We start from the raw sequence: 115,343 nt of genomic DNA, 5'->3' as shown, positions 1-115,343 counted from the left end.
TGGGCGTTCCAGGGGTGGACTAACGACCAAAATACATGCGATCGTAGATGCCCTTGGGAACCCACTTGCATTCAGTTGATGGCTGGGCAGGCCATGATGCTGTAATCGGCTACGAGATGCTCAAACAAATGGATCTCGCAGAGAAACAAGAAACACGCCCTAGAGGAATAAGAACTTGATGAAAGTCTGGATAGGTTCCAGGCTTTTTGGTTTTGCGGTTTGATAATTAGAACTTGGTCATACCACCTCTATCACTTGCCTGCATCCATGCTAAAATAAACCTATGTGTAGAACGGGGTGGGGCTATTCTCATAAGGCATCAGAAAGGGGAGTAAACATTGGAGAATAATACGAAAAGCTTCGTGATCAGCATGGAGCGGTTTATGCCCCATACCTTTCAGGCAGAGAAGGGTGAGGGCCTTTTTATGTCGCATTCCCACGAATACGATGAACTGACACTTATTTTGGAAGGCGAAGGGTATTACAGTTCACTGGAACAAAATATCAAGGTATCCAAAGGGGACCTGATTTTGATTCCATCCCGGCTCCACCATGGTTTTGTATGTACCGAGCCTTGGCAGGGGATCTCTTTGCATTTCTACCACGACAAGCTGCCTGCATACTGTCAGTATCTTTTCCACAACGCAGAACGGGAGCCGGATCGGATTCGCAGTGCCCATCTTAATGAAGAGGATATGCGGTGGGCGGAGATTAGCCTCTTTCAAATGGAGAAGGAATGGAAGTTAGATAAATATAGTGCAGATTCCTATGTTCTAATGAGGGTTGCTCTGGAGACGATTCTGCTGCTATTCCAGCGGAATAGAGTAACTCTGCCTTCGACTGATGGGTTAAATGACCAGTTGACCATTCAGGAAGTCTTAAAAGAAATCCATGCCAGCTACCATACGCAAATCACGGTCAGCGAGCTTGCCTCGCGCTACTTTCTTTCAGAAAGCAATTTGCGCAAGAAATTTTCAGAGCTGATGGGCGTTTCGCCAAAGCAATATATCATCAATCTTCGTTTGCACGAGGCCAAGCGGCTGCTGCAGCAGACCGACAAGCCGGTTGAAAGCATCTCTTATGAGGTTGGCTTCACATCGTCCAGCCGGTTCTATAACTTTTTTGTCAAAGCGGTTGGCGTCACCCCCCTGGAATGGCGTAAACAAAGTCATTAAATACGAATTCACCGACAACCATCCCTTGCGGACGGTTGTTTTGTTGTTTTTGACCGTCGAAATCGCTTTCAGTTGTGTTTTTTTTGAGAATAAACTAAAGCGGTTTCATAATTGTCCCGGCTGACGATTCCAATAATAATTAGGGAGTAAGGAATAAAAGAAACTGAGGGGTGTCGAAAAGATGAAGTTATCGAAAAGGAATTTCGGCAAGGGTATGCTGGTGTCCCTATCCTTGGCAATGATGATCGGCGGCTTGATCGGTTGCGGTAGCAAGGAGAGCAGTGGAAATACCCCGGTTGCAGATGGACAGGTTACTATCCAGTTCGCTGGATGGGGAGATCCGTCGGAGAAAGAGGTATTTACCAACCTGATCAAATCTTTTGAAGAGAAGAATCCGACCATAAAGGTCAATTATCTGCACATTCCATCAGGCGATTACGTAGGGAAGATGAATACGATTCTAGCCGGTGGAGATGCTCCGGACGTCTTTTATGTGCCGGATGGTGACTTTGGCAGATGGGTAAGCCAGGATCTGATTATGCCCATTGACGACATGGTGAAGAACAGCAATATCGATACCGCTGATATGTGGGAATCGGGCCTTTCCCGCTACCGTTATGATGGTTCAGCTATCGGACAAGGCAAATTGTATGCGCTTCCTAAAGATATCGGTCCTCACGTGCTTTTCTATAACAAAGATCTTTTCACGAAAATGAATGTTCCGTTCCCGTCAGCGGAAACGCCAATGACCATGGAGCAATTGCTGGATACCGCCCAGAAGCTGACGATCAGCAAAAACGGCAAAACCACGCAGTACGGCATGGGACCGGTCTGGTGGGAGGATTTCGTGCTTGCCAACGGCGGCAAATTCCTCAGTGATAATAAACAGGAATTTGTCGGCAACAGTGAGGAGACCGTTCATGCGCTGCAATTTGCGGCAGACCTTACCAATAAATATGGAGTCGTTCCGAGTTCAGCTGCACTCAAGGATTTGAACGACAGCGAAATGTTCAAGACAGGCAAGCTGGCCATGATGGTAACCGGCCGCTGGATGGTGCCGGAATTCCGCAAGCTGGGCTTTGATTGGGATGTGGCGCCGCTCACAGGCAATGACTGGGGAGGCATCAGCGGTTCCGTAGGCCTGGGTATCTACAGCAAGACGAAGAATGTGGAAGCCGCCTATAAATTAGTCGAATATTTGGGCGGACCGGAAGGTCAAAAGGAACAATCCCTGATGGGCTTCTCCATCCCAAGCTTCAAGTCGATGGCGTCTACCGATGTCTTCCTGCAGCCGGGACAGAAACCGGAGCATGCTGAAGTATTCATCAAAGCGGTTGAGAAGGAGGAAGCAGGGCCATGGACTGTTTTGCCTAACGCGAAGTGGTACGATCTGCTGTCCCAAGGACTGGCCCCGATGTGGGAAGGCAAGAAATCGGCGGCAGATGTCCTAAACGATTTGAAACCCAAAATCGATGCAGCTATTAAAGAAGGCAACCCTGCCTTGTTCAAGTAAATAGAAGCGAGTCCGGCGAAGGAGAAGCCTTGCAACAGCTTGTCCTTCGCCCTTGAGTAATGGAGGATAATCATGAAACGAAGGGAACAACTTTGGGCGTACTTATTTATTGCCTCACCGATACTGGGATTTCTACTGTTTGCCTTTATTCCTCTCAGTTATTCGGTTTATGTGAGCTTCACGGATTATAGCGGCTACAAAACACCTGTACTTAACGGCGGGGACAACTATGTGAATTTGGTACATGACGAATTGTTCTGGAAGACGCTCGGCAATACGATTTATTCAGCACTCAGCATTCCCATTGGCATGATCTGTTCATTGGGCCTGGCTACGGCTCTTAATCAGAAAATTCGCGGCATCCGGTTTTTCCGGACCCTGTTCTTCCTGCCGACCATCAGCTCCGTTATCGCATTGACGCTGCTCTGGAAGTGGATCTTTAACGATACCTACGGCTTGCTGAACCACTTGTTAGAGGTCGTGGGGATCAACGGACCCGCCTGGCTCAGCAGCGAGCGGTGGGCGATGCCGGCTATGATCATTCAAGGGGTATGGTCCGGACTCGGTATCAATCTTGTCCTTTATCTGGCTGCCCTGCAGGGAGTCCCCCGGAGCTTCTATGAGGCTGCGGAAATGGATGGGGCGAACGCCTGGCAGCGCTTCCGCAGCATTACGATCCCTTGTATTTCACCGACGACCCTCTATATTCTGATTACCTCCATTATTGGAGCCCTTCAGGATTACCCGCGGTTCCAGATTATGACGGAGGGCGGGCCGAACTATTCCACGACGACCATTGTTTATTATCTATTCCAGAATGCATTCCGCTACATGAATATGGGGTTTGCATCGGCTATGGCGTGGATTCTCGGGATCATCATTCTGGTCATCACGCTGCTGAATTTCTACTTTTCTCGGCGCTGGGTGCACTATGAATAGGAGAGGATACGCATGACGACAAAAACCATAAATTCAAGCGGTACATGGCAACGAAAGAAACACACAAGGGAGCTTGTCAGCAAAGGGTTCGCGTACCTGTTCCTGACCGCCGGAGCGCTTATCATGGCGGTGCCCTTTCTCTGGATGGTATCCACTTCGCTGAAACAGCAGGGAATGGAGTTTGAGATGCCTCCGAGATGGATCCCGCAGCATTTTGAATGGAGCAATTATCATTTTGTATTATTTGATTCTGATATTGCCAAAGGGTTCCTGAATACCCTGCTCGTTATCGTGCTGCCTTGTCTGGTAGGCTTGTTCACAAGCGCGCTGGCCGCATACGCCTTTGCGCGAATGAATTTTCCGTTCAAGAACCTTCTGTTTACCCTGCTGCTGGCCACGATGATGATTCCAGGCGTGGTGACGATGATTCCTTCCTTTATGTTGTTCAAAAAAATAGGTTGGATCGACAGCTGGATGCCGCTGATCATCCCTGGGATGTTCGGGGCTGCGGCGGCCGTATTCCTGCTGCGCCAGTTCTTTATGACGATTCCGCGGGAGCTTGAGGAAGCCGCCAAAGTGGACGGCATGAATCCGTTCCATACCTTCATCCGGATTATGCTGCCGTTGTCGAAGCCGGCATTGATTACACAAGGACTTTTAAACTTTATAGCGGGTTATAACGATTATCTGGGTCCGCTGATTTATATCAACTCGCCGGAGAAGTATACCCTGCAGCTGGTGCTCGCTTCTTTTCAAGGTTTCTATACTTCGCAATGGACCTATATTATGGCCGGCTCTGTATTGGCGCTGATCCCGACGCTGCTGGTGTTCTTTTTCGCCCAGAAATATTTCGTTGAAGGTATCGCTTTGACAGGTATGAAAGGATAGATTCCAGGCGGTTATGACTTGAACAAAAGATAGATTAAATGAAACGAGGAGAGAGAATACATGGCAAGTACTGAAACATTCCGCAACCCTATCGTTGAACGCGCGGCTGACCCTTGGGTGCTGAGGCATACGGACGGCAACTATTATTTCATGCATACGCAGTCCGGATGTTTGGAGCTTATCCAGTCTTCCAGCCTGACTGGTATCGCTCAAGGCCGGAAGAAGAAGATCTGGGTCCCGGAAGAAGGGGGACGTTACAGTTATAACTTGTGGGCCCCGGAAATTCATCATGTGAACGGCAAATGGTATATCTATTACACGGCCAATGACGGCGGAGGGGATGAATCGCGGCGCATTTGTGTGCTGGAGAACGGAGAAGACGATCCTATGGAAGGGGAGTGGACCTGGAAAGGGGCACTGCCTACTCCTGTTCCCGGACTTGACGGTACGGTCATTACGATACAGGGACAGCTTTATTTTCTGTATGCCGGATATGGTCACTTCCCTGATTACGGCTCCGCTATTTATATGATGCGAATGAGCAACCCTTGGACCCTGGAAGGAGATCATGTCCTGCTTACCGCCCCGACCCTGGAATGGGAGAAGCAGGGGGGCATGGCCATTAATGAAGGACCGGTTACGCTGCATCGTAACGGACAACTTTTTCTCGTCTATTCGGCAAGTACAACCTGGTCAGAGGATTATGCGCTTGGCATGTTGACGATGGAGGAATCGGCTGATCCCATGAACCCGGCTTCCTGGTCAAAGTCTCCTGTTCCCGTGTTCCGCAAAAGTGTGGAGAACGGAGTATATGCCACCGGACATAACAGCTTCACGGTATCGCCGGACGGCAAGGAAGATTGGATCGTTTATCATTCCCTTCCGGAGCCGGGGGCAGATACGGGGCTGCGTGCAACCTGTATTCAGAAATTTGCCTGGAATCCGGATGGAACTCCGAACTTCGGCGTTCCAGTAAGCTCCACCCAGGACGTTGCGGTTCCGTCAGGCGAATAATATAGCGAAGGGATGAGGATCTGAATGAAAAAAACGATGTTATTCACCCTGATCTTAATTTTGTTTGTTACAGGAGTTTCAGTATCTCCCGCACAGGCGGCGACGACTGGATCGGTGATTTCAAGTAGTGCATCTGAGCCGGAGCCCTACTATTCGCGAGCAGTGAAGCTTGCAAATGGCGATATTCTAAGCACCTTCACGCGGAAGTTCCCTGGAAATACGGGCTGGACCGGCATGCAGCCTTTCCCGTTCTACCGGAGTACGGACGGCGGGGCAACCTGGTCTTTGCTTAGTGAAATTGATCCCAACAATTACGGGCTGAACCGGGATCAGCAGGGGATGACGACGTTATACGTCCTGCCGCAGAAGGTCGGAGCGTATCCGGCGGGCACCCTGCTGTTCGCCTCAACCGATTGGGACAATTCCGTTCCCTATACGATCCATATTTGGAGAAGCACCGATAATGGGGCTACCTGGCAGTTCCACAGCAATTTGGCCGCGCGGGGAACCGCGGGAACAAAACGGACCTGGGAACCGGAATTTTCAGTAACAAGCGACGGACGTCTGATCTGCTATTATTCGGATGAACGGCAGGCGGGCTACAATCAGGCGATTGCCCAGGAGATCTCCAGTGATGGAGGACTCACTTGGGGGGATTACAGCATTGTGGTCGGGAATTCGTCGGATTGGAACTGGCGTCCGGGCATGCCGCGGGTAGTGAAGGTGAAGAACGGAACTTATTTCATGTTTTTCGAAATGCTCGGTGCGGCTCCGAATTTCGCAGTTCGTTATAAAACATCAACAAACGGGATGAATTGGGGAAGTGCCACGGATCTCGGAAATGTTGTAGGCACAGGTATTTATCGCGCCTCGCAAACGCCGGAGGTTGCCTATATCGATGACGGAACGGCGAACGGCAGATTGTATGTACGCGGCATGACAGACGTGGTTTCCTCTGCCAATAAAATGTTTACAAGCGGCGACAATGGAGCCACCTGGACGCAGGTGGATGCACCTCTAACCGTAAAAGGCACCAATCAAAGCACCCCTGCAGCCTGGAGCGGTACGCTTCTTCCCCTGAGCAATTCCCTGCTGCTGGAGGTCAACACGGTGAAGGTGGGGGACCGGAATGAAATCCGCGCTAACGTAGCTCAGGTGAACGGGGATTCCTCCATTGTGTCGGGGGGCATCTACAAGCTGATTAATCAGAATAACAACCTGCTGCTGGATAACGCTGGAGGCGGCTCGCCGGCCGGTACGGAAATCATCCAATGGAATGATCTTGAAGCAAACACCCAGTGGTGGCGTCTTGAGTATAGAAGTAATGGTTTCTTCCGCGGGACGAACGTGAATAACAACCTGGTATGGGACGATCCAAACGGAGTGACTACACCGGGAACCAAAGTTATCTTGTGGACCAATAATGATCTGGATACCCAGCGCTGGAAATTCGCCTACCAGGGCAACAGTTTTTATACGGTCATGAATGAACACAGCGGTCTGATGCTGGATAACGCCGGAGGCGGTTCGCCAGCCGGAACCAAGGTCATTCAATGGACGGCCAATGGCCTGGATACGCAGAACTGGAAATTGGTCCGGGTCGATAACGATATTCCGGTTAACCAGTTTGAAAGCTTTAACATGGGCAGCTTTGTGCGTGATCAGGACGGGCGAGGAAAGATAGACGGAGGACAATACAATGCGGAATCCCAGTGGAAAATGGTGAAAGGACTGGCGGATGCCTCGGCAATATCCATAGAATCCGCTTCTAAACCGGGTTACTTCCTTCGCCACAAGGACGGAAAGGTGTGGCTGGAAGCCAATGATAACACAACCCAGTTCAAAAATGATGCCACCTGGCATCTGCGTACGGGACTGGCAAATGCATGGGCAGCTTCCTTTGAGTCCTATAATATTTCGGGAGCTTACCTGAGACACCGGGATGGCTTGCTGGAAATATCCTCGATATCCACGGACCTGGATCGGCAGGACGCTACTTTCTATGTAAAGTAGGCTATTAACGGCTTCTTCTATATATAGAAGGAATTATTGGATTGTCCATGAAGCTTAGGCTTACAACACACGAAGGAGATACAGACAACATTGAAAATTCCACGTACAGAGTACCCAAGACCGCAGTTTGAGCGGAAGAACTGGCTGTGCCTGAATGGCGAATGGGAGTTTGCTTTTGATGATGCCAATATCGGAGAGAAGGAGCAATGGCAGACCGCCAAATTTCCTCAAACCATCACCGTACCGTTTGCTTTCCAAAGCAAATTGAGCGGTATTGAAGCTCCCGGATTCCACGATGTGGTGTGGTACCGCAGAACCTTTGACATTCCTCCGGCTTGGGCAGGCCAGAAAGTGATTTTACATTTCGGAGCAGTGGATTACGAGGCCAAAGTATGGGTGAATGGACAACTGGCGGCGGTTCATGAAGGCGGCCATACTTCTTTTGAGGCTGATATCAGCAGTTGTTTGATTCCAAACGGGGAGAATGTGCTGGTTGTCCGGGCAGAGGATTACAGCCGGGATGTTACATTGCCGCGGGGCAAGCAGTATTGGCTTGAGCATTCAGCCAGCATTTTCTATACCCGGACTACAGGGATTTGGCAAAGCGTGTGGCTTGAGCCGGTAAATGAAATCCACTTGTCAAAAGCCGAGTTGACCCCGGATGTGGACCGCAATGAAATCCGTATCGTTTCTTTTGTAGACGGGTTTAGAGAAAATGAAGAGATTCGCCTGGAGGCTGAGGTTTACTTTGAAGGCAAGCTGATCACAAACTTCGTCCAAACGGTGCGGCAGGCCAGCGAAACCCGGGCAGTCGGGCTGAACGATTTCGCCGAGCATGGGCACGGCCGCCTATGGAGTCCGGAGCATCCTAATTTATATGACATCCAGTTCCGATTGCTGCAAGGTGAAACCGTGCTCGATGAGGTCTCCTCCTATTTCGGTATGCGCAAAGTGTCGGTCGAGGGAGGCAAATTCTGCCTGAACAACCGTCCCTATTACCAGCGTCTTGTACTGGATCAGGGTTATTACCCGGAAGGCATTCTTACCGCGCCAAGCGACGAAGCCTTAAAGGGAGATGTGGAATGGGCGAAAGCCCTGGGCTTCAATGGTGTCCGCAAACACCAGAAGACCGAGGATCCGCGTTTCTTGTACTGGTGCGACAAGCTAGGCCTTCTGATGTGGAGCGAGGCGGCAAATGCCTATGACTATTCCGGCGAATACGTAACCCGGTTCACCAAAGAATGGCAGGAAATCATGCAGCGGGATTATAACCATCCTTGTATTGTCACCTGGGTACCGCTGAATGAAAGCTGGGGCGTGCCTAACGTGCAGAACAATTCCAAACAGCAGCACCACGGCCTGGCTATGTACCATCTGACCAAATCACTGGATGACACAAGACCCGTAGTCTTTAATGACGGATGGGAACAGATGACCACGGATCTGGTGACCATTCATGATTATGAAAGCCGGGAGGAAGTGCTGAAGGAGCGGTATGCCAGCGTTGAATCGGCCCTGGAGGCGATGCCTTCTAACAAACGTATCTTTGTAGGAGGCGCTCAATATGAAGGCCAGCCCATTCTGGTCTCTGAATTCGGGGGTATCTCCTTCAAGAAAAGTGAGTGGGAGGGCTGGGGATATTCAGGTGCCGAGAACACTGAGGACTTTCTGAAACGGCTGAAAGCGGTACTGAATCCTATGTTCACTTCACCGGTTATTCAGGGTTTCTGCTATACGCAGCTGACGGATGTGGAGCAGGAGATTAACGGCCTGCTTACCTATGACCGGCTGCCGAAAGCACCGGTTGAACAGATTCGCAGTATTATAAAGGGAGAGTAGGCGCGCTCCTGCACCCATCATTTAGGGCAAGAAGACCACAAAGCTCGTGTGAACGAAGGCTTTGTGGTCTTTTTTTATATTCATTTGGGCATTAAAACGGCACTTTAACCGCTAAAAATAAGGTCTGACAGTTAGAGGGCAGTTCACGAGATGAAATTGAATTCGCTAAAATTTTTAATAATAATCTTGACTTAAAGCTGACTCTATGCCCTAATAACAGAGGATAGAGAGAAGCTAAACAGGAGTGGAATGGAGGGAAATGGAAGTGATGTAGACTTGAGAATGGACTTGAAAATAGAAACCATTTTTAATAGAAATCATACTGGGGACTGGAGATAAATAAAAAATGAGAGAGAATCAAAAAAGGAATGTTGTTGGCTTAGCTTTATTGCTGGGTTTATTTTCGACGCTAGGCCCGTTTACGATTGATATGTATTTGCCGGCATTCCCTCAAATTGCTGAGCATTTCAATACGAACGCCTCACTGGTGCAGTTTAGTCTGACTGCTTGTTTGCTTGGATTGGCCATCGGCCAGCTTGTCATGGGCTCCCTGAGCGATGTTTATGGACGGAGAAATCCTTTGCTGATTTCGATGGCTATTTATGTCATCTCGTCGTTAGCATGCTCGTTTGCACCTAATATCGGATTGCTGATCCTGTTCCGGTTCGCCCAAGGGTTTGCTGCTTCCGCAGGGATCGTAATCTCACGGGCAATAGCCCGCGATCTTTACAGCGGTCATGAACTTACTAAATTTTTCTCTTTGCTGCTCCTTGTAGGGAATTTGGGCCCGCTTGCTGCGCCGATTGCCGGTAGTGGTATTCTTTCCTTCACGACATGGGTGGGTGTGTTTATCGTGCTGGCCGTGCTGGGAACGTACTTACTTGCAATGACAAAATGGCGGTTGGAGGAGACCCTCCCGGCAGACCGGCGTGAGCCGGCCAACTTCGGGCATCAGCTGCGCAGCTACGGCATGCTTTTGCGTGACCGTAAGTTTGTCGGCTATATGCTGGCGCAGGGTATCATGATCGCCGGGGTTTTTGCTTATGTTTCGGGCACACCTTTTATCTACCAGGATATTTACGGCGTTACGCCAGCTGTCTTTGCCTTGCTGTTCGGCTCGAACGGCGTTAGCTTGATTATCGGTTCGCAGCTGGTCGGACGGATGGCGAATCGCGTATCTGAACAGACTTTTCTATTGTTTGGCTTATGGGTTGCCTTATTTGCGAGTGTGGCCGTATTAGTGGTAGCTTTGGTCCATGGACCGCTGTTCGCCTTGGTGATCCCGCTCTTTTTCTTTGTTTGTTCCATTGGTATTACCTCAACCGCAGCATTTCCGCTTGCGATGGAGAGCCAGGCCAATATGGCAGGAAGCGCTGCGGCGCTGCTCGGCGTTATTCCTTTCCTGCTCGGCGCGGTGGTCGCTCCATTGGTGGGTATTGCGGGTGAAGACACCGCCGTTCCACTGGGCGTCATTATTTTGGCGACGAGCACGGCTGCGATGCTGGCTTATTTCGGATTGGTTAGAAAAGCTCCTAGTGAAGCTTCGGCAGCCAGCACGCATTGATCTTGATTCTTGGGTCAACACTGGAAAATAGATCATAGATCTGGATCAACACCAAGCTACCCTCAAAAGGAGGAAGAGTGTAGAACGATGAATTTTGAAACGGTTATGCAGGAGCTTGAGGCTCTCGGTAAGGAAAGGCTCAAGAAAATGTACTTGTCCAACGGGGCGAGGGAACCGCTGTTTGGCGTGGCTACCGGCGAAATGAAGCCCATTTTCAGGAAAACGAAGCTCAATCAGGCTTTGGCAGAGCAGCTTTATGCGACGGGAAATTATGATGCGATGTATTTTGCCGGCATTATTGCGGAGCCAAATGCCATGACCGAGTCGGACTATGACCGTTGGATGGATTCAGCCTATTTCTACATGCTTTCCGATTTTGTAGTGGCGGTGACTTTGTCGGAAGCTGATATTGCCCAGGATGTCGCGGATAAGTGGATGGCAAGCGGCGAAGATTTAAAAATGTCCGCTGGCTGGAGCTGTTATTGCTGGCTGCTCGGCAGCCGTCCGGATAGCGAATTTTCAGAAGGCAAACTGAGCCAGATGCTTGAACAAGTGGAAAAAACGATCCAGGGCGCTCCTGAACGAACGAAATATTCGATGAATAATTTCCTGTATACAGTGGCTACTTCCTATTTACCGCTTCATGATAAAGCCGTGGCAGCCGCGAAGGCGGTACATCCGGTAGAAGTCAAAGACAATAAAGGGAAGATCAAGACTTTAAACGCTGTAGAAAATATTCAAAAGATGGCGGACCGAGGGAAACTTGGTTTTAAACGCAGGCATGTAAGGTGTTAGCCTTTTGGTTTAAGCGGGCAGTCATTTCATAAAAATAATAAGGGCAGCAGGTCGTCTTGACTTGCTGCCCTTTTGTATTTTACGAGACTGACTGCTTACTGTAGCGGCCTATATTACACCCACCGCCTACTGAACCAACGGCCTGCTACTGTACCAATTGCTCCAAATCGGGCTGCAGTTTATTCCGCAGAACATACAGCATGACGGCTCCAACCAGGAAGGCGGCGGCATCCGCAATGACGAGGGACCAGACCACCCCATGGAAGCCGTTCAGGCGATCGGCGATAAACAGCACGGGTATCAGCGTAATTGCCTGAATAATGGACATAATGAACGCGGCCGTTCCTTGCGCTGTGGCTTGGAAGATCCCCGTAAACAACGTGGTCATGCCTGTAATGAACAAGGATAAAAATGTGACGTGCAGAATGTAGCTGCCCATTTGAATTAACTGCGGGTCATTCGTAAATAATCCGATCAAGTGGTCGGAAATGAGGTAAACGACGACGCCGAATAAGGCGGCCAAAGCCACGATCGCTTTGATCGTAAATCCAATCGTATGTTTCATCCGTAATTTATTCGCTGTAAAAGTGAAGGCAATAAGCGGCACAACTCCCTCACACAAGCCCATCAGAATAAACTCCGGAAATTGCAGCAACCGGGAAGAAATGCCATAAGCCGCTACGGCCTGATCCCCGTATTCAACCAAGAAGCGGTTAAAGATCAGCGACATAGCCCCGAGGAAAATGCTCATAATAAATACCGGAACCCCGATTTTAAAAACATTGCCGAGAATGTCCTTGGTAGCCCGGAACCATTTTACGGAGACCGTCAAGAATTGACTTTTAGATCCTATATGGAAGGCGTAGAAGGCACTCGCGACCATGTTGGAAATAACCGTTGCAGAGGCAACGCCGATAACTCCCCAATGGAACACAAAGATGACCAGCGCGTCGAGCAGAATATTTACGATAACGCTAAGAATCATCCCGATCATCGAGGTGATGGCCGCGCCCTCGGAGCGAACGATATTTTCCAGCGTGAAAAACAAAACAACAAATGGCGAACCAATCAGCATAACCGTGACATAGTCCTTAGTGAAGCCGAAGGATTCCGGTGTTGCTCCCAGGCCGTGAACGATGGGATCAATCAACGGGAGGCCGACGGCAATGACGAGAAGACCCAGAACCAGGCTGCTGTAAAAAGCGAAGGAAGACACATGTTTGACGTCCTCGTATTTCTTCTCCCCAAGCAAACGCGAGATGAAAGTGCCGCTGCCCATGCCGATCAAATTGCCTAAAGCCATAATGACGGCGAACAACGGCAAGGTTAAGGCAAGTGCGGTTAACATGGCGGTATTGTTGAGTGTGCCGAGGAAATAGGCATTTAAGATGGAATAGATGACACTCATTGATGTGCCCAGCATCATCGGGACGGCGAAGTGAGCTACGGCTTTGGCGATTGGCGCTTTCTCAAAGTAATGGAGGTTTTCTGCATCCATGCGGATCACTGCTTTCTTTATAGAGTTTGATAGATTTTGTTTCAATCTAACGGTGTTAGTTTGAACCTTACAGTGTTAGATGATATCATGAACTTATAAACCTGTAAAGCATAAACTTACACTGTTAGATAAAAGGGCGGATAACGATGAAAAAGCAGCAACCTCAGATTTCGGAGGATAAGATTTTGGAGGCCTCGTGGGGGCTTCTGGGGGAAGAGGGGATCGAGAAATTCAGCTTGAGGCGGCTCGCCGACCGGCTGGGAATCCAGGCCCCCTCTCTGTACTGGTACTTTAAAAGCAAGCAGGATCTTTACCAGCGTCTGGCCAACCAGGTATCGAAGATCATTCTGGAGGAGTTCCACTCCGAGGGAGATTGGAAGGAGCAGCTGACAGGGCTAGCGGTAACCGTGCGGAGCGTGCTCAGCCGGTATCCCTGCTCCACGCAGCTTATGATGATGACACTGCCTCACGAACCGGATATTATCCGGTTTACCAACCGTATGCTGCTGTGCGTGGAATCGACGCCGCTGGAGCAAGAGCAGAAAATGCAAGTCGTCACCACGCTTGTGAACTATGTCTTCTATTTCGTTCTGGACGCCTATCAGCATGAGCGAAATGTCGCCGCTATCGTTAAGGACAAGATAACGCTTCCGAGTGAGGAGATGTTTCGTCTTCTTGACTCCATGAGCGATTCGGAAGCCGGACTATTTCGGAGAATGTTTACCAATGGGCTGTTCGAGCTGATGGGGACTGACAGTGCGTTTGAGTTCGGTTTGAAGCTGATTCTGCTCGGGATTGAGCAGGTGATTCAGGAGAAGGAGAAGGAGCCGGGGAAGTAACAAAGGAACAAGAGAAGTGACTAAGGAATGGGAGAAGTAATGTGGAAAAGGGGCTGTCTAAAAGGGTAGGTTCATTCGGATGATCCAGTCCCAAAATCGGAACCAAAAAACCTCCAAAACCACTGCATAAGTGGGGTTGGAGGTTTGAATTTTGCTTGAGTATGAACTGCAGTGGGAGCCGGGAAAATCACAAAACAAAATGACTTTCGAGACAGTCTGTTGTTGATGGGATCTTGCGGAGCAGCGGGTTCAACCAAACAAGATCGCCAAGGTTTTTATTCTAATTCGATAGTCCGGTTGATATCGGTATCTTCGGTATTTTTGCCAAGCAGTCTGCGGAACAAAAATTTCCCCATTTTAAACTTGTTGCCCGCATCCCAATATTCGGCGGCGTCTGCTTGTACCTTGATCAGAATAAGGTTCGGGTCGTCAGGGGTAGTGTCTAGAACCTTCTCGTATGCCGGGCTCCAGAATTCCTTCAGCTTCCCGGGGTCGTCCACAAGCTCGGCTTCGCCTCGGATCGAAACGAAGGATTTGCCGGCATAGGCCACATTCACTTGGCGGTTATGGAGCAGCTCATGGAATTTGTCGGTGTCTTTTTTGGTCAGAAACCAGAGGTCGCCATCGAACTCTACCTCCTGGGTTTTCATGGGCCGAGAGACCAGCCCTTCTTCCGATACCGTTGTCAGCATCGCGGTTTCTATGCCTTTGATCAGCTCACGAATTTGTTCAACCGCTTGCTGGTTTTGAGAGGTTGTATTCATGATATTCGATCACCTTCCCGTAAATGGTATTCCTTTATTATTACACCTATTAAAGGGGGTTAAACCTTCTTAAGGGGCGCTAAACCTTGTTTAGAGGCGTTAAACCCTGTTAAGGAGTTTAAACCTTGGCAGGAACCAAGGAGTGTTGAACCTTGGATGAAAAGGTGCTCTTCTGCAGGGGGAACTGACGGTAGGCGTGGCTTCTGTAGGGTTGTCTACAAGGCGGGGATTTCCGCCGTTGGAATGGAATGAACAAAGTGGAGGTGAATGGCTGGCTGCTTGGGCTGCTTACTATTGATGGGATTCATCTGCTTCGTATAGAATGATGAAAGGAGATTCATTTCATAGGGGTTTAATAGATTCCGAAAGCATCGGAAGGCGGTTTTCTTTTCCATAAGGGGAGAAAGCGGCCTTTTTTTTGTTATCTGCGTTTGAAGGAAACTAGACGGAGACAGTCTTCGGTAACTTTTTATCGAAAAGGAGAGGTCATGAACATGATAGAGGTTGTAAAATTGAACGCTGATTCACTGGGCATCAAGCTGCCTTACCATCCGGAGCATATCGTGTCCATCCGTAGAATTCAGGGGAGACGTTGGGATGCCGGGCAGAAATTATGGATCGTTCCGTATAAGAAATCTGCCATTTTACAGCTGCTTGAGATGTTTCCAAGAAAATTTCTTTCGTTTGAAACCACACTGCTGAAGGAGTGCGAATGGATAGGTGCGGTTGAAAAGGAGGACAGGAACAAAAGCCGTTTTAACCGTGCTGTCCTGATCGAAGAGTTAAAAAAGCGCGGTTACAGCAGCAAGACGATCAAGGCCTATTGCAGCCAAGTACAGCGTTTTGTGCAGACCCTGCCGCGGGATGCGCCCGAGATCAGCAGCGAAGCTGTCCAGAAATACTGTCTGGCTCTACTGGATAATCACATCTCCCATTCCAGCGTGAATCAGACGATCAGTGCGATCCGCTTCTATGCCAAATACGTGTTAAACAACCCGGTGAATGAAATTCAGTATATCCGTCCTAAAAAGCAGCATACCTTGCCTAACGTTTTGTCGGAAAACGAAGTGAAAAAGCTTTTAACGTCGATAACGAATTCCAAACATAAAGCTGTTCTCTATCTGACCTATTCTTCCGGGTTAAGAGTAAGCGAGGTGGTCCGGCTGCGGATGACCGATCTGGATACGGAAAGGCTGACCTTGCGTGTACGGCAAGGGAAAGGGAGAAAAGACCGGAATACTCTCTTATCTCGAGCGGCTATGAACATGGTGCAATCCTATATTGCTCAGTTTCAGCCTGAGGAATGGTTGTTTCCAGGACAGAATCCCGGACGACACGTAACCGAGCGTACTATCCAGAAAGTGTTTGAAGAGGCGAGAAGACGAGCGGGTATAGTCAAAAAAGTAAGTATTCACTCGCTGCGCCACTCTTTTGCGACTCATTTGCTTGAGGGCGGAACCGACCTCCGGTATATCCAGGAGCTGCTAGGCCATCAAAGTGCCCGGACCACCCAGCGTTATACCCATGTCAGCACAAAAAACATACAACGTATCCAGAGTCCGCTCGATCGGATGGATCTGGAAGAGCAGGAGTAGGCGATGATTAAAATTCACTTCGCCTATACCTCTTTATGGATTATACTAGAAGAAGTTCGGATAATTACCGATATGTGGTATTTATATGAAGGTCGTATAAATGACGTTATGTGTAACTTCTGAAGAGCATATTTAAGATCGATTTAGAAGCTGGAAATTGTTGAAGGTCTGATAAGATCGACGAAGCAAACTCGGATACGAAGCATGCCCGGCGAAGAACAGAGTGGACGAAGCAAATTCGGATACGAAGCGTGTCCGGCGGTAAGAAAACTTTCGAAGGTAACGCAGGAAGACAGAAGCAACACATAACATCATATTCACGCTGCGGACATTCGTCCTTGGCCCGGCATTCGCCGGACACCCGACATACGTCGGGTCGTGAATACAGGAACGTTATGTGTAACTTCTGAAGAGCATATTTAAGATCGATTTAGAAGCTGGAAATTGTTGAAGGTCTGATAAGATCGACGAAGCAAACTCGGATACGAAGCATGCCCGGCGAAGAACAGAGTGGACGAAGCAAATTCGGATACGAAGCGCGCCCGGCGGTAAGAAAACTTTCGAAGGTAACGCAGGAAGACAGAAGCAACACATAACATCATATTCACGCTGCGGACATTCGTCCTTGGCCCGGCATTCGACGGATACCCGACATACGTCGGGTCGTGAATACAGGAACGTTATGTGTAACTTCTGAAGAGCATATTTAAGATCGATTTAGAAGCTGGAAATTGTTGAAGGTCTGATAAGATCGACGAAGCAAACTCGGATACGAAGCATGCCCGGCGAAGAACAGAGTGGACGAAGCAAATTCGGATACGAAGCGTGTCCGGCGGTAAGAAAACTTTCGAAGGTAACGCAGGAAGACAGAAGCAACACATAACATCATATTCACGCTGCGGACATTCGCCCTTGGCCCGGCATTCGCCGGACACCCGACATACGTCGGGTCGTGAATACAGGAACGTTATATGACATCACAGACAAATGAATATTAGAAAGAGGAATCTAGATGGGATATATTTCAGAACTCCGGAAATTGGTCGGTACTCGACCTTTAATTTTGACTGGTGTGACGGTTATCGTATTGAACGAAGAAAAGAATATATTGCTTCAAAGAAGAACGGATACAGGAGATTGGGGAGTTATTGGAGGAGCCTTAGAAATAGCTGAAACTTTTGAAGAAGCAGGACATAGAGAATTATATGAAGAAGCTGGACTCAATGCAGAAGAACTGAAATTTATAACGGTCTTATCTGGAAGTGATATGTACTATCAATATCCTCATGGCGATGAAGTTTATAATGCAATTATAGTATACGAAGCCCACAAGGTATCTGGGATTCCAACAATCAATGATAATGAAGGACTTGAATTGAAGTATTTTAGTTTAAAAGAGCCAATAAATGAATTGAATTCAATGACCTATAAGATCTTAAAGAAGTCAGGATACATTCATTGGTAGTTAATCGAAGAAGTCTGTGACGTCATATAACAATATATTCACGCTGCGGGCCAGTCGGCCCTTGGTTCGCCCGATGAGGATGAAGCTGGAAGTGGATTCAGGCGAACAACCCTGCGAACCTAACCGCGTCGCGGCCGGCAGCTGTGGCTGCCTTAAGGTTCTCGGGTTCATGAATACAATAACGTTATCCGAAAGACTTGCAAAGAAAATAGTAGTGAGGTGCACTGATGTTTTTTCTTCAAATGTCGGGATTTCCTGGTTCAGGGAAAACAACTCTTTCTCGAAGAGTTGCACAAATAACCGGTGCAATTATTGTTGATCATGACACCTCAAAGACTGCGTTATTAAAAGCCGCAGAAGGACATGATATTGAGCTATGGGTTTTGGGGAAATTCTCATACACTGTGGATTGGGAATTAATAGACTTTTATTTATCGCAGGGGAAGAGTGTCATTTTTGACAGTCCGTGTCTTTATCCAGAAATGATTAAGAACGGTTTAGATTTATCAAGTAAACATAAGGCAGAATACAAGTATGTTGAGTGTTACTTAAACAACCACACGGAAATAAATCGTAGACTTAAAGCAAGAGATAGGTTGATAAGCCAAATTGAAAGTACAACTCAAGAATCCTTTGAAGCGACTATTAATAATTGGACTGTCAACAGTAAATCAGACAACTTTTTTAAGGGCTGTAGTTTTGTACTGAACGGGTGTCATGTAACCTAGTGAGCCATGAACTCTATGTCTGTTGAACCAATTCACATAGTCATATAATTCTACGTTTAGATGGTGAAGACTTTGGAAATGCATCTGGTTAATGAATTCGGTTTTCATTACTTTGTAGGTCGCTTCAGCAACGGCGTTGTCGTAAGGACAGCCCTTCATGCTTAACGAGCGACCAATGTTAAAAGTCCTTAACAGCGCATCAATATTCTGGTTTTTAAACTCACTTCCACGGTCCGTGTGGAACCACTGAATGTCGCTTAAGTCGCCTTCTACTGTGGCAAAGGCACGGGAAATTAGAGCAGCGTCCTTACGTGGACCTGCACTGTGGCCAATGATTTCTCTGTTAAATAAGTCGATCAATACGCAAATATAATGCCACTTGTGCTGGACTTTCACATACGTCAGATCGCTGACGACAAAGCGTTTCGCTTCCTTTTGGTCAAACTCACGCTTCAATACATTAGCTGTTTCTGCATCGTTACAAGCCGTTTTATGCGGCTTATACTGGGCGATTGTGTATGTGGACACAAGGCCTTGCTCTTTCATAATCCGTCCAATTCGGCGCCTGGAAACGATGTATCCTTGCTCCTGAAGTTTCGTTTTAATCTTCCGTGTTCCGTAGGCTTTGCGGTTGCTCTGGAAAATCTCGACGATAGTCTCCGTAAGGATACTTTCATCTTCGTTTTCTTTATCAATCGCTTCATAGTAAAAAGTGCTTTTCGCGATTTGTAGGACTTTGCACATTGCTGATACCGAGTATTTATCACGATTTTGCTTTATGATCTTTACTTTCGTCCCATGATCAGCGCGGCTTGCTTTAAAATGTCATTCTCCATTCGAAGCTGCTTAAGTTCTTTGCGAAGAGCAATAAGTTCGTTTTCTTCTGCCGTTCGGTTATCCTTTTCAGCGAAGGAACCCGAGGTGTTCGCTTGTTTAATCCAGCGATCTAGAGCAGATGGGCTTAGCTCATACTCTTTCACAATAGCCGCTCTTGATTTCCCGTTTTCATATAACTGAACCATTTGTCTCTTAAATTCTGCTGTAAATGTACGTCTTTCTTTTGGCATAGTAGATCCGCTCCTAATTGTGATTGTTTCATTCTACTAGCCCCTAATTTTTCTGTCCAACTAAGTGTAGCCGATCCATAATAGTCAGAGGCCACCATCGAATGTTGAGTATTTAATAGTTGACTCATCACAACCATTAGATACATACCTTGATAAGGTAATTGATTACATTAAATAAAAACATTTTTTTGAGAGTGTAATCAAGAAGGCAAGTCCATCGGATAACACCGCATTCACGCTGCGGGTCGCTGACGCGCCCCTTGGTCCGCCCGAGGAATTTCGAGGAAGCGGAACCAGGCGGACAACCCTGCACTGCCTAACCGCATCGCGGCCGCTCCCGTTGGTCGCTTAAGGCAGTGACGGTTCGTGAATGCCTGAACGTTATCTGAAACCGGTGCAATACAAAAATAAAAGAGACACTAATTAGTGCCTCTAAGCTTTATAAACATCACCACGAGAACCAACCTTGATAATCACAATAATCAACTGATCATTAAAGTAAGAGTAAATAACTCTATAAGAACCAACCCTAAGACGGTATTGATTTTCAGTACCTTGCATTTTTTTAATATCCAGTTCTGGATGTTTTGGGTTTTCTGAGAGTATGTTGATATGATCAAGAATACGATTTCGAGTTGGTTTATCTAGTTTTTGGATGCTTTTTATTGCATCTTTATAGAATTTAATTTCGTAATTCATGCTCGATATCCTTTAAGCTAATGAGTTCGCCTTTTTCCATAGCATCATGAGCTGCCTTAATTGAAGCTAAGTCATCTTGAGTAGTAGGCTCATCATCAAGAGGGATTTCCGGATAATCATTCTGGATGAGACGCTCCATCAAATCGGTTACAAGTTCGAGATCTTTTTCTGTCAAGTGATTAATGAGGTAGTTAATTCGATCTTTACTAATAGCCAAGATCAACAACTCCTTTCAAACTAATTATAGACATTATAACATGAATACAGACCACTCTAAAGAATGAAGAGCTTATTTTGTAAGTAACTCAAAGATGGCACCGGCATCAGATAACATCGTTTTCACGCATCAGACCATTCGGTCCTTGGATTGCCAGAAGGTAAGAAGCGAGGAAGCGGAATCAGGCGATCAACCACTGCGAGCCTAAGTCTGACGACCCGTTCCCTACGGTCACTTAAGGCTCTCGGGTTCGTGAATACTGAGAACGTTACGTGAAATTGGGGCAAGATTCAGAACATTAAGTACTGAAAATTGCTATTAAGGAGAAGAATCATGGAGAGAGTGAAGTATTATTCACCAAACGATTTAACGTGCGGACGGAATCTTAAAAATAGTGAAATACTCATTAATGAGTATGAGTCTGGGAATAAAGAAGCATATGATATTAATGACATTATCGAACTTTACAATATTAAAAAGTATTTTGATAATAAATTGTACTTAATGGAATGGACTCTGGAAGATATCAAACGGTTCGAAAAAAATATTAGTGTTTTTTTCGGAATAATAGCTAGATATATAAAAGTAATTACTGATGATAAAATTTCTGAAATCTATGATGATATTATTTTTTACTATAAAGATGATTTTTGGGAATTGATTGATAGGTTCAAGGTATATGAGGATATATCAGAACAAATAATTCAAGAGCTTCTCTTTTCATCAAAAATTAAGTTGTCTGAATTATTGAAATCCAAGAATATAGTAGAACATTACGGCAGAATAATTAGGGAATATATGCTTAGTGACAGTTCTTCTGCTAAGTTACTTCTAGATAAATATGAAATGAAACATTTTAGACAAACGGAAGAAATACATCTTCCTAAAGAATTAAGCATCGAAGACAAGGAGACAACAATCTCTAATTATATTGATTGTGATCAACCTAATCCTAATTACTTACAGCTCATTGCAAATATTCAAAGCAATAAAGATAAACTCGTGATCTCACCAAAGTTGATCTTGAAATCAAAAAAGAAGATCGAAGAACAGGAGAAAGAGTTTTTTAAGGATAACTCGGGGATGAGGATAGAAACGAGTGTAATATTTGCAAGTAACCAAGAAAATGTAGTCTCGATAAATAATGAAGGCTTATCAACCACTGGTACATATAATTCTAATTGGATAAGGGATAATCTTGATTATGCAACGTTACTAAATAATTTCATTTATTTGTTTGAATACGTTGACTTACAAATGAGATGTACTTTAGTAAATAAGGAAAGTGAAATGGGAGTATTTGAGCGTCATATTTTAACTTCATCAAAGAATGCTTATGTTAAAGGATTTTCTTTTGAACATAAGAATAATTTCTCATACCTCCAAATGGCAGGCTATTATGATCAGCTATTCAGAAATGGTATTAGGTTGGAAGAAGTTATCGAATGGTTTTTTGTTGAATACTTATCAACGGAGTTTGGGGCCACTAACTTCAGAGTTTCAATGCCATCAGCAAGCTCAACTTTTCTCGAGAAATGTACTAATGTGATGCCAGCTTTAGAATCAGTCCTAAAACAGTTCATTCTTTATATTGAGGAAGGTCATATCGATATTGAGCTTTTTGAAATTCGTTCTGAACATTTGATTTATAGAAATATCCCGTCTCTCATTGATAATAAGTATGTATATGGTATTGGCGATGAGTTTCGTAATGTTACATTCTTACTTTTTTCAGATCAAAGTGGCCTAGGATATATTGACGAGACAAAGAAGACATATGATTGTTTTTTCGAATTATTATGCAATGAGAAAGTTAAAATAAGTGATTACCCAGAGTTTGATACACCAAAAATTGAGTGGCTAATTAAGAATAACTATTTGACAGTAGATGAAGCTGGATTAATAGTTTTTCCAAATGAAGCTCTAATCATATTACTTTATGAGTTATATACGAATGATGTAATAGCTTACTGGAAGTACTCATTTAGTGGAAGGAAAATCTTAAACGAGCTTAAAGATAAGAATATTTTGGAATTTGAAAGCACTCTATTTTCAAGACCGGAACAAGAATACATCAATTATTTATTAAACAAATCACAATTTAATAATGGATTAGATCTGAGGAATAAATACAGTCATTTGCAACCATTCTCTGCAGATGATGAAAACAAACATACTCAGAATTACTATATATTTTTAAGATTATTTATCATAACAGTAATTAAGATAAATGATGAATTTTGTAGTAGAAAACTCGAGGATGGCCCCAACATCACATAACACAATATTCACGCATCGCAGCCTTGCGGCTGCTCGGTCCGGCAGGAGTCCGAAGTGAATCAATTAGGCAATTCAGTATGCGGGGAAGCAGAATCAGCCGGACACATCCGCACCGACTTAAGGCTCCTGTAGGAGCCTTAAGTCGGTGAGACGTCGTGAATACAGTAACGTTATGTGAAATCCTCGTAAGAAGAAATGAGACTATGTATCCAAATTTAAATTCAAATATTGGGGGATAATTATGAAACTAAGAACCAGTGAAGCACTAGAACTATCAGAGGAAATACTAAGAAATTTTGAACTGTCTGAAATACCAACTCAAAATATTGTACTAAAGTGTCTTAGATTAGCTAGATTGATTAATGATTTTGAATCCGTAGAATGGATTAGATATGAAGCAAATGGATTTGAAAGAAAATCTAACGGATATTTAACAGCAGAATCTTGGAAAGCAGCAACTAAATCAGGAAGAACGTATTTTATTGATGATCCTAATGATAAAACCTCGAAGACACCAAAAAGAGTTGAAAGAGCCTTTACAGATACTATTGCAGTAATGGAGGCATCAGTTAATGCTGCAAGATCACGGATGGAAGTAGCATACGATCGTAATGTTTCGATTTCTAGTCAATCTGATCTTTTACCAATAATTCCACCAGGTAATGCATCAGAACGAAATAGTATATTACAACTTATACGAACTAATACAGAGAGAATTGAAATAGTTAGATCACGACTATACCAATATGTCTTTAATCTAAATTATGAATTGAAGTTTGGAGAAATAACGGAAGATATTTTTACAAAGAAACGTATTTTTGTTGATACAAAGTTAAAGGATATTTGTCCAGAAGCAATTCGGAAATTTATCTCTGTCTATGAAAATCTAAAATCAGATAATGATGAAGATTGGGCCAATGCGGTACATACATGTCGAAGAATAATAAAAGAGGTGGCAGATGTACTATACCCTCCTACTGATGAGCCTATATTACTACCAGGAGGTAAACAGTTAAAGATTGGGGGAGACCAATATATAAATAGACTCATTCAATATATTGAAAGTAAATCTACTAGTGAGAAATTTACATCTATTGTGGGTTCACATTTAAAATTTATCGGTGAACGATTAGATGGAGTTCATGAAGCTGCTAACAAAGGTACACATGCTGAGGTAACTCTCGAAGAAGCTGAAAGATATATTATTTATACATATCTAGTAATAGGTGATATTTTATCATTATAAACATTTGAGACCATCTCAAGATGACGAGGACATCACATAACACTGTATTCACGCGTCGGGGCTATCGCCCCTTGGTTGACAGATGTATAATCATGGAGGAAAGCTCAGTCAACAAACGACCCAGCCCAAGATAAGAGCTATCTAGGGCTGGGTCGTTTCGTGAATACGGGAACGTTATGTGTAACTTCTGAAGAGCATATTTAAGATCGATTTAGAAGCTGGAAATTGTTGAAGGTCTGATAAGATCGACGAAGCAAACTCGGATACGAAGCATGCCCGGCGAAGAACAGAGTGGACGAAGCAAATTCGGATACGAAGCGCGCCCGGCGGTAAGAAAACTTTCGAAGGTAACGCAGGAAGACAGAAGCAACACATAACATCATATTCACGCTGCGGACATTCGTCCTTGGCCCGGCATTCGCCGGACACCCGACATACGTCGGGTCGTGAATACAGGAACGTTAGGCGAAATTAATTCTTGCAAGGATGATGATAATGATGTTCTGGAAATCCCCAGAAGTAATAAATGAAGAGCAATTAAAATCGACAAAAGATATGGTAGATAAGTGGCTAATATTAATTGACAAGATTAGGGAGAATCTTCTTCAAAACTCTACTATTCTTGAAAACAATAAAGACTATGCAAATCAAAGACATATAATATTGTCAGAATTAAGTATGGCCCAATTTTTTACTTTCAGTTCAATATCAACATTAATTTCGAATGCACATTATTCGGATGCATTCACATTGTTAAGAGTATTATACGAAGGACATTTACATTTATGGAATTTGTGGAATTGTGATGACGAAGAGTTTCAAAAATACGTAGTCTTAGTGGTAATGCATGAATGGGGAGTAGCCAACGAAGTTCTATCTATAAAAGATACTATACTTAAAGAAGAATACTACAGTAACGAGAGGTTAAATACCTTAAAACAACGTTATGATGAAGCAAGACTGTTATTCAATTGCAGGGAAGGCAAGATCCCAAAGAACTATACAACCAAGACGATATTAAAGCTAGCTCAAGAAGTTGATGAATCAGAAGGTGGTAAACCTTTTAGGCAATTAATGCATAGCAGGTTATACTCGTCTGGGTCGGAATATGTGCATCGCAGTTTCTATGGATTGCGAGAAGGATATGCAGTAGTAGAACACAATGGAAAACATGTATTGTTTCCAAATCCGCGTAGAGGGATAGAGACTTGTTGGTGGGCGACCTCCATAGAATTAGATACAGTAATATGGCAATCGATTTTTTTGGGAGTAGAGGATGTTACTAAGATAATGAAAGAACTTAGAAATGAAGTAAGAGAGTTAGCTAAAGAATGGTTGTTATGAGGGAGGAATTAACTTCGCCTAACAATGTGTTCACGCATCGGCGGACAAGCCGCCTCGTTCCCGGAAGATAAGTCGAAGATGCATATGCCGGGACACATCCATTCACCCAACCGCATCGCGGCCGGCTGAGATCGTGCTAGTCGCACGACTCTGGCAGCTTAGGGTGAATGGACGTCGTGAACACGGAAACGTTATCAGAAATTGGGGCAAACCCAAATAAATTCAAATACATAAGAACAAGAGGTGTTAACTTGTCACATGTTAGAGTTAGATGTACTGGATTAATAATCGAAGACAATTCAATTTTATTAGTTGAGTATGATAACAATGGAATTCATTACAATCTACCGGGCGGAGGATTAGAGCCTGGAGAAACAATAGTTGATGGTGTTATTCGAGAAGTATATGAAGAAACCAACGCAGACGTCGAAGTCGGTAAGTTAGCTCTAATTTATGAATTTGCTCCTCATAAACAGTCAGGCGACTATAAAGTGACAGAAAGACATGGATTACATCTTATTTTCGAATGCAAATTAATTAATAATTCGATCCCAAAGCCCCCTCGGCAACCAGATCCTCACCAAGTCGCTGTAAAGTGGATACCATTAGATGAAATAGAATCAATACTATTAATACCAAATATCTCGAAACAAATAAAGGAATATGTAAACAATAGAAAAACAATAGACTTGATTGAAGATCATCAATTAGAAAGACTGAAATTATAAGAAGAATAAAGATCGTTATGTGAGTATTTCAGAGATGGCCCCAACATCTTATAACATAATATTCACGCGGCGGATCGGCTGAGGCCGATCCTTGGTCCGCCTGAGGCATTTTCGAGGAAGCGCAGTCAGGCGGACAACCCTGCGAACCTAACCGCAGTCGCGGCCGGCAGCTAAAGCTGCCTTAAGGCTCTCGGCGTCGTGAATACAACAACGTTAGATGAAATCGGCGGAAAAAAGATGATATAAAATACAATGGGAATGCTGAACTATAAGTATGATAAAATCAAGACAGGAAAAAGAAATGGTAAGAATTTGTGGGAGGTAGAACGAATGAAATGGCAAGAAGTAAGAGAATTGTTTCCTGACCAATTTGTTCTGGTGTCCATACTTAATTATCATGAGGAAGGCAACAAAAAAATAGTAGATGAAGTTGCACCAATTCGTACTATATCAGAGCAAGAGGCTAATAAAGAGTTTTTCCAAGCAGAGCCTGGGAATTTAGTATACCATACTTCAAATCAAGAATTTGTGATCCATATTCGCCGGGACCCATTAATAAGAGTGAGACGTAATAGTAATGAAAATTAACTATGATGGACAGTTAATTACGACGTCGCTTACCGTTACATTCAGAGGAAGAGCATTAAGAATAGATGATGTGATTATAGATACAGGGTCCTCACATACTATAATTAGTCCTGATATTTTGGAGGAAATAGGTGTGACCTACGAAACAGGTGATTCTATATATGAAGCATACGGGATTGGGGGAAGCGTTCCTTTCTATACAAAAATTATGGACAGGGTTGAAATAGGTACAAGAAGCATTGAGAATATAGAAATAGATGTTGGCATACTGCCGAAGGACCATAAAGGGTTGCTCGGATTGGATATTCTTAAACAACACAGCTTTATTATTGACTTGAAAACATTAGAATTACGTACTTAACCAATAGAATGAATGACATTAATAAGAGGAATCGGAGAAGTCGCCGACATCATATAACAATACATCTACGCTGCGGAGCATTCGCCCCTTGGTTGCCCAGATGTATAATCATGGAAGAAGCTCAGACAACAAACGACCCAGCCTAAGATAAGAGCTATCTAAGGCTGGGTCATTTCGTGAATACAACAACGTTATAAGAAATAGCCGCAAAGCATACACCCATTCATCAAAGCTTAGATATACTTTAAACTAACTGGGCAGAAGAGCTCTATGATTATTAATTATTAAAGGGGGTTATTACATGAAACAACACACCACAAACTATTTTAATGCATTTATCGAAGTGGCAGAGGATTGCCCAACAACCAAAGCCACGGAACCACCGTTGAAAGACCCAAAGACTGCTGTGCGAATCGAGTACGAAATGCTTATAGACAGACCCTATCAGTATACTTCAGATGATGTACTTTACGAAGCTAACGGTAATCGTAGAGGAATAAGCCGCGAGGACTTTTTCTCAAAAGGCCAACCGTGCTTTCGTTCTTCGGCTCTTTCCAAGCGTTATGGCTGGGGAGTGCATAGTGACAAAGACGGAAAAATAGCTATTTACGCCATAGAATCAGACGATTATTCACGCTTTGCAAATGACGGAACTCTTAAGCATGTTAAGGCAATGCGCTCAAGCAAGAAATGAAGTGAAGGTTTCTTTGTAACCAAAGGGTGCTTCTCTAGAGGTCGCGTAGTGAGTTATTGGATACGTTTGCACAAATAATTATTAGCCCTTGGGAGTATCTTTTTAAGAAAAGGAGCGAATTGTAGTAGACCTTGAGTCTCCTACTCAAGTGTAGTTGCCATAGAACGGTTAGTTAGTCCAAAATCTTCAACACAAGGCTGCTGACGAAAGATCGGCAGCTTCGCTCCGTTAATTGGAAGCAATGCAGAATGATACGAAAGCTGAAAAAAGGTATTACTTGTACTGTCTTATTATTAACAAATCTAAACTAACTGAGAACGATAGTTGAATGTTGTGAGAGAACATACTTGTAGGTATTCGAAGAAGACGGCTACATCTTATAACACAGTACTAACGCATCGGGGCGTAATGCCCCTCGGTCAGCAGAAGTTTTGACAAAGAAGCAGATGCTGCTGACAACCCTGCGAGCCTAAGTCTAACGACCCGTTGCGCTATTGCTCCACTTAAGGCTCTCGGCGTCGTGAATACAGGAACGTTATGTGAAATTCTTGCAACTAATAAAAATCCCAACTAACTAAGGGAGAAAGATATGAAAAGATTAGTCTTCATACTTTTAGGTGTCATTCTTATTACTAATATCATTTGGGGTATTGTATATAACGAAAAAAATAGTAAATCATCAAAAAGTGTTGTTCATGTTTACACTCTTAATGGCAAAGGCGAATTGTGGGACATTTCTGATTATAAGATCATAGTTACCGAAGATAAAATTCTTCGAGGAAACGGCAAATTAACTTACAAGGGAGCTCCCAAAAACATTGAAAATAGCACTTATTATAAATATGATTTTAAGGAAATGAATTCAACTGAAAAATACGAAACTGTATATACACATGAGGCAAGTTCTTCGGGGGGACCAGTAGCTATTCTTGAAAATCTTGATAATGATACAGGTTCAATTACTGGGGATTATTCGTACAATGAACTTTTAAAGGATAAACAAAATTATGAAAGCACCACATTAACTATCACATGGAATGATAATAATAAAGAACTTCACACGGAGACTATTGATCTCGATATAGATAGTGAGATCGCTATAGATAATAATTAGTACAAGCAAAATCAGGGAAGGCAAGAACTTCACATGACATTATATTCACGCGGCTGATCGGCTGTCGCGCCCCTTGATCTGCCAGGGGAGATTGGCAGAGAAAAATGGAATCAGGCGGACAACCCTGCACCACCTAACCGCAGCCTCTGTCGGACCCTGGCGGGTCCATAAGGTGAGGGGCTGGTGAATACAAGAACGTTAACTGAAATATTTACATATGAAGGTTGAATCTTTTAGTAAGCGTAATAATGAATAAAAATCAGGGGGATTAGAAGGGGAGTTTTTGATGAAGAATCAAGTGTGGTATTACATCTTGGGAGTTATTGTGATATTAATAAGTACACCTTTAGGGAAGTTGTCAGTCGATATAGTGTATTCAAATAAAAATCTAACTGGTGAGTACGTTCCTATATTAGATGGATTTATACATTCTTATATCATAATTGGGACTTTAATTTTTAGTATTGGGTTATTAAATATATTGAGAAAAAGAACATCATAAAAGAATTGCAGCAAGATTTAACGTTATTTCGATGATTAAAACTAAATGATGTTTTTCGAATATTCAATGTGGCAGAGACTTCAGTTCAGCTGCGGAGCTACTGCCCCTTGATTATCAGATGTATAATAATGGTATATATAAGCTCAGACAACAATCGTCCCAGCCTAAGATAAGAGCTATCTAAGGCTGGGGCTTTTTTCGTGAAACTACTCAGTGCTACTCCACTTTACCCCACTCGAAAGGAATAATTGAGACTAAAGGAGGAAAAGGATATAAGCGCGACAGGCTATCTAAGTGATGCTACAAGTAATATTACTTTTTTTGTTGATACAGGTTCCAAATAAATGGAAAATGAAGAAATCTATTATATCAATGCCGGTCTGTTAGCAGAAGGCGAGATTGATAGGATCATGGAAGAATCGCGGAACACTAAAGGCTTGATCATTGATCTCAGAAATTACCCTTCTACCGAACTTACCTATAAATTTGCCGAGTATCTGATCCCTTCTGAAAAAGAATTTGCTATACCTGGACTGTCAACAGTAAATCAGACAACTTTTTTAAGGGCTGTAGTTTTGTACTGAACGGGTGTCATGTAACCTAGTGAGCCATGAACTCTATGTCTGTTGAACCAATTCACATAGTCATATAATTCTACGTTTAGATGGTGAAGACTTTGGAAATGCATCTGGTTAATGAATTCGGTTTTCATTACTTTGTAGGTCGCTTCAGCAACGGCGTTGTCGTAAGGACAGCCCTTCATGCTTAACGAGCGACCAATGTTAAAAGTCCTTAACAGCGCATCAATATTCTGGTTTTTAAACTCACTTCCACGGTCCGTGTGGAACCACTGAATGTCGCTTAAGTCGCCTTCTACTGTGGCAAAGGCACGGGAAATTAGAGCAGCGTCCTTACGTGGACCTGCACTGTGGCCAATGATTTCTCTGTTAAATAAGTCGATCAATACGCAAATATAATGCCACTTGTGCTGGACTTTCACATACGTCAGATCGCTGACGACAAAGCGTTTCGCTTCCTTTTGGTCAAACTCACGCTTCAATACATTAGCTGTTTCTGCATCGTTACAAGCCGTTTTATGCGGCTTATACTGGGCGATTGTGTATGTGGACACAAGGCCTTGCTCTTTCATAATCCGTCCAATTCGGCGCCTGGAAACGATGTATCCTTGCTCCTGAAGTTTCGTTTTAATCTTCCGTGTTCCGTAGGCTTTGCGGTTGCTCTGGAAAATCTCGACGATAGTCTCCGTAAGGATACTTTCATCTTCGTTTTCTTTATCAATCGCTTCATAGTAAAAAGTGCTTTTCGCGATTTGTAGGACTTTGCACATTGCTGATACCGAGTATTTATCACGATTTTGCTTTATGATCTTTACTTTCGTCCCATGATCAGCGCGGCTTGCTTTAAAATGTCATTCTCCATTCGAAGCTGCTTAAGTTCTTTGCGAAGAGCAATAAGTTCGTTTTCTTCTGCCGTTCGGTTATCCTTTTCAGCGAAGGAACCCGAGGTGTTCGCTTGTTTAATCCAGCGATCTAGAGCAGATGGGCTTAGCTCATACTCTTTCACAATAGCCGCTCTTGATTTCCCGTTTTCATATAACTGAACCATTTGTCTCTTAAATTCTGCTGTAAATGTACGTCTTTCTTTTGGCATAGTAGATCCGCTCCTAATTGTGATTGTTTCATTCTACTAGCCCCTAATTTTTCTGTCCAACTAAGTGTAGCCGATCCATACCTTCATTTCCTACTCATGCAATACCGGGGCAATTTTATTACGATGACCCCTTGTCTCTGGGGGTACTCAAAATATAAATGACGAGATTTATATAGGGAAAATAGTGACTTTGGTTAACGAACATACTATGAGTAATGGTGAATTTGTAACCATGTCTCTCAGAAATGCCAAAAATTCAATCGTTCTTGGGAGGCCAACTGCTGGAGCTGATGTGAATGTAGTTTATTTCTCTTTACCCGGAAACATAAAAACGGCAATGAGTGGACACCAACACCAAATGATGAGTGGGATAAGATTGTAGAAGGCTTTTCAGCAGAAGAGAAATGGATAATAGATGGTGATTACTCAAGAACCATAGATATCAGAATCGATAGGGCAGATCTTATCATATACCTCGACATGCCTAGATGGCTTTGTCTTTATCGAATAGTAAAACGAAGAATTATGTATCATAAGAGAACTAGACCTGATATGAACGGAGAGTGTCCAGAAAAGATCGATTATGCATTCATTAAATGGGTTTGGAATTATAGGAAAAGAAGCAGAACACAGACAATAGAAAAACTTGAAAAGGTAAAGAAACAGAAAGAAGTATTCATTGTTAAGAATCGAAAACAAGTAAACCATATTGTCAGAAATTTTGAGAAGAACAGAGCGATTTGAAGATATTATAAAGAAGCAATCATAAAAGAGGTGAACATCATATCAGTTCTCTATTCAATAGGAGCACTAGTTATTTTTATGTTCTTATCAGAATTAGTTAAAGAAAAAGTTGAATCCAAAAAAACGGCAATAGGGTTGAACGTCATATTGATTTGCAGTTTGGTATCCGTTTATTTATTTAGATCTATTTATAGTTCGCTAAAAACTACAAATCTAATAGAAATCTCCACCATATTAATAGAGATAATGATATTGATAATATTCTTCTTAGTATATTTTTATAGAATTCAACTAGAGAAACACTTAAAAAGACTACTTGATTATTATTCTAAGAGAAATAATTAAGTATAGTGTTTGAAGAAGCTGTTAACTTCTGAAAAACATCATATTTACTATCGGGGCATTAGGCTCTCTATCCAGCAGAAGTGGATCAGGGCTATCGTCCTTTGATTGGCAGATGTATAATTTCAACATTTTCGATATCCTATCAGGAAAAGAGGACCATGGGATAGTATTAAGTAAAGGACTAAACGAAGCATAATAAATACAGAGGTGATTATATGAAGACTCCTTTTAGAGAGATCTTATCTTCAGAAGAAGAAATTAGAGATATCTTGGGCTTTCCAAGTGAACTTGTAAAGAAAAAAACTGTATATGAATTAGACAATCATTGTCGGAACTTCATCTCCATGTCGCCGATATTATTTTTATCTACTTCGGATGATAAGGGCTTCTGTGATGTGTCACCGCGAGGTGATGCACCAGGATCAGTTTTCGTTCTAAATGAAAAGCATCTAGTTATTCCAGAAAGACCCGGTAATCGTAGGATTGATTCATTGAGGAATATCTTATTGAATCCCAGAGTAGGCATAGTATTTATTATCCCTGGGCTTGAAGAAACGCTTAGAATTAATGGAAAAGCATATGTAATAAAGGATCATGAAATTCTTGATCTCATGAAAGCTAAAGATAAAAAACCGCTATTAGGTATTGGAGTGGAAATTGAAGAATGTTTTATACATTGTGCTAAAGCATTCAAGAGGTCAAGGATATGGGAAAGTGAGTCGTGGGTAGCTGTTGATGCACTACCATCCATTCCAAAAATCCTAAAAGATCATGTAAATTCATCTGAATATACAACAGAAATGATCCGTAAAGGACTTCAAGAAAGCTACGAAAAAAGACTATATTAAAGAGAATTTAATTGTAATAATCTCAAATCGGGGCATTCACCCCTCGGTTCGGCAGAGAATTCGGGGGGATAGCAGCAGTGGAGACGTTCGACTACTTCGGACGTCGTGAACACAATAATGTTAGACGAAACATGTGGAGAATAACTGGAAGGAAAGTGATTTCGAAGATGATGAAATATATTATTAGACCAGTAATAGAGAATGATATTGCTTTTTTGTGGGATATGCTATATGAATCTTTATTTGCTCCTGAAGGTCAGGAGCCATTCAATAAAGAGATTATTAATGAGCCATTAATTTCAAAGTATGTTGAAGGATGGGGGCGGCCTGGAGATTTTGGATTTATTGCAATGAATAATGAAGACAAGCCAGTTGGCTCGGTAACAGCACGTTATTTTAGTGAGAGTAATAAAGGTTATGGATTTATTGATAAGGATGTGCCGGAACTCGGAATGGCGATTCTAAAAGAATACAGGGGAACAGGGATCGGTACAGCGTTGTTAGAGGAATTGTTTAAGGAAGCCAGGAGGAAGAAGATTGGAAGGATCTCGCTGAGTGTGGACCCATCGAATAAAGCAGCGATGAGACTTTATCAACGCTTTGGTTTTGAGGAAGTAGGTAAAATAGGCACCTCATTAACTATGGTTGCAAATTTGGTTGATTTTGATGGGCAAGATAGGAACTGACAAGAACTTTGAAAGTAAAATCGAAGAAGTCAAGGGCATCGTCTAACACCTTCTTCACGTATCGGATCGTCTTCGCCGCCGCTTGGTTCGGCAGCTGAATTTTGAGAAAGCGGATTCAGTAGGTCTACCCCGCGGGATGCCTTGAGCCATTCCTTGGTCCTGTTATGTGAAATTATTGCATATCAAAAAAAAGTATATAGCAACAGTGAGGTGTTTTATGAAAAACATAGTTCTTGTAGGTATGTCTGGTGCTGGTAAAAGCACTCTCGGTGTGTTGCTTGCTAAGCTTTAGGCATGGATTATGTGGACACTGATATTTTAATACAAGAACATGAAGGTAGAATGTTGCAAGAAATTTTAGATGGTGAGGGTGTTGAGAGGTTTCTTGAAGTTGAAGAAGTGATTGTTTCAGGTCTGCAAGTAGTTAACAGCATTATTTCGACAGGGGGAAGTGTGATCTACTCTGATAAAGCTATGAACACACTTAAACAGAATGGACAGATTATATATTTACATGTCCCGTATGAAGAAATTAAACAGAGGCTAACAAACATCTCAAGCAGAGGAATTGTAATAATGAAAGGACATAGTCTTCAAGAAGTTTATGATGAAAGAGTTCCTTTGTATATAAAGTATAATGATGCCATCCTTGATAAAGAGATAGAACAATGTATTAGTGAAATTATAGGAATAAGAGAACTTGAGTAACTAAGGGAAGGTAATAACTTCACAGTCGTGAAAGCTAGAACATCAGCCGAAATTAACAGGTTCAAGATCCAAGAATACAGAACAATTGTTCTTCAAATAAATGGTGGATGATGGTAAAATAGGAAAGGCAATTGAATTTTGGGTGGGCATGGTTTCCCTTCGAAAGGAGGTGAAGCCATGGAAGTTAAAGATGCGTTGACGATCATGTTTTTATTTGGATCATTCATCCTCGCACTTCTCACTTACATGAATTCGAACAACAAGAGAAAGTAAAAAACCCACCCCAAGGTTAGCGCCAAAGGTGGGTTTTATTCCTATACGACTTAGAAGGGAATAAACCATCCAAGCCAATTGTTGAGCCGAGTGTTAGCCACACTCGGCTTCTTTAAAAGTAATGATAACACAATTGAAAAAAGAAGTGAACCAGGAAAGTTCATTACAGAATATGCAAAGGCGAACTAAAAGCCTACATGGAAGCGAGGGGGCAACTCAATGGAGCTAATCTTTATAAGACATGGCCATGGAGAACATCTCCTGGATTATCCTAACCGATTAAATTCACTCCATCCTGGATTGACTGAATATGGTGTTCATCAAATTTATCAACTTAAAAATCAAATTTCAATTCTCCCTGATGATTTAGTTATTGTTAGTCCAACGAAGAGAACCATTCAAACAGCTGAACAGCTTATGGGAGAAAAAGAAAAACCATATTTTGTATCGCCATTTGTAGGCCCTCGAATGTACCCTCAAAACCCAGACTCACCGTTCTTTGGTTGTGATCAGATCTATAGCAGGAAAGAAATTCATGAAATAATTAGGGAAGAAAGAATATTGGATTTTGGTTTGAAAGATTGGGGAGAGGGAATTAATCGGATGGATCAAGATCTTTTTATGTATTATGGCATGCAATTATTAGAATGGTGTATATCGAATAGTACAAGAGCCTACATCATTTCTCATGACGGAACAATAACAAATTATCGATGGCTGCTGGGGGAAGAAGGCCTTACAAGAAATGATTTTCTTGGAGAGGCAGGGATATACCAAACATATTATGAGAGTAACGCGAACAAGTCATGATCATCCGGTAACACAGCATTCTGCATCGGAGGTGATAAGGCTTTGAAATTGTAAATTCCTTATCCTCATTACGACCGTTCTAACATTAACCGCTTGTAAGACTTCTGTTACCAGCACATCTTCTTATATTCAAAGCATCGACAAAAAATGGATTCAAAAAATAATTATATTATAGAAGTGAAGAATCCCTATGATAAAGATGCTGAGCCATTTAATATTACAGTAGATGATGAAAGGGTTTGGAATCTTATTCAAGAAGATCGTATTTATTTATTAACATATGAATATAAAGATATAAACAAAAAAGTTGAACTAGTCTCAATAAAATCTTCATCAGAAACTAAATAGATCAATTATTTAGGTCATCCGAGGAGAGGGGACTTTGTATAACGGCGTTTCGTCATAATGGGAATGTAAACGCAAACAACTGAAGAGCAGAAAACCACAAGCGAATTTCATGTTATTTTCAAGGGGGGCTCGCAATGTTCTATAGAAGGAAATATTACGTAGTCAGTAATGATTTCGTTGAAGTCTTTAACAAGCATTTCGTTGAAAACAATTTACCTAATCAATTGAAAAATGGAGCCAGGTTAATAGGAAGGTGGATGGCTCCGCACTCGGAGACAACGACAGAGATTTTTGCAATTTGGGAATATGACAGTAAAGAGCGATATGAAGAAATCGAACGGAATGTTAGAAATCTTGAACAAGCTAAGAAGGTTAATGCTTGGTACGATAGTCAAGGCGGAAGAGAACGAGTGTATAAGTAAAAAAATGTTCAAATACGCAATAGATCATTCGTTATTTATATCATTGCTGGAAACCAGAGATGAAGCCGTGCGATTCCAGAGAAATTATGATTCAAACATGAAGGTACAATTAGAGATTATGAATACATTAATGGAAAATATCTCGATAGAATGATTTATGGATTGAAATCTAACGAGTGGAAATCTAATGAATGGAGAGCAGATTGAATTTTGCTATAAGACATTACTGTTTTTCTATTTGTAAAAGCGGCCGAACTAACCTAAACAAGGAGAAGATAAATTGAACATAAAAGGCATCAATCATTTGTGTTTTTCGGTTTCAAACCTGAATAATTCCATTGAATTCTATGAGAATGTTTTGGGGGCCAAGATACGGGTCAAGGGCAGGAAGCTCGCTTACTTCGATTTAAATGGTCTATGGATCGCATTGAATGAGGAAGAAGACATACCAAGGAATGAAATCCATGAATCCTACACTCATATAGCATTCACAATCGAAGAAGGGGATTTTGATACATGGCATGATCGATTAATTCAATTGCAAGTAACAATATTGGAGGGCAGGACGAGAGACGAGAAGGATAAAAAGTCCATTTATTTTACAGATCCGGATGGACATAAATTTGAATTTCACACAGGAAAGTTGGAAGACAGAATGGATTATTATAGGGCAGATAAGAAACATATGACCTTTTTTGAGTAGCCTGCTGTGGTAAGAATATAATAATGACTACTCGACAATGGTGAAGCCTATTCTAATCATATTTGATCTCCTGCCAGCCTGGTTATTTCTGTTGACCATCTTATTATAAATTCTTCAACAAACGGGTGGAACTTAAGGACGACTTTAATCCATAACAGACATTACGCATATTTTACAGTCAGCGTTTTTCAATGATGTCCCTTCCTTCGTATAATGTCGCATCCTTTGTATAACAACTCATTTTCTCCCGCATGGGCATTCCCCTCGGTTCGCCGCTAAGGTACTGAGTCGAAGGTACTAAATGGTTATGAAGGATATTCGGAAAAATAACTTTATTTTAGTTTGGACTTGCCAAATGGATCATAAAGTGATGAAAGCTAAAATCGGAGGCCCTATGATGGACGTAGAGGATATATTCAAGGATTTACCTGTACTGGAGACTGATCGAACCATTCTCAGAAAAATCGAAAAAAACGATGTACAAGATATCTTTGCTTATTGCAGCGATGAAGAGGTATCAAAGTATACGACTTGGGATACCCACCAAAAAATAGAGGATACAGAAAACTTCGTTCATTTCGTATGTGACAGATACAGCAAGGGCCAACTAAGCCCATGGGGCATACAAAATAAAACCAAGGGCAAGATCATTGGAACCTGTGATTTTGTAAATTGGAATTCGGACCATTGTAGAGCTGAGATCGGTTATGCATTGTCCAGAGAATATTGGGGACAGGGCTACATGACCGAATGTGTTAAGAAATTAATCGAATTTGGATTCATGAATATGAATCTAGTTCGAATTGAAGCAAGATGTTTACTAGGGAATATTGGCTCTTCCAGAGTAATGGAGAAATCAATAATAAAGGGAGATTAAAAAGGCAGGCGGAGTGATGGAATTTAAAATGATTAGAAGCTCTCTATTCCTTATTGTAATGAGTCTAATTTGTTCGCCTCTCATTTTTATGGCTATGTTCTTAGATTATAAGTCTTCAATTTCCTGGTTTTATCTAATGCCTGCCCTTTTCCCCGTGTTATTTCAAAGAAAGTTCACCCATGTGGTAATATTTTCAATAGTTGGAGCCGTTGTGTCTGGTGTGTTGGTTCATTACATTATCCATGTCACGGGAGTTTATTTTTACCCTTTTGATAATCAGCTAGAAGTTTTAGTGATATTAGAAGCTCTCTTCTTTGGAATTGTCCAGTCGCTCTTGTTTATGATAATTAAGTCCTTCAAGGGGTATAGAAAACCATCTTAATAGTTATACCGTGGTTGGAGCGCAAACTCGCCGAGGAGTGAAACAGATGCCAAGACGCATTAAGGTTATTTTGACCTTGCTGGTGACAGTGCTGCTTGTATCGGCAGTATTCAATTATGTCTTGTACCGCCAATCCAAAGAGAGCAAATCTGCGTTGAATCAAGTCGTGGATATTGTCCTTAGTAAGGACCTCACGGAATACTACCGGATTCGATCGGTCTCTGTGCCCTTGAACCAAGCCATCTCTGAGAAAGAGATAGGTCTGGACGAAGCGGAATTTTTACAGCGAACGTTGCTGCAAGAGTTCTCCACTTATCAGGAATTGATCCAACTTTACGTCAATTTGCACGGGTATAAAGAAATTAAACTTGTTGGCGCAAGCAATCGGCTGGTCAGTATGCTGCAGGACTATGCCAGTTACTTTGATCAATTATCCGGCCAATTGCAAATTGAGGGCGATAACGGGACGGGATCGATTAAATTATCGGAAAATGATTTGGAAAACATCCGGATCATAGTGGAAACGTTAGATCAGCTAAACACAATAAAAGACGATAGCCAATCGGATTCGCTGCGAGAAGACTGGGGGAAAATGATGTTGGCCAATGAGGCTTACGTTAATTCGTCCGACGTAATCGACAAGCACCAAATTGTGGTGGATCGGTTGATTACAATGACGGAACAATAAACGATACTGCGTAAATAACGTAGATGGTAGTCGACTTTCTACAGACAAGGGCACTTATAAAGTTAAAACTACCGGCAGAAGATGACTCCTGGTTGTACGGGGTCATCTTTTTTTTCTTCCCTTTAAGCATTCTTCAGAATTCCTTAAGAATTTCCCTGACTCATTATTAAGAATCGGAAATTACAATAGAACTACCCAATAAGATAGAACGAAAGAGAGAGAGGGGGCAAGAGCTTTGAATACCAGTCATTACCGCGTTCTGGTTGTGGATGACGATCAAGAGATTCGGCGTGCGATCGAAATTTACCTGAAGAACGAAGGTATTTCGGTTGTCCAGGCTCAGGACGGGGTTGAGGCGATTGAAGTGCTGAATGAGCAGGAGATCCATTTGATTGTTCTGGATCTTATGATGCCGCGCCAGGATGGAATCACCACGACCTTTAAGATCAGGGAGCAGAAAAATATCCCGATCATCATGCTGAGCGCCAAAAGCGAGGATATGGACAAAATTTGGGGACTGCAGGTCGGAGCCGATGATTATGTCACCAAACCGTTTAATCCGCTGGAACTGATTGCCCGCATCAAGTCGCACCTGCGCAGGTATGTGTCGCTAGGTCACTATGAAGGCAAAAGCAAGGCGGTGGACCTCAGGGGATTGGTGCTGGATTCATCGGCCAAAGAGGTAACGGTTCATGGCGAGCCGGTGAAGCTGACGCCGATCGAATATAAAATCGTGGAACTGCTTATGCTCCATGCCGGCCGTGTATTTTCGATCAATGAGATTTACGAGCGGGTGTGGAAGGAGCCGGGCTTCAACGCGGACAATACCGTAGCGGTACATATCCGTAACATTCGAGAAAAGATCGAAATCGATCCTAAAAATCCGAGTTTTTTAAAGGTGGTCTGGGGAATTGGATACAAAATGGAAAAATAGCCTGCTGATGCTGGTCTGGGTAGTTCTGATCACGCTGAGTGCCAGCACATTGTTTCAGGTGGCTCAGACCCGCAGCACGTATTTTAAGAAAAATTATTTCTATACGGCGGAGTATGCCAACCAGGTGCAGCAGCTGATCAATTACGTGAATCAAATGGATTTTAACGAGCTTCCGGCCGATCAGGACAAACCCAAAATCATCGTCACTCAGACGGAAATTGAAAACTACCGCAGCCGGTTAGGAAGCTTGACTGGCCAGATAACAGGGATCAAGAATCAATATGAACCCCAAATTCAGGAAGCGCGGGATTCCGGTAATGAGGAGCTCGTGACCTTTTTCACCAAAGAAATGAACAGCAAAATTGCCGATATAACGGCTGATTACACAAGTGATGATGCGGTCAAAAGCAAAATCGTGAAGGAGAAGGAACAGGAGATCGACGAGTATGTTCAAGAGCTGGAGAGATTTCGTTCCAATTATACAAGCTTTCAAGCCTCGTTCGTCTACCGACTAGTAGAAACAGAAACCGGCAAAGTCTTTACGAATGTGGCTTCCAGTGACGGAGGCAGCGCGGATACCAGGCTGAAAAGCTCCGGGATGAGGTTCCTTCATACCTACCGTTCGTTAACGGCATCCAATCAAGCCGTCTATACCAACTCTCAGGTGGATCAAAGTGCGATTGACTTCAAATATGGAACCTATGAAGGACAGATTGGCGTCCCTAAATCCGCACCGGAGAACTCTCCGATCATGGCGGAATTTCATATTTATGAGAATAAACAGATCACGTTTTTGATTTATACCGGTCTGGGTTTGTTGGCCTTTGCGGGCTTGATTTGGATGACTCGCCGGTATCGGACGGAAAAGCTGTTTGGTTCCACTGCTCTGGTGGCCCCTTATTACAACCTGATTCCACTCGACTTAAGAGCCGTCCTGCTGCTCATTACAGGGCTCACGGCGTTGGTGCATTTGCAATGGGCACAAAATGCCTTGGGGTATGGCTTTAGCCTTGGAGATATGATTTATCATTCGCTGACGTATGTATTGGTGAATACCTTGTTGGTGCTGCTGCTGGTCCTGCAATTGGGAATGCTCATCAAAGAATACCGGAATGAGCAAGCCTTTAAAGAAGCCCTGCGCAGAACCGTCATTTTCTGGACTTATCAGCGTCTTAGAGAAGCGGCGTTAATTAAGTCGCTGATGTTCCAGGCGTTGTTCGTTTTGGCGGTGGCTTTCGGGGCGGGCATCGGATTTGTTATAGTATGTATTCAAAATGAAGCGATCGTGATTTACGCAATTCTCTTAATGCTTTTTGCGCTTCCTGCTCTTTGGCTGACCTTGAAACGGATCAGTTATTTCAATCGAATTGCCACTCATACAGCCCAATTGGTCAGCGGCAATTTGGAGCAGAATCTGACTGTTGAAGGGAAATCGCAACTGGCTTCGCTGGCAGCGAACATTAATTTGCTGAGAAACGGCGTGAAAACCTCACGCAGGGAACAGGCCAAAAGCGAAAGACTCAAGACGGAGCTGATCACGAACGTCAGCCATGATTTACGGACGCCGCTGACTTCGATCATTACGTATACGGAACTGCTTAAAAACAAGGAGCTTTCCGAAGAAGACCGGCAGGCTTTTGTGGACATTCTTGACCGCAAATCACAGCGGCTGAAGGTGCTGATTGACGATTTGTTCGAGGCCAGTAAAATCGCCAGCGGACAGGTCGAGCTTGCACAGGAGCGAGTAGACATCGTGCAGCTGCTGGAACAGGCACTTGCCGAATACAATGAGGCCATTAAGCAGTCCAGCCTTCAGCTCCGGGTGACGACGCCGGATCATCCGGTTTCTGTATGGGTGGACGGTCAAAAGCTGTGGCGGGTATTCGATAATCTGATTGGCAACTGCGTCAAATATGCGCTTGAACATACGCGGGTTTATATAGCCGTAGAAGCCAAACCCGGACGAACGGTCATTACGTTCAAGAACGTAACCAAATATGAGCTGAGCGAAAATATCGACGAGTTGTTCGAACGTTTTAAACGCGGGGACGCTTCACGCCATACGGAAGGTTCCGGCCTTGGTCTGGCCATCGCCAAATCGATTGTCGACCTTCATGGGGGAGAACTGGACCTCGATATTGACGGCGATTTGTTTAAGGTGACGGTTACACTGGAGGAGAGGCTGGAGTAGCAGCGGCTGGTTAAAATAGATTAAAAGTTCAGGATAAAAGCACTTTTGAATCCGCGGTTTCCGCGGATTTTTTTGTGAACATTTCTGACAGCTAACCTCCCACTATCTTTAAAAATCTCAGTAAGTTCTTTAGTTCCTCGGGTACCGCTAATTTTGCAGCCCCCTATAATGGAGCTTGGGGAAGGAGGGAAGACAAAAAAAATGTAAGCGTTTCCCATTGAGGTTTTTCCTCATAGGATTTACGTTGCTCGGTTTAACACTACGATTTGGAGGAGAGTGACAACAAACAATGCTTATAGGGTTCAAAAAGGGGATCTCCCTTGTTCTCGCAGCTGCGCTGCTTGTCCCGCTGGGATGGCGTGCGCCGCTTACCCAAGCTGCCGAAGCTCCAGACATTCCCGTCCTTTTATACCATGTGATCAGCGACAATCCGCAAGGGGAGTACCAGTTCAGCACGGATCAGTTCGAGCAGCAAATGAAGTATCTGCATGACAACGGCTATACGACGTTAACGGCGGATCAGTATGTGGATATCGTTGCAGACGGTCAAGCTGCCCCCGACCATCCGATTTTACTTACTTTTGACGATGCCACACCTGACTTTATTTCAAATGCGCTTCCTATATTAAAAAAATATGACTTCAACTCTGTTCAATTTGTTGTCAGTGATTGGATTGGCGGCGGGTACAGCATGACGAAAGCGCAGCTGCAGGAGCTTGCCAATGAATCAAGCGTCAGCCTGGAGAACCATTCCAAAACCCACAACAACGATATTTCCCAAGGCGGAGTCTGGACGAACCAAATCACCAAAGACCAGGCACTGGATGAAGTAGAGGCCGCAAGCACCTTCCTGCAGGATATTACGGGCAAACCCTCGGTATTGTTCGCCTACCCATACGGCGCCTATAACCAGGAGGCCAAGGACGCGCTGAAGGACAGCGGCATCCAGGTTGGATTCAAGGCCGGCCCCGGTGACGAAGGCCCTTATGCAATGGGACGAATTCTCATCAAAAATGGGGATACCCTCAGCACCTTCGCCAGCGCTATCGGAGGACCGGCCCCTGCGGATTCAGAGGAACCTGCTAATCCTGAGGCCCCTGGCGGTACGGTTCTGCTTAACCAAAGCTTTGAGGACGGGCAAACAGGCGGCTGGGCCAAGTTGTCCTGGGGCTCTAACGGTGAAACTTCCGTTGTATCGGGCCTTGCCTCCGAAGGCAGCAAGTCTTTGAAATTCTCGAATCGGGCAGATGAGAAGGCGATCCCTGCTCTCGTTTTAACCGATATTTTAAAATCTGAACACCAGTATGATATTTCCTTAAAAGTAAGACTCGGTTCCGGCAGCGGACAATTTCATTTAGGGTCCAAAATAGATTCGACGCTGCTCACCAACCAGTATCCTTGGATCGTCGGCAATCAAACCGTAACGGATACTGGCTGGACAACATTTGCAGCCAAAGCCTATGAAATTCCGGCGGATACTAAAGAAGTGATCATTTGGGTGGAACCGTCGGAGAACACGTTAACATCCGATATTTACATCGATGAAGTGGTAATCACGGATGTCACGTCCGGGCAATCCGATCCGGGGGAAGTGGACCAGACAGGAATTAAGGCCGACTTCGAGACCGGTACACAGAATTTTATCCCCCGAAATAACCGTGAAACGGTAGAACTTACTACGGAGGATAACCACACGCTTGAGGGCGGACAAAGCTTGAAGGTAACCACGAAGGGCCAATATGACGGCGCATTGGTGAATGCAGCCGGCAAGATGGCCAAGAACAACCAATATGAACTGTCTGCCTGGGTGAAAATGGCGCCGGGGCAAAACCCGACCAGACTGCGGATCAGCGTGCAGTCCGGGGACAGCACGTTTACCAACGTATCAGAAAATGCTACTGTCACAGACCGTGATTGGGTCCAGCTGTCCGGCAAATATACGCTTGCCGTGACCCCGACTGTGCTCAACGCCTATATTGAAACTGCTGATAACGACAACGGAGACCGAACCTTCTTCCTGGACGATTTTCAATTAACTTATTTGGGGCCGGTCAATGCTCCGCCCCCGGTTCAGCAGGACATTCCAAGCCTGCAGGAGGTATACAAAGACGATTTCTTAATAGGCAATGCCGTGTCCTCCACCGACTTTGAAGGGCAAAGACTGGAGCTGCTCAAGAAGCATTTCAACGTCGTAACGGCAGAGAACGCCATGAAGCCGGATCAGGTTTACAATACGAACAAACAATTTGACTTCACTGCGGCAGACGCGCTGGTTAGTCAAATTACAGCTGCTGGTCTTAAGCTGCATGGCCATGTGCTGGTGTGGCACCAGCAGACACCGGAGTGGCTGAATACGGGAGAGGATGGCAAGCCGCTGACCCGGGAGCAAGCCCTGGCGAATATGCGCAGTCATATCGAGACCGTAATTGAGCATTTTGGGAATAAAGTTATCTCCTGGGATGTTGTTAATGAAGCGATGAATGATAATCCTTCCGATCCGACGAATTGGAAAGCGGCGCTTCGCAGCTCGCCTTGGAAAGCCGCGATCGGGGATGACTACGTAGAGCAGGCGTTCCTTATAGCGCGGGAAGTGCTGGACAGCCATCCGGATTGGGATATCAAGCTATATTACAACGATTACAATGAGGACAATCAGAATAAAGCTACAGCCATTGCCAGCATGGTTCAAGAGCTTAACAACAAATACGCTTCCGAACATGATGGCAAGCTGCTCATCGACGGCATTGGTATGCAAGGGCATTACAATCTCAACACGAGGTCTGAAAATGTGGAGGCGTCGCTGGAGAAATTCATCCAGCTTGGCGTAGAAGTGTGCATTTCCGAGCTTGACGTGACGGCGGGAAGCGACAGCAAGCTGACCGATAAGCAAGCGAATGCGCAAGGTTATTTATACGCCCAGCTTATGAATATTTTTAAGGAGCATGCCGATCATATCTTCCGCGTCACCTGGTGGGGATTAAATGACTCCTCAAGCTGGAGAGCTTCACAGAATCCATTGTTGTTCGACCAGAATCTGCAGGCCAAAAAGGCTTATTACGGCGTAGCCGATCCGGACAAATACATGACCGAATACACGCCGGATACGGAGGAGGCTCGTGAGGCAGCTGCCTCTTATGGCACGCCGCAAATCGATGGCATCGTAGACGACGTCTGGAATCAGGCCGCCGAAATCCCGGTTAACAGGTTCCAGTCGGCTTGGCAGGGAGCTTCCGGCGTGGCTAAAGCCCTCTGGGATGATCAAAATCTTTATGTATTGATCCAGGTTGCGGACACGCAGCTGGACAAAACCAGCGCAAACGCCTGGGAGCAGGACTCCATTGAAGTGTTCCTGGACCAGAACAATGCCAAAACAACCTCTTATCAAGAGGACGATGGGCAGTACCGGGTAAACTTTGAGAACGAGACCTCTTTTAACCCGGAAAACATCGGCAAGGATTTTCAATCGGCGGCTCAAGTGAGTGGGACGAATTACACGGTTGAAGTGAAGATCCCGCTGAAGCACGTAACACCGGCTAATGATATGAAGCTTGGTTTCGATGTACAGATCAATGACGCAAAAGACGGTGCCCGTCAAAGCGCGGCCGCATGGAATGACCTGACCGGCCAAGGTTATCAGGACACATCCGTATACGGGATTCTGTCGCTCATGGGCAAACCGGCAGGCGGTGGAAACGGCGGGGGCGATAACGGTAACGGCAATGGTGGGCATAGCGGCGGAGGAAGCACCGGCGGAAGCGGAGGAAACTCGGCTAACAACCAGCCGGTCGTTCCCGGTAATGGTGCAGTCACGACTCCACTGCAAGTGACTCTCGAAGGCGGTCTCGCCAAAGCTGCTCTCACCGCTGATCTTCTGAAACAGAAATTGGAGCAAACGGCTTCTGCTGCAGACGGCGTGAAGACAATCGTCTTCGAAATCCCGAAACAAACCGGCGCCCAATCTTACGAAATCCAATGGCCTGTTCAAGGTCTGCAGGGTCAGGATAACTACAAACTCTTGCTGAAGACGGAATTTGCAGCCGTTACGCTTCCAAGCAGCATGCTGGGAAGTGCGGCCGAGAATGCAGAACAAGCTTCCGTCCGTATGACTAAAGCTTCACCGGACAATTTAAATGAAGCTGCCCACGAGCAGATTGGAAATCGTCCGTTGATCGATCTCAGCTTTGCCTTGGATGGCCGTGTGGTGCCATGGAATAATCCGCTAACGCCAATAACGGTAAACATTCCTTACACGCCGGCCCCTGAAGAGCTTGATCATCCGGATCAGCTTGTCGTGCTGTATGTTGACGAACACGGAAAGGCAACGCCTGTTCCAAGCAGCCGATATGATGCGGCTGACCAAGGGCTCGAGTTTAAGACAACTCATTTCAGTATCTACGGGGTTGCAGCGGTTCCAAACACCTTCGGAGATTTGCAAAACGTTCCTTGGGCTCAGCAGGCAATCGGAGCCTTGTATGCTCGCGGCATTGCCGAAGGAACGTCAGCCGACCGCTTCTCGCCTTCGAGCCGCATCACGAGAGCAGATTTTATCTCGCTCCTCATGAATACGCTTGAACTGAAAGGCACAGGCAGCAGCGCAGCGGTGTTCTATGATGTTCAAAGCACAGCAGAATATTATGGGGAACTGGCCGCTGCGAAGGAATTAGGGATTGTCACGGGGAATGAGGACCAACTTTTCCTGCCTAATCAGCCAATTTCCCGTCAAGATGCGATGGTCATGGCCTCGCGTGCGCTTAAGACAGCAGGCCGAACAACCGAAGACCGCAGCTCTCTCGAGGTTTTTGCCGACCAAGCAAGCATTTCCGATTATGCGAAAGATAGCGTCTCGGCTATGGTGGGCTCCGGCCTCGTTCAAGGCAAGGGCGGCAGCAGGATCGCACCTCTGGATTCCCTTACCCGGGCTGAAGCAGCAGTGATTCTTTATCGGATTTGGAGCAAATAGGGCTAAAAATAAACAGGTGAGTCCAAGTTTAATGGGACTCACCTGTTTTTAAATCGAAGGCATTTTGCGGGATTTTCCTTTTATGTTCACTATACATATGCCCAATAACACAAGGGCAATTCCGGTAAGCGTAGTCGCTCTCAGCTCTTCGTGCAGGAAAAGCCAACCCGAAATGACTCCGATAACTGGAACGGTTAATAACGTAACGGAGGCTCTGCTTGCTTCAATTTTCGACAGGATATACGTCCATAGAACGAAGGCAAGGGCCGAAGCTAAGAGGCCGGAGAACAACAAGTATCCGACAGCCTCAAGATTCCAGTGGGAAGCGCCATGCTCGAAAAGCAGGGAATAAATAAACAAGCCTAACGTTCCGAAAGTCATTTGCCAGGTTGTGAACTGCACTTTATCGCTGTCTTGAAGTTTTTGTTTGATGATGAGGTTAGACATGGCCCAGGTAATAGCTGAGGACAAGGCCAGCAGAAGCATCCAAGGACTGCCTGAGAGATGAATGTTCATGGCAAGAATCAATCCAATAATGCCAATGGCGATGCCGGCCGTCTTGCGTGGGGTAAGCTTGTCGCCGGGAATCCAGTAATGGGCCATGATAGATAAAAATAAAGGCATGCTGTACGTTAACACCGAGGTCAACCCGGCACTGATAGAGTTCAGCGAAACCTGGATGGCTATATTAAAATAAGTCGTTTGCAAGAGGCCGCAAACCAGATACCATTTGAAATGCTTTTTCTTGGGAAAGGAAATTCTTTTATAAAATATAATCAGGAACAAGGCCCCTGAACCAATCAGGAAACGAAAAGCGGCAAATAAAACGGGCGGGAACAAACCGTTCCCAAGCTTCATAATCACGAAGTTAAATCCCCAAATCAGACATAAAAGCAAACTTAACAGCTGCATGAACTCATCCCTTCAATCCGTGGTAGCTAACCTTAATCATAGCATGATTGGAAAAATCGAGGGAAGGGAATAATCCTTCTATAACGGGAGAGGTAATTAAAGTTCTCTTGACACCGCTTCAAGTGATTTCGTATTTCGTAGTCCAATTATGAAAGAACTCTCTTTTCTAATAGCATACCTTGTTGCATTAATTTAATATAATAAATATATTAACTAAGAAAGCTAAATGGTCGCAGTCCCTGAAGGAGGGTGCGTGGAATTTTGAAAAAGCTCAGTGATCAACTCGATCCTCTACTGATTGAGCAGGGGTTAACCTCATCCCAGTTGGAGGAGATCGTGCATATCCTGGTCGAACATGTGAATCCAGCTTCTATTATCTTGTTTGGCTCTTTCGCCAAGAAGAAATCTAGACCAGATAGTGACATGGATTTGGCCTACATTCCCGATCAACAAAAGCCAGATGCCTACGAACGATTTCGAATCGCTGCTCTTATTGCAGATAAGACGGGGCGTGAAGTGGATCTGATTGATTTTGAACAGGCTAGTCCGGTGCTGCGGGCCCAAATCATAGACAGCGGTTTGCTGCTTTATGAACCTGATTCCTTGAAGAGGCAATTGCTGTTTATGCGTTCTCTCAAAGAATACGCCATGCTTAATGAGGAGCGACGGGAAATTATCAAAAGCCGGATGCGGGAGGAGCCGTTATGAACCCTGACATCGTATTGAACAAGATAGAAGTGATTCGTAGGTGCCTGTCCCGGATTGAAGAGGAATACGCGAATGACGATCGAAATCTGCAGAATTTCACAAAGCAGGATTCCATCATTCTCAATCTGCAAAGATGCTGCGAAGCCAGTATTGACCTTGCCATGCATGCTGTTTCTGAGCTTCAGGTCGGGGTTCCTCAAACGAGTCGTGATGCCTTTGATATTTTACTTAGTCAAGGAATCATTGACGAAAAGCTGGCTGGCAATATGAAAGCCATGGTAGGGTTCCGCAATATAGCGGTGCATGATTACCAAGCTGTGCAGCTAGAGATTTTAAAAGCTATACTGAATAAGCATCTTGCAGATTTTATTGCATTTACGAATGCTTTGAAGAAATTTGCAAGTAGCTAAGCTCATGTTCAGTTAAAAATAGCCGGGATTTCTAAGTAAGTAAGCAAAGTGGTCACTTGGCCATTTGGTGCGAACCTAAAGCTCCCATAAAATCTCCGGGGGATTCGCACCTCAGATTTTGTCGAAAAAAACGCTGAATCGTACCTCAGAACATTAGCTGAGAGTTGATTGATCTAGTTGAGTAATGAGATATAATGGAAATGACTCGAATTCATCTTGTTAGGAGATGGAATAGAGGTATTTTCGCTGTCGCACTCCATGTGAGTGCGTGGATTGAAATTCCAATTCCATTTCCATCATCAAGCAAGTCCCTTGTCGCACTCCATGTGAGTGCGTGGATTGAAATAAGTTCTGGAGTAAGGATCAAGAGCCGCGGTATGGTCGCACTCCATGTGAGTGCGTGGATTGAAATTTCGCAGCCTGGACGTCTCCGTTGATGATGCTCGTCGCACTCCATGTGAGTGCGTGGATTGAAATCTGCAGGCTGGTCAGATAATAAATGATGGCCTCGGTGTCGCACTCCATGTGAGTGCGTGGATTGAAATACTTGGTTTTTACTCATTTTTTCTTATATTTGTGTCGCACTCCATGTGAGTGCGTGGATTGAAATCCCTCCTTTCCAAGAATTAGTTAACAACAAGGAATGTCGCACTCCATGTGAGTGCGTGGATTGAAATATAATTACGGGTTTGAATCCGTCCAGATACGCTTACCGTCGCACTCCATGTGAGTGCGTGGATTGAAATATAGAAAGCCTGGTACTGTTCGTCCGTGTAATCGTCGCACTCCATGTGAGTGCGTGGATTGAAATAATTAATTTAAGGAGTGAGATCCATGACGCAAAACAAGTCGCACTCCATGTGAGTGCGTGGATTGAAATTTCAATGGGTTCGCCATGTACTTTCATGTATCGGTCGCACTCCATGTGAGTGCGTGGATTGAAATTTGGTAAGTGTTCATGTACGGCTCACCAAGCAGCGGTCGCACTCCATGTGAGTGCGTGGATTGAAATGCTACCGTGGGCAGTTGTACCGGTTTGATCACAGCGTCGCACTCCATGTGAGTGCGTGGATTGAAATCTCACGCATGGTTCCCGGTTGTAATGGCAACTAGAAAGGTCGCACTCCATGTGAGTGCGTGGATTGAAATATTCGTAGAGTTTTTTTACAATGCTCGTTTGGAGTCGCACTCCATGTGAGTGCGTGGATTGAAATCGAACATGTTTTCATCGGCGGCGGGACGGGTTCGGGTCGCACTCCATGTGAGTGTGTGGACTGAAATTGCTCTTCGACGGTCCAAGTCGCCACTGCTACCTTGTCTCCCTCCCCATAAGCGTGTAATTACCTATGAAGCACCAAGTTTTAACCCGCCCAGACCCCAACTGCAATTTTCAAATTTTTCTCTAGCGTTAATCCCTAAAAACTACCCTCGACCATTTCTTACAATTTGAACTTGCCTTTTCTTGCCCGTACTTCATTTGGTCCGTATTAAATCTACCAGGCAACACCAACACAAACTTCTGAAAGGAATCAAAAATGAACCATAAAGAAGAACTCACCGGCGGAAGAACCGGACAAATTCATAAAGTTGAAGAGACGGTTATTCGTCCTGCGAATGCTTGGACTCCGCACGTACATAAGTTTCTAAACTTTCTTCATGAAGAGGGGGCAGTTTTTGTGCCTAAAGCGTATGGGATAAATGATCGGCAGGAAGAGATCTTATCTTTTATGCCAGGTGAGGTTTTTCATTATCCTTTACCGGATCCAATGCTGAGCGACTCCATGCTTGTGTCTGCTGCCTGGTTATTAATGAAATTTCATCAATCCAGCGAACGATATATTTCCAAATTAACAAACCATGAGCAGTGGATGCTGCCTGCCGTTCTCCCGATCGAGGTCATGTGTCATGGAGATTTTGCGCCCTACAATGTCACTATAGTAGGCGATGAAGCGTCAGGGATCATAGATTTTGATACTTTACATCCAGGGCCGAGAATGTGGGATATTGGTTATGCTGTTTACAGATGGGTCCCGTTCCATAATCCGAAAAGCCCAGGCTCCAGTGGGAATTTGAAGGAGCAAATAAGAAAGACGAAACTGTTTCTGGATACGGTTGGAGCATCCCCTCAAGATAAGAAATCTTTTGTTGCTGTATTAATCAAACGTTTAGAAAGCTTGACTGAATATATGCGAAAAGAAGCTCGCAAAGGGAACCCAAATTTCCAACAGCATATTGAAGAGGGCCACCTGCAGCTTTATCTGGATGATATTGAATATTTAAAAATGAATGAGAACGAGATTATAGACGGCATATTGTAAAGGTATTTTCAAATTCTAAGCATCTAATAATCACGCGGCAATCCACTGTTAGGAACTCTTTCAGAAGTGGACTGCCATATTTTTTATCCTCTTAACCCGTCCAAAATCCGTTAAAATAAAGTAAAGTTCTAAGGAAGGGAAAAAGAGACTTGAATATTTCCACCAAACTGGCGCAAACGATCGTGGTCGATATGAAGGAAATCGTCAATCAGGAGATCAACTACATTGATACGGACGGCATAATCATCGCAAGCACGGATTTAAGCCGAATCGGCACGTTTCATGGCGGAGGCAAAAGAGTGGTCGACACCCGCAGGGAGGTTGTGATTCAAGAGGACGGGGAATATGCCGGCGCACGCAAAGGCCTCAATCTGCCCGTAACCTTTGAAAATTCGATCGCGGGAGTCATTGGGATCACCGGAGAATACGAGGAAATCGAAAAATACGGAAAAATTATTAAGCGGTTTACGGAATTGTTAATCAAGGATGCTTATCTCAACCAATTGAGAAGCCAGGAGAGAGAAAATCAGCGGATGATTATCGAGGAACTGCTGTTTCGCAGTCCATCCACCGACGAACAAAGCATCCTGAATAAATTAAAGGTGTTCAATATTCGTCCGCATGTGGAAAGAGTTGTTGTGGTATCGGAAATCCTGGGGGACGACAACCGGCTGATCGAGGAGAATGATAACCTGTTCAAGCTGTATTCAGACCGCTTAACCACGTACGCCGACCCTCTGCTTATGCAGAACAAAAATAAAATGATCATGGTGCTGCAGAAGCTTCCGGAAACTTCGCTTGACGCCTTACTAAGAGACCTGGCCAGGGAGCTTCAAGCCCGGTACGGGTTCCCGGTGAAATCCGGAATCGGGACGGTGGAGGACGAGCTGACCGGCCTTAAAGCCTCCTATGAAAAAGCGCAAACGGCCTTGGATTGGGCATTGTTCTCGGATGACAAGGCAGTCCAGTATTATAACCAGATGGATATTGAAATTATAGCGGAGAAAGTGTCCGCTGATATCGCCGCCGAATATATCCGGAAGGTTTTTGCGGAGTTGGAAGATAAGGACGCCCAGGAATACAGCCGGATCTTTAAGCTGTTTGAAAAATATAACGGGTCCATCACCCAAATTTCCGAGGCCCTTTATATTCACAAAAACACGCTCCAGTATAAGCTGAACCGGCTCAAAACCTTAACGGGGTACGACATGAGGCGGTACGGGGATTTTGCCGTGCTTAAGCTGGCTTTTCTGTTAAATGCAAGACGGACCGCTTGACGCTTTAAATGCATGTTGGAACCGATGAGCTAGTCCAATTGGCTGGAATTAACGTTCAAAAAAGAAACATTAAGGAAATCAGGAGTGCTCTTTTATTACGGATACCAAATCTAACCCCTAATCATTAGGGGTTATTTAGTATGGGTTCCATATTCAAATGTAACCGCTTTATCTAAAATGACTAGTAAAGGAAGCGCTTTCCGAAAGTCTTATAAAGATAGATAAAGGGTGTGGGGAATTGAAAATCGTGATTGCGGCCGACTCCTACAAGGGAAGTGCCACTACATTTGAAGTCGCAGGTTATATCGAGCAAGGCATCCGCCGGGTGCACCCGGATGCCGCCATACTGAAAATACCGCTGGCTGATGGTGGAGAAGGAACGGTAGATGCGTTAGTCTCTGCCTGCGGCGGCCGTTATATCGAGCAGGAAGTAACAGGGCCTTTAGGCAGCAAGGTGAACGCCAAATTCGGGCTGCTTCCCGGCGATACGGCTGTTGTGGAAATGGCGGCAGCCTCCGGGCTTCCCTTGATCAAGGAAGAGGAGCGGAATCCTTTTATCACGACTACCTTCGGCACCGGCCAATTGATTAAAGCCGCACTAAATGAAGGCGTCAAAAGGATTTACGTCGGAATCGGCGGCAGCGCCACCAATGACGGCGGTTTGGGGATGGCCCAAGCGCTTGGGGTTTCTTTTAAAGACAAGTCCGGCCGTGAAATCGGCTTTGGCGCCAAAGCGCTGGAACAGCTGGACACCATCGATATTTCCGGATTGGACGATAGGCTGAAGGACACGGAAGTGCTGGTGCTTTCGGATGTCACCAACCCTTTATGCGGAGACAATGGTGCTTCTTACGTTTATGGGCCGCAAAAGGGAGCTTCTCCTGGTGACCTGATCAAGCTGGACTGGCTGCTGCGGTTATTCGCCGAGAAGATCGAACTGCAATTAGGCGTCAGCATTATGGACGTCCCCGGGGCAGGAGCGGCTGGAGGTCTTGGAGCCGGATTAATGGCGTTCTGTCAAGCCGAAATAAGCTCGGGGATCGAGACAGTCTTGAAGCTGATCGAACTCGAAGAGAACCTGAAGGACGCGGATCTGGTTATTACCGGCGAAGGCCGGATGGATTTCCAATCTACGCAGGGGAAAGCGCCGGTCGGCGTAGCGAAGCTGGCCAAAAAATTCGGTCTGCCGGTCATTGCCATCGTAGGCAGCGAAGGCGAGGCGATCCAGGACGTATACGACCACGGCATTGATCTGGTCATTGATATTATTAACCGGCCTTTATCGCTTCAGGAAGCTATGGACAAGGTGGGCGAGCTGACGGTGAACGCCGGAGAGAAGGCCATCCGGGCATTCCAATTAAACAAGAAATAAGGGGAGGTTTTGAAATGGGTTTGATGTCCGTGAAAAAAACAGTTGTGAAACCACCGGTCCACAGAATCAGCAGCCGGGAAAAAGTAGGTTATGCGACAGGGGACCTGGCCTTTAACCTGATTTATCAGACGGTCAGCAGCTATCTGCTGTTTTTCTATACCGATGTGTTCGGCATCTCGTCGGCCGCTGCCGGCTTGATGTTTCTGATCGTACGGATATTTGATGCGGTGGTCGATCCGCTGATCGGCACGGTGGTAGACCGCACCAATTCCAAATATGGGCGTTTTCGGCCGTATCTGCTCTATGGCGCAATTCCTTTTGCGATCATGTCCGTCCTTTGTTTCACAACGCCTGGGTTCTCGGATACAGGGAAATTAGTTTATGCATACATTACCTACATCTTATTATCCGTCACCTATACCACGATCAACGTTCCTTATGGAGCTTTGACTTCGGTTATCACACAGGACAACAAGGAAGTCGTCAGCTTGACGTCTGTACGCGTGTTTTTCTCCAATATCGGCGGGATGATCGTTACTTATGGGGTGCCTCTGCTGGTCGGGGTTTTTGCGGCCGCAAACATGAAGACCAGCAGCAGCTGGCAATTGACTATGACGATTATGGGGGTTCTGGGATGTTTACTGCTCTTCTACTGCTTTTTCAACACCAAAGAAAGAGTTAAAGTCCCGGATCATGCTGCTGAAAAAATCAACCTGAAGGACGCCTTCGAGCAGTTTCGGGTGAACCGGCCGCTTGTTCTGATCTGCCTGTTCTTTATTATCAACTTTGGCGTCAACTCAATTATTAACTCGGTGGGCGTTTATTACATTACGTATAATGTGGACAGGCCCGATCTGGTGAAATGGTATGGTCTGCTGGGCGTTCTGCCGGCCTTGGTTTGTATGCCGCTGATGCCTTTCCTTTATAAATGGATGGGCAAGAGAACACTGCTCTTCACCACGTTGACCTTCAAAATGGTGGGCTTGCTGGCCTTGTGGGTTATCCCGCCTTCCATGGTTCCTTTGGTGCTGACTGCCCGGATCATCTCTGCAATCGGAACCGTTACGGCCGGCGGTCTATGCTGGGCTTTGGTTCCAGAAACGATCGACTATGGGGAATATAAAACAGGCAAACGGATGGGTGGTTTAATTTATGCGATCATCGGATTTTTCTATAAATTTGGGATGGCGCTTGGCGGGATCGTTCCTGGACTGATCTTGGACCGGTTCGGCTATGTGGCCAATCAGGCTCAAACGCCGACCGCGCTCCACGGCATTTTGCTGACTACGACCATCATTCCGGCGGTCTTTATCATCATAGAGCTTGTTGCCATCTATTTCTATAATCTGGATGAGAAGGAACATAAGAGAGTGGTTGCTGAGCTGGAAGCACGTCAATAAGCGGCTGACCTTTGGCAGCCTAATAAACAAAAGAAAGGAAGAGGAAGCAGATGGACAGACTTACGGTTAACAAGAACAAGATTATCGATTCGCAAGGAAACCCCGTTCAACTAAGAGGCACCTGCATTGGCGGCTGGATGAACATGGAGGATTTTATTAACGGGTTTACGGGGACGGAGCACGCTTTGCGGTATACCGTTTCCGAAATCCTCGGCGCAAGCAAGGCGGAATTTCTGTTTGAACGGCTCCAGCATTACTTTTTCGGCGAAGACGATATCCGGTTCATCAAAAGCTGGGGCGCCAACACCGTGCGAATTCCTTTAAATTACAGACATTTCGAAGACGACGAGGTTCCTTTTACTTACAAAGAATCCGGTTTTGAGCAATTGGACAAAATCGTGAACCTCTGCGAGCAGTATGGCCTGTATGTGATTTTGGACCTGCACGCGGTACAAGGCTACCAGAACACGCATTGGCATTCGGATAATGATGTAAGGCACAGCTTTTTCTGGCATGACCGAACCTATCAGGACCGTTTTGTGGCTTTGTGGGAGGAATTCGCCCGCCGTTACCGGGGCAAAACGGTAATCGCCGGCTATAACGTAATGAACGAGCCTTGCGTCAATTCGCCTCACGGCGACTATCCGCATACCTTTTTCGGGAACTACAAACCGGATTGGGACCGGATGAATGCCGTCTACCAAAGAATAGTCGGGGCGATCCGCAAAATTGATCCGGCGACGATTATTTTTCTGGAAGGGGATATGTATTCGAAGCTGTTTGAAGGTTTGGAAGCTCCTTTCGCCGATAACCTGGTGTACAGCAGCCATAATTATACGGCAGCCGGCTTTGGCCCTGGCCCTTACCCGGGAATCGTGGATGCGCGCAATGCCAACATGGACCGGGGCAAATACTGGGACGCCAAGGTGCAGGAGGAAGAATTCCTGAACCATCAAGGCACCCGTTATACCCAGCAGCATCAGGTTCCCCTTTGGGTCGGCGAGTTTGGCTCCGTTTATAACGGACCTGCGGGGGAAGTCCAGGACCGGTTGAAGGCGATGGACGATCAGATCGGCATTTTTGAGCAGTATGGGGCGCATTGGACAACCTGGACCTATAAAGACGTAGGCGTTATGGGGCTGGTCACCTTGGACCCCGAATCCGAATATATGCAGCGCATCGCCTCTATTATTAAAATGAAACATGAACTCAACACCGACGATTGGATGATCTGGCTGCCCGGCCATAAAGCGAGACAGCTCGCCGGAGAACTGGCAACGCACCTTGAGGAAGCGATCGGCGATCCGGGCATCAACCACAGCTACAATGTGGCTGGGATTTCGCAATCCATTCTGACCGTGTATGCGGGCGCCTTAATCCAGCCTGCTTACGCCAAGCTGTTCCAAGGTTTATCGGAAGAGGCGATCGACAAAACGATGCAGTCTTTTGCTTTCCGGAATTGCAGCCTCAACGAAGGACTGTTTAACATCCTGCAAAAGCATACCTCTCAGGATTCCGGCGTGAATAAGCAGTAACTAGGAGCAGCCGGCTTCATTACCGGCGGTTCAGCTCCCTGTCGAGGCCGGCCAGCCGGACACCGCCGTAATGCAGGTTAATGCTAAATCAATATTAGATTTTATAATCGCCAGGGCAGTGGTTGGCTGCCATAGAGAAGGACCCGTTCTCCGGTCGAATTCGATCGGGACGGGTCTTTTTCATCGCAACAACGCAGGAGGGGCGGGAAGCTCAGGAAGCTGCATAAACGGGAGGCCTCTTTTTTGAAACTTTATTTTATTGGAGATTAAAATTCATCGTCGCCGAACTGAACAGCATGTTCTGAAATTTATAGCTCAAAATCCTTCTCGTGCTTCTCTTTATGTGATTGAAAACTCAGCTTTGGTTGGAACAAAAGCTTATGCTTTTTCTCAATCAATTCTTTGACAGTAGTGAATTTAAAGATAAAGTCATCGGCACTTTCCAAACCAATGAATCATAGCTGCATTGCCTTCCTTCCCCTTGTCACCCTCTCCGGCATCCGATATGCTTTCTAAGAGGTGATAACAAACATGGAACAGCACAAAACATCTAAGGAACGAAATCTATCCGCCCCCGCTTTTTTTGCACGGCCAAGCGTACAGCAGTTTACTCAGCAATCGGATGAACAGTGGCGAGTAAGCGGTGAGTCCAAGATCATCATCATCGAAAATGCAAACTCATCCGGCAATCCGGTATTGGCTGACATGGTTTCGCTAGTCCAGTCCGAATTCGCGGCCAGACAGCTTCCGAACGAAGACCGGATAGGCCGGATTCCTGTCCAGACAGGAACGATCAGCGCTGCCGGTGCCGGTGATTTGGTGGTAGAGCTCATGGACCTGGAGTTTCTCCGAAATCACATCCAATCTCTGGGCCGCGGCGAGCATAACGCGCCGTCTGCAAGTCAAGGCAGCGAAGCCTACACGCTTGAGATCGGCAGCTTCGTGCACCTGAAGTCGGCCACTGAACGGGGGCTTCTCTATGCCTTTCGTACCCTCCTGCAGCAGCTGCTGGCACAAGGCTGCCTGGCTTATGGAACCGTAGTCGATTATCCTGCCGTTCAGGAAAGAGCGTTGCACGTGGATATCGGCCGGAAATTTTTCAGCAAGGATTGGATCCTAAATCGCATTAAAGAGCTGTCCTGGCTCAAGTTAAACGTATTGCAGCTGCATTTTTCGGAAAATGAAGGGTTTACCCTCCAATGTGACAGCCATCCGGAAGTCATGTCTCCGCAGTATTTAACCAAAGAGGACCTCGAGGAAATTCTGCAGACAGCCAAAAGGTATCACGTAACAGTTATTCCGTCGCTGGATTCTCCCGGGCATCTCGGTTATGCGCTGAAGGACCATCCGGAATGGCTGCTTCAGGATTCGTCAGGCGCGCCAGCCAAAGGAGCTTTGGATATCACAAATGAAGAAGCCAAACGTTTTGTGCTTGATTTGATCGATGAATATGCAGAGCTTTTTCAAGAGAGTCCTTATTTCCATATCGGCGGGGATGAATTTATTGATTTTGAGCAGTTTGCCCTGTACCCGCAATTGGAGAAATATGCCCAAGAGAAGCTTGGGATTCAGGAAGGACAAGGCGTAGATACATACATCGACTATATCAACCAAATAGCAGTGCATCTCGAAGAGAAGGGCTTTATTGTCCGGGCCTGGAATGACGGCTTGTACCGCCAGGACCAGACGCAGCGCGTCCATCCCAAAGCCTCCATTCAGATTACGTACTGGACGAAATGGCACCGCAACATGGCAACCGCTCAAACCTTCCTGGATCTGGGCTACGAGCTTATCAATTATAACGATGCTTACTTCTACTATGTGCTGGGGGAAAACGCCGGCTATAAATACCCTACAGGTGACAAAATCTACGAAGACTGGCATCCTGGTCTGCTGCCCAAGATCAGCGATACCGAGAAACAGGAGTATCCGGTGCCTTACCCGTCCAGCCTGATCGGCTGTTCCTTTGCGATCTGGAGCGATACGCCGGACGCTCAAACCGAGCAGCAGGTGGCTGAGGGCATTTATGAGCCGCTGCGGGCAATGGCGGAGAAAGCCTGGATCGCAGAGAAGCGGTATGGAAGCTATGAAGCATTTAAGCGGATGACAAGCAGCATAGAATAAGATCACGAATATTTATGAAAAAACACCGGCAGCCGTTGTTCGGAATTATCCCTGCGTATTGGTTTCTTTAGTAATTAGGGAGGTTCCGTCACGAGTTTGGCCGGTGTTTTTTGTCGATCTCCGTTATATGAACACACCAAACAAATAAAATTTAAAATAAATCTGATAAGTGTGACTTTTATCACACCTATTGTGAAATAATTCACTTATAATAAAGCCATAAGAGATGATCATCAAACAAAAAAACTAAAAGCAATAAACAAAATCACAAATGAAGAGAAACCAAAAGGAGAGATTTATATGTTTAACAATTGGCTGAGAAACAACAAAGTGGCAATGTGGCTGCTGACGATCGTTCGGGTTTACCTCGGATACCAATGGATGACGCATGGTATTGAGAAATTGACGGGCGGCTTTGACGCAGGAGGCTTCCTGCAGGGGGCAATCGCGAAAAGCACCGGCGAGAATCCGGCTGTCCAAGGCTGGTGGGCCGCATTCCTGGAACACGCCGCTCTGCCGGGCGTAAACATCTTCAACGTCCTGATCCCGCTTGGTGAATTTCTGGTAGGCCTTGGGCTGATCCTCGGTACCTTCACCACCTTCGCTGCTCTGATGGCGGTCGTGATGAACACCGCGTTCCTCTTCTCGGGTACTGTAAGCACTAACGCACAAATGCTGATTCTTGAAATCTTCATCGTAGTCGCTGCTGCCAATGCCGGTAAAATTGGTCTGGACCGCTGGGTAATGCCTTACATCCGCGGCTTGTTCAAACGGGAAAGAAACGAAGAGCAGCAGCCTCAAGCTCCGGCACCCAGAAAAATGAAACACACAGCTTAACCCAAAAGGTGAAATAACAGATTGAGGATATTCGCCCCGCGTCCTGCCGGCGAATATCCTCTCCTTTTGTTTTTCCGCTTTCCATAAATAGGTCATTGTTTCTGCCAGATTAATGATATATAATGAGAACTCGTATTTCCCTTAACAATTTAATAGCAAGCCTCATCTGATTGTGATGAGGTAGAGGTCGCGGTTATGAAGAGTAACGCCGGAGGAAGCTTGAAGCAGCTGAAGATCCCGGCCGAAAGGCATGACCGCCGAAGTCCGCTCCCTGCTTCATAGGGGGCGGTGCTGGGGCTGTTTCCGAAAGGGACAGAACTGTCACGGCTGTTTTTCGCCAAAACGCCGTGTTGTGCTATCTTCATGAAGGTTTGAGGCAGATAATTTCTAATGATCCAAAGACCGCGCGAAATAGCTGCGGTCTTTTTTTCTGGTTCTTCCTGCATGATTTTAGGGGTATCTTTGAACAACCTAAAGGAGTGTATTGTTGTGAACAAAAGTCAGAGCCCTTCCACCGGATTAAAAGCCGGTTTGAAAGCCCGGCATATGACGATGATTGCCTTGGGCGGCTCGATCGGCACGGGGCTGTTTCTCGCCAGCGGTGGTGCAATTTCCTCCGCCGGACCGGGCGGAGCCATCGTCGCATATGCGGCCATTGGTTTAATGGTGTATTTCCTGATGACCAGCTTGGCCGAGCTGGCTTCCTACATGCCGGAATCAGGTTCATTTGGCACCTATGCCAGCCGGTTTGTTGATCCGGCACTGGGTTTTGCACTTGGCTGGAATTATTGGTACAACTGGGCCATTACCATTGCTGCCGAGCTGTCGGCCGCTACTTTAATTATTAAATACTGGTTTCCGGGAAGCTCATCCTTCCTCTGGAGTCTGCTGTTCCTGGCCTTGATCCTGGGCCTGAATGTCTTGTCCGTTAAAGGTTATGGAGAATCGGAGTATTGGTTTGCCATTATTAAAGTCGTTACGGTTATTGTGTTCCTCGCTATTGGTGTCTTAATGATCTTTGGCATTTTGGGCGGTAAATCCTCCGGTTTTGACAACCTTACGACCGGTGATGCGCCGTTTAACGGAGGTTTTCTGGCTCTCCTCGGCGTGTTTATGGCGGCGGGTTTCTCCTTCCAAGGCACCGAACTGATCGGTGTTGCCGCGGGAGAAAGCGATAATCCGGCGAAGAACGTTCCAAAAGCGGTCCGGCAAATTTTTTGGCGTATCCTGATCTTTTATATTCTGGCAATCTTCGTGATCGGCATGTTGATCCCCTACACCAATCCGGATTTGCTTAAAGGAGATATCGGCAGCGTGGGCACCAGTCCGTTCACGCTGGTCTTCAAGAAAGTAGGCCTCGTATTTGCCGCGTCGGTCATGAACGCCGTTATTCTCACTTCGGTGCTGTCGGCAGGCAACTCGGGCATGTATGCTTCCTCCCGGGTCCTGTATGGCCTTGCCAAAGAGGGAAAAGCGCCTAAGCTGTTCGCCAGGCTGAACCGCCGGGGCATTCCGATTTATGCCGTGCTGCTTACCGCAGCCGTTGGCATGCTGGCTTTTCTGGCCTCTTTCTTCGGGGACGGCGTCGTATATACCTGGCTGCTGAACGCCTCCGGGATGTGCGGATTCATTACCTGGCTCGGCATCGCGATCTGTCATTACCGTTTCCGCAAAGCTTATCTAGCGCAAGGACGCAGTCTAAAAGACCTTCCCTACAGGGCAAAATGGTTCCCGTTTGGTCCCGTTATTGCTTTCCTGATTTGCGCCGTTGTCATCGTCGGGCAAAGCATGTCCGTTATTTCGGACGGCCGCGTGGATTGGCTGGGACTGGTGGCTTCGTATTTAAGTATTCCGCTTGTTCTGGTTTTATGGCTGGGCTACAAATGGACGAAACAGACCAAGGTTATCCCTTTGACGGAATGTAATCTAAACCCGGGAGCGGACAAATAAAAGAAAAAGCTGCACACCGCGCATCTAAGCGCACTCATCCCTCTGGACGAACGGCTTCCATTTTTTGCTGGGGCCCCGTCCAAGGGATTTTTATTTTTTTCCTGGGACATGGGTAATAAAGAAGGAATGGATTTTTTCTGAAAGTTACAGTAAGTGGGAGGGGAGCCTTATTCGGAATAGACTTCTGCTGATCCGTATCCTAAATGAAATTTTGATCTCCCTTTGGTTTATATCCGGTTCCGTGAGCTTGTTTTTTCCAGCGGCAATGGAGATGGGAAGATGGTTTTTTATCGCGGGAAGTGTGCAGATGCTTGTCAAAAATGTCATCCGATTGGTCCGTCATTTCGGCCTTCGATTTGGCTCGAGAGCTTTGAATCCGTCCGCTTCAGCTTCTCCAGCTCGTTCTCATAGGGAGAGGCAACAAAACCGCTGGCGATCGTGAATGGGCTTATCTCAGTTCGGACTTCCAAGGTTCAGCTGTTATTCAGACGGGTCTGTGTAAAAGCTTTCCGGTATTCGGTTGGCGTTACGCCCTCAAGCCGTTTGAACCATTTGGCAAACTGCTTGTCGTCCTGTATGCCGACCTTTGCGGCTACCTCTTTGACGTGCAAGGGGGTGCCGGTCAGCAGTTCCTTGGCTGCTTCAAGCTTCAGCTGGTGAATATGCCGGAGCAGGCCGGAGCCAAACCTCCGCTTGAACATCCGCGACAGGTAGTCCTTGTTATAGCCCATTTGCAAGGCAATCCGCTCAACGGAAATATCGGGCTCGAGCGCATGAATCCGAGTCCATTCCAGCAGCTTCGGCAGCTGGGGATCAAGGGCCTCGAGGCCGCTGGAATTCTGCAGCTGTTCAGCTAGCTCAATCAGCAGCGAGGTCAGAAAATAGTCCCCGGCCGCACGGATCTGGTTGCCTCCATTGGCCGAGTGCAGCAGCTGCCGGGCCAGGATATGGATTCGCCCGGGATTCGGGCAGCTCGCATATTGCGGGATCTGACTATCCGGGCTCCCGCTGGCTGGCTTGGCCTCATCCGGAATCAGAAAATGAAACCAATAGAAAGAAACCCCCGGCAGCGAAAGCCTGTAGCCGCGGTGTCTTACTCCGGGCTCCAGAAGGAGCATATCCCCGGCTTTCACCTCGTACATAAGCCCGTCCGCTTCAAGAAAAACAACGCCGGATACGCCGATAATCAGCTCATAATCCTCAATGGTCCTGTCCATATGCGACCAATGCCCATCGGACATGAATTGTCCGCCCATGCGGAGCTGATAAGGTTTTCCCCAATATAAAGGAAACATGATAATCCTCCTTCGCTGCAGATAGAAGGTCATTTTTTGACACTTATTATACAAGAACCTCTACCGACAAGTACGCTTTTTTTCATTAGTATGGAGATATAAGGAACCTTGCCGGGAAGTTTAACCGTGATGGAACAGCTTCTGATCCAGCATGACCGGATTTAGCCGGATTGTCTCTGCTTTGCCGCGTGACCGGTTCCTGTCCAATCCGAACGATGGAGCGTGATGTCATGAACAACGAATTCAAACGTGTAACCGCCGCTGCCGCCCACTCTAGCCGTCCTTTGGAGCTGCGGTCCGTCCAAATCAACGATCCCTACTGGACTCCTTATCTGGATCTGGTCAGGGATACCGTAATCCCTTATCAATTGGAAGCGCTTAATGACCGGATCCCGGGAGCCGAACCGAGTTATGCGGTCGCCAATTTCCGGATTGCCGCCGGGTTTGAGAAGGGCTCATTCGGGGGGATGGTTTTTCAGGACAGCGATCTGTACAAATGGCTGGAAGCCGTCGGTTATTCGCTGGCCGTCAAACCGGATGAGGATCTGGAGCGCGAAGCTGATGAACTCATTGACCTTATTGCCTCCGCTCAACAAGAGGACGGGTATCTCAATACGTATTTTACGGTGGCAGAGCCGGGTGCAAGATGGACCAATCTGACTGAATGCCATGAGCTTTACTGCTCGGGCCATATGATTGAAGCTGCTGTTGCGTATTACCGGGGCACCGGCAAAACCAGGCTGCTGGACGTGGCAAAACGGATGGCTGATTACATTTCTAGCGTATTTGGAACCGGCGAAGGACAAATTCGCGGCTACGACGGCCATCAGGAAATCGAGCTTGCGCTTGTGAAGCTTTATGAGGCAACAGGGGAAGAACGTTATTTAAATCTGAGCTTGTATTTTATTGAGGAAAGAGGGCGGCAGCCGAGCTTTTTCCACAAGGAATGGGAGCAGCGCGGCAGGACCTCGCATTGGACGCCGGGCGTTGTCCAGCAGAATCCTCCGGATCTGGCTTACTTCCAGGCGCATAAGCCGGTCCGGGAGCAGGAGTCCGCAGCGGGTCATGCGGTCAGAGCGGTTTATATGTACACCGCCATGGCGGACCTGGCCGGACATACCGGGGATGAAACCCTCCTGGAGGCCTGCCGCCGGTTATGGCGCAATACGGTCCGCAAGCAGATGTATATCAACGGAAGCATTGGTTCAACGCATCACGGCGAAGCTTTTACGTTTGATTATGACTTGCCCAACGACACAAACTATTCCGAAACCTGCGCTTCGATCGGTCTGATCTTTTTTGCAAGCCGTATGCTGCGGCTGGAGATGAACGGCGAATACGCCGATGTGTTGGAGCGGGCTTTATATAATACGGTAACAGCGGGGATTGCGAGGGACGGCAAACATTATTTCTATGTTAACCCAATGGAGGTATGGCCGAAAGCCAGCGAACAGAATCCGGGCAGACACCATGTCAAACCAGTCCGGCAGCAATGGTACGGCTGCGCTTGCTGCCCGCCCAACATTACCCGTCTCCTGTCCTCCCTTGGCCAGTATGTATTTACGGCGGGCGAAGACACGTTGTACGTGCATCTGTATATCGGCAGCGAAACGCGGGTGGCGTTCGGCGGGGATGATCAAGCCGCCGCCCAGGCTGTCATTAAGCTGGACAGCAGCCTGCCTTGGCAGGGAGAGGCCAGGCTGACCGTCAGCGACAGGGAAGGCAGCGGACGATTTACCTTGGCGCTGCGGGTACCGTCTTGGTCCCATGCCACAGTATTTACGTTAAACGATAAGCCGGTTATCCCGGAGATTCGTGACGGTTACGCTTACTTGGAACGGGATTGGCAGGAAGGGGACCAATTCGCTGTTTCGCTCGATATGCGGCCGCAGCGCATCTATGCAAATCCGCAAGCGAGAGCGGATGCCGGAAAAGTTGCCCTGCAAAGAGGACCGCTGATCTACTGCTTGGAAGAGACAGACAACGGCGCTTTACTGCCTGCCCTCAGCCTGCCAAGAGAAGCGGAGATCCGTGAAGCGGCGGGAATGGGGGATGTCCTGGAAGGTGCCGTTCTGCTCGAGGCGGACGGCTGGCGGCTTGAGGCTGGTCAGGCAGCCGGCAGCGGGGCGTTGACTCAGGGGCGGAATGAAAGCGGGAAGAAGAACGGGAACAGGGACGAGAACGGGGATTGGACCGGGAACAAGGGTGAGGAAGATTACGAGAAAAACGACCGGATAAACAACGTGAACAAAGATGAAGACAGTCTGTACCGCTCCACTCCGGCCGCGGTCAAGCCGCAAAAGCTGACCGCCGTGCCTTATACGCTTTGGGGCAACCGGAAGCCGGGGGAAATGCTGGTGTGGATCAGGGAATAGTCACCCTATTTGAACAACAAGAGACAAGCGGGCAAACAGGAGCCGGAATTTCCTCCGGCTCCTGTTTGCCGTCCTGGTGGCACCAGGGTCTCCTAAATGGTTTCCTCCAAATTCTCATTCCTGTTCTTATTCATGTTCTCGCTCAGGTTTCCATGCAGGTTATGGTTGAGGTCATGCCCTAATCCATATAACGTTTCTTCTTCACGCCAAGCGGCGCCATGCCGTTTGGCGATCTCGAGGAAGGCCTCCAGCGCCGGCGATTTCCATTTCTTCTTGTGAACCACCATTTGCGTAGACAGCCGCAGCGGACGGTCATCCCATTCGAGCTTAACAAGTTTCCCCTCCGCCAGCTCTTGATGGACACTGATCTGCGGGAGCAGGGAGAGGCCGAGCCCAGCCATCACGCATTGCTTGATCGCTTCAATACTCCAAAATTCCAGCTTCTGCTCTGGGAAGACGCCCTGGTTGTTCAACTGGCGTTCAAACAAGGTCCGGTAGGTGCAGCCCGGTTCCGTATAAAGCAGCGTTTCGTGCTTTAAGTCGGACGGTGTAACAAGCCCATGATCTGCCAGCGGATGGCCGGCAGGGGCGACCAGCGCCATCTGTTCCTGAACAAGGATTTCGAGCTCGAGATCTTTGGTTTCCTCGGCGGGCTGGAGCAGAAACGCCAGATCAAGCTCGCCGTTCTGCACCATAGAGGTCATTTCCCAGCACAAGCCGGGTTTCAGCATAATTTTAACCTGAGGAAAGTTTTGCCTGTATTCGCGGATGATGCCGGGCAGCCGGAAAGCCGCCAAGGATTCGGGAGACCCGATGGTTAAGGTGCCGCTGATTTCTTCATGGGAGCGCAGCGCATCTTTGGCCAAAGTGTGCATTTTGGAAATTTCCTGCGCGTAAGGAAGCAGACGCCGTCCGGCGTCGGTCACTTTGATTTTTTTGCCGATCCGGTCGAACAGAGGGACCTCAAGCTCCGTTTCCAGCGCCTGAATCTGAGAGGTAATGCTGGACTGGGCGTAGCCGAGCTTAAGCGCTGCTTTGGTGAAGCTGCCCGCTTCCACTACGGTCAAAAAGGTAAGCAAATGCCGGGATTCCACTTTGGTTTCCTCCTTCCTTCTTCTCTTATCGAAATTTTCGATGATTATTATTCGATATTTCCGTTTCTTCGATGGATCTATTATCTGTTACGATATAGAAAAAGACAAGATGGAGTGTGTGCAAAGCTAGATGGAAAATTCAGGTTCACTTCAAAAAACAATCAAACTGCCGCAGGCGGCAGCTTTATATGCGGGCGCCGTCTTGGGATCAGGCGTCCTGATCGTACCCGGACTGGCAGCGGAGCTGTCGGGACCAGCGTCCCTGCTCGCTTGGGGATTCATGACCCTGCTGGTGCTGCCGATGGCTTTATCTATGGGGCTTCTGTCAGCCAAATATCCGAATGCCGGCGGCGTATCCCATTTTGTAACGATGGCTTATGGCCCCAAGGCCGGGGCACTGGTCGGCTGGTTTTTCCTGATGTCGGTACCGATCGGCGCCCCTGTAGCGGCATTAACTGGAGCCGGTTATTTAACGGCGGCTATGGGTTGGGGTGAACCTGCCCGAGTTCTCATCGCTTCGCTTATGCTGCTGATCGGGCTTTGGATTAATGTGACCGGCATGAAGGTGGCAGGAAGTATTCAGGTAGCCGTCGTCATTTCGATTGCGGCAGTTCTGGTGCTGGCGATTGCGGCCTCTCTGCCGTCGATGGAGCCGTCCCATTTTACCCCGTTTGCCCCGCATGGCTGGATCAGCGTCGGCCAGTCTGCCGCAATGTTATTCTGGTGTTTCATCGGCTGGGAGGCCGTCTCGCATTTGTCGGAAGAATTTGTGGACCCCCAGCGCACCGCCGTAAAAGGAGTAATGATCGCGGCCATAGCCGTCGGCCTTTTATATTTCCTGACCGCCTTGGCCACCGTAGGCACTCAAAGTTATCTGAAAGGCGGGTCTGACGTCTCCATGATTTGGGCGATCAGCCGGCTGTTTGGTCATTGGGGCGGCGTTGTCGCCGGGCTTACGGGCGTATTTATTTGTACGGCTACCATTATTGCTTACGCAGGTGCGGCTTCCCGTCTGGCTTACGCGTTGTCCCGTCAGGGTGAAGCCCCGCGCTGGATGGGCCGTTTGTCCGTCAAATATAAGACTCCGGTAGGAGGTCTGGTCTTTTTAGCTATTTGTTTCGCAGGAATTATGGTGCTGTATGGCAGCGGGACCCTTTCACTTACGTTCCTGATTCAACTGCCGAATGCTTCCTTTATCTTGACCTACCTGGGCGGCTGCGCGGCGGGCATCATCTTGTTAAAAGGCAGCAGGTGGGGCGTAGTTTTGTCGTGGGTTTCTTTTCTTTGTACGGCGGTCGTGTTTCCTTTTGTAGGTTGGGCGTTTCTGTATCCGCTGCTGATCGTAGTGCTGTTTTGGCTGGTCAAACGAAGTCAAAGTAGAAAAGCTGCTACACCCGGAAGGCTCCGCCATTCGGGAGAAGGAAGCCGGGAAGGGGAGCTGGATTAAACGAGCTGCCCGAATTACCCGAATCGCTCGAATCGCTTAATAATCAATAAAAGTTTTCTTAAAAAAAGAAACGGCCTGAAGTCTTATAACAACGTCTGGCCGTTTTTTTCTGATGCGGGATCCATTTTTTCCACGGTATCGGTCAATTCGAATCAGTCTCTTCAGCCTAAACCCCCAGCTTATTCCTGTACTCCTGAGGCGTAAGGCCGAAATGCTTGCGGAACAGCTGAATGAAATAGCTTGGTTTCTGGTAGCCAAGCGATTCGGAGATTTCATAAATTTTGTCCTGGGACTGCTCAAGCAGCACGGCTGCTTTCTCCATCCGGACGCGCAAAATATATTCGCTGATGCCCTCGCCGGTTTCCAGCTTATAGATTTTGGACAGATAGGAGGGATTGAGGTAGACATGAGCCGAGATGGTCTGCAGGGAAGCGCTGTCCGGATGCTCCGCAATAAAATCTTGCACTTTACGGATAATGACCGACCGCGAATCTCTTTCGACGCCGCTGACGGAACGGCGATAATGCTCCATTACCCGCTGTGTCCACTGCCGCAGCTCTTCTGCAGTTTGGATCGGCTGCCTGCTGGCGACCGCATAGAAATCCTCACCGATCGTGTCGGCCAGCCACTTTTTGGTGCGGTGGATCAGCCCGGCGATTGAAGAAGCAATAGCCAGGTAGCTTTCGAGGATGTGCTCCTGCGAGCCAAACCAGTCCTCCTCAAGCTCCCGGAAAATAGCATCTGCTTTCTGCTCCGCCGCTTCCCACTGGCCAAGCTCCAGCAACGTGCCCAGGTTCGGCGCGCGGTACAGCTCGCCGAGCAGCCGCGGTTCGCCGCGGTCGGGCTCGCGGGCCAGCGACACGAACAGCTCGCTGTCGCTGCCGATGAAGTGACGGAAGCCGGCCAAGGACGACCGGTACATCGAAGCGATGTCCCCGGGGAATTGGCCGCTCTTGCTGGCGAGCACGGATACGCCCGTGCGCAGGTAGGTCTTGGCCGCATGCTGCAGCTGCACGGCCTGCGTCTCCAGCCAGCCGTCCAGCTCTACGGCTGACGGCTGCTGCCCTTGCGCGGCTTCCGCGGCGGAGCCGGAAGCCGCGCCGGGCGCCGGCTTTGGCGTCAGGACGCAAACGGTGAACCCGTTTGCGTCCTGGCAGCTCCAAAGCCGCATCCGGTCGCCGAACAGTTCGGCGGCCATGTTGGTGAGCGCGTAGTCGAGAAGCGCTTCGTCCGCGGCGTCAGCGCCGCCCGGGCGTGGCTCCTGCCGCAGCAGCAGCATGCGGCAGGGCGAACCCGGATGTACGGGCAGCTCGTACATCGCCAGCTTTTTGGCAAAGGCCGCCGTGTTCCCGGCTTCCTTGCCGCTGATCAGATCCAGCAGCAGGTATTCCCGCAGCTTGGGCAGCTGCTCCCGCAGCGCGTACATCGCTTTCTGCATCGATGAAATTTCCTGCCATTCCCGTCTGCGTTCCTGCAGCGCTTTGCTGACTGTGTTCATCAGTTCTTCATCTTCCACGGGCTTCAGCAGATAATCGTGCGTTTTGAGCTTCAAGGCTTGCTTCGCGTATTCGAAATCGTCATAACCGGTCAACAGGATGCATTTGACGTGTTTCCAATTTTTCTTGATTTGTTCGATAAGCCCCAGCCCGGACATACCGGGCATCCGGATGTCTGTGACGACAACGTCGATGGGGTGCTCATAGAGGCATTCCAGCGCTTCTGACCCCGAATAAGCTTTATGCACAACACTAATGCCAATGGTGTCCCAGGGCAGCATGTCGGCCAGATCATCGGCCAGCACAGTTTGATCGTCAACGATAAGCAGCTGATGCATGTCATTCCCTCCCGGAGATCTATTTATTTAAGAAACCTCATCCAGCTCCGAGGTTGTATCCATCGGCCAATAGAGAGAAGCCTCGACGCCGCCCTCATTCAAGCGCTGGATTTTAAGCCCTGCTTCCGGACCAAATTGAAGCAGCATACGCTGTCTGGTGTTCCACAAGGCGCAGCCTTTGTCTTCGGCCGGAGGCATCGTAATCTGATAATCAAGCGATTTCCATTCGTCTTCGGTCAGGCCAACTCCGTCATCCGTCACCTTGATGAAATGAAGACCGTCTTCGATCCCGGCTTGAATGCGGACCGTTCCGCTTCCTGCCGGCTCAATGCCGTGCAGAACGGCATTTTCCACCAGCGGCTGCAGAATGAGGCGGGGGAGCTCAAGCTGCTCGAACCCGTCCGCGATCTGAATCTCGTATTTAAGATCCTGGACTTTGATTGCCTGAATCGCGAGATAGCTGCACACCAGATCAAGCTCCTCCTCCAGCCGTGCGGTTGTCCGCTCCGAACGGGTCGTGTAACGGTAATATTTGCTGAGATGCATCGTCAGCTGCATCACCGTTTCTTTTTCCCCCATGCGTGCCAGACTCCGGATCAGCGTAAAGCAGTTATAGAGGAAATGCGGATTGATCTGCGACTGCAGCTGTTTCAGGTTGGCGTCCCGGGAGCGGATCTCTTCCAGATAAACGTTTTGGATGAGCTGCTCAATCTGTTTGGCCATATCGTTGAAGCTGATCATGAGGAAATGGAATTCATTGCCTGGGTGGAAAACCTTCAGCGTCGGGTATTCGCCCCGGCGCAACCGGCGTACCCCCCGAATCAGCTCGCGGATGGGAACCTGTACGTTCTTATACAGGATATATGCAGCGATGGTGCTGCCGATCAACAGAAAGAAGATGCTTCCATAGAATAGATAGCTGTTGGATGTGATCGGACGGACCACGTCCTGGATCGGCATATAATCCACGAGATACAGGCCCAGCTCAGGCATCCATACACAGCTGGCGACATATTCACTGCCCGATAAAGTGAAACGGGTAAAGGGCTTTTGAATCAAATGCTCCGGATCCAGCTGCCCGATCAGCTCCTGCTGCAGGGCAAGATCGGCATCCTGGGCCGCTATTCTTCTGCCTTCAGGAGTCAGGAAGAACGGATCGCCTTTGCCCCCGCTTTTAAAACGGTCCAGCGCCTTGGACAGGTCGGTGACAGGAAAGCTCATCTCCACCAGCAGTGCGGCTTTGTCCAAAGAGGAGTCGATCGGGTCAGTGATGTAGCGGATAAACCGAGGACGACCGCGGAAATAATCCGGAACATCTTCGGTATAATGCCAGGTCCGCGAGAAGTTGCGGCGGATCTGATCGCTGTTATACGGAATGGAGGCATTGGAAGAGATATAAGTACTTGTGCCCGGAGCGTAGATACTGAGCGTTGTATCCCAGGCGGAGGAAGCGATCATCAGCCTCATTTTCTCATCAATTCTAAGCTTTTCATTTGTCAGTTCATAAAGGGAAGCGATTTCAATAAATTCAAGCGTCCGCACATTCATATCCTCGCTGATCATCAGTCCGCTTTTGGAAAGCTGGGAGGCGCTGTTATCGGTTTGTGCGGCGAAGTAGGTCAAATCCTTGTACATCGATTTCTCGACCTCGCTGGTGACGACATGCAGGCTCGTTTGGTTGGAGAACCAGTACAGGACGAGGATAGGGAGGAGCAGCAAAAGGATAAGTCCCATTACTTTTGTAAACGTATTCATATGGAATTTCACGAAATGACAGCCTCCTCCGGCATGCGGATACAGGAAACAAAAAATCGGGTATCGTTCCAAAATGTTTGGTGCAGACGGAAAAATATGTGAACTATATACTTACTATTGCAGGATGACGGCGCAGATGTCAATCCGCAAAAAGAGTTTCAGGAAAGGATTTTGGGCATGGAGACACCAATAAAAGCTGTAGAAGCGGGCACCGCCATTCGGAGATCCGGAATGAAAGGTTTTCTGAGGAGGACTTGGCCCCTGCATCTGATGCTGCTGCCGGCAGTTGTGCTGCAATTCTTGTTCGGTTATTTGCCGCTGGGCGGACTTGTAATCGCATTCAAAGATTACAAGCCTTATGACGGAATCTGGGGTTCTGCTTGGGTCGGGTTTAAGCAGTTCAAGTTTATGTTCGAATATCCGGACAGCAAGCAGGTGATTATTAACACCGCGCTGATTGCCGGATTAAAGATCATCTTCAACATCGTGGTTCCGTTTTGTTTCGCGCTGCTGCTGAACGAAGTGCGCCGCAATTCGTTTAAGCGGACGGTGCAGACGCTTGTTTATTTACCTTATTTTATTTCCTGGGTATTCCTTGGGGGGATTTTGACCGACATGCTGTCCAGTGACGGCATCATCAACTCGTTGCTGCAGAACTGGTTTGGCATAGAACCGATCCTGTTCCTCGGCAACGGCATCTGGTTCCGGGTTATTGTCGTAATCAGCGATGTCTGGCAGCAGTTCGGCTTCGGCACCATCGTTTATCTGGCCGCATTGGCAGGTGTTAATCCGTCGCTGTATGAAGCAGCCGAGGTGGATGGCGCAACCCGGTGGAAGCAGACGATTAACGTTACGATTCCATCGCTTGCCCCGATCGTGATCGTGGTAGGGACGCTGGCAATCGGCAACATTCTGAATGCCGGCTTTGACCAGATTTTCAACCTGTATAACCCTCTTGTGTATGACAAAGGGGACATTATCGATACCTTCGTGTACCGAACCGGGATATTGAACGGTCAATACAGCTTTGGCACGGCGGTGGGCATTTTCAAATCGGTTGTCGGCTTTGTGCTCATTGTGATCGGCTACCGGATTGCATACAAGCTGGCGGATTACAAAATCTTTTAAGGAGTGCGGAGCATGTACCATAAAACAACGGGATACAGAGTATTTTCGGTATTCAATTATTTGTTCCTGATCATTGCAGGCCTGCTGTGCATCCTGCCGATCATTCATATTCTGGCTGTGAGCTTCAGTGCCAGCGCCCCGGCGAACGCACATCTGGTTGGTCTTTGGCCGGTGGGCTTCAACTTCGATTCATATACAAAAACGATGAACAATCCCAATTTTAGCCGGGCTTTTGTGATTTCTTTGATCCGGACGGTGCTGGGGACCGCGATTACGATGAGCGTAATTACGCTGGCCGGTTACGTGCTGTCCAAAGACTCGTCGGTTTTGAAGAGCCGTAATATTTATGCCTGGTACTTCGTCTTTACAATGCTGTTTACGGGCGGCATCATCCCCAGTTATATCATCGTGCGCAACCTGCACCTGATGAATACGATCTGGGCCCTTGTTCTTCCCGGCGCCGTGCAGGTGTTCAACATGATCCTGCTGATGAACTTCTTCAAAGCGACACCCAAAGAATTGGAAGAGGCTGCTCTCATTGACGGGGCCGGGCATTTCACGATCTTGTTCCGCGTGTACTTACCGCTGGCGATGCCGGCTGTTGCGACGATGTCGCTGTTCTCGATTGTAGGCAACTGGAACGCCTGGTTTGACGGTTTGCTGTATATCAACAACTACCGCAACTATCCTTTGGCGACCTTTTTGCAGACGATCATTGTTCAGCAGGATTTCAGCAAGCTGAATCCGGATGTCAACGAACTCAAAAATATTTCGCAGCGGACCGTTAAAGCGGCGCAGATCTTCATCGGTATATTGCCGGTGCTGCTGGTTTATCCGTACCTGCAGAAGTATTTTGTGAAGGGAATTGTACTGGGAGCGGTGAAAGAGTAGAAATCCAAGATGTCAATAAATTAGCATCGGCATCAAATTTTGGGCATTTCAACCATAGCATCCTGCGATTTATAGTTAGGTAGAAGAGAGAAGTAAGCGCTCTCAATCAAATTCTAGGGGGATAAGAAATTATGCAATTCACTTGGAAAAGAATGCTGGGCTTGTCGCTGACGGCAGTGTTGTCATTCAGCTTGGTGGCCTGCTCGGGAGGAAACAATGCTTCCCCGAACGCCAGCGGCGGAAACAATACGCAAAGCGAAAGCGCTGGAAATAATAGCGGAGGCAGCGGCAATACGTCCGCCTCAGGCGTTGACGAAACCGGCTGGGACGGTAAGAAATATGTGGAGCCGATCACGTTGACTACGGTCAAAGGTGTGGGCACGAACTACTTTTTCAAAACCGGCGAAACGATGGAGAACAACGTGCTGCAGAAATACATGAAAGACAATCTGGGCATTGACGTGAAATACGACTGGGTCGTAACGGATACAAACGACGCTTACAAAACCAAGCTGCGCCTGATGCTTTCTTCCGGTGAGAAAATGCCGGACGTTATCACTTACCGCGGTGACATCGAAACGGTGAACATGCTGATCGATTCGGGACAGTTCATGGATGTAGGTGAACTGTTTGATAAATACGCCGACGACGCGTACAAACAAGGCGTTGCCTTGAACCCTGACACTTGGCTGGCTGTAACGCGCGACGGCAAACGGATGGCTTTGCCTGTACTGGATTATGCGTACAACGGTGACTTGGTGCTTTGGCTCCGTCAAGACTGGATGGATAAGTTGGGCTTGCAAGCGCCTAAGACGCTGGCCGACTTTGAGAATATCATGGACGCTTTTGTCAACCAAGATCCTGATGGCAACGGCAAAAAGGACACAATCGGCCTTGCCGCCGGATTCAAGAATACGTATCTGAACTGGATGACCGACATCAGCTGGGTATTCGGTGATTACGGCACACTGCCTGGCCAATGGAATAAGGCTGCTGACGGCTCGCTGACCTACGGTTCGGTAGATCCGGCTGCTAAACAAGCGCTGACAACCTTGAAAACCTGGATGGATAAAGGGTACCTGTCCAAAGATTCCGGTGTCCTGGATGAAACAACCGGTTCCGAGCTGTTTACCAAAGGCAAAGCCGGTGCGATTGTAGGTCCAAACTGGATGCCTGACTGGCCGTTCAGCGACCTGCTGAACAACGTGCCGGGCTCGAAATACAAAGCTTATCCGATTCCGGTCGGACCAGACGGTAAAATTGGCGCGCAAAGCGGCAATCCATCGGTTAACGGCTGGATGTTGATCAACAAAAACGCCAAACATCCGGAAGCTCTGCTGCGTTATTATAACTTCTTCTTTGAAAACTGGGCGAATCCGGAGAAGGGCGGCATCTTTGAAAACGGCTTTGCCGAAGGTTACGACTGGGCGAAATTGCCGGACGGTTCGATCACCAAGGACCCGCAGAAATATCCGGACCTGTTCCCGGGTTATGCCGACCGTACGAAGCTTGTAGAACCGATTTACTATTCACTGACCTTTGAAGGTGCACGTATTCCTGCGCTTTACGCGGATACGATGCTTAAGCTGGCGAACGGCGGCACGCCGGAAACACCATATGAAGTGCAAACGGCGGCCATCCGTAAGCCGGAAAATATTGAAGGCATGAAGATCGTTATGGATCAGAAGGACATCCGTATGAAGAATTACTTCCAGGGTCCGCTGACCGAAACGATGAAATCGAAAAACGAGCTGCTCAATAAGCTGGTTAACGAAACGTACTCCAAGATCATTTACGGCCAAACCCCAATCGATCAATTCGACAAGATGGTTTCTGATTGGAAGAAATCCGGCGGTGATCAAATCACTAAAGAAGTCAACGAATGGTATCAATCCGCTAACAACAAATAAAACAAAAGCTGCCGGTCATTCAACGGGTCAGTCCCAAATGTAACGGAAAAGGAACGCTGCACAAGTCTGTAGCGTTCCTTTTTATGAGCAGGTCCTGCAATTGTCTTAACTATTTCTTGAGAAACGCCAAGAGAGTACCTTCAATAATCCAGATTCAGGAAGGGAGACATGTAAGGAATGACGTTATCTATGGGAAAAAACAATCGACTTCGGCGGCAAATTGCCGCTGTATTGTTCGGGACTGTGCTGCTGGCCGGTCAGCTGCCGGCTGCTGGTTGGGCCGCTCCGGTATCAGGCTCCGCCTCTGCTTTTGCCTCAACGGGTTCAGGCACAGCTATTCCCCCAACTCTGCCTGGCGCAGTCAGCGTTTTAACTGACGGGGTAAGCGCAGGTTCAACTTTTAAAGATGTTCAGGGGACCTGGGCCAGTGGGTCAATCGGAAAATGGGCAGCGCTGGGTCTTGTAGAAGGCAGCGGCGGCAAGTTCCGGCCGAATGATACGGTTAGCCGCGCAGAGTTTGCCAAGCTGGTCAATGCCTTGTTTGGCTATAGCGTCAAGTCCGGGACAACGTTCTCGGATGTGGCTCCGAACAAATGGTATGCCGAGCAGGTTGGTATTGCGCTGCAAGCTGGATATATGGAAGGTTATCCGGATCAACTGTTTAAACCGGAGACGGCCGTAACCCGGCAGGAGGCTGCCAAGATTGTTGCCTCGCTGTTCCCGCTGTCGAAAGCAGATTCATCAGCCGTGACAGGCGGATTTGCGGATCGTTCGGAGATTGCCGGTTTTGCTGTTCAGCCTTTGGCTGATCTTATTCAGGCGGGAGCCGTAAAAGGCTTTGCAGATGGAACACTTCGGCCCAAGCAGCCCTTGACCCGAGCGGAAGCCGTGGTGCTGCTTGACCGGCTTGCCGGCGAGATTGTTCATAAACCGGGTAACGTGGAAGGCTTGAAATCGGATGGAGGATTACTGATTGCCAGCGGTGCTGCGACTATTAAGGATGCCGAAATCAAAGGTAACGTATTGATAACGGCGGGCGTTGGTGAAGGAGACGTAACGCTGGATGGACTTCGTACAGACGGGGTCTTATATGTGAACGGCGGCGGCAGCCACTCGGTACATCTTCACAATTCTTCGGTAGGAACAGTAGTTGTAAATAAAAACGGAAGTCCGGTTCGGGTTGTTCTGGAAGGCAATTCCAAGGTAGGTGCGATGAGCGTAGAAACGGGAGCCGTCATTGAGGTTGGCGAGCAGGCTGAAGTTGCCAATCTGCAAGTGGAGCCATCTGCAGGCGGTACAGAGCTGAGCGTGAAAGGAACGGTAGGCGAGCTTCATGCCCAGACTGCGGGAATAACGCTGAATGGAGAAGCCGTTAAGCAAGGGGCCGTTTTGGAAGTACAAAGCGGGAAGACCGCTGAAAAAGGGGAGCCGAAACCGAGCCAGCCGCCTGCAGTTCCTTCGGGCAGCGGTTCCACTAACGGAGGCGGAAGCGGAAGTGGAGACAATGGAGGAAACAACGGGGGTGGCGGCAACAGCTTGATCACACCGGTATTGACGCCAGACCAGGACAACAACGTGCTTGGCCGGGATGTTGTGCTTACTTTTGCGGATAATCAGGCTTGGCGCAGCGCGATCACAGAGGTGCTGCTGAACGGCCGCCGGCTGACGCTCACGGAGGATTATGTTATAGGCGCTGGTTCCCTGACGTTGAAAGCTTCCGTGTTCACGGCGACGGGCAATCAAACGGTCAAAATCAAGGCGGCTGGATATGCAGATGCTGATGTGATACAGCCAATGGGCGAATGGCAGCTCGTTTGGAGTGATGAATTTGATGGAAGCGGCACCAAACTGGACAGCAACGGGGTTGATCTGGACAAATGGGGCTACCAGAACGGGACAGGAGCTGAATACGGCCTGGATGGCTGGGGCAACAATGAACAGCAGTATTACTCCAAAGATAATCTGAAGGTCGAGGATGGCAAGCTGACGATTACAGCCAAGAAGGAGTCGATGAATGGTAAACCTTACACTTCAGGCCGGCTTTGGACATCGCCTACATTCAGCAAGCAATACGGCCGTTTCGAAGCCAGCATCAAAATGCCTGAAGGAGAGGGATTTTGGCCGGCATTCTGGATGATGCCCAAGGACAGCGTATATGGCGGATGGGCGTCGTCAGGCGAACTCGACATCATGGAAGCCAGGGGCCGCCTGCCGGGAGAGACGTCCGGCACGATTCATTTTGGCAAGCCTTGGCCGAATAATAAATCGAACGGCGGCGATTACCACTTCCCGGCAGGCCAATCGATTAGCAGCGGTTTTCATACTTATGCGGTTGAATGGGAGCCGGGAGAAATCAGATGGTATGTAGACGGAAATCTGTTTCATAAAGCTAACGAATGGAGCAGTGAAGGAATCGGACAGCCGGACAAATACGCATTCCCGGCTCCTTTTGATCAGCCTTTTTATATCATCCTAAACCTGGCTGTAGGCGGTAATTTCGACGGCAATGTGCTCCCGCCGGACTCCAAGCTTCCGGCCGAAATGCAGGTTGATTATGTAAGAGCCTACGAATTAGACGGCAAACCTTACAAAACGCCGGTAGAACCCGTGCTGGCCAAAGAGCCAATTCCGACTGAAGCCAGACAGCCTGTAGACGGCAGCTACATTGCCGATCCGAATTTTGAGCAGAGCCTGACGGATATTACGACCAGCAGCCAGCCGCTTTCGGCGGATAAATGGAATTTCCTGCATACGCCGGATTATGGAGGAGCAGGTTCGGCCTCTATAGAGCCGATTGACGGCCGTAATTTTGCCAAGATTATACCGACAAACGGCGGCAATCAGAACTACTCGCTGCAGTTGATCCAATATGCACCCTTGGTTAGAGGGCATGTTTATAAGTTAAGTTTTGATGCCAAATCGAACGCTGATCGGTCTATTGCCGTGAAGATGGGAGGGGATGCCGATAACGGCTGGTCGGCCTATTCCGACAATTTTGACGTCAAACTGCAATCTTCGCTTAATCATTACGAATACCGTTTTGTTATGGGAGCCCAAACTGATTTGACGGCCCGTCTTGAATTTAATGTGGGGCTGAACACCAGTCCGGTCTGGATCGGCAATGTCCGCTTGGAGGAGACCGACCAGGTCGTTGATCCTGATGGAGCGAAAACACCGCTGGATGATGGGAATCATGTTTATAACGGCACCTTTGATTTGGGCACGATGGATCGCATGAAATATTGGAGCTTTAGAACGGATGGAGCTGACGCTTCAGCCAGCGTGGATCAGAACCGGCGCGAATTGACCGTCGACATCCGGAACGGCGGGGGCCGTCCGGAGGCGGTGCAGCTGCTACAGAAAGGAATCAATTTGCTGCAGAGCGATTCATATGAGCTGAGCTTTGAGGCGAAGGCCGATGCACAGCGTACCGTAAACGTCCGATTTCTGAGCAAGGATGGATCCACGGTTTACGGAAATATCAACGATATCTCGATAGGTACGACAGTCGGGAAGCATACAGTCAGCTTTACCATGCCGGAGCAGGTTACGGATCCGGAGGGCCAACTGGTGTTTGATTTGGGAAGCAGAACCACGGCTGATTCAACCTTAACCTTGGATAACATCCGGTTGATCCGTACGACCAACAACAACGTTGATTATTCCAAGGTCAGCCTGTATCCGCTTGTCAACGGGGACTTTTCGGCGGGTTTGGCCGGCTGGGAGCCGTTTACGCAGGGAGCGGCTGCCGGCTTTAGCGCGGCTGACGGCATGGCTAAAGTGTCTGTAACCAATGTGGGTACGGAAGCCTGGAATATCATGCTCAACCAGTCCAACCTGAATTTGACCAAAGGTTTTACCTATGTGCTCGCTTTTGACGCCAAGTCGTCGGTCACCCGCGATACGGAAGTGACACTGGAGGATGCGGCGTACAACCGCCGTTTCGACTCCGGCTTCATTTCCCTGGAGCCGGATTGGCAGCATTACGAATATACGGTTAAATCGACGGCGGACGATAACGTAGCGTTGAAATTCCTGCTCGGCAAAACCCCGCAGGCTCCAAACGGCGCCCACGAGATTTCGTTCCGCAACGTGGTGCTGGAAGTGAAGGACGCTCCGCTGAAACGTCCGCCGGCGCTTGCAGCGGATGCGACCGATAACCGGTTCGGCCAGCCGGTGGAGTTGGGATTCAAAGAGAACGAAGCCTGGCGGACGGCCATTGGCTCGGTTTTGGTCAATGACCGAGTGCTGGAGACCGGGGAATATGAAGTTCAGCCGGGAAGCCTGGTCCTCCATCCTTCTGCTTTCAGCTCGGAGGGCACCTACCGGATCACGGTCAAAGCTGAAGGGTACGCCGATACGAGCGTCACGCAGGTTCTGATTGCAAGCGATGGGAATTTGCTGGTCAACGGAGGATTTGCGCAAGGCAAAACCGGCTGGGAGCTTTGGGTAGCGAACGAAGGGGATTCGACCTTTGACGTCAAGGATGGGGCTGCCGAACTGAACATTCATTATTTCGGCGGCTTGGACCCGCAGTGGGGCGTGCCTTTCAGCTGGTATACCCAGCTGATGCAGTCCGGCGTCCAGGTAGAAGCCGGGAAAACGTATGAGCTCTCCTTCCGGGCGTGGTCTTCCGTAGACCGTCCGATTCTGATTGAGCTTACGGGTTATAACAACAGCCAGCAGCTTCCTTTTTCGATTACCGGGGATTCGCAAAAAGTGTATACGGCTGTCCTGAAGCCTTCGGCTAATGCCACCTTTACGCTGAAGTATCTGCTCGGCAATGTTATTACGGGCGATCAGACCACTCCAGATTCCGAACATGTTCTTCATTTCGATGACATTAAATTAAAGGAAGTTAAAGGAGGGCCGCAGCTGACAGCTGATACGACGGAGAACCAGGCTGGTCATGAGATCGAGCTCACCTTCCCGGACGATCCGGGCTGGCGCGAGGCAATAAGCGGCGTACAAATCAATGGAAACGCTGCGGCTATGGAGAAGGTGACCATAGGTCAGAGCAGCATCAGGCTGGATCCTTCGCTGTTCCTGTCCCCAGGCAGTTATACGATTGCAATTTTGGCCGATGGCTATGGGGCCAACGAGGTTTCCCAGCTGATCCTGTCAGCATCGCCTAACGTGGCGCTGGGTAAAACGGCATCCGCTTCCTCGTCCGTGCAGGCTGCGGCCAATGCGGTAGACGGCAATCCGAACACTCGCTGGGAGTCCGAATCTAAAGACCCGCAGTGGTTTTCGGTGGATCTTGGCGGTCTTTACCGGATCGATTCCGTGCTTTTGAACTGGGAAGGCGCGTACGGCAAAACTTATCAAGTGCAGGTCTCCCAAGCCGAGCAGCCGGGGGACGACGACTGGACCGATTGGTATACGGAAAATGCAGGGAATGGTGGTCAGGACCTGATTTTTGAGGAACCGGCTGAAGCCCGCCATGTACGTGTGTTAGGAACAGCTAGAGGCACGCAATACGGTTATTCTTTATGGGAAATGGAAGTGTACGGCACTCCTGCGGGAGATTCAGGCGAAACCGGGGAAGACGGTGGCAATCCCGGCCCGGGAACAGCGGACCCCCTTGCCCCGCCTACCGTAACTGCAGATACCTATGACAATTATACGGACCGTGACCTTGACTTGACCTTTACGGCCGATCCTTTATGGGAGCAGGCGGTTACCTCCGTCTCCTTAAACGGGAAGGAACTTCAGAAGAATACGGATTATTTGCTTCAGGCAGGCATATTGACTCTCAAAGCAGGAAGCTTGGCTGAACCTGGAGTTTATACCGTTTTGATCAAAGCGGCAGGATACGCAGACGTTTCCATTCAGCAGGAAGTTCTGCCCTCCGGCGGGGAAGATGGCTCAGGCGGAAGCGGGGATGAAAGCCCGAATTTGGCTCTTCACCGTCCTGTAACGGCTTCCAGCTCCAACGCTAATTTTGATCCGAATGTGATCACTGATGGAGATCCTCAGACCAGGTGGGAAGCCAACTGGTCTGAGGGGGCAGAGGCGGAATGGATCTATGTGGATCTTGGAAGCCTGCAGCAACTGCAACAGCTGGTGGTGCATTGGGAAAGAGCCTATCCGACTCACGTCGATATCCAAGTGGCGGATGAACTGACAGGAAATGAATCCGATTGGCAGACGGTCAAAAGTGAAGAGCTTGATAAAGAGGATGCGGACTTGACCCAACTAATCGACCTGGAGCCGCTAGCTGTCTCCGGCCGCTATCTGCGCCTTTACATGACCGGCAGGCATTTCGAGATTTATGGTCCTTCGATTTATGAGGTAGAAGTTTATTAACACGTTATAAAAAAGGAAAAACAGCCCCTGGTCGATGGACCCGGGGCTGTTTGACTTCAGATCGGGCCGATGGAACGGCATGTCGCCTACGCGGACCGGATCTTGTAGTTTGTTAGGCTGTGAATCTATAACTTATGGCAGGATGTTGCCGGCCGCCGTGTAGATTTCATACCATTCTTCACGGGTCAATACCACGTCTGCAGCTTTCACGCAATCGTTCAGGCGGTCGATGTTCATCGTACCGATAATCGGCTGCATTTGAGCAGGGTGGCGGAGCAGCCAGGCAATTGCAATGGTCGTATTGCTCACGCCGTATTTAGCGGCGATTTCGTCGATTTTCTTGTTCAGCTCAGGGAACTTGTCGCTGCCCAGGAATACGCCTTCGAAGAAGCCGTATTGGAACGGAGACCATGGCTGAATAGTAATGTCATGCAGACGGCAATAGTCCAGAATGCTTCCGTCGCGGTCGATCGAGGAATCGACTTCCATGTTGACGTTAACGCCGTTGGAGATCATTTTGGCATTGGTGATGCTCAACTGAAGCTGGTTCGCCACGATAGGCTGCTTCACGAATTTCTTCAGCAGCTCGATCTGCATCGGTTTCTGGTTGGATACGCCGAAATGACGGACTTTGCCCGATTTCTCCAATTGTTCGAACGCTTCAGCAACTTCTTCCGGCTCTACCAAAGCATCCGGACGATGCAGCAGCAGTACGTCGAGGTAGTCGGTTTTCAGTCTTTTCAGAATGCCGTCTACCGAGTTCAGGATATGCTCTTTGGAGAAGTCAAAGCTGATGCCGGGACGGATGCCGCATTTGGACTGCAGAATAATATTCTCGCGGACCGAAGGGCTCATATGTATAGCATCTGCAAAAATTTCTTCGCATTCACCTGCACCGTAAATGTCGGCGTGATCGAAGAAGTTGGCACCTAGGTCCAGTGCGGATTGCACGAAACGTTCGGCACCGTTTTTATCCAGAGAATTGATGCGCATGCAGCCAACGGCTACAACAGGCACTTCAAGTGAGCTTGTTCCGAGTTTAATCGTTTTCATTGTTATCTCCCTCCATATCGTTTATTCTGGATGATTTTGCGGGTCCAGACAACACATTCCTAACATGACCTATAAGCTTACCGTAAGATGCTCCCGCGGCACGGGAGTCCTATGAAAACGATAACACTTTTAGATATGTGAGAACCTGCAAAACCCTTTTCTATTTTGACACGCTGAAGGAAGGGTTTCAAGAGCCCTAAACTTTTTAAATTGAATTTTACAATTTGTTGATGTTTGAGAGCATTCTATAACACTTTTATCCAGCGGTTGTATGTAACATTTGTCACTGAGAAATTAGAAGATTTTGTTAAGCTTATAAGATACATAGAAGGGAAGGATTTCCTTTATGAAGGGGAAGCCGTCCTTGAATTAGCATAAAAATTGTAAAGGCGGAGCTGTCCATGTTTAGATCGTTAATCGGAAAAATATTAGCTTTAATCACTGTTGTAGTAGCCGTGTGTACCGCCGCATTTGCCGGAGTTTCCTATTTTGAGCTGCAAAGATCGGTCACAACCCAAATGGAGAATGACGGGGCCACGCTCATCACGATCATTAAGAGGGAGATCGTTACCCGTAACGTAACGAATTTATCAGAACTGCAGCAAATCTTCCAAACGATTAAGGAGCAGAGTGAGGGCAATTTGGTTTATATATCGCTTTCCGATCGTGAATCCAACCTTCTGGTTTCAGATGCTTCTAAATGGAATAAGTCTGGAGCTGAACTAGATGCTGAGTCGGCGGCTTCGGTCAAAGGGAATCAGCCCGCGGCTGCTGGCGGTAATCAGCCAAAGGAGGCAAACGGAGAAAAGACAACCGGACGTATGCTGTCCATGCCGGACGGTGAACGGGTTTACAACGTTTCTACCGATTTTATTTATAACGATAACCTGTCAGGAGCTCTGAACATTGGCTTGTCGCTGAAAGATATGAACGCACAGCTGCAGCGTTCCAGTTGGGAAACCGTATTGATCGCCTTTCTGGTCATGATAGGCTGCCTTTTGGTAGGTGTTGTGTTAGCCAAAAAGCTAGTGCTTCCCTTGTCAAAAATGTCCGGAGAAATCGCTCATTTCGCAGAAGGAGATTTCTCCTTTGAATTTGAGTACAGCGGGCGGGATGAAATCGGCAGTATGTCGGCTGCGTTGTCCAGGATGCGCAGTACCCTAAATTCGCTGGTAAGTAATATTCAGCATAACACGTATCAGGTGGCGGACAGCTCCCGGAAGCTGACTGCCGTGATCAAAGAGACCTCCTGTGCGGCAGAAGGGATTTCCGGCTCCGCGGCTGAGCTTGCTGAAGGTGCCGGTGAACTGGCCCGGCATTCAGGTGAAGGTTTGGAGCGGCTGAACAGACTGGCAGACGAAATCCGGCTGCTGTCCGGCAAAGCCGATGAAATGAAAGGGCGGATCGAAGAGACGAAAGGTGCCCACCAGACCGGTCTGGTCAGTATTCGTCAATTGAAAGAAGCCATTGATGACAATACGGAAATCAACTCCCGGATCGAGTCCCAGGTCCTTGAGCTTGGCAGCAAGTCTGGGCATATTACTGAAATCGCTTCGGTGATTAAAGAGATTGCCGAACAAACACGGCTGCTTGCCTTAAACGCCATGATTGAAAGCGCCCGGGCCGGCGAGCAGGGCAGAGGATTTGCGGTGGTGGCCGGGGAAATCCGGAAGTTATCCGAACAGACGGCGAATTCAATCGGCCGGATTGAAGGAATTGTGAATGAGGTCAACGAGGCTGTTGCCCATACACAGCTATTTATGAAGCAGGGATCTCAAGCGATCAGCCGGACGGCTGCTGTTTCGGCGGATACGGGCAATGCCTTTAAAGTAATCGCCCAGGCGGTAGCCGCTATAATAGGAGAGATCGAGATTCTGATGAATGGTATTGCTGAAGTCAATGGAGACAAAAACGAGCTTATATCGGCTATTCAACATATTTCGGCGATCGCCGAGCAAGCCAGCGCCTCCACACGGGAAATATCGGCGGCTACCCAGCAGCAGCTTGCCAGCATGGAAGAAGTAGGCGGATCGGCCAAAGAACTGAAGACAGTTGCGGATGGGCTGGAGCGGATGATGAGCCGGTTCAAGCTGGCTGAGCAGGAAGTGGAGCAGGCGAGACTGCCTGAAATCCAGGAGTAATCCTTGTTCATTAAATAAACGAAAATAATCCCCCTCTTTGCGGTGTGCCCGCAGGGAGGGGGATTTTATATAAGTTCAGAACACCTTCCCTTTATCTGGCCATCCAGCCGCCGTCTACGCAGAGCACGTGGCCGTTTAAGTAATCGGAAGCAGAAGAAGCGAGAAAGACAGCCGGGCCTTTCAAATCCTCGGGAGTGCCCCAGCGCCCCGCGGGGATTCGCTCGGTAATGGAGCGGGTCCGGGCTTCATCCTGCAGAATGGGAGATGTATTATTTGTAGCCATATACCCCGGAGCAATGGCGTTGACCTGGATGCCTTTTCCGGCCCATTCATTGGCGAAAGCTTTGGTCAATCCGGCTACGCCGTGTTTGCTGGCCGTATAGCCAGGGACGTTGATCCCTCCCTGAAAGGACAGCATGGAGGCAATGTTAATGATTTTGCCGGTTCCTCTGGCGATCATATGATTGCCCGCCAGCTGGGACAGCAGAAACACCGTAGTCAGATTCAAATCAAGCACTTCATACCAATCCTGCCGGCTGTGTTCAGCGGCGGGAGTGCGGCGGATGATGCCAGCGTTGTTCACCAAAATGTCAATTTGACCATTTAACTCTAAAGCTTGCGCAAATACATCTTCCAACAGATCGGCCCGGCTCAGGTCGGCGGAAATTCCGGCTCCTTTTCTGCCGGCTGCTTTGATACCGTTTAATGTGGCTTCACAACTGGATTGGGACACGGCCACGATGTCTGCGCCGGCCTCGGCCAGCCCCAAGGCGATACCTTGGCCGAGCCCGCCGGAAGCGCCGGTCACCAAAGCCGTTTTACCACTAAGATCAAATAGATTCATGGGAATAATCTCCTAAGTAATTAGACTGTTTAAGAGCAGACTAGCTGATCAGCTGTCGGCCAGTTCTATCCTGACACCAGCTTGAATAAAGGATGTTGCCATTTCGGAAGGCAGGCCTGGATCTGTAATAATTGCGGTAATCTCATTCAGGCGGGCGAAAGTCCTCAAGGCGCTTTGCCCGAATTTGAAGTGATCCACGACGGCATAGCATTCCCGCGCTGTCTCGAGCAAAGCCCGTTTGAAATCGATCAGCTCTCCGGTAAAGACAGACAAACCATGTTCGGTATGCACGCCTGTCGAGGAAATAAACGCCTTCTGAATGTTTAAATTCCGGATATAGGCAACCGCCTCTGGTCCCGCCAGCATATTGCGGACCCGGTATCCGCCCGGCACGACAAGCCGAACGTTCTCCTTCGAGGCCAGTTCGCTGATAATGTACACATCATTAGTAACGACCGTAACGGGGAGGTCTTCCAGGCGGCGGGCGATTTCAAGCGTTGTGCTGCCCCCGTCCAAGGCAATCACATCGCCGGACTGAATCATTTGCAGCGCTTTATCGGCGATTCTGGCTTTCTCACCGGCGTGTTTCATCAGCGGTTCCTTCACAGGAAGAATCCCGAACTGGTCGGTGTTGGCCAGCACAGCGCCGCCGTGGACGCGGTGCAGAAGCCCCTGCTCCTCCAGCTTGGTCAAGTCCTCCCGGATCGTTTTCCCGGTCACCTGAAGCATTTGGCTTAGACGGGTGACGGTTACCTCCTGCTCGGTAAGCAGGAGCTCCATAATTTTTTCATATCGGCGTAAAGGGTTCATTTCGGTTCCAACTCTTCTCTATACGTGTATTTCCTGTTATTTTAGCTCTTTCATGTCCACGGCGTCCATATCCTCGAACACCTGATTCTCCCCGGCCATTCCCCAGATGAAAATATAATTGCTGGTTCCTACCCCGCTGTGGATCGACCAGCTTGGGGAAATAACGGCCTGCTCATTCCGCATGACTACGTGGCGGGTTTCCCGGGGTTCGCCCATCAGATGGAACACAGCGCCGTCTTCCGGAAGATTGAAATACAGGTACACCTCCGAACGGCGGTTATGGGTATGGGCCGGCATCGTATTCCACATATTCCCTTTCTCCAGTTGAGTTAAGCCCATAACAAGCTGGCAGCTTTGGATGCCCTTCTCATGGATATAGCGGTAAATCGTCCGTTCGTTGGAATTGTCGATTGCGCCCAGGTGGACGTTAAAGGCGTCTGCCTGACCGGTTTTGGCGGTTGGATAAGATTTGTGGGCCGGTGTGGAGTTTAGATAAAATTTGGCCGGGGACGAGGCGTCCGTGCTTGCGAACCATACTTGTTTGGCGCCAAGACCTACATAGAGACAGTCTTTAGGCTCCAGTACATAATCGGTTCCGTCCACACTTACCTTGCCTTGCCCTCCAAGGTTGATAATGCCGATTTCCCGGCGCTCCAGGAACGTCTCCGCTCCGATTTCCTTCGGATCGGCTTCAAGTGCGACTTTGCTTTGCACCGGAACAACTCCGCCTACAATAAAGCGGTCCACATGGGAATAAATGAGCGTCAGCTTATCTGGAACAAATAAAGATTCGATAACGAATTCACGGCGCAGGCGTTCTGTGTCAAACTGTTTGACTTCATTAGGATGGGAAGCATAGCGGATTTCCATGGGAGAGTCTCCTTTTCCAAAATCAAATTTAGGTTCGTATAAGTACAACTTAAAACTTTTTGGTGCATAAATCAATATTTTATACTAAAATGAACTTAAATAAACGCAACTCATTTGGCACTTATAGTTGTTAATCATAAATAAGGCGGGTGTTGTTAAATGGAAGAAGCGGCAGTTCAGCAAGGACAAAGCAAACGTTTGGATTGGGTGGAGGAAGCATGGCAGCGTACAGTGGATAAAGTACTCCGCACCAGCGGGCGGATTGGCGCGAACTTTCCGCATGCCAGCCAGGGAGGACAATATCAGCTTGAGGAGCCGGGCTGGTGGACAGCCGGTTTCTGGCCGGGTTTGTTATGGATGCTCTATGAGGAGAGTAAAGAACCACAGTTCCGGGCAACAGCCGAAGCCTGCGAAGAACGGCTTGACGAGGTGCTAGACGGGTATGACCGGCTGGACCATGACCTCGGTTTCATGTGGATCTTGACCAGCCTGGCTAACTACAAGCTGAACGGATCGGAGCTGTCCCGCAGGCGGGCATTCAAGGCGGCCAATTATTTGGCCGGACGTTTTAACCTTCAAGGGCGTTTCATCCGGGCCTGGAACGACTGGAATACCCGTTCCGACAATGCTGGAGTAGCCATTATCGACTGTGCGATGAATGTGCAGCTGCTGTATTGGGCTTCCCGCGAGAGTGGAGATGCGCGTTACTGCCATATAGCTGATGCCCATCTGGACACGGTGCTGGAGTATTTTATCCGCCCGGACGGTTCGGTCCGGCATATTGTCCGTTTTGATCCGGAGACGGGGGAACAAACCGAATTTATCGGCGGTCAAGGTTATTCTCCTGAATCGGCTTGGTCGAGAGGCACGGCATGGGCGCTCTACGGGCTGGCTTTGGGTTATCACCATAGCGGACGTCAGGAGTATTTGGATGCTGCTAAACGGGTGGCCCATTTCTTTATTTCGCAGCTGCCTGAGGATCATGTGCCGCATTGGGACTTCCGGGCTCCGGAGGATAGCAAGGCCTATCGGGATTCCTCCGCAGGAGCTTGCGCCGCCTGCGGTTTGCTGCTGCTTGCCGGCGTTGTACCGTCTGAGGAGAGCGACAGTTATCGCCATGCTGGAGAGCGGATAATGGAGTCGCTGTACAAGCATTATGGAGCCTGGGACGACCCGGAGCAGGAAGGGTTGATTCTCCGCGGCACAAGCCATTTTCCGGATCAGAGGAACGTGGATGTGCCGCTGATTTACGGCGATTACTTCTTTGTGGAGGGCCTGGCGAGGCTGAAAGGCGGATTTACAATTTATTGGGAATAAAGATTGCCGGAGGGAAGCAGAAATCCGTCCGCTGGAGGTTCGTGGAAATAGAGCCTTGGGAGAAGAATCTTCTCTCAAGGTTTTCTTTTTTCAAGGGCTGCATGAAATCTTAAATTTCTCTTGATTCTTCGAAAAAAATAGTCGATTATATAAAATTACCGTGTCTTTATGACAGAGATTTTGTATGATGGATATAGAAGGATTTTATAGGTAAACATCAGAGGAGAATCGTCTTAATGAATTTAAGGTTCAGAAAGTTAATGATCACGTATATTTTGGCTACGGCGGTGCTGCTGCTTTTGTTGAACGGCATCTATTATTACACCATGAGAAACACGCTGCTGGACGGTCAGAAGCAAAATATAGAAATCATGACTTCCCATATTAAATCTTCTCTGGAAATCACGCAAAAAGGGGAAATGCTGTTTGAGGAAGTTCTGGCGGACAAGCTCCGTATGGCTTCCATAAGCGCTCAGGGCATGCTGCCGCATAAACTGGAGGATGTCACGAACGAACAGCTGATCCAAGTTAAAAATAAATTAGGCATCGAAGGCTTGACCTTGTTTAAATATCTGAAAGATCAGAACAATTTTATCGGCGCCAAATCCAGTGATCCCAAAGAAATCGGGTTGACTACGGAAACGTGGGGAAGCGGCAAATGGAACAAGGTGTTCGCGGAGCTTATGGAGAAACACGAAGCAACGCCTATCGAGAACTTCGGTGAGAATTTACCTCATTTTTGGGCCGGTCCTTACGATACCTCCACTGCGGATCCGACCCGGATCAGTAAATGGGGGTATTATAATGATGGAACAACTGACTATCTGATTGATCCTTATATTTCTGAAGATATTATTAATCGGTTTCACGATCAGGCAGGCGTAGAGTTTAACATTGCTGACCAGGAGAAAAACAATCCGCTGGTGCTGGAGGTTGGCATCCTGAACGACAAAATCCTGCAGGGCGAATGGAAAGCCCCTATACCGGGCAATCCGGAATGGCATTCGGAACGTATGGTTTTGTATGGTGATTATACTTATACCTCGCCCAGTGATCAGGCGTTAGCCGAAAAAGCTTTTGCCAAGATGGAGAAAGTGCATAAAGTTATGGAGATTAACGGGCGCATGGTTCTTCGAACGTATTCCCCGATTACGCTCCAGGATAACGTTAACAAAGGTTTTGACCGGATGCTCATTATTGTAACCTCGGATATGGACAAGATGACTTCTGATCTGGTGCACAAAGAAATCCGGATTTCCATTGTCGGGTTGATCTTTGTCCTGATCGGCGCGCTTATGCTTGTTGCGGTTGTCCGCTACATCCGCAACCAAACAGAGCTTGTGGACGATGTGCAGCAAATGTATCTGCAGAACATCGACAGCTTGTTCAAAACGGTGAAAGAATACCGGCATGACTTTGTGAATCACATTTTTGCCATGTCGGGTTTAGCCAAGATCAAGAAATACAACGAGCTCGAACAGTATCTGCAAAGCTTGTCCCATATTAATAAATCGCTTAATGATATTATTGATATTCCGATACCGGCTTTTAACGGACTGATTCAAGCCAAGACGGCTCAGGCTTTGGAGCGGAAAATTTCCTTCGAATACCGCTTCACCCATTTTGCCCAGCTTAATCTCGATATTGTGAAAATAACGAACCTTGTACGGATTGCGGGCAATTTGATCGATAATGCCTTTTACGCCGTACAGGACATGGAAGAGAGCCGGCGCCGCGTAACCATGCTGGCTTATGTGGAGCAGAAGACGCTGATCATGCAGGTGTTGAATAACGGAGAGCCGATTCCTGAGGAAATCCGCGAGCAAATCTTCGAGCATGGCTTCTCGACGAAACCGAAGAAGAGCAACAGCGGTTTGGGGCTGGCTATAGTCAAACAAATTACGGCCTCCTATAACGGACGGGTACTGCTGGAGAGCACGGACGAATTGACCTGCTTCACCATTGAAATTCCTTTAGCGCCTAAAGAGCTGGTTATTAAAGATTCGGTTAATGTGCAGGATGACCGGGCAGCTATGGGTTAATAACGAAAGTTAACGTGACAAAAGTTAATTGTAATAAGTTAAAAGTAGAGCAGCTTTGCCGATGAAGGGGCAGGGCTGTTTCTTTTTTTAACAGAAAGGGTAAAAAATAGGCTTACACGGTTTGCCTGTTCAATCGAATAAAGGGTTGACATCGGTTATAATATGGTGTAAAACTAAATTGTAAGCAATATAATTGTTACGAACTGGTTAGAACACAATGAGATATAAATTCATAAACAAAGGAGAAGATTACAATGAGAGTAGAATTCGATTCGATTGCCAGAGAGAAATTGGAGAAAGCACTGAACGGTCAACAAGGATATTTTAAATTGATTACTGAAAATGAAGGCTGCGCAACCGGCGGGATCTTTAATATCTTGCTCTTGAGCGAACCGGAAGCTGCAGACAAACCGATCGAATCGGAAGCATTCTCGTTTCTGGTGGACTCCCAGCAGGAGATCTATTTCGAGCAAACTTTGCGGCTTAAAGGGCATCCGACATTCCCAAGCTTCCGTTTGAGCAGCGACTCGATGCTTTACAGCGATCATGTGATCATTAAAGACAGACGGGTTAACTTGAACAAGGCGGTTTAAGAATACGATTTTATGGAGTTTAACTTAAATGGAATAAAAGACTTGAGCGGTTAAATGGCCCCTGATGATTCTGATCATTGGAGGCCATTTTTTATTTTCAAATCTTAATACGATCTTAATATCTTTGCCATGAAGCTAAATACAGCCTTAATTTCCACAATGTTATACTGGCATGATGAATTGATGTGCTGGTTATATAGGTTCGGAAATTGAGGTGAAAAGGATGCCATTTGCCAATCTAAATGGAACCAAACTTTATTATGAGATGAAAGGTAACGGCGTACCTATCGTTTTTGTTCATGGTCATGGACTGACCCATTCCATGTTTCGGGAACAGATGGACTATTTCTCCGAGAATTATAAAGTTATTGTGTGCGATCTGCGCGGCAACGGGAAATCGGGGAAACTGTCGCAATCCAAAGAGGAAATTCTGGATACGCAGTGTACGGATTTAATTATTCTTCTGAATGAACTGCAGATCCGCGAAGCGGTGTTTGTAGGCGTTTCTTACGGGGGCATTCTTGTTCAGCATTTGGCAAGTTCATATCCTAATCGGGTGAAAGCGCTGGTTATCGTAGACAGCATCTCGCCGGAAGCGGAAACCTCAGGTACACTTAGAAAAATTCAACTCGCTGCGGCCTACTGCAGCTGGGTCACTTATTATGCCCCAAGCGAATGGATTCTGCCTGCTCTGCGTTTGTCTTATCAACGATGGAGACCAGCTTATCAGGTGATTCGCAGAAGTATGCTTGAAAAACGCCCCAGGGAATTATATAAACAAAGAATAGCGATGGCCCTGGCCCATCTTCCCACCTCTATGGAGCTCTTTAGCAAACCCGTGCTTTGTTTGGCTGCCGACTCTTCGGAATATGAGCTCCATAAGATGGAAGCTCTGGCGGCTCGAATTCGAAATGCCCAATTCGGTGTGATATCGGATTCCCTGTCCCCGAGCAATTTATGTCAGCCGGATCTATTTAATCAGGTGGTCCGGTCGTTTCTGGAAACAAGCGTAACGCAGTAATCATTTGGAGTTTTCCACTATACATCATTTCTTTAAGAAAGCGGGCCAGTTATGCCAACGGATTCCATACAAGATAATCATGATTCCGTACTCGATTCCTCTAAGAGGAGAACGAGGGGGAAACTCAGCATTTTCCTCGGTTACCTTCCAGGTTCGGCCAAGGCAGGGGCGATGCTTCATGCCGCCCGAAGGGACGCGCAGAACGGGATGGATGTGGTCCTCGGTGATATCGGCGACTATTCCCGGATGACTTCATCGGGACTGGGCAGGCTTGAACCGCTTCAAATTTCTGCTTCTAAAAGTAAGGGAGTCTTTCATGATTTTAATCTCGATGCCGCGCTGGAGCGCAAGCCGGACATTGTTTTGCTGGATCAGCTGGCTCATGTCAATGCGGAGGGCTGCAGGCATAAAAGAAGATATCAGGATGTGGAGGAGCTGCTTCGCGCGGGTATCCACGTCTATACCACATTGGATATTCAGGAAATCGAAAGCTTGACCGATATCATCACTTCGATTACTGAAATATCCGTTGATGAACGAATACCTGACAATGTGTTTGAGCGTGCCGACCAGATTGAACTGGTGGATGCAGATTTAGATAAGGTCGTTGAACGTTTCCAAAAGGGCCGGATGCATCCGGATGAGCTGATGCAGGGGGAGCGGGATTTCTCCAGCCTTTATGTTCTCGAGAAGCTAAAGCCGCTGCGGGAAATCGCCCTGAAAATCACGGCCCGGCAGTTAAGACGGATAGCCTTACTCATCAATGAAGAGACAAAGAAAGAGGATAAGTATTATCAGGATCATATTCTGGTGTGCCTTTCCTCTGCTCCTTCAAACCAGAAGGTCATCCGGACTGCCGCAAGAATGGCGGAAGTGTTCCACAGCCAGTTTACGGCCCTGTATGTGGAAGCCCCTGAACGGGAATCAAAAGGGACAAGAGACAATGAACATTTGAAGAAAATGCAGCTGCGGGAAAATCTTAAACTGGCGGAGCAGCTTGGGGCGCAAATTGCGACCGTCTATGGCGAAGATATTCCGGTTCAAATTGCCGAATATGTCAAGATGAGCGGGGTGACCAAGCTGGTGCTGGGACGTTCTCCCGATCGCAAGCGGGGGGTGCATAAGTCTTCTTTGATCGACAAACTGATCCCGCTGGTTCCGCATATGGAAACGTATATTATTCCGTACATCGGGACCGAAGGCGTCAAGAGTACCGGATTACCGATAAAACCGCCTGCATTTTCTTTTAGAGATTCGATAAAAAGTTTGTTGGTTTTGCTCTTCTGCACGCTCATTGGCGTCTGGTTCCAGCACCTGGGCTTCCGGGAAGCCAACATCATTACGGTTTATCTGCTGGGCGTTCTTCTAAATGCCACAATAACAAAGGGCAGGTTATACAGCGCGCTTCTGTCTATTTTGAGCGTTATCGTATTCAATTACTTCTTTACAGAGCCTTATTATTCACTTAAAACCTATGATTCCGGTTATTTGATCACGTTTGTAGTGATGCTGGCCGCCTCAATCCTGACCAGCACTTTAACGATGCGGGTCAGGGAGCAGGCCCGAATTGCCGCACAGAAAGCTTACCGTACCGAAATTTTGCTGGAGACGAGCCGCAAATTGCAGCAGGCCGGCAATGCGGCTGCGATCATTGAAGAAACCGCCCGGCAGCTCGTCAAGCTGCTGGGGCGGACGGTTATTTTTTACCCTGTGGATCTGAACAAACTGTCCGAGCCGATTGTGTTCCCGGGCGGGGAAGAATCGAAGGATCGGGCGCTCTATACGGGGGACAACGAGAAGGCTGTGGCCAACTGGGTGTTTACCAACAATAAAAGAGCCGGCGCAACGACAGATACCTTCTTCGGAGCCGAATGTCTCTATCACGCCGTCCGGGGCGGCGAGGGAGTGCTGGCCGTTTCAGCTATTGCAATGGATGAAGGGGACCCGCTCGACTCCTTTGAACAAAGCCTTGTGATCGCGATGCTGGGCGAATGCGCGCTTGCACTGGAAAAGGAACAGTTAAACGAACAGCAGAAAGAGATTTCCATGCAAATTCGTCAGGAGCAGCTGCGCGCCAATCTGCTGCGCTCTATCTCCCATGATTTACGGACACCATTGACCAGTATCTTGGGGAATGCCGGCATTTTGCTGAGCAACTCCAAGGTGCTGGATGAAGAGCAGCGGACCGGACTGTATGCGGATATTTATGACGATTCCATCTGGCTGATTAACCTGGTAGAGAATCTGTTATCGATAAGCAGGATCGACAACGGAACAATGAAGCTGAATCTTCAGGCAGAACTGGTGGACGATGTCATCACGGAAGCGATGCGTCACGTAACCCGGAACAGCCAGAAGCATGAAATTCAGACGGATCTGGAAGACGAGCTGTTAATGGCAAAAATGGATTCCCGGCTTGTTGTCCAGGTTTTGATCAATCTGGTGGACAATGCCATCAAATATACGCAGGACGGTTCTATCATTCGAATATCCGCGAAGAGAAGCGGGGAATGGATTCTCGTTGAAGTTTCGGACGATGGTCCGGGTATACCGGATGCCGATAAAGAGCGGTTGTTTGAAATGTTCTATACGGGGAACAACAGTTCAGCAGACGGCAGACGAGGGCTTGGACTGGGCCTTGCCTTATGCCAATCGATTATCCAGGCACATGGCGGGACCATCGGGGTAAGAGACCATGAGCCCCGCGGAAGTGTATTCTATTTCACTTTGTATGCGGAAGAGGTGGATATTCATGAATAATAAACCGGTTATTCTGGTCGTGGAAGATGACAAGCCGATCCGGAAACTGATTACGACAACACTGGAAACCCAAGGTTATAAATATTTGACGGCGCATACGGGAGAGGCCTCTATTCTGGAGACGCTCTCCAGAGCGCCGGATTTGATGATTCTGGATTTGGGGCTGCCGGATATAGACGGGGTTGAAATTATCCGCAAGATCCGCACCTGGTCCAATTTGCCGATTATTGTGGTCAGCGCCCGCAGTGAAGACCGCGATAAAATCGAAGCGCTGGATGCGGGGGCGGACGATTATCTGACCAAACCGTTCAGCGTGGAAGAACTGCTCGCCCGGCTGAGAGTCAGTCTGCGGAGAATCCGGAACGACAGCACGAAGCTGCTGAGCGACTCTTCCATCTATACGAACGGCAGCCTCAAAATCGATTACAGCGCAGGCTGCGTCTGGTTGTCCGGGGAAGAGGTGCACCTGACGCCAAGCGAATACAAAATTCTGTGCCTGCTGGCCAAAAATTCCGGGAAAGTATTGACGTATAATTATATGATCAATGAAATCTGGGGCAGTCATTCGTATGACATTCCGGCCCTCCGGGTCTTTATGGCCACCTTGCGCAAGAAGATCGAAAAAACATCGTCCCAGAACAAGTTTATTCAGACGCATATCGGGGTCGGCTACCGGATGCTTCAGCTTTCCGAGGAATAAAAATAAGGCCGGATTAAGGTGAAGAATTCCCATATCTACACTCATTCCCAGGCCTTTACCGTATCCGCGAACGGAACCATGCTTCTTCCCAGAGGCATGGTTTTTTGCTGTCTTCGGATGAATAACCGGCCATCTTAATTTGATCTTTATTAAGCGGCTCGAGTTCTAATCCTATGCTAATGGCGAAAATGATACCCTTAGCTCGAAAGGGGAAATAAGGGGTGAAACCTATGACTGCCTTAACAGGATCTTCATGCTTCGAACTATACTCTAATCCCAAGGAAGAGGAGGACCAAACCCATGATGGACCTGTATATGATCGTGATCCTGCTGCTGATTGCCCTCTCGCTGATCGGCTTCACGGCCTGGGCTTCGGCCGTGGTCGATGAAGGAAGTGAACCACGATGATCTGGGTACTGCTGGCTTTGACAGCTGCGTTGTTTCTTTATTTAACTTATGCGCTTATTCATCCGGAAGAATTTTAGCTACGATTTCAGGAGGGGTTCCCTGTGAGTATTGAAAACTGGATTGCCATAGCAATCACCTTACTAATATCGCTATTGCTCGCCCGTCCGGCGGGCCTGTATATAGCGAAGGCTTTTAATTATGAACCAACCGGTCTGGACCGCGGCTTTGGCTGGCTGGAGAAGCCTATCTATTCTGTCAGCGGCATACGCAAGGACAATCAGGGCTGGAAGCAATATGCACTGTCCTTGCTGCTCAGCAACTGCGTGATGATCCTGATCGTCTACTTGATCTTCCGGTTTCAGGGCAGCCTGCCGCTGAACCCGAGCCATGTAGCCTCCATGGAGCCTACGCTCGCTTTTAATACGGCGATCAGCTTTATGACGAATACCAACCTCCAGCATTACAGCGGGGAGACGGGGCTTTCCTATCTGTCGCAAATGGTGGCCATCATCTTCTTGATGTTTGCCGCTCCGGCTTCCGCACTGGCTGCGGCGATCGCATTTATCCGGGGCATTTCCGGCAAGCCGCTCGGCAACTTTTTTGTGGACTTCATCCGGGGCATTACCCGCATTCTTTTGCCGGTATCCCTGGTGATGGCGGTTGTCTTTGTGGCTTTGGGCGTTCCGCAAACGCTGGAACCGACCGCGGTAGCTACAACGCTGGAAGGGGCCAAACAGGAAATTGCCCGCGGGCCTGTCGCTTCATTCCTGTCGATAAAGGAGTTCGGAAACAACGGCGGGGGATTTTTTGGAGTCAACTCCGCACATCCATTTGAGAACCCGAACGGCATCAGCAATTTGCTGCAAATTTTGCTCATGCTGCTGCTGGGAACGGCGCTTCCGTTTACTTACGGAAAAATGGTGGGCAATGCCAAGCAAGGGCGCGTGTTGTTTGTCTCCATGGCGATGATGTTTATCGTGCTGCTCGGCGTGGCCCTGGCCAGCGAAAGCGCAGGCAACCCGGTCCTGAATGCGATGGGCATTCAGCATGACCAGGGTTCCATGGAAGGGAAGGAAGCCCGCTTCGGAATGGCGCAATCGACGCTTTACGCTGTCGTGACGACCGCATCAGAGACAGGCGCCGTAAATACGATGCACGACTCTTTGACGCCTATAGGCGGATTGGTCGCTTTTGCGAATATGATGCTGAACACTGTGTTCGGAGGCGTCGGAGCCGGATTTATAAACGTTTTGATGTACGCGATGATTGCGGTTTTCCTGTCCGGGCTGATGGTCGGACGAACACCGGAATTCCTGGGCAGAAAAATCGAAGGCAAAGAGATGAAGCTCATCGCCGTCAACTTGATCATAAGCCCGCTGCTGGTTCTGGTGCCGACCGCGATCGCTTTGTTTGCGCATGCCGATACGCTGTCCAACCCGGGTTTCCATGGACTCAGCCAAGCTTTGTATGAGTACACCTCTTCGGCCGCCAACAACGGTTCCGGGTTCGAAGGCCTGGGAGACGCAACGCCGTATTGGAACATATCGACCGGACTGGTGATTTTCTTCGGACGGTATTTTTCCATCATCGCCATGCTGGCCGTCGCCGGATCGCTGGTCGTCAAGAAAACCGTGCCTGAATCTTCGGGAACCTTCCGCACCGATAACGCGCTTTTTGGAACCGTCTTTGTCGGCGCTGCTGTTATTGTTGGCGCATTGACCTTTTTCCCGGCGCTTGCGCTTGGACCGATTGCTGAATTTTTGACCTTGAAACCTTAGCGCATATTGGAGGAGTCGAGAAATGAGTACGAAAAAAAGTGCATTGTCCGGCGAAATCGTCCGGCAGGCAGTAAAACAATCCGTCATCAAGCTGGATCCCCGGATCATGGTCCGGAATCCCGTCATGTTTGTGGTTGAAATCGGGTTTATGATCACTTTGTTTCTGGTTTTTGTGCCGGATGCTTTTTACGGATCGGTTTCATCCGGATTTAATCTGGCCGTAGCTTTGATCCTGCTGTTTACGGTGCTGTTCGCCAACTTTGCGGAAGCTTTGGCCGAAGGCCGGGGGAAAGCGCAGGCCGATTCATTAAAGAAAACCAAAAAAGAAATTATGGCGAACAAAGTGAACGGCAGCGGCATCAAGCTGGTACCCTCCACGGAGCTGCGCAAGGGGGACGTCGTTGTTGTTTCCCAAGGGGAAATGATTCCGGGAGACGGCGAGGTGATCGAGGGATTGGCTTCGGTCGACGAATCGGCCATCACCGGGGAATCAGCGCCGGTCATTAAAGAAGCGGGCGGCGACTTCAGCTCCGTAACCGGCGGCACGAAGGTGATCAGCGACAGAATCAAAGTCCGAATCTCCAGCGACCCTGGCGAATCCTTCCTGGACCGGATGATCTCCCTCGTCGAAGGGGCGAAACGGCAAAAAACGCCGAATGAAATTGCGCTGAATACCGTGCTGGTCAGCATGACGCTGATTTTTCTGATCGTCGTAGTAACCCTGCCGTTTATGTCCGATTATCTGGGCATTCAGTTGGAAATTCCGGTGCTGATCGCTTTGCTGGTCTGCCTGATTCCGACCACCATCGGCGGGCTGCTGTCCGCTATCGGCATTGCCGGCATGGACCGGGTCACCCAGTTTAATGTGCTGGCGATGTCCGGTAAAGCCGTAGAAGCCTCGGGGGATATTAACACGATTATTTTGGATAAAACAGGGACGATCACCTACGGGAACCGGATGGCCAGCGAGTTTGTCCCGGCGGGGCAGCGCAGCGTGGCCGAGGTTGCGGAAATAGCGGCGCTCAGCTCCGTGAAAGACGAAACCCCGGAAGGACGATCCGTCTTGGAACTGCTGAACAAGCTGAACCTCTCTTATCAGCCGCAATTGGCCGATGGGGCGGCCTTTATAGAATTTAAAGCGGAAACCCGCATGAGCGGCGTGGATTTGACGGATGGACGCAAGGTCCGCAAAGGCGCCGTGGATGCCGTCAAAAAGTGGGCGGCCGAGCAGGGGGGACAGATTCCGCGCGATTTGCAGGAGAAATCCGATGCGATCGCTTCGGCAGGCGGCACGCCGTTAGCCGTTGCCGTCGATCAACATATACTGGGCCTCATTTATCTGAAAGATACGGTCAAACCGGGAATGCGCGAACGGTTTGACCAGATGAGAAAAATGGGCATCAAAACGATCATGTGTACGGGCGACAACCCGCTGACGGCGGCGACGATCGCGGCGGAAGCCGGAGTCGACGCCTTTATCGCCGAAAGCAAACCGGAGGACAAAATCGCCGTGATCCGCAAAGAGCAGGCGGAAGGGAAGCTGGTTGCCATGACCGGCGACGGAACCAACGATGCGCCGGCGCTGGCTCAGGCGGACGTCGGAATTGCGATGAACAGCGGCACCGTCGCTGCGAAGGAAGCGGCCAACATGGTCGATCTGGATTCCGATCCTTCCAAGATCATCGAAGTGGTTTCCATCGGCAAGCAGCTGCTGATGACGCGCGGGGCCTTGACGACCTTCAGCATCGCTAATGACATTGCCAAATATTTTGCTATTATTCCGGCTATGTTTATGATGGCGATTCCGGAGATGGAATCCCTGAATATTATGCGGCTCCATTCGCCGCTGTCGGCGATCTTGTCCGCTTTGATTTTTAACGCGGTCATTATTCCGCTGCTGATTCCGCTGGCTATGAGAGGAGTCGCTTATAAACCGATGAGCTCTTCCCGGCTTCTGGGCCGCAATCTGCTGGTTTACGGGCTGGGCGGCGTCATCGTGCCGTTTATCGGCATCAAATTGATTGATCTGCTAGTTCAATTCATGGTTTAGGGAAGGAGGAGCTAAAAATGATGAAGACCCTAACGGTAACCTTAAGAACAAGTTTGGCCCTGATCCTCCTTGTGGTGGTTTACCAGCTTGTCGTAACGGGAATTGCCCAGGCTTTTATGCCTGGTAAAGCAGACGGTAGTCTGGTATATGATGCGAATCATCAATTGATCGGCTCCGAGCTGATCGGGCAATCGTTTACTTCGCCTGCCTTGTTCCATGGAAGAATCTCCAGCATTGATTACAATGCGGCTTCTTCCGGGACGCCCAATTACGCGCCGTCCAATCCGGAGATGATCCAACGTACCGAGGAAGCCGTGCGGGTTTGGGAGAAGGAAAATCCGCAGATTCCCGTCTCCGAGCTGCCGATCGACCTGATCACGAACTCCGGTTCCGGGTTGGATCCGGACATCAGTGTAGCCGCAGCCGAAGTTCAGATTCCGCGCGTCAGCGCCAACACGGGCATACCGGCGGATCAGCTGCAGGAGCTGGTCAACCAGCATACGAAGGGCAGAGACCTTGGGCTGTTCAGCGAACCTGTCGTTAATGTGCTGCTTCTGAACCTCGATGTGCAGCAAGCGGCAGCGGGGAAATAAGGGCCTTCCATGCCCGGCATTCAAAATGAGTTCAGATCATGAACAAGCTGCGGATCAAAGGGGAAATGGTCGCTTGGACAATTATCGTAGGAAAAGCCCTGAGGAAATTTTGCTGTCAATCTCCAAGCTGCATCGCGGCCGGTTGAAAATTTTTATCGGGGCCGTGAGCGGCACCGGAAAAACTTATCATATGCTCCGGGAGGGCGCTGCCTTAAAGGATCAGGGAATCGACGTGGTGATCTGCGCGGTATCCACCCTGCAGCGTCCGGAAACGATGGAGCAGCTGCGGGGGCTGGAGCGGGTGCCCAGCATTCCGTGGATATCGGATGGGATCAAGAAAAAGGACCTGAACATGGAGGCGCTGCTGGAGCGCAATCCGGAAGTGGTACTGGTGGATGGACTTGCCCACCGCAACCGGCCGGGAGCGGAGCGTCCGACCCGATGGGACGATATCCAGGAGCTGCTTGCCCGCGGCATCAGCGTCATGACTACCGTCAACGTCTACGAACTTGAAGGAGTCCGGGAGCTTGCCCAAAAATATGTGAATATCAAGGTAGAGGAAACTATCCCGGCCAATCTGCTGGAGCTGGCTGACGAAGTCCGCCTGATCGATGTCACCCCGGAGACGCTGCTTCAGCGATTTTCGGAAGGAAACCTGAAGAACAGCTCGGCTGCTCCCTGGTTTGAGCGGGGCAACCTGGGCGTGCTGCGTGAGCTTGCCCTGCGGCTCGTGGCCGAAGGCGTCAACGATTCCCTGGAGAAACATCGGGAGGAAATGGGGATGCTGGGGCCGTCCGGAGCTGCCGAGCGCATTTTGGTTTCAACCCAATACCATTGGAACGGGTCTATTTATATCCGGCGCGGGCAGCAGGTGGCCAAACGGTTAAACGGGGACCTTCACGTAGTCACTTTTGTCCGCAAGGACCGGCGGCCGAGCAAAGAGCAGCTGGCCTTTAAACAGTCGATGACCAAACTGATCGACAAGGTGGGCGCCCAATTTGCGGAGCTGACGCTGCATGCCAGACGGAGGCTGCCGGATCAGCTCATCCGGTACGCCCTCGATCACAGCGTGACCCGCATTCTCATCGGCCATTCGAAACAAACGTTTTGGCAGGAGCTGCTGCAGGGCTCCGTCGTCTATCAGATTCTTAGAAAATCGCGGAATATGGACATTTTTATTGTGGCTGACCGGGCCGCGCATCAAGGAGAGCGGATCATGCCGGCCAAAATGGCCGCTTCCGTTTCCCGGCAAGGATCCTTGTACCACCGGCTAAGCAGCCGGGAGGTCGATGAACGGATCGGCCGGATGACCCGCGGCGGGTTTAAGGTTTATATCGGCGCTGCGCCGGGGGTGGGCAAAACGTACACGATGCTGCGCGAAGGAAACCACCTGCTGAAAAAGGGAACCGACGTCGTCATCGGATACCTGGAAACCCATGGCCGGGCGGAAACCGCCGGGCAGGTTTCGGACCTGCCCGTGATTGAACGAATGACTCTTTCTTATGGAGGCGCTAATCTCACCGAGATGGATACGGCGGCGATCCTCAAGCGGAATCCGGAGCTGGTGCTGGTCGATGAGCTGGCTCACACCAATGTCCCGGGCAGCAAGCATAAAAAGCGTTACGAAGATATTCTGGACATTTTGAACGCAGGCATATCCGTCATATCCACGGTTAACGTTCAGCATCTGGAAAGCCTTAACGATTCGGTCGAGCAAATTACAGGCGTCCGGGTACGGGAAACCGTGCCGGATTCGATTTTACGCATGGCCGACGAGGTGGAGTTGATCGATGTGGCTCCCCAGGCTCTGCAAACCCGCATGAAAGCCGGGAAAATATATGCCTCCGAGAAAATCCAGCAGGCTTTGGACCATTTCTTCAAGATCGGGAACCTGATCGCGCTGAGAGAGCTGGCCCTTCGCGAAATCGCGGATGATGTGGATGAACGGCTGGAGGCCTGGGAACGAAAAAGCTCGCTGCGCGGCCCATGGAACAAAAGGGAATTTATTTTTGTCTGCGTAAAGCTGACTCCAAGCGCCGAGAAGCTCATCCGCAGAGGATTCCGGATTGCCTACCGGCTGAAGGCGGGCTGGAAGGTCGCTTATCTCCAGTCCGGCAGGAGCATCGGGGAGGAGGAGCGGAAAAAAATCGAATCGCTGCAAAGCCTGACCGAACGTCTGGGCGGAACCTTCGAAATCGCGTCCTCTGGCTCTCCCTTTCAGGAAGCCGAGGTTTTACTGGCTAAAGCGGACGAATGCCGGGCGACGCAGCTGATCATCGGCCCAAACGGACGGAATTGGCGGAGCCGGATCCGGGAAGGGATCACTACCCGAAAGCTGCTCAGGATTGCCAGACATTTGGACATTTTGGTCGTAGACGATTATAATCCGAATATCAAACGGGAGTCGTGAAAAGGGGGATCACAATGGGAACAGAACTGCAGTATAAACAGCCGAAAAGCCTGTTAAATAAAGGAACAGGCTTTCTGGCCGGCTACACCCATTCGCTCAACCCGTATACCGGCTGCTCGTTCGCCTGCTCTTATTGTTATGTAAGGCAGATGCCGGTTTCCCTGTTCCGGCCTCTGGAATGGGGAAGCTGGGTGGATGTCAAGCAGGGAGCCGCCGAGCTGCTGGCGAAAGAGCTGGCCAGAGCCAAAAAGAAAGGCAAAGTGACGATTTTTATGTCCTCCAGCACCGATCCCTACCAGCCCGCCGAATACAAGGAGCGGGTTACGCGGGCGCTGCTGGAGGTCATGGCCGCCGAGCCGCCGGATTTTCTGCTTGTCCAAACCCGGAGTCCGCTGGTGACCCGGGACACTGATCTGCTGCAGCGGCTGGGAAGCCGGGTCAGGGTCAGCCTGACGGTCGAAACGGATCTGGAGCAGGTACGGCGCCTTTTTACGCCTTCTGCGCCGCCGGTCGCAGCACGTCTTAAAGCGCTTCGGAAGCTCAAGGAAGCGGGGATCGCCACCCAGGCGACCGTTGCTCCGGTGCTGCCGAGCAGTCCGGCATTCGCCGGCCTGCTTGCCGGCGTAACGGACCGGGTATGCGTGGACGACTATTTTATGGGCGACGGCAGCGGCGGCAAACGGACCGGCCGGCTGGGGCTCTCTGATCTGTATGAGCAAATCGGTAGACGGGATTGGTATCACCCTTCCGCTTATTTGGAAGTTCTCCACCGGATGAAGGAAGTTTTTGGTGCAGAGCAGGTATTTGTCAGTCAGAAGGGTTTTGAGCCTTAAACGGGATAAGGGAGAGGGCTATAACGGATTGGAGAGTCCGCTATCCTGCCCTCTGATTTGGAGGACAACAAACAAAGAAGGCTGCCGGAGAGGCGGCCTTCTTTGTTGTGCATGCCGTTGAAACAGAAGTCCCCAGTTTCTTGGTCTTCCGGTTCTTGTCCTTTACTTGTCTTATTTCCTTAAACCCAGAAAGCTTTGGAAATAATAACGAGCAGGATAAACAGAACAAGAATAGCTGCAGTCGAAGTTCCCCAACCGATTGCTCCTTCACTCATCATGGAGTCCCTCCTATCAGACAAAATGTATATCAGGTTACAAGATAGAATATGAAACATGACTTCAGAAGGGAAGGGCGATTCGGCAGGAAAGATCAAGCGAAGCATAAACCCGGTTTCTATTGTGGAAACACAAGTTTGGGTTGAACCAGTAGAGTCCAAGAAAGGAAGCTTCATTCCATTACCTCTACCCGATCTTGGCCCCATACGCTTTGGAAAACAATACCGCCTGCTCCCGGTCCATTTTCGTACCGGCAAGCGTCAAAGTTTTGAAATCGACGCCCTCCATGTCTGCGCCTCTCAAATCTGTCCCCTGCAGGTTGGCTTTTGCCAATAAAGCCATACTTAAGTCGCAATCCCGCAGATCGGCTTTGTCCAAATCCGCCCCGGACAAATCGGCTTCATGAAATTTGATTCCGCGTAAGTTCTGCTTCGCCAGGCGGGCCAGCCGAAGGTTGGTATAAGACCAGTCTCCGCCGTCTATCGTGATTCCGTCCAGGCTGGCGCCCGAGAAGTCGGACCCCGTCATTTTGCAGGCCTCGAATTTGGATACAAACAGATTGGCGCCGTTAAACCGGCAATTCTCAAAGGCCGATTCTTTATGGATGGAGCCATTCAAAGAAGCTCCGCGGAAGTCACACTCCACGAACCGGCAGTGGCTGGATATGATTTCTTCCAGGCTGCCGTTCTGAAACGTGCAGCGGATGAAGGTGCAGGCGGTCAGCTCGCCGTATCGCAAATCCTGGCTGCTGAAATTGATCTCCGAATATTGTTGATGGCTGTACTGAAACATGAGAGTCCCCCTTTTTCTCAATTCCACTATAGCACAGGCCTGTCAAGAACCTGCGTTCAATTGACTTTAAACCTTGCGCCGCGTTATATTTGAGAAAGCTAATAGTACCCAAATAGATATTTAGTCTAAAGAATGGGCTTTAAAGAGGGACCTTGCGGGTTCTTGTTTTTGGGCGCATTTTTTTAGTTTCTATAGCAGAGGTTTCATGAGTTCCGCAGAGTAATCGTGTGAGCTTCGAAGCAGGCTCCTCCGTGTACGAGGTTATTTAAAGATAAGGGGAGAAGGAGACAATGGCAGGTTCACCAAATGTTTTTCCAATCGGTAAGTTATCTCTATTGCTGGCTGTTCTGCAGGAGCATGAATGGCGGGAGGAAGTCGAGAAGCAGCTGACCGAGCAGGGGTATAAATATACGATCGGACGTGTCGGGGCCATGGATATGACGAAGGTTGTAGCGGCCATGGAGACTGCGGCCAAGAACAATCATATCATCGACAGCAATTCCTATCGCGAGGTTCACGCTGTTTATCATGCGATTATTGAAGCCATTCAGGCGCTGGGGCGCGGCGTTACGCAATTCGGCGAGATTTTACGGACGGTGGGCTTGACCTTCGCTATTGTGCGCGGGAAGATGGAAGGCGCCGTCAAACATGAGGGTGAATGGATTGCGGTCAGCGTCTACGGCACGATCGGGGCGCCGAAGAAAGGGTTCGAACACGAGGCCGTTGGTTTTGGGTTTAACCATATTTAGCGGAAGGACCGCAGATCGCGATTGTTTCAGCTTGTGATGTGACACCTGGAGCGGTCTTCCGGTATATCATAAGGGGAGAGAACGCTCTGACATCTGACAGTCGGGCATCTTGTTTTAATTTAGGGGCAGCGGAAGCAGCGGCCGTTTAGCGAATAGAATTTTAGAAGCCGATACCAGACTTTTTTTGGTATGGGCTTTTTTTGTTGTGGATCTGCAGGAGAAGAACAGGGGGAGACAACATGAATCAAACGATGGAGAAAATGACGGTCTTAACCGGCGGTTCCCTTACGATCGATAAGGTTGTGGAAGTGGCCAGGTTCGGCGAAAAGGTTGCCATTGACCAGGAGAGTCTGGCCCGGGTACGGAAGTCGCGCGCTTATGTCGAGCAGCTTCTGAACGATCAGAAGGTAGTGTACGGACTGACAACAGGCTTTGGCAAATTCAGCGACACCTATATCTCGGCCGAGGATGCGCAGCAGCTGCAGCTGAATTTGATCCGCAGCCACGCCTGCGGCATTGGAGAGCCTTTTTCGGTTGAAGTGGCAAGAGCGATTATGCTGCTGCGTGTCAATGCGCTGCTGATTGGCGTGTCGGGTATCCGGCCGGAAGTGATTGAGCTGATGGCAGCGATGCTGAACAGGGGAGTTACACCGGTGATTCCGGAAAAAGGTTCGCTCGGCGCAAGCGGCGATCTGGCCCCGCTGTCGCATTTGGCACTGGTGTTATTCGGAGAAGGGGAAGCCTATTTTCGGGGCGAACGGCTGCCTGGTGCCGAGGCGCTGCGGCGGGCCGGACTTGCGCCGGTTGCCCTGCAGGCCAAAGAGGGGCTGGCGCTGATCAACGGTACCCAGGTGATGACCGCCGTAGGCGTGCTGGCCTGCTGCGATGCGATCAACCTGGCGCACTGGGCCGACTGCACGGCCGCTTTGACGGCCGAAGCGCTGCTCGGCGTGCGGGACGCGTTTGATCCCCTGACGCACAGCATCCGCCCGCATCCGGGGCAAAGCCGGTCTGCCGAGAATATCCGTCACTTGACGGCAGGAACCCGGCACATGACGGGCCAAGGCGAGCTTCGCGTGCAGGATGCTTATTCCTTGCGCTGTGCCCCGCAGGTGCACGGAGCGAGCCGCGACGGTCTTGCTTACATTAAGGAGAAGCTGGAGATCGAAATCAATTCGGCGACCGATAATCCGCTGATCTTTGTGGAGGAGGACCGCGTCATCTCCGGCGGCAACTTCCATGGTCAGCCGATTGCGCTGCCGATGGACCACTTGTCGATCTGCGCTTCCGAGCTGGCCAACATCTCTGAACGCCGGATTGAGCGGCTGGTGAATCCGCATCTGAACGAAGGGCTGCCAGCTTTCCTGACCTTGAACGGCGGACTGCAATCCGGCTTTATGATTGCTCAATATGCAGCGGCCGCTGTTGTTTCGGAGAATAAAGCCTTGTCCCATCCGGCCAGTGTTGACTCCATCCCGTCTTCGGGCAACCAGGAGGACCATGTCAGCATGGGCACAATCGCCGCCCGCAAAGCGCTGCAAATTGTAAATAACGCTTATTCCGTTCTGGCGATCGAGCTGCTGTGCGGCGCGCAGGCTGCCGATTTCCGCGATCCGCAGAAGCTGGGACAGGGAACCCGCTGGCTGTATGAACAGTGCCGTATCCGCGTCCCGTTTGTAAGTGAGGACCGGGTTCTGTCCGGTGATTTCAAGACCATTGCGGACTGGATGAAACAAACCGACGTACAGACTGCCTTGGCGGGAACGGCCTCGATCAGTTAGCTTAAAGCACCCAGCAGAGAACAATCAAACAGGCACGGCGGAATCGATCCTGCCGTGCCTGTTTATAGCTGCTGCTTCAGTAGCTTATTGTCCAAGTTTGGACAAAGCTTCAAAGTCGGCATCGCTGAGCTGGATGCTTGCTGCGGCAATGTTCTCTTCCAGGTGAGCCACCTTGGAAGTGCCCGGAATCGGCAGCATCACCGGCGAACGTTTGAGCAGCCAGGCAAGGGCGAGCTGAGAAGGCTTCGCCTGCAGGCGCGAGGCCATTTCATCAAGCGGGCCTCCGGATTTAGCGAGAGCTCCGGTCGCCAGCGGGAACCATGGAATGAAAGCAATGTTGTTGGCTTCAGCATACTCCAGGACAGGCTCCGAATCGCGTTTAGCAAGATTGTACAGATTCTGTACGGAGACGATCGGCGCAATCTCATTGGCCACCTTCAACTGGTCCACCGTAACTTCGCTGAGTCCGATGTGGCGGATTTTGCCTTCCTTCTGAAGCAGGGCCAATTCGCCGATTTGTTCCTCCAGCGGAACTTTTGGGTCGATCCGGTGGAGCTGGAGTAGGTCGATTCGCTCCAGGCCAAGATGGCGAAGGTTGAGTTCTACCTGCTGACGCAGATATTCCGGACGTCCTACAGGCCGCCAGTCGTCTGGTCCGCTGCGGGTCAGGCCGACCTTGGTGGCAATTACCAAATCTTGTTTATACGGGTGAAGAGCTTTCTTGATTAAATGATCCGCTACAAAAGGCCCATAGGAATCAGCAGTATCGATAAGTGTAACGTCAAGCTCAGCGGCTCTTTGCAGGACGCGAACTGCTTCCTCCGGATCAGCCGGATCCCCCCAGACCCCAGGTCCGGTCAATTGCATAACGCCATAGCCGAGACGGTTAACCGTCAGATCTCCGCCGATTTTGAATGTACCGGATGCTGCTGCGGTTCCTTGATTTTCCATGTTAATGCCTCCTTAATAGATAGGTTTTTATAGTAAACTGCACGTTCAGTATAGGATCAGGAGTGTCCAATTTGCAAGCTGGATTAGTTCAGAACAGACAATAAAGCTAAACCATGCCCCGCAGGGTCAAGCTTGACAGAGAATAGGGGATTCACTATTGTTACTTTGACAGCAATGGATTTTGTTTGTTTAGAAAGGCGGAAGAAGATGTCGATTCAAATCGCTATTTTACCCGCTGGTATTGGTACAAAGCATTGCTTGCGGTGCGGCGATCCCAAGGGAAATGATGCCGGACTTTTTCAAAGACTACAATGTGTTATTCGGGGGCGGGAATACGTCCAAGTACCTCATGGGGCTGGCCCTTATTGCTGTAATAGCCATCGTGGTGAACGCCGTTCTTTATGGAGTCAAATCGCTCCGCGCTAAGGAAGCCGATCAGGCTGCAGTTCCTTCTATGATGATGTAACCGGATCTTTAAAGCAGATGTCTTTATGGATTCAAGGGAAAGGGCCGTGCGTATTGCACGGCCCTTTGCCGTTCCTGGAAAGCGAAATATCCTATAAAAAGGAGATTCATGCTGGTTTTTAAGTTGGTATTCAGCCTCAACAGGCACCTCAACAGACGGCTCTACGGGCTAATCTATAGGATGCCTTTCGGCCAAACTTTATCGTCCCCCGTGAAAATGTTACAATAATCATATTTGCAACCCTAGGATGAACGTGAATGAGTTAAAAGGCACCAGATAACAATTGGAGAGGAAATAAGGTGGTTATGAAATGAATCGGGAAAGACCAAAGCTGGGCATAGTAGTGCCTTGTTATAATGAGGAGCCCGTCATCGAAGAAACGGTCCGGCAGCTTAGCGACGTCTTGACTTCGCTGATGCGGGAGGAATTGATTGCGCAGGACAGCTTTCTGCTGTTTGTGAATGACGGAAGCGCAGACCGGACCTGGGACCTGATTGAACGGCTGCACGACCGTTATCCGTGGGTTTCCGGGCTTAAGCTGGCGGCGAATGTCGGGCACCAGAATGCGCTGCTGGCCGGGTTGATGCAAGCCAAAGACCGCTGCGACTGCACAATCTCCATTGATGCGGATCTGCAGGACGACGTGAGAGTGATCCGGGATTTTGTGCTGAAATACCGGGAAGGTTATGAAATCGTGTACGGCGTCCGCCGCAAACGGGATACGGATACCTGGTTCAAAAGAAATTCGGCGCTCGGCTTCTATAAGCTGATGAAGAGCATGGGACTGAAGGTCGTCTATAACCATGCCGATTATCGGCTGCTCAGCCGAACGGCGCTGGAGCACCTGTCCAGGTTCCGGGAGGTCAATTTGTTCCTGCGCGGCTTAGTGCCTTTGATTGGCCTGAAATCAACGGAGGTTTATTATGACCGGCTGGAGCGCTTTGCGGGAGAATCGAAATATCCGCTTAAGAAAATGATTAACTTTGCGCTTGAGGGCATTACCTCGCTCAGCGTAGAACCGATCCGTTTTGTAACGGGATCGGGTTTCCTTTGTTTTGGCATCAGTCTGATCGTGGGCATTTATGCTCTTGTCTCCAAGCTGATGGGCAATACGGTGTCCGGCTGGACGTCCTTAATGCTGTCCGTCTGGTTTATCGGCGGCATGGTGCTTATTTCGCTGGGGCTGATCGGAGAATATGTGGGCAAGATTTATAAAGAGGTTAAGAGCCGCCCGCTGTATTTGATCGAACGTGATTTACCGGCACAAAACGCTCTGGAAGCAGGGACAGGGGCTTCCGCTCCCCATCCAGCTATAGACCAGGTGGTCCGCTATGAGCGCTAAGCTCGGAGAGCTGTTTCAAAATGGACTGATCCGTTTTATAATCGTTGGTGTTGTGAATACCGTGATCGGACTGACGGTGACGTTCCTGTGTTTAAATGCATTTGGCCTGAATTATTGGACTTCTACGATTATCGGCAACGCGGTAGGGGCCGTGAACAGCTATTTTATGAACAAAAGCTTTACGTTTAAATCGAAAGCCAGCATCGGGTCTACCGCCTGGAAGTTTATGCTGGTTACGGCGGTTTGCTACTTTGCAGCTTACTGGATCGCCGGCCAAGCGGCGGACATCGGGCTGGATTGGATTCTGCCGGAGGCCAGCGGCCGGTTTAAAGACAATGTGGCTGCCCTGGTTGGCAGCGGACTTTACACCATCTTGAATTACTTCGGTCAGAAGAAATTGACTTTTACGGACAAAGGCAAGGTTACGGATAAAGACTCGGCTGCCGGTAAGAGCCTGTCTGCGGACAACCGCGATAATCGCGCGGTATCAGGCGAACCGGAAGCACGGGTAATGGAAAGAGAGGAATCCGGTTTATTATGAGAAAATGGCTTACCGCCGAAACCTTCGCGGTTTTGGCGGGCTTTTGCATTTTATTGTACATACTGATTGGCAAACCTTTTGTAGGCGTGGCTGACAATGGAGATTTCATGCGGATTATGAGCTCGATTGGGCTCAATTATTATGATGCGGCCGAGAGCTATGAAGACCGCTTCTTCGGCTTCGCCCATCAGTATTTTGCTTATGATGCTTTCTTCCGGGGATTCTACCCTTCCTCGCAGCTGCTGGTTGTGGCCGTTGCCCGCTTGATCGGCGCGGTTTTCCATCCTGCCGCTTTTGATATCCGGGTGTTGGGTCTGCTCTACGGCCTGCTGCTGCTGGCGGCAACCTGGGTGATCGTGCGCAGCGGCAAATTTGGTTCCAGGCTGCTGGCGGTGATCCTGGCGCTCTGCCTGCTGGTAGTATTTTACGACATCGGGTATCTCGCTTATTTCAATTCCTTGTTCGGGGAGCCTATATCCCTGGTGTCCATGCTGCTTTCGATCGGGCTCGGTTTATGGCTGGCGCAGCAGAAACAGCCTTCCAGGAAACTGCTATGGCTCTTCTTCATCGCCGCATTTGTACTCACAACCTCCAAGCTGCAAAATGCGCCGGTCGGCATCGCGTATGCGCTTATTGGTCTGCGGTTTATGAAGCTGCGGGACGATTTCAGCTGGCGCAGATTGACCTTGTGGCTGTCCGCCTCGCTGTGCGTGATCTCGATCGTGCTGTACGTGACGGCCCCGAAGGAGCTTAAGCATATCAATCTGTATCAGACGGTGTTCTTCGGTGTGCTAAACGGTTCGCCGGATGTGAAAGGCGATTTGAAGGAGCTCGGACTGCCCGAGCGGCTTGAGGTGCTGGCCGGGACCAACTATTTTCAGGCTGGAACGGCGATCAAACAGGATGACCCTTCGCTGAAAGACGATTTCTACAGCCGGGTTTCCCATGGGGATGTGCTGTTGTTTTATCTGAAGCATCCGGCCCGTTTTGTCAGCAAAATGGAATTTGCGGCAGAGAACGGGATGAGCATCCGGCCTTATTATTTAGGGAACTATCTCAAAAGTGAAAATAAACCGCCCAGAGCTCTGGACTTTACTTACAGTACCTGGAGTGAATTCAAGAACAAACATGTGCCGCACACCTTGTGGTTTATTGTTCTGGTGTATGTGCTTTATTATGGGGTGGCCTTATTCGAATATTTCCGCTATTACGATACGGCCAGCCGGATCCGAAATGAGCTGCTGATGCTGGTCGGCCTGGTCGGCTTGTTCAGCTTCCTGGTGCCGATTCTTGGCGATGGGCAAGCGGATATGGCCAAACATCAGTTTATGTTTAATGTCTGCTTCGATATGATGCTGGTAACGGCGGTCGCCTGGATCGTTTATCAGCTGGTGAATCTGCGGGTTTGGGGCAGAAGGAAAGCAGGAGCAGGCCTATATTTCAGAGATACAAGACTATAATTGAAATAAGACAGGAAGCCGTCCCGGTTGGGCGGCTTCTTGTTGTTTTATCGTGTTCAAGGATATAGAGGACGCAAGTTCAAATTTGAATCAGCGGCTCATGCTCCGGCTGGAATGGAAACAGGTTTTGCGCGGTTTCGATAAACAGCTTTACGGCGATCGAGCTTTCTTCCGGAGGAGCGGCTGCGAGATGGATATCCCGGTAGGCCTCAGGCGACAAGCGGCGTACCTTCAGGCTCGGAGGGAGGTCCAGCAGCGACAGTTCGGACATGACGGCCAGGCCTTCGCCTACAAGCACCATCTGCAGGGCCGTTCTGTAGTTGTACAGGACGTATTTGATCCGGGGGATTTCCCCGGCCCGCTCAAACCAGGCCATCACCGGCGGCTCGTAGCCGGCTTTGCAAATCATCATCGATTCCTGCCGCAAATCTTCCGGACGAATGATCGTTTTGGCGGTCAGAGGGTGATCCTCTCTCATCACGGCAAAAATGCCCTCCCGGTAGAGCGGAATCGTCTGCCGTTCCGATTCCGATTGCTCGGGAGCGATGACCAGCCCGACGTCGATCTCGCGGTTGTCGAGCAGGCTGTGAATATCAGCTATCGTGCCTTCCGTAATCGAAAATTCCAGCTTCGGATACTGCCTTTTGATCCGGCTGATGATTTTGGGAATAAAATAAGAAGCTGCAACCGGGAAGGTACCGATTCGTACGCTGCCGGTTTCGAGCCCTTTTTCGCTGGCAATTTCCTGATCGACTTTGTCATACCCCTGCAAAATTTCCCGGTAAATGCGGACAATGCGTTCCCCTACTGCGGTGAGCATGACGCCGCTGCGGCGGTCGCGGATCAGCAGTGTGACGCCGAGTTCTTTTTCCAGAGAGGTCACCGCCCGGCTGACTGCCGGCTGGGTCATGTTGAGCTTCTCACCGGCGGCAGTGAAACTTTTGGTTTCCGAAATGGTGACGATCAGCTGCAAAAGTGATCTGTTCATAACAAATTTGGTATCTCCCTCATAATTTATATTCATTTTATTTATGTTGTGGCTTATTGTATCATTTTTTGTGAGCAGAGATAAAGACAAAATTCATTGAGGGATAGGGGATTTTATATGAAAACCAAAGCATGGCTGTTTTTAATATTGGCAAATTTATTCTGGGCGGGAAATATGGTGTTCGGCAAATCGGTTACCGCAGATTTTCCTCCGGTATGGGCGTCTTTTTTACGCTGGGTAATCGCCGCTTCGGTGCTTCTTCCAATGGCGCAACTGATAGAGAAACCGTCGTGGATACAGGTCTGGAGGAAAAACTGGAGCCTTCTGCTGTTTATGTCGCTGACCGGCATTGTGATTTATACGCTGCTTACTTATACAGCCCTGCAGCATACTTCGTCCACCAACGGCAGCCTGATTAACAGCTTGACTCCGGCCCTGGTGAGCACGCTTTCTTTCCTCTTCCTGAAAGAGAAAATCGGCTTACGGCAGGGAGCGGGTTTAGCTCTGTCCCTGATCGGCGTTTTGATAGTTTTGACCAAAGGGCAGCTGCTGGCGGTGTTTGGTACCCGCTACAATGCAGGGGACGCCATCCTGCTGGCGGCGGTGTTTTTATGGGCCGTTTATTCCATTGTCAGCAAACGGGCGCAGCATCTCCCGCCGATTACCTTTGTCGCCTTTACAGCGTTTCTTGGCGTATTTCTAATGATTCCTTTGCTGTTTATGCAGCCGCTTCATCCGGAACGGGTTACACCCTTTGGCATTACGGGAATTCTTTATCTCGGATTGTTTCCGTCTATCGGCTCTTTCCTGTTCTGGAATCGCGGCATAAAGGAGCTCGGGGCTGGCAAAGCGAGCATTACGATGAATTTGATGCCGATCTTCACGGCAGGCTTATCCGTATTGTTCGGCCAGCCTCTGCTGATCTCACAGGGTATCGGGGGTGCGATTGTGATCGCGGGGATGCTGCTTTCGGCTAACCTGATGTCCCGGAAACAGGCCGCCTCCAAAGCTGAGGACGAACGCCAACACCGGGGTGACATAGCTCTAAAACTGGCGCTGCAAAATGAAAAAAAGCATAGTTGAACTAAAGCAAAAGTAACAGCGAAATTGAAGCTACAACAAGAGAAAACAGAAAAAGCCCCTGCGCGAAAGGGAAGGAAATCCTTGGGCTTTCGCAGCATGGGCTTTTGTTTTTGCCGGGTGATCTGGCCCGGGGGGAAAGCGGAGTTACATCAGCGCGTGCAGTACGAAGTTGGCTACAAATAAAGCGGTGATGACGTACATGACAGCTTTGACTTCCTTCCCGCGTCCGGCGGCAAGTTTGGCAACCGGGTAGGCGATGAAGCCGAAGGCCATGCCATCGATGATACTGTAAGTGAACGGAATCATGACCATGACTAGGAAAGCCGGAAAGGCCTCCGTAAAGTCTTTGAAATCCATCTGCTGAATATTCTGGACCATCAGGCTCCCGATAATGATCAGAACCGGTGCGATGGCGCTGTCGGGAATGTAGGTCAGCAGCGGAATGAAAAAGAATGTAGCGCCGAACAAAATAGCGGTCACAAAAGGTGACAGGCCTGTCCGGCCGCCCGCAGCGATACCGGCTGTGCTTTCGGCAGCGGCTACGGTAGAGCTGCTGCCGAAGAGACCTGCCAGGATGTTCGATACCGACAAGGCCCGCAGGCTGCCGGTAAAGGTCTCGGGGCGTTCGATCATGCGCGTCTGCGCGCCGATCAGGCCGATATTTTCAAAGACAATAATGAGCAGCAGCAAGAACACGGCAATCCAGAAGGCCAAAGTGCCGATGGCCCCGAAGGACAGATGGGCAAACAGG

93 protein-coding genes, 2 pseudogenes, 1 CRISPR repeat array and 1 riboswitch (2 of these 97 running past the window's edge) are annotated in these 115,343 nt (G+C 48.4%); of the genes and pseudogenes, 74 read left to right on the top strand and 21 right to left on the bottom strand.

What is annotated here, in order from left to right; genetic code table 11:
* From CBE73_RS21880 to CBE73_RS07820, 10 genes and pseudogenes are all read left to right on the top strand, one after another.
* Positions 1 to 76, top strand: a pseudogene (locus tag CBE73_RS21880) (IS5/IS1182 family transposase) (its annotated part extends 2 nt beyond the left edge of the window); the annotation flags it as partial.
* 262 nt (positions 77 to 338) lie between these two features.
* Positions 339 to 1,175, top strand: coding sequence for a helix-turn-helix transcriptional regulator (locus CBE73_RS07860; protein WP_094093767.1), 837 nt, complete (start codon positions 339 to 341; stop codon positions 1,173 to 1,175).
* A 181-nt stretch (positions 1,176 to 1,356) separates the two neighbouring features.
* Positions 1,357 to 2,688, top strand: a complete 1,332-nt coding sequence (locus CBE73_RS07855) for an ABC transporter substrate-binding protein (RefSeq protein WP_229752677.1) — start codon at positions 1,357 to 1,359, stop codon at positions 2,686 to 2,688.
* Positions 2,689 to 2,760: 72 nt separating this feature from the next.
* The gene (locus CBE73_RS07850; RefSeq protein ID WP_094093766.1) at positions 2,761 to 3,627 is read left to right on the top strand and encodes a carbohydrate ABC transporter permease; all 867 of its coding nucleotides are present in this window, start codon (positions 2,761 to 2,763) and stop codon (positions 3,625 to 3,627) included.
* A gap of 12 nt (positions 3,628 to 3,639) precedes the next feature.
* Complete coding sequence (locus CBE73_RS07845) at positions 3,640 to 4,515, top strand: carbohydrate ABC transporter permease (protein ID WP_174704682.1); 876 nt, start codon at positions 3,640 to 3,642, stop codon at positions 4,513 to 4,515.
* A 60-nt stretch (positions 4,516 to 4,575) separates the two neighbouring features.
* The gene (locus CBE73_RS07840) at positions 4,576 to 5,529 is read left to right on the top strand and encodes a glycoside hydrolase family 43 protein (protein WP_094093765.1); all 954 of its coding nucleotides are present in this window, start codon (positions 4,576 to 4,578) and stop codon (positions 5,527 to 5,529) included.
* A 162-nt stretch (positions 5,530 to 5,691) separates the two neighbouring features.
* Positions 5,692 to 7,542, top strand: coding sequence for an AbfB domain-containing protein (locus CBE73_RS07835; RefSeq protein WP_244905532.1), 1,851 nt, complete (start codon positions 5,692 to 5,694; stop codon positions 7,540 to 7,542).
* A 90-nt stretch (positions 7,543 to 7,632) separates the two neighbouring features.
* Complete coding sequence (locus CBE73_RS07830) at positions 7,633 to 9,381, top strand: glycoside hydrolase family 2 protein (protein ID WP_094093764.1); 1,749 nt, start codon at positions 7,633 to 7,635, stop codon at positions 9,379 to 9,381.
* 346 nt (positions 9,382 to 9,727) lie between these two features.
* A complete protein-coding gene (locus CBE73_RS07825; protein ID WP_094093763.1) occupies positions 9,728 to 10,945 on the top strand; it encodes a multidrug effflux MFS transporter in 1,218 nt (405 codons plus the stop codon).
* 87 nt (positions 10,946 to 11,032) lie between these two features.
* Positions 11,033 to 11,740 (top strand): DNA alkylation repair protein, encoded by a 708-nt coding sequence (locus CBE73_RS07820; protein ID WP_094093762.1) that lies wholly within the window; start codon positions 11,033 to 11,035, stop codon positions 11,738 to 11,740.
* A gap of 145 nt (positions 11,741 to 11,885) precedes the next feature.
* Here the strand turns inward: CBE73_RS07820 and CBE73_RS07815 are convergent, their stop codons facing one another.
* Complete coding sequence (locus CBE73_RS07815; protein WP_094093761.1) at positions 11,886 to 13,238, bottom strand: MATE family efflux transporter; 1,353 nt, start codon at positions 13,236 to 13,238, stop codon at positions 11,886 to 11,888.
* A gap of 146 nt (positions 13,239 to 13,384) precedes the next feature.
* On the opposite strand from CBE73_RS07815, the gene CBE73_RS07810 reads away from it, so the two are divergent.
* Complete coding sequence (locus tag CBE73_RS07810) at positions 13,385 to 14,077, top strand: TetR/AcrR family transcriptional regulator (protein ID WP_094093760.1); 693 nt, start codon at positions 13,385 to 13,387, stop codon at positions 14,075 to 14,077.
* A 275-nt stretch (positions 14,078 to 14,352) separates the two neighbouring features.
* On the opposite strand, the gene CBE73_RS07805 is transcribed toward CBE73_RS07810, so the two are convergent.
* On the bottom strand, positions 14,353 to 14,841 hold the full coding sequence (locus CBE73_RS07805; protein ID WP_094093759.1) for a pyridoxamine 5'-phosphate oxidase family protein: 489 nt from the start codon (positions 14,839 to 14,841) through the stop codon (positions 14,353 to 14,355).
* 494 nt (positions 14,842 to 15,335) lie between these two features.
* On the opposite strand from CBE73_RS07805, the gene xerA reads away from it, so the two are divergent.
* The 3 genes from xerA (at position 15,336) to CBE73_RS07790 (ending at position 18,629) form a co-directional block, all read left to right on the top strand.
* Positions 15,336 to 16,436: a site-specific tyrosine recombinase/integron integrase gene (gene xerA, locus CBE73_RS07800; protein ID WP_094093758.1), complete on the top strand. Its 1,101-nt coding sequence runs from the start codon at positions 15,336 to 15,338 to the stop codon at positions 16,434 to 16,436.
* 1,012 nt (positions 16,437 to 17,448) lie between these two features.
* Complete coding sequence (locus CBE73_RS07795; protein ID WP_094093757.1) at positions 17,449 to 17,901, top strand: NUDIX hydrolase; 453 nt, start codon at positions 17,449 to 17,451, stop codon at positions 17,899 to 17,901.
* Positions 17,902 to 18,128: 227 nt separating this feature from the next.
* On the top strand, positions 18,129 to 18,629 hold the full coding sequence (locus CBE73_RS07790; protein ID WP_094093756.1) for a P-loop nucleotide/nucleoside kinase family protein: 501 nt from the start codon (positions 18,129 to 18,131) through the stop codon (positions 18,627 to 18,629).
* Here CBE73_RS07790 and CBE73_RS07785 read toward each other — a convergent pair.
* The 3 genes from CBE73_RS07785 to CBE73_RS07775 form a co-directional block, all read right to left on the bottom strand.
* A protein-coding gene (locus tag CBE73_RS07785; RefSeq protein ID WP_094093016.1) for an IS3 family transposase occupies positions 18,573 to 19,696 on the bottom strand; the annotation gives its coding sequence in 2 pieces (ribosomal slippage) (positions 18,573 to 19,450 and positions 19,450 to 19,696; 1,125 coding nt in all). The genes CBE73_RS07790 and CBE73_RS07785 overlap by 57 nt on opposite strands.
* A gap of 432 nt (positions 19,697 to 20,128) precedes the next feature.
* Complete coding sequence (locus tag CBE73_RS07780; protein ID WP_094093755.1) at positions 20,129 to 20,395, bottom strand: type II toxin-antitoxin system RelE family toxin; 267 nt, start codon at positions 20,393 to 20,395, stop codon at positions 20,129 to 20,131.
* Positions 20,379 to 20,612, bottom strand: coding sequence for a hypothetical protein (locus tag CBE73_RS07775; protein WP_094093754.1), 234 nt, complete (start codon positions 20,610 to 20,612; stop codon positions 20,379 to 20,381). Before CBE73_RS07775 ends, CBE73_RS07780 begins: the two co-directional genes overlap by 17 nt.
* A 333-nt stretch (positions 20,613 to 20,945) precedes the next feature.
* Between CBE73_RS07775 and CBE73_RS07770 the strand changes: the two genes are divergently transcribed.
* From CBE73_RS07770 to CBE73_RS07735, 8 genes are all read left to right on the top strand, one after another.
* On the top strand, positions 20,946 to 22,892 hold the full coding sequence (locus CBE73_RS07770; RefSeq protein ID WP_229752675.1) for a hypothetical protein: 1,947 nt from the start codon (positions 20,946 to 20,948) through the stop codon (positions 22,890 to 22,892).
* 241 nt (positions 22,893 to 23,133) lie between these two features.
* Positions 23,134 to 24,138 carry an AbiTii domain-containing protein gene (locus CBE73_RS22120; RefSeq protein WP_174704681.1) on the top strand — a complete coding sequence of 335 codons (1,005 nt, stop codon included), beginning with the start codon at positions 23,134 to 23,136 and terminating at the stop codon, positions 24,136 to 24,138.
* Positions 24,139 to 24,633: 495 nt separating this feature from the next.
* The gene (locus CBE73_RS07760; RefSeq protein WP_094093753.1) at positions 24,634 to 25,482 is read left to right on the top strand and encodes a DUF5677 domain-containing protein; all 849 of its coding nucleotides are present in this window, start codon (positions 24,634 to 24,636) and stop codon (positions 25,480 to 25,482) included.
* Positions 25,483 to 25,733: 251 nt separating this feature from the next.
* Positions 25,734 to 26,210 (top strand): NUDIX domain-containing protein, encoded by a 477-nt coding sequence (locus tag CBE73_RS07755; RefSeq protein ID WP_174704803.1) that lies wholly within the window; start codon positions 25,734 to 25,736, stop codon positions 26,208 to 26,210.
* 330 nt (positions 26,211 to 26,540) lie between these two features.
* Complete coding sequence (locus CBE73_RS07750; RefSeq protein ID WP_094096192.1) at positions 26,541 to 26,798, top strand: hypothetical protein; 258 nt, start codon at positions 26,541 to 26,543, stop codon at positions 26,796 to 26,798.
* Positions 26,788 to 27,159 (top strand): retropepsin-like aspartic protease family protein, encoded by a 372-nt coding sequence (locus CBE73_RS07745; RefSeq protein ID WP_094093751.1) that lies wholly within the window; start codon positions 26,788 to 26,790, stop codon positions 27,157 to 27,159. The genes CBE73_RS07750 and CBE73_RS07745 overlap by 11 nt, the downstream gene beginning before the upstream one ends.
* Positions 27,160 to 27,460: 301 nt before the next feature.
* Complete coding sequence (locus tag CBE73_RS07740; protein ID WP_094093750.1) at positions 27,461 to 27,853, top strand: DUF6157 family protein; 393 nt, start codon at positions 27,461 to 27,463, stop codon at positions 27,851 to 27,853.
* A gap of 589 nt (positions 27,854 to 28,442) precedes the next feature.
* Positions 28,443 to 28,967, top strand: a complete 525-nt coding sequence (locus CBE73_RS07735) for a hypothetical protein (protein ID WP_094093749.1) — start codon at positions 28,443 to 28,445, stop codon at positions 28,965 to 28,967.
* 1,049 nt (positions 28,968 to 30,016) lie between these two features.
* Here CBE73_RS07735 and CBE73_RS07720 read toward each other — a convergent pair.
* A protein-coding gene (locus CBE73_RS07720) for an IS3 family transposase (protein WP_094093016.1) occupies positions 30,017 to 31,140 on the bottom strand; the annotation gives its coding sequence in 2 pieces (ribosomal slippage) (positions 30,017 to 30,894 and positions 30,894 to 31,140; 1,125 coding nt in all).
* 208 nt (positions 31,141 to 31,348) lie between these two features.
* On the opposite strand from CBE73_RS07720, the gene CBE73_RS22380 reads away from it, so the two are divergent.
* The 14 genes from CBE73_RS22380 to CBE73_RS07640 all read left to right on the top strand — a co-directional run bounded on the left by CBE73_RS22380 (position 31,349) and on the right by CBE73_RS07640 (position 47,059).
* Positions 31,349 to 31,522: a hypothetical protein gene (locus CBE73_RS22380; RefSeq protein WP_229752509.1), complete on the top strand. Its 174-nt coding sequence runs from the start codon at positions 31,349 to 31,351 to the stop codon at positions 31,520 to 31,522.
* 922 nt (positions 31,523 to 32,444) lie between these two features.
* Complete coding sequence (locus tag CBE73_RS07700; RefSeq protein ID WP_094093745.1) at positions 32,445 to 33,077, top strand: MSMEG_1061 family FMN-dependent PPOX-type flavoprotein; 633 nt, start codon at positions 32,445 to 32,447, stop codon at positions 33,075 to 33,077.
* Positions 33,078 to 33,244: 167 nt separating this feature from the next.
* Positions 33,245 to 33,763, top strand: a complete 519-nt coding sequence (locus CBE73_RS07695; RefSeq protein WP_094096191.1) for a GNAT family N-acetyltransferase — start codon at positions 33,245 to 33,247, stop codon at positions 33,761 to 33,763.
* 294 nt (positions 33,764 to 34,057) lie between these two features.
* Complete coding sequence (locus CBE73_RS07690; protein WP_217349726.1) at positions 34,058 to 34,471, top strand: shikimate kinase; 414 nt, start codon at positions 34,058 to 34,060, stop codon at positions 34,469 to 34,471.
* 177 nt (positions 34,472 to 34,648) lie between these two features.
* Positions 34,649 to 34,744, top strand: a complete 96-nt coding sequence (comI, locus tag CBE73_RS22375) for a competence inhibitor ComI (RefSeq protein WP_229752467.1) — start codon at positions 34,649 to 34,651, stop codon at positions 34,742 to 34,744.
* Between the two features lie 219 nt (positions 34,745 to 34,963).
* Complete coding sequence (locus CBE73_RS07685; protein WP_094093744.1) at positions 34,964 to 35,554, top strand: phosphoglycerate mutase family protein; 591 nt, start codon at positions 34,964 to 34,966, stop codon at positions 35,552 to 35,554.
* 147 nt (positions 35,555 to 35,701) lie between these two features.
* The gene (locus tag CBE73_RS21875) at positions 35,702 to 35,902 is read left to right on the top strand and encodes a hypothetical protein (RefSeq protein WP_157739444.1); all 201 of its coding nucleotides are present in this window, start codon (positions 35,702 to 35,704) and stop codon (positions 35,900 to 35,902) included.
* Between the two features lie 134 nt (positions 35,903 to 36,036).
* On the top strand, positions 36,037 to 36,324 hold the full coding sequence (locus CBE73_RS07680) for an NIPSNAP family protein (RefSeq protein WP_094093743.1): 288 nt from the start codon (positions 36,037 to 36,039) through the stop codon (positions 36,322 to 36,324).
* A gap of 280 nt (positions 36,325 to 36,604) precedes the next feature.
* On the top strand, positions 36,605 to 37,027 hold the full coding sequence (gene fosB, locus CBE73_RS07675; protein WP_094093742.1) for a metallothiol transferase FosB: 423 nt from the start codon (positions 36,605 to 36,607) through the stop codon (positions 37,025 to 37,027).
* A gap of 370 nt (positions 37,028 to 37,397) precedes the next feature.
* The gene (locus CBE73_RS07670) at positions 37,398 to 37,904 is read left to right on the top strand and encodes a GNAT family N-acetyltransferase (RefSeq protein WP_229752468.1); all 507 of its coding nucleotides are present in this window, start codon (positions 37,398 to 37,400) and stop codon (positions 37,902 to 37,904) included.
* Positions 37,905 to 38,332: 428 nt separating this feature from the next.
* Positions 38,333 to 38,974, top strand: coding sequence for a hypothetical protein (locus CBE73_RS07660; protein WP_094093740.1), 642 nt, complete (start codon positions 38,333 to 38,335; stop codon positions 38,972 to 38,974).
* A gap of 235 nt (positions 38,975 to 39,209) precedes the next feature.
* Positions 39,210 to 39,908: a response regulator transcription factor gene (locus tag CBE73_RS07655; RefSeq protein WP_094093739.1), complete on the top strand. Its 699-nt coding sequence runs from the start codon at positions 39,210 to 39,212 to the stop codon at positions 39,906 to 39,908.
* The gene (locus tag CBE73_RS07650) at positions 39,886 to 42,099 is read left to right on the top strand and encodes a sensor histidine kinase (protein ID WP_094093738.1); all 2,214 of its coding nucleotides are present in this window, start codon (positions 39,886 to 39,888) and stop codon (positions 42,097 to 42,099) included. The genes CBE73_RS07655 and CBE73_RS07650 overlap by 23 nt, the downstream gene beginning before the upstream one ends.
* 289 nt (positions 42,100 to 42,388) lie before the next feature.
* A complete protein-coding gene (locus CBE73_RS07640) occupies positions 42,389 to 47,059 on the top strand; it encodes an endo-1,4-beta-xylanase (RefSeq protein ID WP_094093736.1) in 4,671 nt (1,556 codons plus the stop codon).
* 48 nt (positions 47,060 to 47,107) lie between these two features.
* Here CBE73_RS07640 and CBE73_RS07635 read toward each other — a convergent pair whose 3' ends face one another.
* Positions 47,108 to 47,971 carry a DMT family transporter gene (locus CBE73_RS07635; protein ID WP_094093735.1) on the bottom strand — a complete coding sequence of 288 codons (864 nt, stop codon included), beginning with the start codon at positions 47,969 to 47,971 and terminating at the stop codon, positions 47,108 to 47,110.
* A 261-nt stretch (positions 47,972 to 48,232) separates the two neighbouring features.
* Between CBE73_RS07635 and mntA the strand changes: the two genes are divergently transcribed.
* The 12 genes and pseudogenes from mntA to CBE73_RS22645 all read left to right on the top strand — a co-directional run.
* The gene (mntA, locus tag CBE73_RS07630) at positions 48,233 to 48,679 is read left to right on the top strand and encodes a type VII toxin-antitoxin system MntA family adenylyltransferase antitoxin (protein ID WP_157739442.1); all 447 of its coding nucleotides are present in this window, start codon (positions 48,233 to 48,235) and stop codon (positions 48,677 to 48,679) included.
* Entirely contained in the window at positions 48,676 to 49,089 is a 414-nt protein-coding gene (gene hepT, locus CBE73_RS07625; protein ID WP_094093733.1) for a type VII toxin-antitoxin system HepT family RNase toxin, read from the top strand. The genes mntA and hepT overlap by 4 nt, the downstream gene beginning before the upstream one ends.
* A 248-nt stretch (positions 49,090 to 49,337) precedes the next feature.
* Positions 49,338 to 50,370: direct repeats of the CRISPR family, unit length 32 nt; unit sequence GTCGCACTCCATGTGAGTGCGTGGATTGAAAT.
* A gap of 254 nt (positions 50,371 to 50,624) precedes the next feature.
* Complete coding sequence (locus CBE73_RS07620; RefSeq protein ID WP_094093732.1) at positions 50,625 to 51,407, top strand: aminoglycoside phosphotransferase family protein; 783 nt, start codon at positions 50,625 to 50,627, stop codon at positions 51,405 to 51,407.
* A gap of 149 nt (positions 51,408 to 51,556) precedes the next feature.
* Positions 51,557 to 52,684: a CdaR family transcriptional regulator gene (locus tag CBE73_RS07615; RefSeq protein ID WP_068696731.1), complete on the top strand. Its 1,128-nt coding sequence runs from the start codon at positions 51,557 to 51,559 to the stop codon at positions 52,682 to 52,684.
* Positions 52,685 to 52,922: 238 nt separating this feature from the next.
* Positions 52,923 to 54,056 carry a glycerate kinase gene (locus CBE73_RS07610; RefSeq protein ID WP_094093731.1) on the top strand — a complete coding sequence of 378 codons (1,134 nt, stop codon included), beginning with the start codon at positions 52,923 to 52,925 and terminating at the stop codon, positions 54,054 to 54,056.
* Between the two features lie 23 nt (positions 54,057 to 54,079).
* Positions 54,080 to 55,456, top strand: a complete 1,377-nt coding sequence (locus CBE73_RS07605) for a glycoside-pentoside-hexuronide (GPH):cation symporter (RefSeq protein ID WP_094096190.1) — start codon at positions 54,080 to 54,082, stop codon at positions 55,454 to 55,456.
* Positions 55,457 to 55,506: 50 nt separating this feature from the next.
* Positions 55,507 to 56,991: a glycoside hydrolase family 5 protein gene (locus CBE73_RS07600; protein WP_094093730.1), complete on the top strand. Its 1,485-nt coding sequence runs from the start codon at positions 55,507 to 55,509 to the stop codon at positions 56,989 to 56,991.
* A 259-nt stretch (positions 56,992 to 57,250) separates the two neighbouring features.
* Positions 57,251 to 57,397, top strand: coding sequence for a hypothetical protein (locus CBE73_RS22115; protein WP_174704680.1), 147 nt, complete (start codon positions 57,251 to 57,253; stop codon positions 57,395 to 57,397).
* Positions 57,398 to 57,522: 125 nt separating this feature from the next.
* On the top strand, positions 57,523 to 59,115 hold the full coding sequence (locus tag CBE73_RS07595; RefSeq protein WP_094093729.1) for a beta-N-acetylhexosaminidase: 1,593 nt from the start codon (positions 57,523 to 57,525) through the stop codon (positions 59,113 to 59,115).
* A gap of 300 nt (positions 59,116 to 59,415) precedes the next feature.
* Entirely contained in the window at positions 59,416 to 59,952 is a 537-nt protein-coding gene (locus CBE73_RS07590; RefSeq protein ID WP_094093728.1) for a DoxX family protein, read from the top strand.
* 173 nt (positions 59,953 to 60,125) lie between these two features.
* A riboswitch (Lysine riboswitch) is annotated at positions 60,126 to 60,318 on the top strand.
* A 180-nt stretch (positions 60,319 to 60,498) separates the two neighbouring features.
* Positions 60,499 to 61,902, top strand: a complete 1,404-nt coding sequence (locus tag CBE73_RS07585) for an amino acid permease (RefSeq protein ID WP_229752511.1) — start codon at positions 60,499 to 60,501, stop codon at positions 61,900 to 61,902.
* 64 nt (positions 61,903 to 61,966) lie between these two features.
* A pseudogene (locus tag CBE73_RS22645) lies at positions 61,967 to 62,185 on the top strand (YrhK family protein); the annotation flags it as partial.
* 40 nt (positions 62,186 to 62,225) lie between these two features.
* Here CBE73_RS22645 and CBE73_RS22370 read toward each other — a convergent pair.
* Both CBE73_RS22370 and CBE73_RS07575 read right to left on the bottom strand, forming a co-directional pair.
* Positions 62,226 to 62,372 carry a hypothetical protein gene (locus CBE73_RS22370; RefSeq protein WP_244905531.1) on the bottom strand — a complete coding sequence of 49 codons (147 nt, stop codon included), beginning with the start codon at positions 62,370 to 62,372 and terminating at the stop codon, positions 62,226 to 62,228.
* A 3-nt stretch (positions 62,373 to 62,375) separates the two neighbouring features.
* Positions 62,376 to 63,197: a helix-turn-helix domain-containing protein gene (locus CBE73_RS07575; RefSeq protein WP_174704679.1), complete on the bottom strand. Its 822-nt coding sequence runs from the start codon at positions 63,195 to 63,197 to the stop codon at positions 62,376 to 62,378.
* A gap of 230 nt (positions 63,198 to 63,427) precedes the next feature.
* On the opposite strand from CBE73_RS07575, the gene CBE73_RS07570 reads away from it, so the two are divergent.
* A complete protein-coding gene (locus CBE73_RS07570; protein ID WP_094093725.1) occupies positions 63,428 to 65,572 on the top strand; it encodes a glycoside hydrolase family 127 protein in 2,145 nt (714 codons plus the stop codon).
* 92 nt (positions 65,573 to 65,664) lie between these two features.
* On the opposite strand, the gene CBE73_RS07565 is transcribed toward CBE73_RS07570, so the two are convergent.
* Entirely contained in the window at positions 65,665 to 66,666 is a 1,002-nt protein-coding gene (locus CBE73_RS07565) for a LysR family transcriptional regulator (RefSeq protein ID WP_094093724.1), read from the bottom strand.
* Between the two features lie 130 nt (positions 66,667 to 66,796).
* Between CBE73_RS07565 and CBE73_RS07560 the strand changes: the two genes are divergently transcribed.
* Entirely contained in the window at positions 66,797 to 68,113 is a 1,317-nt protein-coding gene (locus CBE73_RS07560) for an amino acid permease (protein ID WP_094093723.1), read from the top strand.
* Positions 68,114 to 68,279: 166 nt separating this feature from the next.
* Here CBE73_RS07560 and CBE73_RS07555 read toward each other — a convergent pair whose 3' ends face one another.
* Both CBE73_RS07555 and CBE73_RS07550 read right to left on the bottom strand, forming a co-directional pair.
* Positions 68,280 to 69,947, bottom strand: coding sequence for a response regulator (locus tag CBE73_RS07555; protein WP_094093722.1), 1,668 nt, complete (start codon positions 69,945 to 69,947; stop codon positions 68,280 to 68,282).
* A gap of 27 nt (positions 69,948 to 69,974) precedes the next feature.
* Positions 69,975 to 71,714: a sensor histidine kinase gene (locus tag CBE73_RS07550; RefSeq protein ID WP_094093721.1), complete on the bottom strand. Its 1,740-nt coding sequence runs from the start codon at positions 71,712 to 71,714 to the stop codon at positions 69,975 to 69,977.
* 219 nt (positions 71,715 to 71,933) lie between these two features.
* On the opposite strand from CBE73_RS07550, the gene CBE73_RS07545 reads away from it, so the two are divergent.
* The 4 genes from CBE73_RS07545 to CBE73_RS07530 all read left to right on the top strand — a co-directional run bounded on the left by CBE73_RS07545 (position 71,934) and on the right by CBE73_RS07530 (position 81,940).
* Positions 71,934 to 72,830 (top strand): ABC transporter permease, encoded by an 897-nt coding sequence (locus CBE73_RS07545; protein ID WP_094096188.1) that lies wholly within the window; start codon positions 71,934 to 71,936, stop codon positions 72,828 to 72,830.
* 12 nt (positions 72,831 to 72,842) lie between these two features.
* The gene (locus CBE73_RS07540; protein ID WP_094093720.1) at positions 72,843 to 73,721 is read left to right on the top strand and encodes a carbohydrate ABC transporter permease; all 879 of its coding nucleotides are present in this window, start codon (positions 72,843 to 72,845) and stop codon (positions 73,719 to 73,721) included.
* A gap of 131 nt (positions 73,722 to 73,852) precedes the next feature.
* The gene (locus tag CBE73_RS07535; protein ID WP_094093719.1) at positions 73,853 to 75,631 is read left to right on the top strand and encodes an extracellular solute-binding protein; all 1,779 of its coding nucleotides are present in this window, start codon (positions 73,853 to 73,855) and stop codon (positions 75,629 to 75,631) included.
* 177 nt (positions 75,632 to 75,808) lie between these two features.
* Positions 75,809 to 81,940, top strand: coding sequence for a hemoblobin-interacting domain-containing protein (locus tag CBE73_RS07530; protein WP_094093718.1), 6,132 nt, complete (start codon positions 75,809 to 75,811; stop codon positions 81,938 to 81,940).
* Positions 81,941 to 82,072: 132 nt separating this feature from the next.
* Here the strand turns inward: CBE73_RS07530 and CBE73_RS07525 are convergent, their stop codons facing one another.
* Positions 82,073 to 82,993 (bottom strand): aldo/keto reductase, encoded by a 921-nt coding sequence (locus CBE73_RS07525; RefSeq protein ID WP_094093717.1) that lies wholly within the window; start codon positions 82,991 to 82,993, stop codon positions 82,073 to 82,075.
* A gap of 401 nt (positions 82,994 to 83,394) precedes the next feature.
* On the opposite strand from CBE73_RS07525, the gene CBE73_RS07520 reads away from it, so the two are divergent.
* Positions 83,395 to 85,134 (top strand): methyl-accepting chemotaxis protein, encoded by a 1,740-nt coding sequence (locus CBE73_RS07520; RefSeq protein WP_094093716.1) that lies wholly within the window; start codon positions 83,395 to 83,397, stop codon positions 85,132 to 85,134.
* A gap of 91 nt (positions 85,135 to 85,225) precedes the next feature.
* Here CBE73_RS07520 and kduD read toward each other — a convergent pair whose 3' ends face one another.
* Genes kduD through kduI form a run of 3 tightly spaced genes read right to left on the bottom strand, consistent with a single transcriptional unit; the run spans position 85,226 to position 87,658 of the window.
* A complete protein-coding gene (gene kduD / locus CBE73_RS07515; protein ID WP_094093715.1) occupies positions 85,226 to 85,978 on the bottom strand; it encodes a 2-dehydro-3-deoxy-D-gluconate 5-dehydrogenase KduD in 753 nt (250 codons plus the stop codon).
* Positions 85,979 to 86,026: 48 nt separating this feature from the next.
* Positions 86,027 to 86,788, bottom strand: coding sequence for a DeoR/GlpR family DNA-binding transcription regulator (locus CBE73_RS07510; RefSeq protein ID WP_094093714.1), 762 nt, complete (start codon positions 86,786 to 86,788; stop codon positions 86,027 to 86,029).
* A 36-nt stretch (positions 86,789 to 86,824) separates the two neighbouring features.
* Positions 86,825 to 87,658 (bottom strand): 5-dehydro-4-deoxy-D-glucuronate isomerase, encoded by an 834-nt coding sequence (gene kduI, locus CBE73_RS07505; RefSeq protein ID WP_094093713.1) that lies wholly within the window; start codon positions 87,656 to 87,658, stop codon positions 86,825 to 86,827.
* A 159-nt stretch (positions 87,659 to 87,817) separates the two neighbouring features.
* On the opposite strand from kduI, the gene CBE73_RS07500 reads away from it, so the two are divergent.
* The 12 genes from CBE73_RS07500 (at position 87,818) to CBE73_RS07445 (ending at position 104,163) form a co-directional block, all read left to right on the top strand.
* The gene (locus CBE73_RS07500) at positions 87,818 to 88,975 is read left to right on the top strand and encodes a glycoside hydrolase family protein (RefSeq protein WP_094093712.1); all 1,158 of its coding nucleotides are present in this window, start codon (positions 87,818 to 87,820) and stop codon (positions 88,973 to 88,975) included.
* Positions 88,976 to 89,211: 236 nt separating this feature from the next.
* Positions 89,212 to 91,017 (top strand): sensor histidine kinase, encoded by a 1,806-nt coding sequence (locus CBE73_RS07495; protein ID WP_094093711.1) that lies wholly within the window; start codon positions 89,212 to 89,214, stop codon positions 91,015 to 91,017.
* A 254-nt stretch (positions 91,018 to 91,271) separates the two neighbouring features.
* Positions 91,272 to 91,610 (top strand): iron-sulfur cluster biosynthesis family protein, encoded by a 339-nt coding sequence (locus tag CBE73_RS07490; protein WP_094093710.1) that lies wholly within the window; start codon positions 91,272 to 91,274, stop codon positions 91,608 to 91,610.
* 223 nt (positions 91,611 to 91,833) lie between these two features.
* Positions 91,834 to 92,631 carry an alpha/beta fold hydrolase gene (locus tag CBE73_RS07485; RefSeq protein ID WP_094093709.1) on the top strand — a complete coding sequence of 266 codons (798 nt, stop codon included), beginning with the start codon at positions 91,834 to 91,836 and terminating at the stop codon, positions 92,629 to 92,631.
* Positions 92,632 to 92,682: 51 nt separating this feature from the next.
* Positions 92,683 to 95,391: a sensor histidine kinase gene (locus tag CBE73_RS07480; RefSeq protein ID WP_094093708.1), complete on the top strand. Its 2,709-nt coding sequence runs from the start codon at positions 92,683 to 92,685 to the stop codon at positions 95,389 to 95,391.
* Positions 95,384 to 96,091 carry a response regulator gene (locus tag CBE73_RS07475; protein WP_094093707.1) on the top strand — a complete coding sequence of 236 codons (708 nt, stop codon included), beginning with the start codon at positions 95,384 to 95,386 and terminating at the stop codon, positions 96,089 to 96,091. The genes CBE73_RS07480 and CBE73_RS07475 overlap by 8 nt, the downstream gene beginning before the upstream one ends.
* Positions 96,092 to 96,495: 404 nt before the next feature.
* Entirely contained in the window at positions 96,496 to 96,576 is an 81-nt protein-coding gene (gene kdpF / locus CBE73_RS22640; RefSeq protein ID WP_094093706.1) for a K(+)-transporting ATPase subunit F, read from the top strand.
* A gap of 30 nt (positions 96,577 to 96,606) precedes the next feature.
* The gene (gene kdpA / locus CBE73_RS07465) at positions 96,607 to 98,277 is read left to right on the top strand and encodes a potassium-transporting ATPase subunit KdpA (RefSeq protein ID WP_094096187.1); all 1,671 of its coding nucleotides are present in this window, start codon (positions 96,607 to 96,609) and stop codon (positions 98,275 to 98,277) included.
* Positions 98,278 to 98,299: 22 nt separating this feature from the next.
* Positions 98,300 to 100,327, top strand: coding sequence for a potassium-transporting ATPase subunit KdpB (gene kdpB, locus CBE73_RS07460; RefSeq protein ID WP_094093705.1), 2,028 nt, complete (start codon positions 98,300 to 98,302; stop codon positions 100,325 to 100,327).
* A 17-nt stretch (positions 100,328 to 100,344) separates the two neighbouring features.
* Positions 100,345 to 100,920, top strand: coding sequence for a potassium-transporting ATPase subunit KdpC (gene kdpC, locus CBE73_RS07455; protein ID WP_229752469.1), 576 nt, complete (start codon positions 100,345 to 100,347; stop codon positions 100,918 to 100,920).
* Between the two features lie 73 nt (positions 100,921 to 100,993).
* The gene (locus CBE73_RS07450) at positions 100,994 to 103,330 is read left to right on the top strand and encodes a histidine kinase (protein WP_094093704.1); all 2,337 of its coding nucleotides are present in this window, start codon (positions 100,994 to 100,996) and stop codon (positions 103,328 to 103,330) included.
* Between the two features lie 14 nt (positions 103,331 to 103,344).
* Complete coding sequence (locus CBE73_RS07445; protein ID WP_094093703.1) at positions 103,345 to 104,163, top strand: SPL family radical SAM protein; 819 nt, start codon at positions 103,345 to 103,347, stop codon at positions 104,161 to 104,163.
* 179 nt (positions 104,164 to 104,342) lie between these two features.
* Here CBE73_RS07445 and CBE73_RS07440 read toward each other — a convergent pair whose 3' ends face one another.
* Both CBE73_RS07440 and CBE73_RS07435 read right to left on the bottom strand, forming a co-directional pair.
* Positions 104,343 to 104,441 (bottom strand): YjcZ family sporulation protein, encoded by a 99-nt coding sequence (locus tag CBE73_RS07440; RefSeq protein WP_157739440.1) that lies wholly within the window; start codon positions 104,439 to 104,441, stop codon positions 104,343 to 104,345.
* A gap of 184 nt (positions 104,442 to 104,625) precedes the next feature.
* A complete protein-coding gene (locus CBE73_RS07435; RefSeq protein WP_094093701.1) occupies positions 104,626 to 105,231 on the bottom strand; it encodes a pentapeptide repeat-containing protein in 606 nt (201 codons plus the stop codon).
* A 290-nt stretch (positions 105,232 to 105,521) separates the two neighbouring features.
* On the opposite strand from CBE73_RS07435, the gene hutP reads away from it, so the two are divergent.
* Together hutP and hutH are read left to right on the top strand one after the other, a co-directional pair.
* Positions 105,522 to 105,980, top strand: a complete 459-nt coding sequence (gene hutP / locus CBE73_RS07430) for a histidine utilization transcription antiterminator HutP (RefSeq protein ID WP_094093700.1) — start codon at positions 105,522 to 105,524, stop codon at positions 105,978 to 105,980.
* 260 nt (positions 105,981 to 106,240) lie between these two features.
* The gene (hutH, locus tag CBE73_RS07425; protein ID WP_174704802.1) at positions 106,241 to 107,761 is read left to right on the top strand and encodes a histidine ammonia-lyase; all 1,521 of its coding nucleotides are present in this window, start codon (positions 106,241 to 106,243) and stop codon (positions 107,759 to 107,761) included.
* An 84-nt stretch (positions 107,762 to 107,845) separates the two neighbouring features.
* Here the strand turns inward: hutH and CBE73_RS07420 are convergent, their stop codons facing one another.
* A complete protein-coding gene (locus CBE73_RS07420) occupies positions 107,846 to 108,712 on the bottom strand; it encodes an aldo/keto reductase (RefSeq protein WP_094093698.1) in 867 nt (288 codons plus the stop codon).
* Positions 108,713 to 108,953: 241 nt separating this feature from the next.
* Between CBE73_RS07420 and CBE73_RS07415 the strand changes: the two genes are divergently transcribed.
* From CBE73_RS07415 to wsfD, 4 genes are all read left to right on the top strand, one after another.
* The gene (locus CBE73_RS07415) at positions 108,954 to 109,178 is read left to right on the top strand and encodes a hypothetical protein (protein WP_094093697.1); all 225 of its coding nucleotides are present in this window, start codon (positions 108,954 to 108,956) and stop codon (positions 109,176 to 109,178) included.
* 310 nt (positions 109,179 to 109,488) lie between these two features.
* On the top strand, positions 109,489 to 110,520 hold the full coding sequence (locus tag CBE73_RS07410; protein ID WP_094093696.1) for a glycosyltransferase family 2 protein: 1,032 nt from the start codon (positions 109,489 to 109,491) through the stop codon (positions 110,518 to 110,520).
* Positions 110,510 to 111,061 (top strand): GtrA family protein, encoded by a 552-nt coding sequence (locus CBE73_RS07405; RefSeq protein ID WP_094093695.1) that lies wholly within the window; start codon positions 110,510 to 110,512, stop codon positions 111,059 to 111,061. Before CBE73_RS07410 ends, CBE73_RS07405 begins: the two co-directional genes overlap by 11 nt.
* The gene (gene wsfD / locus CBE73_RS07400) at positions 111,058 to 112,521 is read left to right on the top strand and encodes a glycan biosynthesis hexose transferase WsfD (RefSeq protein WP_094093694.1); all 1,464 of its coding nucleotides are present in this window, start codon (positions 111,058 to 111,060) and stop codon (positions 112,519 to 112,521) included. The genes CBE73_RS07405 and wsfD overlap by 4 nt, the downstream gene beginning before the upstream one ends.
* Before the next feature lie 79 nt (positions 112,522 to 112,600).
* Here wsfD and CBE73_RS07395 read toward each other — a convergent pair whose 3' ends face one another.
* A complete protein-coding gene (locus tag CBE73_RS07395; protein WP_094093693.1) occupies positions 112,601 to 113,509 on the bottom strand; it encodes a LysR family transcriptional regulator in 909 nt (302 codons plus the stop codon).
* Positions 113,510 to 113,626: 117 nt separating this feature from the next.
* Between CBE73_RS07395 and CBE73_RS07390 the strand changes: the two genes are divergently transcribed.
* Positions 113,627 to 114,592: a DMT family transporter gene (locus CBE73_RS07390; RefSeq protein ID WP_094093692.1), complete on the top strand. Its 966-nt coding sequence runs from the start codon at positions 113,627 to 113,629 to the stop codon at positions 114,590 to 114,592.
* 144 nt (positions 114,593 to 114,736) lie between these two features.
* On the opposite strand, the gene CBE73_RS07385 is transcribed toward CBE73_RS07390, so the two are convergent.
* Positions 114,737 to 115,343 carry the final stretch of an NCS2 family permease gene (locus CBE73_RS07385; RefSeq protein ID WP_094093691.1) on the bottom strand. 695 nt of this gene lie beyond the right edge of the window, so the window shows 607 of its 1,302 coding nt (coding positions 696–1,302); its start codon lies beyond the right edge, outside the window; the stop codon is at positions 114,737 to 114,739.

Origin of the sequence: Paenibacillus physcomitrellae (assembly GCF_002240225.1) — a bacterium.
Lineage (GTDB): Bacteria > Bacillota > Bacilli > Paenibacillales > Paenibacillaceae > Fontibacillus > Fontibacillus physcomitrellae.
This window is presented reverse-complemented; position numbering and strand designations above follow the sequence as displayed.

What these genes read in the sequence shown, in the direction of transcription:
- CBE73_RS07855 (WP_229752677.1), top strand. Translation starts at nt 1,357, where the DNA reads ATGAAGTTATCGAAAAGGAATTTCGGCAAGGGTATGCTGGTGTCCCTA.
- CBE73_RS07850 (WP_094093766.1), top strand. Translation starts at nt 2,761, where the DNA reads ATGAAACGAAGGGAACAACTTTGGGCGTACTTATTTATTGCCTCACCG.
- CBE73_RS07845 (WP_174704682.1), top strand. Translation starts at nt 3,640, where the DNA reads ATGACGACAAAAACCATAAATTCAAGCGGTACATGGCAACGAAAGAAA.
- CBE73_RS07840 (WP_094093765.1), top strand. Translation starts at nt 4,576, where the DNA reads ATGGCAAGTACTGAAACATTCCGCAACCCTATCGTTGAACGCGCGGCT.
- CBE73_RS07825 (WP_094093763.1), top strand. Translation starts at nt 9,728, where the DNA reads ATGAGAGAGAATCAAAAAAGGAATGTTGTTGGCTTAGCTTTATTGCTG.
- CBE73_RS07820 (WP_094093762.1), top strand. Translation starts at nt 11,033, where the DNA reads ATGAATTTTGAAACGGTTATGCAGGAGCTTGAGGCTCTCGGTAAGGAA.
- CBE73_RS07815 (WP_094093761.1), bottom strand. Translation starts at nt 13,238, where the DNA reads ATGGATGCAGAAAACCTCCATTACTTTGAGAAAGCGCCAATCGCCAAA.
- CBE73_RS07810 (WP_094093760.1), top strand. Translation starts at nt 13,385, where the DNA reads ATGAAAAAGCAGCAACCTCAGATTTCGGAGGATAAGATTTTGGAGGCC.
- CBE73_RS07805 (WP_094093759.1), bottom strand. Translation starts at nt 14,841, where the DNA reads ATGAATACAACCTCTCAAAACCAGCAAGCGGTTGAACAAATTCGTGAG.
- xerA (WP_094093758.1), top strand. Translation starts at nt 15,336, where the DNA reads ATGATAGAGGTTGTAAAATTGAACGCTGATTCACTGGGCATCAAGCTG.
- CBE73_RS07795 (WP_094093757.1), top strand. Translation starts at nt 17,449, where the DNA reads ATGGGATATATTTCAGAACTCCGGAAATTGGTCGGTACTCGACCTTTA.
- CBE73_RS07790 (WP_094093756.1), top strand. Translation starts at nt 18,129, where the DNA reads ATGTTTTTTCTTCAAATGTCGGGATTTCCTGGTTCAGGGAAAACAACT.
- CBE73_RS07780 (WP_094093755.1), bottom strand. Translation starts at nt 20,395, where the DNA reads ATGAATTACGAAATTAAATTCTATAAAGATGCAATAAAAAGCATCCAA.
- CBE73_RS07770 (WP_229752675.1), top strand. Translation starts at nt 20,946, where the DNA reads ATGGAGAGAGTGAAGTATTATTCACCAAACGATTTAACGTGCGGACGG.
- CBE73_RS22120 (WP_174704681.1), top strand. Translation starts at nt 23,134, where the DNA reads ATGAAACTAAGAACCAGTGAAGCACTAGAACTATCAGAGGAAATACTA.
- CBE73_RS07760 (WP_094093753.1), top strand. Translation starts at nt 24,634, where the DNA reads ATGATGTTCTGGAAATCCCCAGAAGTAATAAATGAAGAGCAATTAAAA.
- CBE73_RS07750 (WP_094096192.1), top strand. Translation starts at nt 26,541, where the DNA reads ATGAAATGGCAAGAAGTAAGAGAATTGTTTCCTGACCAATTTGTTCTG.
- CBE73_RS07745 (WP_094093751.1), top strand. Translation starts at nt 26,788, where the DNA reads ATGAAAATTAACTATGATGGACAGTTAATTACGACGTCGCTTACCGTT.
- CBE73_RS07740 (WP_094093750.1), top strand. Translation starts at nt 27,461, where the DNA reads ATGAAACAACACACCACAAACTATTTTAATGCATTTATCGAAGTGGCA.
- CBE73_RS07735 (WP_094093749.1), top strand. Translation starts at nt 28,443, where the DNA reads ATGAAAAGATTAGTCTTCATACTTTTAGGTGTCATTCTTATTACTAAT.
- CBE73_RS22380 (WP_229752509.1), top strand. Translation starts at nt 31,349, where the DNA reads ATGAGTAATGGTGAATTTGTAACCATGTCTCTCAGAAATGCCAAAAAT.
- CBE73_RS07700 (WP_094093745.1), top strand. Translation starts at nt 32,445, where the DNA reads ATGAAGACTCCTTTTAGAGAGATCTTATCTTCAGAAGAAGAAATTAGA.
- CBE73_RS07695 (WP_094096191.1), top strand. Translation starts at nt 33,245, where the DNA reads ATGATGAAATATATTATTAGACCAGTAATAGAGAATGATATTGCTTTT.
- CBE73_RS07690 (WP_217349726.1), top strand. Translation starts at nt 34,058, where the DNA reads ATGGATTATGTGGACACTGATATTTTAATACAAGAACATGAAGGTAGA.
- comI (WP_229752467.1), top strand. Translation starts at nt 34,649, where the DNA reads ATGGAAGTTAAAGATGCGTTGACGATCATGTTTTTATTTGGATCATTC.
- CBE73_RS07685 (WP_094093744.1), top strand. Translation starts at nt 34,964, where the DNA reads ATGGAGCTAATCTTTATAAGACATGGCCATGGAGAACATCTCCTGGAT.
- CBE73_RS21875 (WP_157739444.1), top strand. Translation starts at nt 35,702, where the DNA reads ATGGATTCAAAAAATAATTATATTATAGAAGTGAAGAATCCCTATGAT.
- CBE73_RS07680 (WP_094093743.1), top strand. Translation starts at nt 36,037, where the DNA reads ATGTTCTATAGAAGGAAATATTACGTAGTCAGTAATGATTTCGTTGAA.
- CBE73_RS07670 (WP_229752468.1), top strand. Translation starts at nt 37,398, where the DNA reads ATGAAAGCTAAAATCGGAGGCCCTATGATGGACGTAGAGGATATATTC.
- CBE73_RS07660 (WP_094093740.1), top strand. Translation starts at nt 38,333, where the DNA reads ATGCCAAGACGCATTAAGGTTATTTTGACCTTGCTGGTGACAGTGCTG.
- CBE73_RS07640 (WP_094093736.1), top strand. Translation starts at nt 42,389, where the DNA reads ATGCTTATAGGGTTCAAAAAGGGGATCTCCCTTGTTCTCGCAGCTGCG.
- CBE73_RS07635 (WP_094093735.1), bottom strand. Translation starts at nt 47,971, where the DNA reads ATGCAGCTGTTAAGTTTGCTTTTATGTCTGATTTGGGGATTTAACTTC.
- hepT (WP_094093733.1), top strand. Translation starts at nt 48,676, where the DNA reads ATGAACCCTGACATCGTATTGAACAAGATAGAAGTGATTCGTAGGTGC.
- CBE73_RS07620 (WP_094093732.1), top strand. Translation starts at nt 50,625, where the DNA reads ATGAACCATAAAGAAGAACTCACCGGCGGAAGAACCGGACAAATTCAT.
- CBE73_RS07605 (WP_094096190.1), top strand. Translation starts at nt 54,080, where the DNA reads ATGTCCGTGAAAAAAACAGTTGTGAAACCACCGGTCCACAGAATCAGC.
- CBE73_RS07600 (WP_094093730.1), top strand. Translation starts at nt 55,507, where the DNA reads ATGGACAGACTTACGGTTAACAAGAACAAGATTATCGATTCGCAAGGA.
- CBE73_RS07595 (WP_094093729.1), top strand. Translation starts at nt 57,523, where the DNA reads ATGGAACAGCACAAAACATCTAAGGAACGAAATCTATCCGCCCCCGCT.
- CBE73_RS07590 (WP_094093728.1), top strand. Translation starts at nt 59,416, where the DNA reads ATGTTTAACAATTGGCTGAGAAACAACAAAGTGGCAATGTGGCTGCTG.
- CBE73_RS07585 (WP_229752511.1), top strand. Translation starts at nt 60,499, where the DNA reads ATGACGATGATTGCCTTGGGCGGCTCGATCGGCACGGGGCTGTTTCTC.
- CBE73_RS07575 (WP_174704679.1), bottom strand. Translation starts at nt 63,197, where the DNA reads ATGTTTCCTTTATATTGGGGAAAACCTTATCAGCTCCGCATGGGCGGA.
- CBE73_RS07570 (WP_094093725.1), top strand. Translation starts at nt 63,428, where the DNA reads ATGAACAACGAATTCAAACGTGTAACCGCCGCTGCCGCCCACTCTAGC.
- CBE73_RS07560 (WP_094093723.1), top strand. Translation starts at nt 66,797, where the DNA reads ATGGAAAATTCAGGTTCACTTCAAAAAACAATCAAACTGCCGCAGGCG.
- CBE73_RS07555 (WP_094093722.1), bottom strand. Translation starts at nt 69,947, where the DNA reads ATGCATCAGCTGCTTATCGTTGACGATCAAACTGTGCTGGCCGATGAT.
- CBE73_RS07545 (WP_094096188.1), top strand. Translation starts at nt 71,934, where the DNA reads ATGAAAGGTTTTCTGAGGAGGACTTGGCCCCTGCATCTGATGCTGCTG.
- CBE73_RS07540 (WP_094093720.1), top strand. Translation starts at nt 72,843, where the DNA reads ATGTACCATAAAACAACGGGATACAGAGTATTTTCGGTATTCAATTAT.
- CBE73_RS07535 (WP_094093719.1), top strand. Translation starts at nt 73,853, where the DNA reads ATGCAATTCACTTGGAAAAGAATGCTGGGCTTGTCGCTGACGGCAGTG.
- CBE73_RS07530 (WP_094093718.1), top strand. Translation starts at nt 75,809, where the DNA reads ATGACGTTATCTATGGGAAAAAACAATCGACTTCGGCGGCAAATTGCC.
- CBE73_RS07525 (WP_094093717.1), bottom strand. Translation starts at nt 82,993, where the DNA reads ATGAAAACGATTAAACTCGGAACAAGCTCACTTGAAGTGCCTGTTGTA.
- CBE73_RS07520 (WP_094093716.1), top strand. Translation starts at nt 83,395, where the DNA reads ATGTTTAGATCGTTAATCGGAAAAATATTAGCTTTAATCACTGTTGTA.
- kduD (WP_094093715.1), bottom strand. Translation starts at nt 85,978, where the DNA reads ATGAATCTATTTGATCTTAGTGGTAAAACGGCTTTGGTGACCGGCGCT.
- CBE73_RS07510 (WP_094093714.1), bottom strand. Translation starts at nt 86,788, where the DNA reads ATGAACCCTTTACGCCGATATGAAAAAATTATGGAGCTCCTGCTTACC.
- kduI (WP_094093713.1), bottom strand. Translation starts at nt 87,658, where the DNA reads ATGGAAATCCGCTATGCTTCCCATCCTAATGAAGTCAAACAGTTTGAC.
- CBE73_RS07500 (WP_094093712.1), top strand. Translation starts at nt 87,818, where the DNA reads ATGGAAGAAGCGGCAGTTCAGCAAGGACAAAGCAAACGTTTGGATTGG.
- CBE73_RS07495 (WP_094093711.1), top strand. Translation starts at nt 89,212, where the DNA reads ATGAATTTAAGGTTCAGAAAGTTAATGATCACGTATATTTTGGCTACG.
- CBE73_RS07490 (WP_094093710.1), top strand. Translation starts at nt 91,272, where the DNA reads ATGAGAGTAGAATTCGATTCGATTGCCAGAGAGAAATTGGAGAAAGCA.
- CBE73_RS07485 (WP_094093709.1), top strand. Translation starts at nt 91,834, where the DNA reads ATGCCATTTGCCAATCTAAATGGAACCAAACTTTATTATGAGATGAAA.
- CBE73_RS07480 (WP_094093708.1), top strand. Translation starts at nt 92,683, where the DNA reads ATGCCAACGGATTCCATACAAGATAATCATGATTCCGTACTCGATTCC.
- CBE73_RS07475 (WP_094093707.1), top strand. Translation starts at nt 95,384, where the DNA reads ATGAATAATAAACCGGTTATTCTGGTCGTGGAAGATGACAAGCCGATC.
- kdpF (WP_094093706.1), top strand. Translation starts at nt 96,496, where the DNA reads ATGATCTGGGTACTGCTGGCTTTGACAGCTGCGTTGTTTCTTTATTTA.
- kdpB (WP_094093705.1), top strand. Translation starts at nt 98,300, where the DNA reads ATGAGTACGAAAAAAAGTGCATTGTCCGGCGAAATCGTCCGGCAGGCA.
- kdpC (WP_229752469.1), top strand. Translation starts at nt 100,345, where the DNA reads ATGATGAAGACCCTAACGGTAACCTTAAGAACAAGTTTGGCCCTGATC.
- CBE73_RS07445 (WP_094093703.1), top strand. Translation starts at nt 103,345, where the DNA reads ATGGGAACAGAACTGCAGTATAAACAGCCGAAAAGCCTGTTAAATAAA.
- CBE73_RS07440 (WP_157739440.1), bottom strand. Translation starts at nt 104,441, where the DNA reads ATGATGAGTGAAGGAGCAATCGGTTGGGGAACTTCGACTGCAGCTATT.
- CBE73_RS07435 (WP_094093701.1), bottom strand. Translation starts at nt 105,231, where the DNA reads ATGTTTCAGTACAGCCATCAACAATATTCGGAGATCAATTTCAGCAGC.
- hutP (WP_094093700.1), top strand. Translation starts at nt 105,522, where the DNA reads ATGGCAGGTTCACCAAATGTTTTTCCAATCGGTAAGTTATCTCTATTG.
- hutH (WP_174704802.1), top strand. Translation starts at nt 106,241, where the DNA reads ATGACGGTCTTAACCGGCGGTTCCCTTACGATCGATAAGGTTGTGGAA.
- CBE73_RS07420 (WP_094093698.1), bottom strand. Translation starts at nt 108,712, where the DNA reads ATGGAAAATCAAGGAACCGCAGCAGCATCCGGTACATTCAAAATCGGC.
- CBE73_RS07410 (WP_094093696.1), top strand. Translation starts at nt 109,489, where the DNA reads ATGAATCGGGAAAGACCAAAGCTGGGCATAGTAGTGCCTTGTTATAAT.
- CBE73_RS07405 (WP_094093695.1), top strand. Translation starts at nt 110,510, where the DNA reads ATGAGCGCTAAGCTCGGAGAGCTGTTTCAAAATGGACTGATCCGTTTT.
- wsfD (WP_094093694.1), top strand. Translation starts at nt 111,058, where the DNA reads ATGAGAAAATGGCTTACCGCCGAAACCTTCGCGGTTTTGGCGGGCTTT.
- CBE73_RS07395 (WP_094093693.1), bottom strand. Translation starts at nt 113,509, where the DNA reads ATGAACAGATCACTTTTGCAGCTGATCGTCACCATTTCGGAAACCAAA.
- CBE73_RS07390 (WP_094093692.1), top strand. Translation starts at nt 113,627, where the DNA reads ATGAAAACCAAAGCATGGCTGTTTTTAATATTGGCAAATTTATTCTGG.